102 protein-coding genes, 4 tRNA genes and 2 pseudogenes (1 of these 108 only partly in view) are annotated in these 115343 nt (G+C 46.2%); 56 read left to right on the plus strand and 52 right to left on the minus strand.

Translation table 11 applies throughout. The annotated features are described in order from the left end of the window. Nucleotides 1–729 carry the beginning of a TonB-dependent receptor gene (locus tag CSD97_RS05395; RefSeq protein WP_098032052.1) on the minus strand. It extends 1488 nt beyond the left edge of the window, so 729 of the gene's 2217 nt are visible here — the first part of the coding sequence; its start codon is at nt 727–729; its stop codon lies off the left edge, out of view. 83 nt (nt 730–812) lie between these two features. Next, nucleotides 813–1211: a hypothetical protein gene (locus CSD97_RS05400; RefSeq protein ID WP_098032053.1), complete on the minus strand. Its 399-nt coding sequence runs from the start codon at nt 1209–1211 to the stop codon at nt 813–815. Between the two features lie 138 nt (nt 1212–1349). On the opposite strand from CSD97_RS05400, the gene CSD97_RS05405 reads away from it, so the two are divergent. The 9 genes from CSD97_RS05405 (at nt 1350) to CSD97_RS05445 (ending at nt 11737) form a co-directional block, all read left to right on the plus strand. Continuing rightward, nucleotides 1350–2216, plus strand: a complete 867-nt coding sequence (locus CSD97_RS05405; protein WP_098032054.1) for a DUF3298 and DUF4163 domain-containing protein — start codon at nt 1350–1352, stop codon at nt 2214–2216. 37 nt (nt 2217–2253) lie between these two features. Further along, nucleotides 2254–2874 (plus strand): 16S rRNA (guanine(527)-N(7))-methyltransferase RsmG, encoded by a 621-nt coding sequence (gene rsmG, locus CSD97_RS05410; protein WP_009036902.1) that lies wholly within the window; start codon nt 2254–2256, stop codon nt 2872–2874. Nucleotides 2875–2889: 15 nt separating this feature from the next. Then, nucleotides 2890–3528, plus strand: a complete 639-nt coding sequence (locus CSD97_RS05415) for an MBL fold metallo-hydrolase (protein WP_035448216.1) — start codon at nt 2890–2892, stop codon at nt 3526–3528. Nucleotides 3529–3559: 31 nt separating this feature from the next. After that, nucleotides 3560–6409 carry an aminomethyl-transferring glycine dehydrogenase gene (gcvP, locus tag CSD97_RS05420; RefSeq protein ID WP_098032055.1) on the plus strand — a complete coding sequence of 950 codons (2850 nt, stop codon included), beginning with the start codon at nt 3560–3562 and terminating at the stop codon, nt 6407–6409. Then, nucleotides 6409–7071, plus strand: coding sequence for a hemolysin III family protein (locus CSD97_RS05425; RefSeq protein ID WP_009036899.1), 663 nt, complete (start codon nt 6409–6411; stop codon nt 7069–7071). Before gcvP ends, CSD97_RS05425 begins: the two co-directional genes overlap by 1 nt. A 117-nt stretch (nt 7072–7188) precedes the next feature. Continuing rightward, on the plus strand, nt 7189–8013 hold the full coding sequence (locus tag CSD97_RS05430) for an ABC transporter ATP-binding protein (protein ID WP_009036898.1): 825 nt from the start codon (nt 7189–7191) through the stop codon (nt 8011–8013). Continuing rightward, nucleotides 8010–8804: a hypothetical protein gene (locus tag CSD97_RS05435; RefSeq protein WP_083790039.1), complete on the plus strand. Its 795-nt coding sequence runs from the start codon at nt 8010–8012 to the stop codon at nt 8802–8804. Before CSD97_RS05430 ends, CSD97_RS05435 begins: the two co-directional genes overlap by 4 nt. Before the next feature lie 3 nt (nt 8805–8807). Then, complete coding sequence (locus CSD97_RS05440) at nt 8808–9176, plus strand: GntR family transcriptional regulator (protein WP_009036896.1); 369 nt, start codon at nt 8808–8810, stop codon at nt 9174–9176. A 230-nt stretch (nt 9177–9406) separates the two neighbouring features. Further along, nucleotides 9407–11737 (plus strand): carboxypeptidase-like regulatory domain-containing protein, encoded by a 2331-nt coding sequence (locus CSD97_RS05445; RefSeq protein WP_098032056.1) that lies wholly within the window; start codon nt 9407–9409, stop codon nt 11735–11737. 111 nt (nt 11738–11848) lie between these two features. Here CSD97_RS05445 and CSD97_RS05450 read toward each other — a convergent pair whose 3' ends face one another. From CSD97_RS05450 to CSD97_RS05460, 3 genes are all read right to left on the minus strand, one after another. After that, the gene (locus CSD97_RS05450; protein WP_098032057.1) at nt 11849–12412 is read right to left on the minus strand and encodes a nitroreductase; all 564 of its coding nucleotides are present in this window, start codon (nt 12410–12412) and stop codon (nt 11849–11851) included. 60 nt (nt 12413–12472) lie between these two features. Further along, nucleotides 12473–13597: an HpaII family restriction endonuclease gene (locus CSD97_RS05455; protein WP_098032058.1), complete on the minus strand. Its 1125-nt coding sequence runs from the start codon at nt 13595–13597 to the stop codon at nt 12473–12475. A gap of 157 nt (nt 13598–13754) precedes the next feature. After that, nucleotides 13755–14351 (minus strand): YigZ family protein, encoded by a 597-nt coding sequence (locus tag CSD97_RS05460; protein WP_098032059.1) that lies wholly within the window; start codon nt 14349–14351, stop codon nt 13755–13757. A 130-nt stretch (nt 14352–14481) separates the two neighbouring features. On the opposite strand from CSD97_RS05460, the gene CSD97_RS05465 reads away from it, so the two are divergent. Then, complete coding sequence (locus CSD97_RS05465) at nt 14482–15633, plus strand: glycerate kinase (RefSeq protein WP_098032060.1); 1152 nt, start codon at nt 14482–14484, stop codon at nt 15631–15633. Here the strand turns inward: CSD97_RS05465 and CSD97_RS05470 are convergent. The 5 genes from CSD97_RS05470 to CSD97_RS05490 all read right to left on the minus strand — a co-directional run bounded on the left by CSD97_RS05470 (nt 15630) and on the right by CSD97_RS05490 (nt 18768). Beyond that, nucleotides 15630–16970 (minus strand): MATE family efflux transporter, encoded by a 1341-nt coding sequence (locus CSD97_RS05470; protein ID WP_098032061.1) that lies wholly within the window; start codon nt 16968–16970, stop codon nt 15630–15632. The two genes, CSD97_RS05465 and CSD97_RS05470, sit on opposite strands and share 4 nt — an antisense overlap. Nucleotides 16971–17079: 109 nt before the next feature. Continuing rightward, complete coding sequence (locus CSD97_RS05475; protein WP_005828120.1) at nt 17080–17262, minus strand: hypothetical protein; 183 nt, start codon at nt 17260–17262, stop codon at nt 17080–17082. A gap of 64 nt (nt 17263–17326) precedes the next feature. Beyond that, nucleotides 17327–17728: an FKBP-type peptidyl-prolyl cis-trans isomerase gene (locus tag CSD97_RS05480; RefSeq protein ID WP_008663162.1), complete on the minus strand. Its 402-nt coding sequence runs from the start codon at nt 17726–17728 to the stop codon at nt 17327–17329. A gap of 18 nt (nt 17729–17746) precedes the next feature. Further along, complete coding sequence (locus CSD97_RS05485) at nt 17747–18322, minus strand: flavodoxin family protein (protein ID WP_005828115.1); 576 nt, start codon at nt 18320–18322, stop codon at nt 17747–17749. A gap of 50 nt (nt 18323–18372) precedes the next feature. Beyond that, nucleotides 18373–18768, minus strand: a complete 396-nt coding sequence (locus CSD97_RS05490; protein ID WP_016273511.1) for a DUF6249 domain-containing protein — start codon at nt 18766–18768, stop codon at nt 18373–18375. Nucleotides 18769–18911: 143 nt separating this feature from the next. On the opposite strand from CSD97_RS05490, the gene CSD97_RS05495 reads away from it, so the two are divergent. Both CSD97_RS05495 and CSD97_RS05500 read left to right on the plus strand, forming a co-directional pair. Then, nucleotides 18912–19460 (plus strand): sigma-70 family RNA polymerase sigma factor, encoded by a 549-nt coding sequence (locus CSD97_RS05495; RefSeq protein ID WP_035448201.1) that lies wholly within the window; start codon nt 18912–18914, stop codon nt 19458–19460. Further along, nucleotides 19457–19846: a hypothetical protein gene (locus CSD97_RS05500; protein WP_016273509.1), complete on the plus strand. Its 390-nt coding sequence runs from the start codon at nt 19457–19459 to the stop codon at nt 19844–19846. Before CSD97_RS05495 ends, CSD97_RS05500 begins: the two co-directional genes overlap by 4 nt. 60 nt (nt 19847–19906) lie before the next feature. Here CSD97_RS05500 and CSD97_RS05505 read toward each other — a convergent pair whose 3' ends face one another. The 8 genes from CSD97_RS05505 to ettA form a co-directional block, all read right to left on the minus strand. Next, the gene (locus CSD97_RS05505; protein WP_098032062.1) at nt 19907–21154 is read right to left on the minus strand and encodes a DUF1015 domain-containing protein; all 1248 of its coding nucleotides are present in this window, start codon (nt 21152–21154) and stop codon (nt 19907–19909) included. Between the two features lie 216 nt (nt 21155–21370). After that, nucleotides 21371–22294, minus strand: a complete 924-nt coding sequence (locus CSD97_RS05515; protein WP_057097950.1) for an NAD(P)-dependent oxidoreductase — start codon at nt 22292–22294, stop codon at nt 21371–21373. 110 nt (nt 22295–22404) lie between these two features. Then, nucleotides 22405–23472, minus strand: coding sequence for a 3-phosphoserine/phosphohydroxythreonine transaminase (serC, locus tag CSD97_RS05520; RefSeq protein WP_005828105.1), 1068 nt, complete (start codon nt 23470–23472; stop codon nt 22405–22407). 274 nt (nt 23473–23746) lie between these two features. Beyond that, complete coding sequence (locus tag CSD97_RS05525) at nt 23747–25084, minus strand: DEAD/DEAH box helicase (protein WP_057087953.1); 1338 nt, start codon at nt 25082–25084, stop codon at nt 23747–23749. Nucleotides 25085–25230: 146 nt separating this feature from the next. Next, nucleotides 25231–26520 carry a DNA/RNA non-specific endonuclease gene (locus CSD97_RS05530; protein ID WP_005828102.1) on the minus strand — a complete coding sequence of 430 codons (1290 nt, stop codon included), beginning with the start codon at nt 26518–26520 and terminating at the stop codon, nt 25231–25233. 97 nt (nt 26521–26617) lie between these two features. Beyond that, complete coding sequence (locus tag CSD97_RS05535) at nt 26618–29110, minus strand: choice-of-anchor J domain-containing protein (protein WP_034528708.1); 2493 nt, start codon at nt 29108–29110, stop codon at nt 26618–26620. A 12-nt stretch (nt 29111–29122) separates the two neighbouring features. Next, the gene (locus CSD97_RS05540; protein ID WP_005828100.1) at nt 29123–31870 is read right to left on the minus strand and encodes a TonB-dependent receptor; all 2748 of its coding nucleotides are present in this window, start codon (nt 31868–31870) and stop codon (nt 29123–29125) included. Nucleotides 31871–32094: 224 nt separating this feature from the next. After that, entirely contained in the window at nt 32095–33792 is a 1698-nt protein-coding gene (gene ettA, locus CSD97_RS05545; protein WP_098032063.1) for an energy-dependent translational throttle protein EttA, read from the minus strand. Between the two features lie 138 nt (nt 33793–33930). Between ettA and CSD97_RS05550 the strand changes: the two genes are divergently transcribed. After that, nucleotides 33931–34003 (plus strand) — tRNA-Lys (locus CSD97_RS05550). Between the two features lie 342 nt (nt 34004–34345). Here CSD97_RS05550 and CSD97_RS05555 read toward each other — a convergent pair. Together CSD97_RS05555 and CSD97_RS05560 are read right to left on the minus strand one after the other, a co-directional pair. Further along, nucleotides 34346–36550 (minus strand): alpha-galactosidase, encoded by a 2205-nt coding sequence (locus CSD97_RS05555; RefSeq protein ID WP_098032064.1) that lies wholly within the window; start codon nt 36548–36550, stop codon nt 34346–34348. A gap of 100 nt (nt 36551–36650) precedes the next feature. Further along, nucleotides 36651–37412: an SDR family oxidoreductase gene (locus tag CSD97_RS05560; RefSeq protein WP_016273500.1), complete on the minus strand. Its 762-nt coding sequence runs from the start codon at nt 37410–37412 to the stop codon at nt 36651–36653. A gap of 214 nt (nt 37413–37626) precedes the next feature. On the opposite strand from CSD97_RS05560, the gene potA reads away from it, so the two are divergent. The 7 genes from potA to mtgA all read left to right on the plus strand — a co-directional run bounded on the left by potA (nt 37627) and on the right by mtgA (nt 44914). Beyond that, entirely contained in the window at nt 37627–39033 is a 1407-nt protein-coding gene (potA, locus tag CSD97_RS05565) for a polyamine ABC transporter ATP-binding protein (protein ID WP_098032065.1), read from the plus strand. A 16-nt stretch (nt 39034–39049) separates the two neighbouring features. After that, complete coding sequence (locus CSD97_RS05570; protein WP_035457908.1) at nt 39050–39823, plus strand: ABC transporter permease; 774 nt, start codon at nt 39050–39052, stop codon at nt 39821–39823. Next, complete coding sequence (locus CSD97_RS05575) at nt 39820–40611, plus strand: ABC transporter permease (RefSeq protein ID WP_008663130.1); 792 nt, start codon at nt 39820–39822, stop codon at nt 40609–40611. The genes CSD97_RS05570 and CSD97_RS05575 overlap by 4 nt, the downstream gene beginning before the upstream one ends. Nucleotides 40612–40655: 44 nt before the next feature. Next, nucleotides 40656–41993: an ABC transporter substrate-binding protein gene (locus CSD97_RS05580; RefSeq protein ID WP_171028991.1), complete on the plus strand. Its 1338-nt coding sequence runs from the start codon at nt 40656–40658 to the stop codon at nt 41991–41993. A gap of 32 nt (nt 41994–42025) precedes the next feature. Then, nucleotides 42026–43354 (plus strand): MATE family efflux transporter, encoded by a 1329-nt coding sequence (locus CSD97_RS05585; protein ID WP_098032066.1) that lies wholly within the window; start codon nt 42026–42028, stop codon nt 43352–43354. 100 nt (nt 43355–43454) lie between these two features. Continuing rightward, nucleotides 43455–44129 carry an OmpA family protein gene (locus CSD97_RS05590; protein WP_005828077.1) on the plus strand — a complete coding sequence of 225 codons (675 nt, stop codon included), beginning with the start codon at nt 43455–43457 and terminating at the stop codon, nt 44127–44129. 80 nt (nt 44130–44209) lie between these two features. Further along, the gene (gene mtgA, locus CSD97_RS05595) at nt 44210–44914 is read left to right on the plus strand and encodes a monofunctional biosynthetic peptidoglycan transglycosylase (protein WP_005828075.1); all 705 of its coding nucleotides are present in this window, start codon (nt 44210–44212) and stop codon (nt 44912–44914) included. 68 nt (nt 44915–44982) lie between these two features. Here mtgA and CSD97_RS05600 read toward each other — a convergent pair whose 3' ends face one another. The 3 genes from CSD97_RS05600 to CSD97_RS05610 all read right to left on the minus strand — a co-directional run bounded on the left by CSD97_RS05600 (nt 44983) and on the right by CSD97_RS05610 (nt 48071). Next, a complete protein-coding gene (locus tag CSD97_RS05600; protein ID WP_005828073.1) occupies nt 44983–46131 on the minus strand; it encodes a cytochrome d ubiquinol oxidase subunit II in 1149 nt (382 codons plus the stop codon). Nucleotides 46132–46151: 20 nt separating this feature from the next. After that, the gene (locus CSD97_RS05605) at nt 46152–47726 is read right to left on the minus strand and encodes a cytochrome ubiquinol oxidase subunit I (protein WP_061412888.1); all 1575 of its coding nucleotides are present in this window, start codon (nt 47724–47726) and stop codon (nt 46152–46154) included. A 123-nt stretch (nt 47727–47849) separates the two neighbouring features. After that, on the minus strand, nt 47850–48071 hold the full coding sequence (locus CSD97_RS05610) for a DUF4492 domain-containing protein (protein WP_005836288.1): 222 nt from the start codon (nt 48069–48071) through the stop codon (nt 47850–47852). A 210-nt stretch (nt 48072–48281) separates the two neighbouring features. Between CSD97_RS05610 and CSD97_RS05615 the strand changes: the two genes are divergently transcribed. The 9 genes from CSD97_RS05615 to CSD97_RS05655 all read left to right on the plus strand — a co-directional run bounded on the left by CSD97_RS05615 (nt 48282) and on the right by CSD97_RS05655 (nt 58176). Beyond that, on the plus strand, nt 48282–49682 hold the full coding sequence (locus CSD97_RS05615) for a TolC family protein (RefSeq protein ID WP_057088295.1): 1401 nt from the start codon (nt 48282–48284) through the stop codon (nt 49680–49682). 14 nt (nt 49683–49696) lie between these two features. Further along, entirely contained in the window at nt 49697–50926 is a 1230-nt protein-coding gene (locus CSD97_RS05620; RefSeq protein WP_098032067.1) for an efflux RND transporter periplasmic adaptor subunit, read from the plus strand. Between the two features lie 15 nt (nt 50927–50941). Continuing rightward, a complete protein-coding gene (locus CSD97_RS05625) occupies nt 50942–51688 on the plus strand; it encodes an ABC transporter ATP-binding protein (protein ID WP_098032068.1) in 747 nt (248 codons plus the stop codon). Nucleotides 51689–51741: 53 nt separating this feature from the next. Beyond that, entirely contained in the window at nt 51742–52962 is a 1221-nt protein-coding gene (locus CSD97_RS05630; protein ID WP_005828065.1) for an ABC transporter permease, read from the plus strand. A gap of 245 nt (nt 52963–53207) precedes the next feature. After that, nucleotides 53208–54275, plus strand: a complete 1068-nt coding sequence (locus CSD97_RS05635; RefSeq protein ID WP_005836278.1) for a sensor histidine kinase — start codon at nt 53208–53210, stop codon at nt 54273–54275. After that, the gene (locus tag CSD97_RS05640) at nt 54272–54973 is read left to right on the plus strand and encodes a LytTR family DNA-binding domain-containing protein (protein ID WP_005828060.1); all 702 of its coding nucleotides are present in this window, start codon (nt 54272–54274) and stop codon (nt 54971–54973) included. The genes CSD97_RS05635 and CSD97_RS05640 overlap by 4 nt, the downstream gene beginning before the upstream one ends. Nucleotides 54974–55385: 412 nt before the next feature. Beyond that, nucleotides 55386–56072, plus strand: coding sequence for an energy transducer TonB (locus tag CSD97_RS05645; RefSeq protein WP_098032069.1), 687 nt, complete (start codon nt 55386–55388; stop codon nt 56070–56072). 316 nt (nt 56073–56388) lie between these two features. Next, the gene (pdxH, locus tag CSD97_RS05650) at nt 56389–57033 is read left to right on the plus strand and encodes a pyridoxamine 5'-phosphate oxidase (RefSeq protein WP_098032070.1); all 645 of its coding nucleotides are present in this window, start codon (nt 56389–56391) and stop codon (nt 57031–57033) included. Nucleotides 57034–57132: 99 nt separating this feature from the next. After that, nucleotides 57133–58176 (plus strand): DUF2776 family protein, encoded by a 1044-nt coding sequence (locus CSD97_RS05655; RefSeq protein ID WP_005828056.1) that lies wholly within the window; start codon nt 57133–57135, stop codon nt 58174–58176. On the opposite strand, the gene pgl is transcribed toward CSD97_RS05655, so the two are convergent. From pgl to gnd, 3 genes are read right to left on the minus strand one after another with little or no spacing between them, the layout of a single operon-like run. Further along, entirely contained in the window at nt 58169–58885 is a 717-nt protein-coding gene (pgl, locus tag CSD97_RS05660; protein WP_005836269.1) for a 6-phosphogluconolactonase, read from the minus strand. The two genes, CSD97_RS05655 and pgl, sit on opposite strands and share 8 nt — an antisense overlap. Continuing rightward, a complete protein-coding gene (zwf, locus tag CSD97_RS05665; RefSeq protein ID WP_057088332.1) occupies nt 58882–60378 on the minus strand; it encodes a glucose-6-phosphate dehydrogenase in 1497 nt (498 codons plus the stop codon). Before zwf ends, pgl begins: the two co-directional genes overlap by 4 nt. Before the next feature lie 16 nt (nt 60379–60394). Further along, nucleotides 60395–61870, minus strand: coding sequence for a decarboxylating NADP(+)-dependent phosphogluconate dehydrogenase (gene gnd / locus CSD97_RS05670; protein WP_098032109.1), 1476 nt, complete (start codon nt 61868–61870; stop codon nt 60395–60397). A gap of 128 nt (nt 61871–61998) precedes the next feature. Here gnd and CSD97_RS05675 point away from each other — a divergent pair, with 128 nt between their 5' ends. The 7 genes from CSD97_RS05675 to CSD97_RS05705 all read left to right on the plus strand — a co-directional run bounded on the left by CSD97_RS05675 (nt 61999) and on the right by CSD97_RS05705 (nt 72505). Further along, the gene (locus CSD97_RS05675; protein WP_005837656.1) at nt 61999–63159 is read left to right on the plus strand and encodes a dicarboxylate/amino acid:cation symporter; all 1161 of its coding nucleotides are present in this window, start codon (nt 61999–62001) and stop codon (nt 63157–63159) included. 74 nt (nt 63160–63233) lie between these two features. Further along, nucleotides 63234–64310, plus strand: coding sequence for a GDP-mannose 4,6-dehydratase (gene gmd / locus CSD97_RS05680; protein WP_005836261.1), 1077 nt, complete (start codon nt 63234–63236; stop codon nt 64308–64310). A gap of 26 nt (nt 64311–64336) precedes the next feature. Beyond that, complete coding sequence (locus CSD97_RS05685) at nt 64337–65413, plus strand: GDP-L-fucose synthase (RefSeq protein WP_005836259.1); 1077 nt, start codon at nt 64337–64339, stop codon at nt 65411–65413. Nucleotides 65414–65433: 20 nt separating this feature from the next. After that, on the plus strand, nt 65434–67848 hold the full coding sequence (locus tag CSD97_RS05690) for a TonB-dependent receptor (protein ID WP_005836257.1): 2415 nt from the start codon (nt 65434–65436) through the stop codon (nt 67846–67848). Between the two features lie 100 nt (nt 67849–67948). Then, nucleotides 67949–69607, plus strand: coding sequence for a long-chain fatty acid--CoA ligase (locus tag CSD97_RS05695; RefSeq protein WP_005828046.1), 1659 nt, complete (start codon nt 67949–67951; stop codon nt 69605–69607). A gap of 55 nt (nt 69608–69662) precedes the next feature. Further along, nucleotides 69663–71210 carry a sulfatase gene (locus CSD97_RS05700; RefSeq protein WP_005828045.1) on the plus strand — a complete coding sequence of 516 codons (1548 nt, stop codon included), beginning with the start codon at nt 69663–69665 and terminating at the stop codon, nt 71208–71210. Nucleotides 71211–71218: 8 nt separating this feature from the next. After that, on the plus strand, nt 71219–72505 hold the full coding sequence (locus CSD97_RS05705) for a hypothetical protein (protein ID WP_005836256.1): 1287 nt from the start codon (nt 71219–71221) through the stop codon (nt 72503–72505). A 1-nt stretch (nt 72506) separates the two neighbouring features. Here the strand turns inward: CSD97_RS05705 and CSD97_RS05710 are convergent, their stop codons facing one another. The 9 genes from CSD97_RS05710 to CSD97_RS05750 form a co-directional block, all read right to left on the minus strand. After that, nucleotides 72507–74495 carry a fructose-1,6-bisphosphatase gene (locus tag CSD97_RS05710; RefSeq protein WP_005828043.1) on the minus strand — a complete coding sequence of 663 codons (1989 nt, stop codon included), beginning with the start codon at nt 74493–74495 and terminating at the stop codon, nt 72507–72509. A 54-nt stretch (nt 74496–74549) separates the two neighbouring features. After that, a complete protein-coding gene (locus CSD97_RS05715; protein ID WP_005828042.1) occupies nt 74550–76220 on the minus strand; it encodes a putative transporter in 1671 nt (556 codons plus the stop codon). A gap of 93 nt (nt 76221–76313) precedes the next feature. Then, nucleotides 76314–77327, minus strand: coding sequence for an inorganic phosphate transporter (locus tag CSD97_RS05720; protein WP_005828041.1), 1014 nt, complete (start codon nt 77325–77327; stop codon nt 76314–76316). Between the two features lie 12 nt (nt 77328–77339). After that, complete coding sequence (locus CSD97_RS05725; RefSeq protein ID WP_005828040.1) at nt 77340–77987, minus strand: DUF47 family protein; 648 nt, start codon at nt 77985–77987, stop codon at nt 77340–77342. A 28-nt stretch (nt 77988–78015) separates the two neighbouring features. Beyond that, complete coding sequence (locus CSD97_RS05730) at nt 78016–78663, minus strand: DedA family protein (protein ID WP_005828039.1); 648 nt, start codon at nt 78661–78663, stop codon at nt 78016–78018. Between the two features lie 95 nt (nt 78664–78758). Beyond that, nucleotides 78759–79172, minus strand: a complete 414-nt coding sequence (locus CSD97_RS05735) for a hypothetical protein (RefSeq protein WP_005828038.1) — start codon at nt 79170–79172, stop codon at nt 78759–78761. A gap of 99 nt (nt 79173–79271) precedes the next feature. After that, a tRNA-Glu gene (locus CSD97_RS05740) sits at nt 79272–79343 on the minus strand. A 15-nt stretch (nt 79344–79358) separates the two neighbouring features. Beyond that, nucleotides 79359–79431, minus strand: a tRNA-Lys gene (locus CSD97_RS05745). 3 nt (nt 79432–79434) lie between these two features. Continuing rightward, nucleotides 79435–79524: transfer RNA gene (locus tag CSD97_RS05750), tRNA-Ser, on the minus strand. A gap of 228 nt (nt 79525–79752) precedes the next feature. Between CSD97_RS05750 and CSD97_RS05755 the strand changes: the two genes are divergently transcribed. The 7 genes from CSD97_RS05755 to CSD97_RS05785 all read left to right on the plus strand — a co-directional run bounded on the left by CSD97_RS05755 (nt 79753) and on the right by CSD97_RS05785 (nt 88727). After that, nucleotides 79753–81096, plus strand: a complete 1344-nt coding sequence (locus CSD97_RS05755) for an MATE family efflux transporter (RefSeq protein WP_005836251.1) — start codon at nt 79753–79755, stop codon at nt 81094–81096. A gap of 54 nt (nt 81097–81150) precedes the next feature. Further along, nucleotides 81151–81735 (plus strand): cyclic nucleotide-binding domain-containing protein, encoded by a 585-nt coding sequence (locus CSD97_RS05760; RefSeq protein WP_005828036.1) that lies wholly within the window; start codon nt 81151–81153, stop codon nt 81733–81735. 144 nt (nt 81736–81879) lie between these two features. Then, nucleotides 81880–82806, plus strand: a complete 927-nt coding sequence (locus tag CSD97_RS05765) for a site-specific integrase (protein WP_022401528.1) — start codon at nt 81880–81882, stop codon at nt 82804–82806. A gap of 502 nt (nt 82807–83308) precedes the next feature. Continuing rightward, nucleotides 83309–84712: an undecaprenyl-phosphate glucose phosphotransferase gene (locus tag CSD97_RS05770; protein WP_005836137.1), complete on the plus strand. Its 1404-nt coding sequence runs from the start codon at nt 83309–83311 to the stop codon at nt 84710–84712. 38 nt (nt 84713–84750) lie between these two features. Beyond that, the gene (locus tag CSD97_RS05775) at nt 84751–85581 is read left to right on the plus strand and encodes a polysaccharide biosynthesis/export family protein (RefSeq protein ID WP_098032071.1); all 831 of its coding nucleotides are present in this window, start codon (nt 84751–84753) and stop codon (nt 85579–85581) included. Between the two features lie 45 nt (nt 85582–85626). Further along, nucleotides 85627–88023: a polysaccharide biosynthesis tyrosine autokinase gene (locus CSD97_RS05780; RefSeq protein ID WP_005836133.1), complete on the plus strand. Its 2397-nt coding sequence runs from the start codon at nt 85627–85629 to the stop codon at nt 88021–88023. Nucleotides 88024–88187: 164 nt separating this feature from the next. After that, a complete protein-coding gene (locus tag CSD97_RS05785; protein WP_005836131.1) occupies nt 88188–88727 on the plus strand; it encodes a UpxY family transcription antiterminator in 540 nt (179 codons plus the stop codon). Here CSD97_RS05785 and CSD97_RS05790 read toward each other — a convergent pair. After that, nucleotides 88717–88944 (minus strand): annotated as a pseudogene (locus CSD97_RS05790) (N-acetylmuramoyl-L-alanine amidase); the annotation flags it as partial. The gene CSD97_RS05785 and the pseudogene CSD97_RS05790 overlap by 11 nt on opposite strands. Nucleotides 88945–89016: 72 nt before the next feature. Between CSD97_RS05790 and CSD97_RS05795 the strand changes: the two are divergent. Then, nucleotides 89017–90675, plus strand: coding sequence for a recombinase family protein (locus tag CSD97_RS05795; protein ID WP_005837394.1), 1659 nt, complete (start codon nt 89017–89019; stop codon nt 90673–90675). A gap of 147 nt (nt 90676–90822) precedes the next feature. Here the strand turns inward: CSD97_RS05795 and CSD97_RS05800 are convergent, their stop codons facing one another. The 10 genes from CSD97_RS05800 to CSD97_RS05850 all read right to left on the minus strand — a co-directional run bounded on the left by CSD97_RS05800 (nt 90823) and on the right by CSD97_RS05850 (nt 98996). Beyond that, nucleotides 90823–91743 carry a DUF4595 domain-containing protein gene (locus tag CSD97_RS05800; RefSeq protein ID WP_005837392.1) on the minus strand — a complete coding sequence of 307 codons (921 nt, stop codon included), beginning with the start codon at nt 91741–91743 and terminating at the stop codon, nt 90823–90825. A 230-nt stretch (nt 91744–91973) separates the two neighbouring features. After that, nucleotides 91974–92621, minus strand: a complete 648-nt coding sequence (locus CSD97_RS05805; protein ID WP_032595166.1) for a hypothetical protein — start codon at nt 92619–92621, stop codon at nt 91974–91976. Nucleotides 92622–92644: 23 nt separating this feature from the next. Next, the gene (locus tag CSD97_RS05810; protein WP_005837390.1) at nt 92645–93280 is read right to left on the minus strand and encodes a hypothetical protein; all 636 of its coding nucleotides are present in this window, start codon (nt 93278–93280) and stop codon (nt 92645–92647) included. Further along, nucleotides 93280–94140 carry a penicillin-binding transpeptidase domain-containing protein gene (locus CSD97_RS05815; protein ID WP_098032072.1) on the minus strand — a complete coding sequence of 287 codons (861 nt, stop codon included), beginning with the start codon at nt 94138–94140 and terminating at the stop codon, nt 93280–93282. The genes CSD97_RS05810 and CSD97_RS05815 overlap by 1 nt, the downstream gene beginning before the upstream one ends. 17 nt (nt 94141–94157) lie before the next feature. Beyond that, nucleotides 94158–94535, minus strand: a complete 378-nt coding sequence (locus tag CSD97_RS05820) for a hypothetical protein (RefSeq protein WP_005837387.1) — start codon at nt 94533–94535, stop codon at nt 94158–94160. Between the two features lie 13 nt (nt 94536–94548). Beyond that, on the minus strand, nt 94549–94893 hold the full coding sequence (locus CSD97_RS05825; RefSeq protein WP_005837386.1) for a hypothetical protein: 345 nt from the start codon (nt 94891–94893) through the stop codon (nt 94549–94551). A 366-nt stretch (nt 94894–95259) separates the two neighbouring features. Next, entirely contained in the window at nt 95260–95652 is a 393-nt protein-coding gene (locus tag CSD97_RS05835; RefSeq protein WP_005837384.1) for a hypothetical protein, read from the minus strand. Nucleotides 95653–95728: 76 nt separating this feature from the next. Then, complete coding sequence (locus tag CSD97_RS05840) at nt 95729–96070, minus strand: hypothetical protein (RefSeq protein WP_005837383.1); 342 nt, start codon at nt 96068–96070, stop codon at nt 95729–95731. Nucleotides 96071–97087: 1017 nt separating this feature from the next. Continuing rightward, complete coding sequence (locus tag CSD97_RS05845) at nt 97088–97681, minus strand: tyrosine-type recombinase/integrase (RefSeq protein WP_057098143.1); 594 nt, start codon at nt 97679–97681, stop codon at nt 97088–97090. A gap of 301 nt (nt 97682–97982) precedes the next feature. Next, complete coding sequence (locus CSD97_RS05850) at nt 97983–98996, minus strand: DUF3871 family protein (protein ID WP_098032073.1); 1014 nt, start codon at nt 98994–98996, stop codon at nt 97983–97985. A gap of 244 nt (nt 98997–99240) precedes the next feature. On the opposite strand from CSD97_RS05850, the gene CSD97_RS05855 reads away from it, so the two are divergent. Beyond that, nucleotides 99241–99792 carry a hypothetical protein gene (locus CSD97_RS05855; RefSeq protein WP_057098145.1) on the plus strand — a complete coding sequence of 184 codons (552 nt, stop codon included), beginning with the start codon at nt 99241–99243 and terminating at the stop codon, nt 99790–99792. Between the two features lie 74 nt (nt 99793–99866). Here CSD97_RS05855 and CSD97_RS05860 read toward each other — a convergent pair whose 3' ends face one another. Beyond that, on the minus strand, nt 99867–100673 hold the full coding sequence (locus CSD97_RS05860) for a winged helix-turn-helix transcriptional regulator (RefSeq protein ID WP_098032110.1): 807 nt from the start codon (nt 100671–100673) through the stop codon (nt 99867–99869). Nucleotides 100674–101216: 543 nt separating this feature from the next. Continuing rightward, entirely contained in the window at nt 101217–101399 is a 183-nt protein-coding gene (locus tag CSD97_RS05870) for a hypothetical protein (protein WP_032581841.1), read from the minus strand. A gap of 734 nt (nt 101400–102133) precedes the next feature. On the opposite strand from CSD97_RS05870, the gene CSD97_RS05875 reads away from it, so the two are divergent. After that, nucleotides 102134–102433, plus strand: coding sequence for a hypothetical protein (locus tag CSD97_RS05875; protein ID WP_005837374.1), 300 nt, complete (start codon nt 102134–102136; stop codon nt 102431–102433). Nucleotides 102434–102479: 46 nt separating this feature from the next. Continuing rightward, nucleotides 102480–103061, plus strand: coding sequence for a hypothetical protein (locus CSD97_RS05880; RefSeq protein ID WP_005837373.1), 582 nt, complete (start codon nt 102480–102482; stop codon nt 103059–103061). Nucleotides 103062–103162: 101 nt separating this feature from the next. Here the strand turns inward: CSD97_RS05880 and CSD97_RS05885 are convergent. From CSD97_RS05885 to CSD97_RS05890, 3 genes and pseudogenes are all read right to left on the minus strand, one after another. After that, nucleotides 103163–103384: pseudogene (locus CSD97_RS05885) on the minus strand (N-acetylmuramoyl-L-alanine amidase); the annotation flags it as partial. A gap of 4 nt (nt 103385–103388) precedes the next feature. After that, nucleotides 103389–103502 carry a smalltalk protein gene (locus CSD97_RS18825; RefSeq protein WP_005828021.1) on the minus strand — a complete coding sequence of 38 codons (114 nt, stop codon included), beginning with the start codon at nt 103500–103502 and terminating at the stop codon, nt 103389–103391. Between the two features lie 91 nt (nt 103503–103593). Next, complete coding sequence (locus CSD97_RS05890) at nt 103594–104133, minus strand: hypothetical protein (protein WP_005828019.1); 540 nt, start codon at nt 104131–104133, stop codon at nt 103594–103596. Nucleotides 104134–104417: 284 nt separating this feature from the next. On the opposite strand from CSD97_RS05890, the gene CSD97_RS05895 reads away from it, so the two are divergent. After that, nucleotides 104418–104669 carry a DUF4248 domain-containing protein gene (locus tag CSD97_RS05895; protein ID WP_005828017.1) on the plus strand — a complete coding sequence of 84 codons (252 nt, stop codon included), beginning with the start codon at nt 104418–104420 and terminating at the stop codon, nt 104667–104669. Nucleotides 104670–104674: 5 nt separating this feature from the next. Here CSD97_RS05895 and CSD97_RS05900 read toward each other — a convergent pair whose 3' ends face one another. Continuing rightward, nucleotides 104675–106771, minus strand: coding sequence for a BT4734/BF3469 family protein (locus CSD97_RS05900; RefSeq protein WP_022401530.1), 2097 nt, complete (start codon nt 106769–106771; stop codon nt 104675–104677). Nucleotides 106772–106911: 140 nt separating this feature from the next. On the opposite strand from CSD97_RS05900, the gene CSD97_RS18900 reads away from it, so the two are divergent. The 8 genes from CSD97_RS18900 to CSD97_RS05935 all read left to right on the plus strand — a co-directional run bounded on the left by CSD97_RS18900 (nt 106912) and on the right by CSD97_RS05935 (nt 115209). Continuing rightward, entirely contained in the window at nt 106912–107067 is a 156-nt protein-coding gene (locus CSD97_RS18900) for a hypothetical protein (RefSeq protein WP_005828011.1), read from the plus strand. Between the two features lie 421 nt (nt 107068–107488). Continuing rightward, entirely contained in the window at nt 107489–107872 is a 384-nt protein-coding gene (locus CSD97_RS05905; protein ID WP_087332630.1) for an HNH endonuclease signature motif containing protein, read from the plus strand. Then, a complete protein-coding gene (locus CSD97_RS05910) occupies nt 107869–109194 on the plus strand; it encodes an AAA family ATPase (RefSeq protein WP_087332631.1) in 1326 nt (441 codons plus the stop codon). Before CSD97_RS05905 ends, CSD97_RS05910 begins: the two co-directional genes overlap by 4 nt. Next, entirely contained in the window at nt 109169–110005 is an 837-nt protein-coding gene (locus CSD97_RS05915) for a DUF4435 domain-containing protein (protein WP_098032074.1), read from the plus strand. The genes CSD97_RS05910 and CSD97_RS05915 overlap by 26 nt, the downstream gene beginning before the upstream one ends. 203 nt (nt 110006–110208) lie before the next feature. Further along, nucleotides 110209–111507 (plus strand): AAA family ATPase, encoded by a 1299-nt coding sequence (locus CSD97_RS05920; RefSeq protein WP_098032075.1) that lies wholly within the window; start codon nt 110209–110211, stop codon nt 111505–111507. Further along, the gene (locus CSD97_RS05925; RefSeq protein WP_098032076.1) at nt 111491–112144 is read left to right on the plus strand and encodes a hypothetical protein; all 654 of its coding nucleotides are present in this window, start codon (nt 111491–111493) and stop codon (nt 112142–112144) included. The genes CSD97_RS05920 and CSD97_RS05925 overlap by 17 nt, the downstream gene beginning before the upstream one ends. Nucleotides 112145–112457: 313 nt before the next feature. Next, on the plus strand, nt 112458–114035 hold the full coding sequence (locus tag CSD97_RS05930; protein ID WP_098032077.1) for an oligosaccharide flippase family protein: 1578 nt from the start codon (nt 112458–112460) through the stop codon (nt 114033–114035). A gap of 1 nt (nt 114036) precedes the next feature. Beyond that, nucleotides 114037–115209, plus strand: coding sequence for a hypothetical protein (locus CSD97_RS05935; RefSeq protein ID WP_098032078.1), 1173 nt, complete (start codon nt 114037–114039; stop codon nt 115207–115209). Nucleotides 115210–115343 lie beyond the last annotated feature (134 nt).

Consider the following 115343-nt stretch of genomic DNA (forward strand, 5'->3'; position numbering starts at 1 on the left):
GTTGGTGCTGCTGGCAAAGAGGTTGGCGGAAAACCAATCGGCTTCGGGCAACTGGGGTTTCTTGAATTCCACATTGATTTGTCCCGTGATGGCCTCATAGCCGTTCTTCACGGATGAACTGCCCTTGCTCACCTGAATACTCTGCATCCATGGCCCGGGTACATAACCCAGTCCGTAGGGGGCGGCAGAGCCGCGGTAGTTGGGGATATTCTCCGTCATCATTTGCACATACGTACCGGACAAGCCGAGAAGCTTGATTTGCTTAGCACCGGTGGCGGCATCAGAGTAGGTGACGTCCACCGAGGGATTGGTCACAAAACTCTCTCCCAGGTTACAGCAGGCGGCACGACTCAACTCGGCGCTACTTATCATATCTTCATTCATCACACTGTTGCGCAGCTTCATGGTGCCCAACTTACGGCTGACCACATTCACCTCGCTCAGTTCCACCCCTTCGCGCAAGACAATGTCGAGCGTCTCATTGCGGTTACTGACGTGTATCGTATCGTTCTCAAAACCGATAAAGCTGACTACAAGCATATGCTTGTCATTGGGTTTGGACAAGGAGAAAGTACCGTCCGCCGAAGTGGTGGTACCTTGGGTGGTTCCCTGCCAGAAGAGGTTGGCACCCGCAATCGGGTCGCCCAAATTATCCTTTACCGTTCCCTTTACCTGCGCCTGCAAGGCGGTGAAAGAGAACAGAAGAATGGCTATCAAACTATATTTCATTTCTGTTTTATACTTAAAGAAGTGATTAAAAAACAAACAGTTCCCTCCGGGCAATCCAGGTCATTGCCCCGTATAAAACAACACTAAATGAGAAGCGTGGAATAGAGCGCCAGATAATGACGCGAGCCGACGACATATGGCGGTGCTCCTGAAACAACTCTCGGAGTACAAGCCACCTGCGGCAAGGAGTGATCAAACAGCGGCAGTTGCTCGCAAAACAGTATAAGGAATGGCACGAACGAAACAGACTCGTGTGCATGCTTCACGAAATCCACCTTGTAGTAGACGGCTGTACAGCCGGTATCCTTGCATGTTTTTTGTGAACCACGATGTGCATGATGGCATTTGGAACAGCCGGAGGTGCAGCAACTTTGTGTCGTCTCGCATACGGCACAGCAATACTGAACTACAGAAATCCCCACTCCGCTTATAATGATAAGGGAGGAAAAGAGTACAGCCAGTATGTAACGGGGTTCCTTCATAAGCGCTGCAAAGATAGAAAGTTTTAATCGTTTGCCGGAATTAATTTTTCCTTTTTTATGTGTGCAGTTCGTTAATAAGTTCTATATTTGTCGATAAAGTTTTTTGATTGATATGTTGATTTATAAACGAAATTCAATATGAAAAAGCAAACTGTCAGCCTACTTGTCCTTCTGCTTGCGGCAAGCGGCTTTTTCTTTTCCTGCGGTAACACCGTGAACAAAAACGCATACGCGTTGGAGTTCGACAGTATACAAGTAAACGAAACCGTACATCTCTTCGGAGACACAGCCAAGCCGGCCTGCAACCTCATCCTCAACGTTGCCTACGCCAGCCAGTCATCCGACGTGAGGCTGAAAGACAGTCTGAACGCCTTCTTCCTCTCTGCCTGCTTCGGCGACAAGTACATGGCGATGACACCCGAAGAAGCTGTCAAGAAATATACGGAGAAATATGTCGGCGACTACCGCAATGACCTGGAGCCGATGTACAAGAAAGACGAGGAGGACAAACAGGACGAGCAGAGTATAGGAGCTTGGTATTCCTATTATAAAGGAATCGAAAGCCATGTGCAGTTGTGCAATACCTTGATACTGACCTACCGTATAGATTACAACGAATATACCGGCGGCGCACACGGCATCTATATGTCCACCTTCCTCAACCTCGACCTAAAGACCCTAAGCCCCATCCGCCTGGACGACCTCTTTGAAGGCGACTATAAGGAAGCGCTGACCGACTTGCTTTGGAAACAGCTGATGGCAGACAACAACGTCAGCACCCGCCAAGAGCTGGAGGACATGGGTTACGCCACCACCGGTGACCTGGAGCCTATCGAGAATTTCTACCTGGACCCAACGGGAATCACCTTCTATTATAATGTATATGAAATTGCCCCATACGTAATGGGAGCAACCAAAATCACGTTGTCTTATGAGGACATAGCCCCTCTGATGAACGGTAAATTCATTGTATTGAGCAGCGCTATAAAAACAGACGGTGAATAGGAACTGTAATCAATTGTCTATCAACATAAAATTCACAATGGATTTAATACTCAAATATTTCCCGGACCTGACGGAAGAACAGAAACGGCAGTTTGCCGCACTCTACGACCTCTATCTGGACTGGAACTCTAAGATTAATGTCATTTCACGCAAAGATATAGAGAACTTGTACGAACACCATGTGCTGCATTCTCTGGGCATAGCCAAGGTAATCAGGTTCAGACCGGGGACACAAATTATGGACCTCGGCACGGGAGGAGGCTTTCCGGGAATCCCGCTTGCCATCCTTTTCCCCGAAGTACAATTCCATCTGGTGGACAGCATCGGAAAGAAAGTACGCGTAGCCTCCGAAATAGCCAACAGCATCGGGCTGAAAAACGTCACCTTCCGCCATGCCCGCGCAGAAGAGGAAAAAGGGAAGTTCGACTTTGTGGTGAGCCGTGCCGTGATGCCACTGACAGACCTACTGAAGATTATCCGCAAGAACATCTCCTCCAAACAGCAGAATGCATTGCCCAACGGACTGATTTGCCTCAAGGGGGGCGAATTGGGAAACGAAACCATGCCCGTCAAGAACAAGACTACGCTGTGGGACCTGAAGGAGTTCTTTGAAGAGGAGTTCTTCGAGACAAAGAAAGTAGTATATGTAGGGGGATAAATCTAAATACATAATATGAAAATAAAGAGATTTGAGTTTAATATGTTCCCGGAGAACTGTTATGTGCTTTGGGACGAAACCAATGAAGCGGTCGTCATTGACCCGGGCTGTTTTTATGAAGAAGAAAAGCAGGCCTTGAAAAACTTCATTACCAAGAATGGGCTGAATGTGAAACATCTGCTGAATACCCATCTGCATCTGGACCATATCTTCGGCAATCCTTTCATGCTGAAAGAGTTCGGTCTGAAGGCCGAAGCCAACCAGGCCGATGAGTTCTGGATTGACGAAGCGCCGAAACAAAGCCGCATGTTCGGCTTCCAGCTGCAGGAAGCCCCCGTGCCTCTGGGCACTTATCTGCACGATGGAGACATCATCACCTTCGGCAATACGAAACTGGAAGCCATCCATGTGCCGGGACACTCGCCGGGCAGCCTGGTGTACTATTGCGCGGCAGACCACTGCATGTTTTCGGGGGATGTGCTGTTTCAAGGCAGCATCGGCCGTGCCGACCTTGCCGGCGGCAACTTCGACGAACTGATAGAGCATATTTGCAGCCGTCTGTTCATCCTGCCCAACGACACGATTGTCTATCCCGGACACGGAGCACCGACTACCATAGGAATAGAAAAAGCGGAGAATCCGTTCTTCCGGTAAATATACAGCAAACTTTTAAATCATTACAGCCATGAAAAACGACCTATTGGCCTACCGCCACATCGGCATCAGCGAAAAAGACGAGGAGAAGATGCTCCAAAAAATAGGAGTGAAAAGCCTGGACGAGCTGATTGATAAAACCATTCCTGCCAACATCCGCCTGAAAGAACCGCTGGCTCTGCCCAAGACAATGACGGAGTACGAATTCGGACAGCACATTGCAGGACTGGCTGCCAAAAACAAACTTTACACAACCTATATCGGTATGGGATGGTACAATACCATCACTCCTGCCGTTATCCAACGGAATGTATTCGAGAACCCCGTTTGGTACACTTCCTATACCCCCTATCAGACCGAAGTCTCACAAGGACGCCTGGAAGCCCTAATGAACTTCCAGACTGCCGTATGTGACCTCACCGGCATGCCCCTTGCCAACTGCTCCCTGCTGGACGAAGCGACTGCCGCAGCCGAAGCCGTGACGATGATGTACGCCCTGCGTCCGCGCGACATGCAGAAATCGGGTGCCAACGTGGTATTTGTAGACGAAGCCGTCTTCCCGCAGACACTGGCGGTAATGACTACTCGCGCCATTCCGCAAGGTATCGAGCTGCGTATAGGAAAATACCATGAAATGGAATTCACGCCGGACATCTTCGCCTGCGTACTGCAATATCCCAACGCCGCCGGCAACGTGGAAGATTATCGCGCCTTCGTGGAAAAAGCCCATGCGGCCAACTGCAAAGTGGCCGTTGCCGCCGACATTCTGAGCCTCGCCCTGCTCACCCCTCCGGGAGAATGGGGAGCTGACATCGTCTTCGGAACCACACAACGGCTCGGTACACCGATGTTCTACGGCGGGCCGTCGGCAGCCTACTTTGCCACCCGCGACGAGTACAAGCGCAATATGCCGGGACGCATCATCGGCTGGTCGAAAGACAAATACGGCAAGCTGTGCTACCGCATGGCGCTGCAAACCCGCGAGCAACATATCAAGCGTGAAAAGGCGACTTCCAACATCTGTACCGCGCAGGCACTGCTGGCTACAATGGCAGGATTCTATGCCGTATATCATGGTCCGGAAGGCATCCGCACCATTGCAGAACGCATCCACAGCATTGCCGTATTCCTGGAAGAAAGTATCAACAGACTGGGGTACAAGCAGGTCAATGCACAATATTTCGACACGCTCCGCTTTGCACTGCCCGACACCATTTCGGCACAGCAGATACGTACCATCGCTCTAAGCAAGGAAGTGAACCTGCGTTATTTCAAGAATGGAGATGTAGGCATGAGCATTGACGAAACTACGGATATAGCTGCCGTCAATGTACTGCTCTCCATCTTTGCCATTGCCGCCGGAAGGGATTGGGAAAAGACAAGCGACGTACCCATGGCAAGTAGCATCAGCGCGGAGATGAAGCGCCAAAGCGCCTATCTGACACACGAAGTATTCAACAAATACCATACGGAAACGGAGATGATGCGCTACATCAAGCGCCTCGATCGCAAGGACATCTCACTGGCACACTCCATGATTTCCCTCGGCTCGTGCACCATGAAACTGAATGCCGCCGCAGAGATGCTGCCGCTCAGCCGTCCGGAATTCATGAACATGCATCCCCTGGTGCCCGAAGACCAGGCCGAAGGTTACCGCGAACTGATAAGCAACCTCAGTGAAGAGCTGAAAATCATTACCGGCTTTGCCGGCGTCAGCCTGCAACCCAACTCCGGTGCGGCAGGCGAATATGCCGGACTCCGCGTCATCCGCGCCTATCTGGAAAGCATCGGGCAAGGACACCGCAACAAGGTGCTGATACCGGCATCCGCACACGGCACCAACCCGGCATCCGCCATCCAAGCTGGCTTCACCACCGTGACCTGCGCCTGCGACGCACAAGGCAACGTGGATATGGCCGACCTGCGCGCCAAAGCGGAAGAAAACAAGGATGACCTCGCCGCCCTGATGATTACCTACCCTTCCACACACGGTATCTTTGAAACGGAAATTGTGGAAATCTGCCACATCATACACGCCTGCGGTGCGCAGGTATATATGGACGGCGCCAATATGAATGCCCAAGTAGGCTTGACGAATCCCGGCTTTATCGGTGCGGACGTCTGCCACTTGAATCTGCACAAAACGTTCGCCTCTCCTCACGGCGGCGGCGGACCGGGCGTAGGCCCCATCTGCGTGGCAGAGCATCTGGTTCCGTTCCTTCCGGGACACAAATTGTTCGGCAATGCAGCCAACCAGGTGTCCGGAGCCCCCTTCGGCAGTGCAGGTATCCTGCCCATCACCTACGGCTACATCCGCATGATGGGAACAGAAGGGCTGACGCGTGCCACGAAGATAGCTATCCTCAGCGCCAACTACCTGGCCGCCTGCCTCAAGGATACGTATGGCATTGTTTATCGGGGTGCTACCGGCTTCGTGGGACACGAAATGATATTGGAATGCCGCAAGGTGCACGAAGAGACGGGCATCAGTGAAAACGACATCGCCAAACGTCTGATGGACTACGGCTATCATGCCCCCACCCTCTCCTTCCCGGTACACGGCACACTGATGATTGAACCGACGGAGAGCGAAAGCCTTGCCGAACTGGATAACTTCGTGCAGGTGATGCTGACCATCTGGGACGAGATTCAAGAAGTGAAGAACGGCGAAGCCGACAAGACGGACAACGTGCTGGTGAATGCCCCCCATCCCGAATACGAAGTGGTAGCCGACACGTGGGAGCACAGCTATACCCGCCAAAAGGCAGCCTACCCGATAGAAAGCGTGCGCGAAAACAAGTTCTGGGTGAACGTGGCACGTGTAGACAACACGTTGGGAGACCGTAAACTGTTGCCCACATGCTATGGATGCTTCGACTGATGAAAAGAAAGCGTAACGGACTATTTTATAGTAAAAAAGAAGAAACCATCAATTCCATCTCCCATGGCATCGGCATTGCCATGGGAGTAATTGTAAGTACACTATTCCTGATAAAATGCTACCAAGTACAGAATCTTTGGGCAGCATTCGGTGTATGGCTCTATCTGTTCGGCATGGGCGGTTCATATCTTGCCTCCACACTCTACCACTCCCTGAAACATCATAATCCGTGGAAACGACGCTTGCGGCATTGGGACCATGCGGCCATCTATTGGCACATTGCAGGCAGTTACTCCCCCATCACGCTCATTGCATTGAGAGAGGACGGCGGTTGGGGCTGGGGACTGTTCGGCTTCGTCTGGCTATGCGCCATTATCGGCACTGTTGTCAGCTTCCGCAAGATGGAGGAGCACAGTTACGTGGAAACAGTGTGTTACATCCTGATGGGGCTGTCCGTACTGGTAGTATTCAAGCAGCTTTTCGCCCTCTCCCCCACAGCCTGCTACTGGATTATTGCCGAAGGAGTATGCTACATCACGGGAGCCGCCTTCTACTCCTTGCGCAAGGCACGGTACATGCACTCGGTTTTCCATTTCTTTGTATTGGGCGGTTCAGCCTGCCACATGGTGGCTGTATGGGACATACTGGTGAAGATGCTGTAAGCAAACGACAAGCGCACAACTGCTAAAAGAAGTTAATAAGCATCTCTCCCCCTTGCTTTTCTCCATAACTTACCCTACGTTTGCAGTGTTGTACATCAGTACAACACCAATAAAGTTATGATAACGATAGAGAACACAAGCTACGGTTACAAGTCCAATCCACTTATTTTCAACAATATATCTTTGGAAATAGGAAACGGTATATATGGACTTCTGGGGGAAAACGGTGTAGGCAAAACGACGCTGATGCATCTCATCTGCGGACTACTCTTTCCCAAAAACGGAAAGTGCAGTATAGACGGAAGAAACACGGCAGAGAGACAGTCCGAAGGGTTGGCCCGTTACTTCTTCCTGCCCGAAGAATTGCAGATGCCTACCGAAAGCATCGCCAGCTTCGCTGCACGCCATTCCGTATTCTATCCACATTTCAATCAGGAAGAATTCAAGCTGAACCTGGAAGAGCTGAAAATCAACCGGAAACAAAAACTCTCTTCCGTCTCCTACGGACAACAGAAGAAGGCAATGCTGGCATACGCCTTTGCCCTGCATACTCCATACATCCTGCTCGACGAACCGACAAACGGGCTGGACATCACCTCCCGCCAAGCCTTGAAACGTATCATCAGCCGCAGCATGGACGATGAAAGCACGCTGCTCATCTCCACCCATCAGGCGCACGACTTCGAGAATCTGCTGGACCATCTCGTCATCCTTGGCAAAGGCGAAATATTACTGAACCGTTCGCTGGACGAAATCAGTAACCGGCTTCTCTTTGCCCGTACGGACATCCTGCCGGCAGAAAGCATCTACAGCGAACAAGACTTGTCGGGCCATTTCTCCATTCTCCCCAACGAGGACGGAGAAGAGAACACACCGGACATCGAACTGCTGTATAAAGCGGTGCTGCAACAACCGGAAAAGATACAGAGCATGTTTCAATGAAAATCCATCATACAAACAGAACTATGAACGCAACTTTTAATCTGAAACGCTTCCTGCTACTGGAACAATATAAAAGGAATGAGACCGGCAGGCACCTGCTTTGGTCGGCAGCCGTCGTATCGTTCATCTGCATCCTGTGCATTCTCTACGACATAAACCGCGGTGGAAGTTATTACGGCAAACATACCTCTGCCACCGAATTCTCCCGCTACGTACTATGGTTTATCCTCATGGCCCCCTGCCTGCTGGAAACAAATTTCAGCAAACGCAGCTCTACTCTCGATATACTGCTGCCGGCATCGGCATTCGAGAAGTTCCTGCATATCTGGATAAAATACCTGCTGCTGCTTCCCCTATTCTGCAGCCTGCTGATAGCCTGCCTCAAAGGTCTGCTGTCCTTAAGCGGCAGCGAGTTCCTGCAATATTTCGCAACGCACATCACGATGTTCCGGATACACAACACCCAGATACTGACCAATGCAATCCTGCATGCTTCCGCCTTCATCGGCTACTTCGCCTTCAGTCGGCAAGTCCTGCTGAAAAGCTTCACCATCTTTGTAGGCTCCATTGCCGTCTGCATAGGAATTGTAACTTTTGTGGCCTCCCTCATGCCCGAAGCCAGAGCGGACGGATATTGGATGGATAACATTGCCACATGGCCCCACACCAACTATCCGTTGTCGGCCGGTGCACAAGCCATCGTGACTTTCTGCAATTATGCGGCTCCCATCAGTGTGCTGCTCGGTTCATGGGTATCGAGCTACTTCCTGCTCAAAGAAAAACAACTGTAGCCTATGGACTTCAAGACCAACAAGCCGATATACCAGCAGATTGTAGACTTCTGTTTCAGCAAGATTCTCACCCGCGAATGGCGGGCAGAAGAGCGGGTGGTATCCGTGAGGGAGCTCTCCACACAACTGGCAGTGAACTCGCGCACCGTGCTGAAGGCCTATGAATACCTCCAGACGGAGGACATCATCTACCCGGAACGGGGAATGGGGTTCTACCTCTCCAAAGATGCGGTGAAGAAAGTGATGCGAATACAGAAGAAAGAGTTTTTTGACAACCAGCTTGCCGACATGTTCCGCAGCATGGAGCTACTCGGCATCAGTATAGAAGAAATAACAGAACGATATAACAAACTTAAAAAAGACGGTTCATGAAGAGATACGCAAAGACTGCATTATGGATTACCTTCGGACTCCTCTTCGGACTTACGATTGTCAAAGTTTCGACACTGATGTACGAGATTTATTCCTTCATGCATTCCTAACTTTCATCGGACAGACGAGGAAAGTATAAACAACTGATATACAAGCTTCAGCATCTTCCCTTAGCGGGAAGAGTGACTTTTACATCCCTATCCAACAGTAACAGACTAATACAAACGATTATGAAAACCAAACTTTTTTTACTATTGCTTGCCCTCTCCGTACTCCGTACGCAGGCACAGAGCCTCTCCATCAAAGGACGCGTCACGGACGCCTCGCAAGAAGCAGTTATAGCCGCCAATGTGTCATTATGGACCATAGACTCTACTTTGGTGACCGGAGTAACCTCGGATGCACAAGGCAAGTTCGCCCTCCCTAAAATCAAGGCAGGCGACTACCGCCTTTCCATCTCCTTCATCGGCCTCCAAAGTGAAAACATACTGCTGAAACTGAATAAAAGCCTCGACCTGGGCGATGTACAGTTGCAGGAAGATGCCGTGAGCCTCGGTGAAGTGACGGTATCTGCCAGCAATGTGCTGCAGCGGGTAGACCGGCAAATCATCCTACCTTCCGAAAGCCAGCTCAAACGCTCGTTCGGTGCCTACGACCTGCTGAACAATCTCGGCATTGCCCGTCTGCAAGTGGACAATCTGAGCAACAGCATGAGCGTCAGCGGTGGCGGGGCCGTACAAACCCGTATCAACGGCATTAAAGTGACAGACAAGGAGATAGCGGCCGTCAGAGCCAAAGACGTACTGCGTGTGGAGTTCATCGAAGACCCCGGCAAGCAGTACGGAGACGATGAGCTGGGCGCCGTAGTCAACATTATCCTGCGCCGCCGCGAAACGGGCGGTGTCGTGAACTTCCAGCTCTCCGATTCGCCCCACACCCTATGGGGAGAGAATTTTCTGAGCGCGAAGTTCAATTACAAGAACTCCGAATGGGGCATCGACTACTTCAACAAGAACGGCAAGTATCACAGCCGCCTCGAATCCCACGAAACCTTCTATCTGGGCGACCGCACCATCGACCGCATCAAGGAAGGCATCGAAGACGAGTCGCCCTCTCTGAGCTTCATCAACAACCTGAATCTGACGTACAATCTGACGAAAGCGGACAAATATGTATTCAATGCCATCTTCCGTAACAACCTCAGCAATGCCCCCTACCAGAATGAACTGAACAAGATGTGGGCAGTGGGCAGCACGGAGTCCATCTATTCGTACGTCAACAACCACACATCCAGCTACTCTCCGGCGCTCGACCTTTACTTCCAGCATACCCTGCCCCATCAGCAGAGCATCCAGATGAATGTGACGGGAACGCTCATCCATACCAAGAACAACCGGAAATACAAGGAGTACAAGGACGAGAACGCACCGCTGGCAGACATCCAGACATTAGTGGACGGCGACAAGCGCTCCGTCATCGGCGAAGCCATTTATGAAAAGAACTTCAAGGAGGTGAAGCTGAGCGGCGGTGCCCGCCACTATCAGATGCGGACAGAGAATGAGTATAAAGGTTCCAATCCCACCACCTCGAAGATGGACCAGTCGCAAACATCCGCTTTCTTCGAGGTGCAAGGCAAGGTAAAGGACTTCAGCTATGCGGGCAGTGTAGGAATGACACGTGCCTGGTTCAAGGAAAGTGAGGAAGACCATGCTTACTATACCTTCACGCCCACCGTGCGGTTGAGCTATAATCTGAAGAAGGCGGGATTCCTGCGCTACCGGTTCAACATCAGTCCTGCCATACCGTCGCTCGGTTCGCTGACTGATGTGGAGCAGGCGATGGACACGATACAGATAGTCCGCGGAAACCCGTTGCTGAAAACGTATCAACAGTTCACGAACTCCTTGTCTTACAGCTATTCGAAGAAGCAGTTCAATGCCAATCTGAGCGTGCGCCACCAGTATTATGACAATCCCATCATGGAAAGCATCTTCGTGGAGGACGGCAAACTGATACTGAAGAATGAAAACCAGCGGTCGTTCCAAAGCCTGAATACGGAACTGATGGCCGGCATAAATGGCGCTACACTGTTCGGACTGAAAGATTTCTTGACGCTTTATGCTTCGGGAGGATATACGCGCAGTTGGTCGGAAGGTCTGAACTATAGCCATATGTACGATGAATTCTATTACAGCGTGATGGCGCAAGTGCAATATAAAGACTTCTCGCTGCTCGGGCAGTTCCGGAAAGTGCAGAACAATTTCTTCGGCGAAACCATCAAGAAGAACGAAAACCAGACGGCATTCATGGCAATGTACACCCGGCAGAACCTTCAGGCGGGAATCGGTATTATGTTTCCCTTCACCAATAACTATAAAGTGGGAAAAGAAAGAATCAGTGAAGTGGCTCCTTTCCGTTCCGAAACATTCGTCAGGGAGACGGGACAGATGGTCGTACTGCGCATGGGCTATACATTCGAGTTCGGACGCAAGCACAAGGCGGGCAACAAGGGGCTGAACAACAGTGATACGGACAGCGGCATCATCAATATGCAGCGATAACCCATTTCCTCTGTGAAGAGGAAGCCCAACGGAGAGTGGCGGAATTATACGTTATTTTGCTTCATGTATGATTAATTACCTGACCGCCACCTCTCCTGCGGGTATCTCTGTTTAGCGGATGATGGTCACCGTACCTTCCTTCACCTTTTTCTCCTTCACCGGAGCATCGGCGGGAGCATATCCCAGGGCTGCGCAGCCATATACCTTATGGCTCTCGGGTACACCCAGCTTTGTCAAGAAAGCGCGGACATCGGGGTCGTCGCAGGTCTGCCCCAACTGGTTAATCCAGCAGGAACCGATGCCGAGGGACTTGGCTGCAAGGAAAATGTTCTCCAAGGCGCAGGCACAATCCATACCGGCCCACCACTTGTCCGGCTCATTGGAGACAATGACCAACGTGGGGGCATGATAGTAGCAACAATAAGTCTGGCTGTGTCCACGCTCCCGTGTATGGAGGTCGTCATTCTTGGCAAAGACACCTTTGATTTTATCGTTCAGCTCTTCCAGCACCTCCTTATTCTGGATGGCGGTAAAGTGCCACGTCTCCAAATGCATACCACTGGGAGCATAGGTAGCCGCCTCAAGGATAAGGTTCAAATCTTCTGCGGAAACTTGCTGTTCCGTATAGGCACGGACGCTGCGGCGTACCTTGATGGTTTGTAATGTCTCGTTCATTTATTTATTTGAGAATTGATAGTTGATAATGCACATCAGTACGTGTTCAGTGGGGCTGTTTCACCGTTTCACCAGCCCAATCTTTACATTCAGCTTGAAGTACCAGACGCCGTTCTCGCGCTCCAAGAAGCCGTATTTATCTTTCTCTACGGCACCTTTCTCCAAACGCGTGTTCTGATAAAGGAAGTCTGCAAAGACTTGCGGACGGGATTTGTGGTAGCAGAGTATCTGCCCGTTGCCGTCCGTCAAGAAGATACCTTCGACGGCAGAGTCCGTACCGTTATAAATTTTGGCAGGACGCATGCCGAGGGCAAGCGCCAGCAAGAACTGCTTCATCTTGAACTCGTAGAAGCGGTGCTTGTTTATCAACTCGTCCTTTATCTTCAACGGATTCATCTCCTTGATGCGCTCCGTCAATTCGCTGATGCGGGTGATACCGTCCAAGTGCATCAAGCGCACCATCTCGGCAAGCATGCGAGGGAAGTGGAGGTCTATCATCAGCAAGTTGCAACGGAACACGCGGTCGGCAACGTCGGCATACTTCAGCACGCCACCCAGTCGCTCAATCATCATCATGCGTTCTGCCACTTCCGTAGGAGATTCCGGCAGGGCATTCACCTTGTTCACCGTGGGCACGGCAAACTTGACACCGCTTTGCTCCAGCTTCAGATTTGCCGTGCGCCCTCCGTCCAGCAACGGATTCATCGGGGCGAGACGACAACGGACATTGAAGCCCGTCAGAGGTGCTTCGGGATGCCAGAAGGCAACGGAGAAGTCGGTACGGTCCTCCGTCTTTGCTTCCAGGTCGAAGATGTTGACAGCATCCAAAAAGGCTTCCAAACCTTCGGATACTTCCACTTCCTCGCCCGAAACGTTCTTCAACAGATGCAGAACCAACTCTGCCGCATCACCAAAGTCTTCGCGGGGGAAACGCAGTTCCTCCTTCTCGCCCGGAACAAACGAACCGTCCTTCCCGGTAGTTCCGCTGACAATGCGCACTTCCTGCGCTTCGATATAGTAACGGCGCGTACCGTCATGCTCTTCCCTCTGTATCAAGGCAACGGGCCAGCGCAGAGTTTCGTCTTTTTCAGCTTTCGGTGTACCCAATGACACGGCTCCATCCGCCAGCAGGCGAAAGAAGGTGTAGAGCTCACCCAGTTCTCTTTTTGTTGCACTAAATGCCATAAATTTTCTTTTGTTTAAAGGAGGGAGTCAGCCTTTCATAAGGAGTGATGCCGTTTCCGCAAAGAAAACAGTCTGTTCCGAAGGACAAAACAACTTGTTCCGTTAAAGGAAACGAACAATTTCCCTATTAAAAGGGGCTCTTATCCCATTTGTTGTATTATTCAAACCTTAATGTTTCTACTTTCTCCAACCGTGCCCGCAACTTCGGCATCATGGACTGACGGATGCGGAGCGTCATACGGCAGTCCATATCATACGACTGTTCCAGAATTTCCGGCTCCTCCTCCTTCACCACCCGCATCACATCGTTCATGAAGGGGTATTCGAAGAGAAAAGTCACTGCCTCATCTACCGTCTTTTCAATGATGGTGGCAGCGGCAATGGCTTCGGCAGCGGCAGCCTTATAGGCTACAATCAGTCCGCTCGTACCCAATTTGATACCGCCGAAGTAGCGCACTACGATGACGAGAATATCCGTCAGTTCGTTGGAATTGATTTGTCCCAGAATCGGCTTGCCTGCCGTGCCCGAAGGCTCCCCGTTGTCGTTGGCACGGAAGTCCTTCCGCTCATGGCCCAGCATGTAGGCGTAGCACACGTGGCGGGCGTCGTAGTATTTCTTCTGGTAAGTTTCCAGATGCGCCTTCACCTCCTCTACTGTACGCACCGGCAGGGCGATGGCAATGAACTTGCTGCGCTTTTCAGTGTAAATGCCCTCGGAAAGGGCAACGATGGTTTTATACGTATCTTCGTTCATGCTGCAAAGATAATGCAAACTGAAGACAGAACTTTCATGCTTGCATGAAAAAGAAATGAAATTTTGTATATACCTTTGCAATTGTACAACTTGTCATCCGAAGCATGACGAAACTATAAAAAACGTATTTATGAAAAAGATAGTAATTGCCCTTGATTCCTTTAAAGGCTGCCTCACCTCGACAGAAGCCGGAGAAGCTGCCGCCCAAGGGGTACATGCCGCATGTCCCGAATGCCGGACCATCGTGCTCCCCGTGGCCGACGGTGGAGAAGGCATGCTCGACGTCCTGCTTGCAGCCAGTAACGGAAAACGTATCACCGTCCGTGCCCACGACCCGTTGATGCAACCGTGCGATGCCAGTTACGGCATCTCCGGAGACGGCAATACCGCATTCGTAGAAATGGCTGCCATCAGCGGACTGCCACTGGTTCCTGCCGACAAAAGGAATCCGATGAAAACCACCACCTTCGGAACGGGCGAACTGATACGCGATGCCTTGGAACGGGGATGCCTCCGTTTCGTCATCGGACTTGGAGGGAGCGCCACGAACGATGCCGGTCTGGGAATGCTGCAAGCATTGGGATTCCGTTTCTTCGATAAAGAAGGACACGAAGTGGGAAGCATGGAAAAAGGCATCGCCCTATGCGGTGCCCTTCTATCGGAAATCAGCTCCATTGACAGCTCTTCCGCCCATCCCGCACTGAAAAAGACATGTTTCACGGCGGCGTGTGATGTACGCAATCCTTTCTTCGGTCCCAATGGAGCAGCCCACATATTCGCTCCCCAAAAAGGAGCAGACGCAGATATGGTAAAGGAACTGGATGTTGCTATGCAGCATCTTTCAGACGTCATATTCCACACTACCGGCAAAGACGTATCCTTGCATCCCGGTGCCGGTGCGGCAGGCGGCATGGGCGGCAGTCTCCACGCATTTTTGGATGCACAGTTGAAACCCGGCATAGAGCTTTTTTTGGAAACTCTGGACTTTACAGAAAAGATTAAGGATGCCGACCTCATCATCACTGGAGAAGGGAAATCGGACCGGCAGACTCTTATGGGGAAAGTGCCTTCGGGCATCTTGCAGGAAACAAGAAGGCAACATATTCCCGTCATCCTGCTGGCAGGAGCGATAGAGGATGCCGGGATACTGAATGCAGCCGGATTCCGGGGCGTATTCTCCATTACCCCCTCTCCCGTCTCTTTGGAGCAGGCCATGCAGCCTGAATTTGCTCAAGAAAATATCCGAAGGACAGTGGAGCAAATTTGCCGGATTTTCTTTTAACTCCCTCTAACTCCTTTAACATACCGATAGCACCAGATACCGACCACGTCAGCAATCAGCCAGCCGATGGGGATGGACCACCAGATGCCCGTCACCCCAACCTCGGGCATCGAGGCCAGCCAGTAGGAAAGAACGACACGGGTACCCAGCGACAGCACAGTCAGCACAACAGACATGCCCGGCATACGGATGGCCCGGTAGTATCCGTACAGCAAAAATAAGATGCCGATGCCACAGTAGAAAGCACCTTCGATGCGTAGGTACGCCACTCCCACCGCAATAATCTCCGTTTCGTCCGGACGGACAAAGATAAGCATCAACGGTTTGGCAAAGATGAAAACCAATACGGACACAAGGAGCGAAAAAACAACAGTCGTGACAAATGCACTGCGAACACCCCGGCGGATACGGTCGTAACGTGCTGCCCCAAAGTTCTGTGCAATGAAAGTGGAAAAGGCGTTCCCAAATTCCTGCACGGGCATATAGGCGAAAGAGTCAATCTTCACAGCTGCCGCAAAAGCTGCCATTACCGCTGTTCCAAAGCTGTTGACAAGCCCCTGTACCATCAGGATTCCCAGATTCATCACCGACTGTTGGACGCAAGTCAGTGTAGAGAAGGAAGCTATTTCCTTCAAGCAAGTACGGTCAAAACACATATCTTCATGATGCCATCGCAGTTCCGGACGCCTTCTGTAAGTATAAATGATGATGCCCAGAGCAGCTACTCCTTGAGCGAGGACAGTGGCCGCAGCCGCACCCTGAATCCCCCAATCCAGTTGTAGGATAAAAAACAAGTCGAGCGCTATATTCAGAACGACAGAAACTGCCAGAAACCAAAGCGGAGTGACAGAATCCCCTACTGCACGCAGCAGAGATGCGTAGAAGTTATAGATAAAGGTGAAAACTATACCGCAGAAGATTATCCACAAGTAGCTGCGCATCATGCCGTATATGTCTTGCGGGACCTGCAACAGCCGGAGAATAGGGTCGAGCCAGATAAAAACGGCTACATTCAGTATCAATGTCACGATACCTATCAGTACAAACGAACTGAATATGCTACGACGCAGTGCTACATGGTTTCCGGCACCATAATGTAAAGAGAACACAGTGCCACTGCCCATCGCCAGTCCCAGCAAAACGGATATAAGGAAAACCATCAATGTGTATGCCGAACCGACCGCCGCCAACGCCCCTGCACCAATGCATTGGCCTACAATGAGCGTATCTGCAATGTTGTAGCATTGCTGCAAAAAAGACCCTACCATCATGGGTAGGGTAAAATGTAATAAAGTACCGGTTATGCCTCCTTGAGTGAGGTCTCCTTTCCGTAGCATCCTGCTTTTGTTTTTAAGAGTTTCATTTCCGGGTACAAAGATACAAAACCCTCCAACAAATCATCTGGACTCGACGAAGAAAGAGGCATGTAATAAAAAAAGCAGAGGGTTAACCTCTGCTCTCCATACTGTTTTTGTCAGGATTCAGAATCTTTACGACCTGACGAACATCTCTCTTGTCTGCATTACCGTAAAGGCCAATCTGTTGTCCGGGTACTGTTCCCTTTTCATGTTCTGCCTGGGACAATGCTACTTTCGGGTCAATATGCCCTGCTTTCTTATCTATATTCATACCTATTGAGTTTTTCTAAATTCTTATATGAGAACAAGATAAAAAAGCAAATTGTTCAGCAGTGTCACGAGATATTTAGTAATTCCACTTCAAATATCAGTGTGGAATACGCCGGAATGGGTCCACTGGTACGTGTACCGTATCCCATGGTGTAAGGGATATATACAATCCAACGACTTCCGGGATGCATTCGTAGCAAGGCAATCTGCCAGCCCTCAATCACTTCATTCAGACGAAAAGCCTCCGGACAATTCCGTTTCCACGAATTATCGAACTCACGCCCATTAATAAGCGTGCCTTTATAATGCACAGATACTACACTGTTGAGACGTGGTGTCGGACCGTCTCTGCCTTCCTCCAATACCCGATAAAGTATGCCGCAAGGCAATTCCTTGATTCCTTCTGCCGTACGCAACTGCTCCAGAAACTGTTCGTTCTGCAATTTATATTCTTCTTTTCTACTCATATTGACTTTTTCAATACTTTACAATAATTTGTGCACTGCTTTCTTGCAGTTCCGCATATCCTTTTCCGTCAGCTCAGGATGCTTCTTAGTACCTCCCCTCTCAATGGTTTTCACAATCTTGAAACCACTCCATTTCAGAATCTCCCTGAAAGCTTTCACCACACCGTGCGTCTGATTATAGAGAATATTGAAAGGATAAGGGGTAGTACAAGTGCTTACCACAATCGCTTTCTTGCCCTTATGAAGCGGAAGGGGCATTCCCCAGGAGTTCTCCCCCATCATACCGTAAACCATACGGTCGAAAAGCACTTTCACTTCTCCCGGCATGTTTCCCCAATAGCAAGGGGCACCGATTATCACTGCATCGGCTTCTTTCATAGACTGCAACACTCTCTGTGCCCCATCCTCGGGCAGACAACACTTCAATGAACTGCGACACTTCATGCAACCGATGCAGGGATGTACCTGCAACTGTGGAACGTCTATATAAACTGTTCCAACTCCGCAGCCTTCAAGTTCCTGCTTCATCAGCTCCAACATTTTCGACATGTTGCCATGACGACGAGGACTACCGTTAAGAATCAATACCTTCATTGCATACTCTTAATTTTTCAGCAAAGATCGGCATTTTCTACATAATAACCTTACTTCTTGTTCAGTTTTAGTTCTGTAATAAAAGCCACTATCAGTCCGATTCCACCAACACCCAGCACACAAGCCCCATAAATAAGGGAAACAGTCTCCCTATACATCCAGTCTCTGTCCGCAGTAAAGTAATTGGGAATCGTCGCATAGCAGATAAGATAACCCAGCAATAACCCAAGTCCCATACCAGCCAACAGACATCCTATTTTCAGGGCAGAGAACGAAAAGCTACTTCCACGTAATTTAGGCGTATCCATCTGAGGGAGTAGTCCCCGCTCGTCCATCTTCTCAATCAGCATGATTCTTTCCTTCTTACAAACAAACAGCTCAAACAATTTGTAAACTCCTAAAGTAATGATTGTCATCACCGCAGGCACCATAATAAAATCCATCATATTCGTTTCAATTTAAATTAGTAATTTCGTTTCTTTGTACCCTTTAGACGCGGCAGTTTACATGAGGTTACACTTTTCCGGAAAAATATTTTTTCTTCCGAAAATCTGTAACCAACCAAACAAACTTGCGTCTAACAGACAAAATGAAAGACGACGAGAGACATATCATCCAGCGCATCTTGAGGGGAGAGACTGCTCTTTACGAGCATTTTCTCAACACATACGGCCAGCAGGTATTCATCCTGGTGGCCCGTATCGTCTCCAACCAGGAAGATGCCGAAGAACTGACCCAAGATGTCTTCCTGAAAGCCTTCCAGCATCTCTCGTCTTTCAAGGGCACCAGTTCTTTTTCGACGTGGATTTATTCGATTGCATATAATACGGCCATCTCGAGTGCACGGAAAAAGAAATTTGATACCTTTGTCATGGATGATACACTGCTTGCCAACATATCCGATACACAAGTAGATGAAGCCTTAAATGATGAAGGGGAAGAGCAAATTGCCAAATTGAACAGAGCCATGGAGCAACTCGATTCCGAGGAACAGGCACTGATAAGCCTGTTCTATTATGAAGAAAAAACATTGAATGAGGTCGCTCTCATCCTGGGACTGACGGAAAGCAACGCAAAAGTGAAGCTACACCGTATACGTAAAAAGATTTATGTGTTGATGAAACAAGAAAAAGTATGAACGAAGAACTAAAAGATAGAGGATTGAAAAAGGCGGTAAGAGAACAGACTACTTTCCGCCTGCCGTCCAATTTTACCTACCGCACCATGCAGAAGGTAGAAGAAGCCATACGTCTGCGCGAGAAGAAATCAGAAAGAAGAATTCTGCTTGCAACTATTGCCGCTGCTATCTTCTTGATAGGTGTCAGTGGGACAGGATTGGTTCTGTACTTCGGAGACAGCATCCGGGAAGCCTTTACGCCCACCACCCTCCCACAGTCAGAAAGTATCCAGATTCCTTGCTTTTATCTCCTACTGATTCTGACCATTCCGCTTTTCATCCTGTTTGACCGGTGGATGAGAAAACTGTATTTCAAACATCACACTCCTAAGCTTCCAGAGTTCTGAACGAAAAACGGGGATGTCTTTTATTGGAAGACATCCCCGTTTCAGTTTATATCAATTCATTTAGTCTAGTTTATGAATCACCAGTCCCGAACGCAACTTCGGCTCAAACCAAGTTGTCTTGGGAGGCATGATGTTGCCCGTATCGGCGATGTCCATCAGCTGCTTCATGGAAACGGGATAGAGGGCCAATGCCACTTTCATCTCACCACTGTCCACCCGCTTCTTCAACTCTCCCAGACCACGGATGCCGCCTACAAAGTCAATACGCTTGTCGGAACGGAGGTCTTTGATGCCGAGCACTTCATCCAGTATCAGATTGGAGGAGATGGTTACATCCAGTACTCCAATGGGGTCGTTATCATTATAAGTACCCGGTTTGGCAGTAAGGCTGTACCACTTTCCGTCCAGATAGAGGGAGAAGTTATGCAGTTCGGACGGCTTATAGATGTCCTCACCTTTCTCCTCCACGATGAAATTCTTGCCCACAGCAGCCAGAAACTCTTCGGGAGTCATGCCGTTCAAGTCCTTCACCACCCGGTTATAGTCAATAATAGTCAACTGGTTGGCAGGGAAGCACACAGCCATGAAGTAGTTGTACTCTTCGTCACCACGGTGATTGGGGTTTTGCTTGGCTTTCTCCGCACCCACCAAAGCGGCAGCGGCGCTGCGATGATGCCCATCGGCAATGTAGAGGGCGGGCATTTGGGCAAACTCTTGGGTAATGGCATCAATGTCCTCCTGCTTGTCTATAATCCAGAAGGTATGGCCGAAACCGTCACCCGGAGCGATAAAGTCGTATACCGGTTTCCCCGCTGTATAACGGGAAATGACGGCATCCAGTGCAGCGTTATCGGGATAGGCAAAGAATACGGGCTCAATGTTGGCATTGTTCACGCGGACATGCTTCATACGGTCCTCCTCTTTATCACGACGAGTCAACTCGTGCTTCTTGATGACACCGTTCATATAATCGGGAACATAGGCACCGACAACAAGACCGTACTGTGTCTTGCCGTTCATGGTCTGGGCATAGACGTAATAGTTTTCTTTATCGTCCTGCACCAGCCAGCCTTTCTCCTGGAACCTACGGAAGTTCTCTGCAGCTTTCTGATAAACACGTTCGTCATGTTCATCCGTACCGACGGGAAAATCTATTTCCGGCTTGATGATATGATATAGGGACTTCTCATTACCTTCCGCTTCTGCACGTGCTTCTGCAGAATTCAATACGTCGTAAGGACGGGACGCTACTTGTTCCACCAAATCCTGAGGGGGACGAATCCCCTTAAAGGGTTTTATTATAGCCATAAGAGAGTGTTTTATATGGATTATTGAGGTTTCTTTTTCACGAAATATCTTACCAGATAAATTGCACTACCTAATATCAGTACAATAGATACGCCCTCGCAAAAACCGAGGGCGAAATCTGACAATTCATTTCTGAATATACTACTTAATAAAAATATACCAGCACCTATTGCTAAATAAAGAACTGAACATTTATAGGTAGTCTTACTATTCATCTCATTTCCTGTTTACGCGGAACTTCTCGCAACCGTCTTTCAGGAAGCCTACAATCTGCTTGGCAGCGGCAATACCTGCGTTGATATTGGCTTCGGCAGTCTGGGCACCCATCTTTTTCGGTGTAGAGAAATAACGTCCGGCAAACTTGGCTGCAAATGTTTCATTGGCAGCAGGCATAATGTCGGTCATGTATTTCAAGTCGGTACGCTCTTCCATCAGCTGGATAAGCTCGGCTTCATTGATGACTTCCTTACGGGCTGTGTTCACCAGCAGTCCACCTTTCGGCATCTTGTTCACCAATGCATAATTGATGGAATTCTTCGTTTCGGCAGTTGCAGGAATATGCAGGGAAACGACATCGCAAGTAGAGTAAAGCTCTTCAGCAGAACCCACAGCCTTCACTCCATCCTTCTCGATTACTTCTTTCGGGCAGAAAGCGTCGAACGCATAAATCTCCATACCGAAGCCTTTGGCAATACGGGCTACGTTGCGACCCACGTTACCATAAGCGTGGATACCCAGTTTCTTGCCCATCAGTTCCGTACCGGAAGTACCGTTATACATATTACGGACAGCCATCACCATCAAGCCGAAAGCCAACTCGGCCACAGCATTGGAGTTCTGTCCCGGAGTATTCATTACACATACATTGTGGGCAGTAGCTGCTTCCAGGTCCACATTGTCATAACCGGCACCGGCACGCACCACAATCTTCAGTTCCTTGGCGGCATCCAGCACTTCAGCATCAATGATGTCACTGCGGATAATGATAGCGTTGGCATCTTTCACAGCCTCCAGCAGCTTGGCTTTTTCGCCATATTTCTCCAGCAACACGAGTTCGTAACCTGCTGCTTCTATTTCTCTACGGATACCGTCTACTGCCACTTTGGCAAACGGTTTGTCTGTTGCAACTAATACTTTCATAATTTCATGATATTAAAAAGACTCACCACAGATTACACAGATTATCACAGAGTTTAATCATAAAAACAATCTGTGCAAATCTGTGTAATCTGTGGTGAAAAACAATATTATTAATGAAGTTTCTCAAATTCCTGCATGCAGTCAATCAAAGCCTGCACACTTTCCTTCGGCATGGCATTGTAGCAGGATGCACGGAATCCACCTACAGAACGGTGTCCCTTGATACCTACCATACCTCTTTCGGTAGCGAACTTCAAGAAGTCAGCTTCCAATTCCTTGTATTCGGGAGCCATCACAAAGCAGATGTTCATGCGTGAACGGTCTTCTTTGGCAGCCGTACCTACAAACATTTTGTTACGGTCAATTTCGGCATACAGCATATCGGCCTTTTCGATGGCACGGCGTTCCATTTCCTTCACGCCACCCTCTGCCTTAATCCAGCGCAATGTCTGCAGGGCTGCATAGATGGGGACAACGGGAGGAGTATTGAACATAGAGCCGCTGTCCACATGCGTCTGATAGTTCAGCATGGTCGGGATATAGCGGGATACCTTACCCAGCGCGTCATTCTTCACGATGACGAATGTAACACCGGAAGGAGCCAGATTCTTCTGCGCACCACCATAGATACAGATATATTTGGATACGTCGATGGGACGGGAGAAAATATCAGAAGACATATCGGCCACCATCGGAACGTTTACATCCAAATCCTCTTTCAGTTCCGTACCGTAGATTGTATTGTTGGTAGTGATGTGGAAATAGTCTGCATCAGCAGGCACTGTATAGTCCTTCGGAATATAAGTATAAGTAGATTCAGCGGAAGAAGCGACTTCAACTACTTCACCGAATGCCTTAGCTTCTTTCATGGCTTTCTTGGCCCATACACCCGTATTCAGGTAAGCAGCTTTCTTTTCAAGGAAGTTGAAGGGTACCATGCAGAATTCCAAACTGGCACCACCGCCCAAGAACAGTACCGAATATCCTTCGGGGATATTGAGCAATTCTTTGAATAATGCCACAGCTTCGTCCACAACGGGTTGGAAGTCTTTGGCACGGTGGCTGATTTCCATCAGTGAGAGGCCTGAGCCATTGAAATCAAGAATAGCTTGTGCCGTATTCTCAATCACCTCACGAGGAAGGATAGAAGGTCCTGCATTGAAATTATGCTTTTTCATTTGAAGTTTGTTTTGGTTATACAATTTCGTTCATTAATGTCTTTCGACTTTGCGAAATTACGGAAATATTTCTTCAAAACAAACCTTTCCTGATGAAATTCTATTTTTAGGCCGCATTTAGCTTACTTTTTAATGGTTTATACAAGATATATACACCATTTTGTTATCCTTACTTATCAAGGATAATACTTTTAGAGAAACTAAAAGCAAGGCGGTTTCATTACTTCATATTCAAAAGAATAAGCGCAAATAAAATGAATATTTATAAGATAAATCACTTTGCTTCCTCGATAACAGTTTTCATTCCCTTGATTTTTTCACCGCGTACCAGCGTCAGCAATTGTTTCATTTTACTGCGGCGCACGGCTACAAAGGCATAGTGTTCCTTTACGTCCACCTGCCCGACATCTTCACGCGCCATTCCTCCTTTTTTATACAAGAAGCCGACAATATCTATCTTGTTCAACTTATCCTTTTTCCCTTTACCTATATATAAGGTAGCCCATCGGGGCTTGGCCGGTTTGGGAAGCGTCTCCGGAAACTCGTACGTTTCGATGTCTTCAGAAATGTACTCGGGTACCCGCTCCTCGGCATGCAGGACAAGATATGCATTTCCCGATGCCTCCCAACGGGCAGTACGTCCATTACGGTGCGTATAGGCTTCCTCGTTTACGGGAGGATGGTAATGCACCACATTCTCAATACCCGGAATATCCAGTCCGCGGGCGGCAAGATCTGTAGATATCAGCACGGCGCAACTGCCATTACGGAACTTGTAAAGCGCACGTTCGCGGTCGGGTTGCTCCATACCGCCATGAAACATGTCGCAAGGGAACTTCCTGGCTTGCAGGTACCCGGCAACACGCTCCACGCTTTCACGATAATTGCAGAATACCAGAGTGGAATGATAGCCGAGAGTACAAAGCAGGTTATAGAGGGTCTCCAGCTTGTCCTTCTCCGGAGAAACGACCTTATGCAGCCGCAGACGCGGAGCAAGGGCTTCCGGAGCAAGAAAATCAAGCTTCATGAGCCGGGAGACGGAAGACGGGGAATCACCTCCTACTCCGGCAAATTGCGGTATTTCCTCTGCATCGGTGGCCGAGAGAAGCACACGCTTTTTCAGTGAGGGAAGCTGCCCGATAACCTCTGCCATCTCGTCATGGAAACCGAACTCAAGACACTTGTCGAATTCATCTATCACCAGAGTGACGACAGTGGCGGCATTGAAATTCTCTTTCCTCAAATGGTCGCTCATACGTCCCGGAGTACCGATAATGACAGCGGGATGAACGCCTTTCATTGTCCGGTGTTCTTCCATGGCAGGGCGTCCGCCATAGCAGCTCATAGCTTTGAAAGGAGTTCCCATAGACTTGAACACAGTTTCTATCTGCAAAGCCAATTCGCGTGAAGGTACTAGTACAAGAGCCTGCACACCTTGTATATCCGCTTTCAAGGTCTGTACCAGCGGAAGGAGAAAAGCCAGTGTCTTACCCGAACCGGTGGGCGAAAGAAGTACTAAATCTTTAGCTGATTGATAGGCTTCCTTAGCAGCCTCCTGCATCGGAGTAAGTTCTTGTATCTTCAAATTATGAAGTATATCCGAAAGTTCCATGAATATCTCTTTTTTAATCAATATGCAAAGATACGGATAAGAAGTCAGTTTCCATCAAAACAAAAACAGCTTTTAAGAAAGCTACCTAAATCATGACATGCCCGTCATACTAAAAGGGGAGACTCTCCTTATAGTTTCTGAAGCTTTTACCAAGCCCAATCGTCAGCACTATAAGTAGCTTCTACAGTCTTCTCTATCTCATTAGGCAGGTTACAGAAGAAGTCGATACCGGTTTCGTACTCCAAATTTTTAATAGAAACGGCATAAACCATAAATTCATCTTTTCCAGGTTTTTCTGGCAATAATTCAGAATGAGGGACTAAAAAAGCGATAGTATGATAAACCCCTGCCTTCTCGCTCAACAGAGCCATGTAATAATAGCTGGGGCAAATGAGTCCGCCAAGTGTCAGCCCGTCGGCATTAGTGGTGGGATAAAGCCCGTCATTGGCTTTCTTCACACCTGTGAAATTGGTAAGCAAACGGTCAGTAGTACCACCTTTCACGACATAAAGTTTGTCGTATGTGCCATTGATGGTGGAACGTCCCCAAGTCTGCACCTGCTTCTCAAGAGCCGCCCAATACTTTTGATTGAAACTCCCTATCTGTGGCGAGATATTACTGTAGTAGAAGGTCTGCTTATTGGCACTTTTACTGTACACACGGTCTTCGCTGGCACAAAGATGCCCCTTGTCGTACCCATCGCTCTTATGCATGGATTCAGTCACCTCCACGCTGTTGTCAATATTGGGGTCGTCTTGATTCCACTCGTTGGCACGCTTCACGTTGTCTTGCGCAGTAATCGGGTCGAAACTGAATGCCACCCAAGCCGAATGCTTCTTGGAAGCGATGTATTCCAAAGAGAAATTGAGTACCTGCCCGGCACCTTCCTCATCAGACACGCCTGCATAGTATTCAATATATTGATTGGTTGCATTGAGAGCTGGGATTTCAAGATTGTCTGCTTTATTGTTATCAGCAATATTGGCATTTTTCACATCTATATCCTCAGAAGCCACATACTCTATGCCCACTTCATTACCGTGAATATAGGCCACGCGGAGCTTGCCCATCTGATAATGATTGTAGCGGTTGAAACGCACCCAATAGCACGTAGAGGGTTTCACCTCAACGCTTTCGCTGAAAGCATCGGCAGACGGAACAACAGTAAGCCCTTCCAGCGACTCACTATTAACAGGAGCAAATGCGTAATTACGCCCGGTAAAAGCTTTGGACTGGATATAGAAAGGGGTGCCGATAGCCTTGGGCTTATACACGTTGAAACCATTGTCGCTCGACTCATAGCCCTTCATCACGTAAGTATCCGAACCCTGCTCGGTAGGTATTATCTCGGGAATGAGCGAAGCCTCTGAAGAATCATCACATCCAGCCAGCCAAATTCCGACCAGCAAAAGAAATAAGTAAGACAGTTTTTTCATCTATGTTTCTAAATTTGATTTTACGATACTAAGAATGCAAATGTGGTAATGGACAGTAAAGTCCATTACCACATTGTCTATTGCACAACCTCAGGAATTATTCCTTCACCACAAAGTTACTCATGTAGAATGTAGGAGCAAATCCAGGATCAGTATTACTTGCATAACGGAATGCCACATATACTTTCTTGCCCACATAGTCAGCCATGGAAGTACGCATTTCGATCTCTTTAGAGCTTGTAGGCCACTCGAACGACAACGGATCACTCCAAGCCGCTCCCTGCAATGCTGCAATCTTCTCTTCCTCAGTAGCAGTAGAAGCCGCAGGGATATAATTTTCGGACACATGTACAGACACTGCGTTCTCAATTTTGCCTCCATACAAATAGTCTGCCGAAGCAGTGAATACCATCTGTGGGGCAATAGCTTCGGTAAGATCTACCTCACCGGTTACAAGCCATGCCTCCGTATCGCGGTTACGCTGATAATAACCGCTTGCCTTGATACGGGTATAACCTGCACCTGCACTCCATACATAATTCATGCCATCAAGCTTCACATTCACAATCTGGGCATCGTTATGAAGTTCACCAGCAAAGTCATTGCTATAATACTCTTTTGCTTCCATCCATTTGCCGTCAGTCTTCAGGAATGCCATTTCAGCAGTTTCCGTTTCGGTATTCTTCTTCACCCATGCAGTGCCATCGAAGCCATATTCATCGGCCATCACATCATACTCCTTATTTCCGAAATAAACTACTGCCTTGACATCCCCGCTCTGTGCGTAAGGGAATGCATTCTTCAGATAAACGGGCAATACGGCATCAGCATCGCTCAAATAGTCCGAACCGGTAGAAACATAATCGGCAGGTTGCATCACACGGATACCGATACTTGCGCTTTCTTCGTAGGCAGTCCAAGCCGAACCGTCATACTGGTAGAGAGCAGAAGCATTTGGCTTCACGTCTGATGCACGGGTAACGGCACGAGCAGGCATTTCAGCTTCTGATTCAGGAATCTCCTTATAAATATCCACACCCTCATAATACCCTGATACGGTACTTGTAAGTGACATATTCTTAAACTCTACAGTAGGCGCACACTCTGTAGTACTCTTATAACGGAAAGCAATGGCTATCTTCTTGCCCTCGTAAGCACTCAGGTCAATATCACCGGAATTTACATAATTCCAATTCTTGCCTTCCGGCCATTGAGGTACATTCAGAGCCTTCCATTCAGCAGTAGCCACATCATCCACATAATCTTCCGAAGCCAGCAATTCAATAAAATCAGCACGATTGTTACCATTCAAGAAATTAATGGCAATATCTACCTTAAGAAGAGGAGCCTTCGCTTTTGCTAAATCTATAATAGGAGAAACCACCCATGCTTCCGATTCAAAATCGCTATCTCCTACATGAGCACTACCCTTCCAACCATATTTACCATCCACCTTCCATACATTAGTTAACGTGCCGGTAAGTTTCACATTTTGAGTAGTGAAACCGCCCTCGTTTCCATTGAACGACTCATTCATATAAATGCCCAACGTAGCATTCGGATAAGAACCGTATGAATAAGAGTTTCCTTTTTCATAGAAATTCAGCTTGATGATTTTGTCCTTTTCCACATTTTTTACATCAAATGCCTTACGGTCATAGTTGTAAGCAAAGCTCCAATCCCCACCCTCGGGTATGGAAGTACCGATGTTGAAACTGTTAAACGTACCACTCTGATAAATGAACTTGCCATCCGGACGTTGCATAGTGAAACCTTTTTCCGTAGGAGTAAGTGTCATGATATGATTGGACACATCGCTGGTGATGAAACCATCCGCAATCTCTACCGGTTCACCCTCCATATAACCATACGTCTTATCCGGGTCTTTGAACTGACCGAAAGGAATCCAAGTATTGTCCTTCGTCGGAGCCACAATGACATAATTACCTCCTTCGGCATCAATAGAAGTTACTTTCTGGTATACCATTTTCACTGCACCGCCGCCTGTACTGGGCTCGGTCTCCGACCAAGCGTAATTCACTTGGCACACATCTCCCGTCTTCGGGTTCTTGATACCTTCCTTCAACAAAGCAGGAAGCTTCTTCAACGTAGAAGGGGTGAGATATTTCACTACCATGCTTTCCCCCCATACTGTAGCGTAATTATCAGAAGTAAGATCGAAAGTCTGAGCTTCGTTTATCTTCGAGAGATATTCAGGTTGCTCCTTGCCGATATTGTACTGCACCAGCACCTTGGAACCATCTGACAGATATGCGTAGAGCGAATCGACAAATGCAGGCAGATAATCTTCAGGAGCTACCATATCAGTAAACATCTTGGTTTTACCCAGCTGGTTCAATGCCGTAAGATAAGTCTGCCCCTCGGGATCCTTGGCGAGAGCTATCCCTTGGTTCTTCGGCATAGAAGCTATTTTGCCATAATGGGCATCAGCCAATACGAGGGTATCGGTACTGACATCCGTGATGGTTTCTTTTTCATCAAATCCGGGGAAATTATCCTCGTTATAATCGCAGGCCCCAAGTGCAAACAGCGAAGCCAGTGCGGTTCCTAATAATATATGTTTTTTCATAAATATGTTCGCTTAGAAATTCAACTTCAATCTTACAGTATAAGTACGTCCCCAACCATAGATAACACGTGTGGCCGTCTCCCAGTCATGGTTACTTCCATCGCGTGCATCGGCTATGTACTCTTGGTTGAACAAGTTGTTCACATTGCCGCTCAGTGTAGCACGAATCTTACCGAAGTCAAAGGTATATCCTGCACTTACATCAAATGTGCTCCATGAAGGAATCTCCCAAGGTTTTTCCACCACGTAAGCCTCTTTTTGAGTGGCTTGGCTCGCATCAATGTCATAATCGGCATAATTGCGTGCAAAGAAGTTCCAGTCTGCATTAAGACGCAAGCCTTTCATTGGGCGGAATGTCACTCCCAAAGCAGCTGTAGTCTGAGCAGAACCGCCCACCTGTACATTATCCATTTCAATGGTATACTTGTACTGATCTACATTACTCATATCTGTCACCACTTCACCACGGCTATTCGCCATAATCTGGCCTTCAGTATTCATCATGAAGCCTTTCGCTGTCCCATTCCAGCGCCAGTCTCCCCAAGAGAACATACCGTTAACTTCCATCCAGCGGAAAGGCTTGGCAATAAAGTCAAGCTCTATACCCATGTGGTTAGCCTGCGCACCGGTCATGTTCATTGTCCAACGCTGGGAAGCCCCGTTTACGTCTTCATAGGATCCGGTATCATATAAAGCCTTGTCTTTCCACATAGTATAATAGGCGTTTACATTGGCTGAAAAATACTGGCTACGATATCCATAACCTAATTCGAAAGAGTAAACTTTCTCATTCTTAGCATCGGGATTACGCTCATGTGAACTCTGAGAATTGATGAAGGTATTATCAAAAATAGGAGCACGGCTGATAAATCCGGTATTGAAGAATACGTTATTGTAATCATCAAGGTTGTAATTCAAACCAGCTTTCACATTGCCTCCCAAATAATGCTTCTTCGAAGACAGCTGTTTGTCACCACTATAATAAAAACGGTCTTTACGCCAATAACTGGTATTTGTAAGACCACCTGAAACAAATGCACTCACTTTATCTTTATTATACTCCAATTGGGCAAAACCACCTTCGTACATCACAAAACCGTCGTAGTCACGACGAATCACATCTCCTACTCCCAACTTCTGGTTTACCCAGGAGGTGACTCCACCATTCACACTATTCTCAGCCAATACACTCTTACGGTTATAAGAGTCTACATAATACTGCCCTCCAAAAAGATCGGTAATGACATTCTTGTGCAAACCTTTATAATAGCGGAAGTCAATACCACCATAGAAATCAAAGTAATCACCAAACTTAGTGGTATAAGTAGAAATCAATCCTGTCCAGAAATGGTCGTTCGAGGCTTTGTTCATAATCATCAGCGAACCTTTATAACCGGGCATTCCACTCACATTCACCGGATTAGTATAGTTATCTGCATTAAGCTTATCCACAGCATCATAATCAAAAGTACCATCAGGACAACGGAACTGAGTGTTCACCGTACCATCACTGGCCGTACCGTACCAAGAGCTGGTGTACCCCGTTACCCCCGTACCACTATAGCCCGCACCAGTACCGATAGACATATAAGCTGCTGTACTGAGGCTTGACTTATGGTTGATTTGCCACAAATGATTAAGAGACATCTGGGGCTTATGGTATTCGTTACGTGAAGAGTTCATCACTTGTCCATTGCGATAACCGAAAGTAGAGTTGTAACGATAGGGACTTTCCTCACCCATCCATTGTTTTACACGCTGATACTCCTTGATATTCAAACCATTTGCCATATTACGCTGATTATGCCACTGAGGTGCTCCAAAAGCTGTAAATGAAAGTTGATGGTTGTCATTGATACGTTTTGCAATACTCATGAACCAAGTGTAGGCCTCGGATTCCGTACCTTGAATATAACCGTCGCGTTTATCTCTGGCACCCAATAAAGTAAAGGCCCAACCATCTTTTGTCAGACCGGAAGAGACACTGAACATCACTTTACTGTAGCCGTCATTACCCATGCCGTAAGAGATGAAGCCGCCTTTCTTGGCATCAGTAGTCTTGGTTATAATGTTTTGTGAGCCACCTACTGAAGGAGTTGACACCTTGCTGGCACCAAGTCCACGTTGTACCTGAATACTGCTGGCCACATCAATCAAACCACCCCAGTTACTCATGTATACTTTCTGGTTTTCCATTCCGTTCATGGGTACACCGTTAATCATCATAGCCACATATTCTGACTTAAAACCACGAATCTTTATGTTGGAATCACCAAAGCCACCTCCCTCATTAGAAGCATAAACACCCGGAGTAGATTTCAAGATTTGCGGTAACTCCTGAGAACCTATCTTATCTTCAATAAATACGGGGTCGACAGTAGATACTGCAACCGGAGTCTTGCGTGCCACAGCAATAGACGATGTAATCACTACGTCCTTCAGCATCACAGCATCCGGTTCCATTGGGATAGCACCCAAATCCACAGAAGCGCCCTTCTGCGTAATCTTCTTCTTCTGGTCTTTATACCCCACATACTTGAATAGCAATGTCGCATTCGAAGCAACGCTTTGCTTGAAATAGCCATCAATGTCGGTCACCGATCCTTGTGTAGTACCTTCCACCATGACGGCGGCACCCACTAACGGTTCACCTGTTTCTGAATCAACAAGCTGACCTCTCACTGTAGTCTGAGCAAATGCAGCGGCACTGAATACCGACAACACTGCAACCAACAGGAATTGAATTAGATGTTTTCTCATAATTCTGTTTTTTGTTAATAGATAGTGTTAATTAAACATTAATTTATGTTTTAAGTCGCAAATATAACTAATAAAAACGAGATTAATGTTATATTTATGTTACATTTTTTGAAGGTAGAAAGGCTTTTTTGAGATATTTTTAAACAAAAAAAGCCCTGCATTCTACAGCAGGGCTTTCGTATTGTCAACAAGTAAAAGAATATACTTTCAAATTCGCACTGAAATCAGTCATTCATGAGCTTTCTATAACGTACACGGGTGGGTTCTTCTTTCCCAAGACGTTTCTGTTTATTTTCCTCATATTCGGAATAAGAGCCCTCAAAGAAGAACACATTGGAGTCTCCTTCGAAAGCGAGGATATGCGTACAGATACGGTCGAGGAACCAACGGTCGTGACTGATGACCACGGCACATCCGGCAAAGTCCTCCAAACCTTCTTCGAGAGCACGGAGCGTATTCACGTCGATGTCGTTGGTGGGCTCGTCCAGCAACAGTACATTACCTTCTTCCTTTAGGCAGAGCGCCAGGTGCAGACGGTTGCGCTCACCACCGGAAAGCACCCCGCAGAGCTTTTCTTGGTCGGCGCCGGAGAAGTTGAAACGGGACAGATAGGCGCGTGCATTGATGTCGCGTCCACCCATGCGAATTAGGTCGTTTCCACCGGAGATGACTTGATATACGCTCTTGTTGGGGTCGATATCCTTGTGCTGCTGGTCCACGTAGGCCACCTTTACGGTCTCCCCTACCTCAAACTCGCCTTTATCTGCCTTTTCCAGCCCCATGATAAGGCGGAAAAGCGTGGTCTTACCGGCACCGTTAGGGCCGATGATACCCACGATTCCGTTGGGTGGAAGCATGAAGTTGAGGTCGTCGAACAGCAGTTTGTCGCCGAACGCCTTTGCCACCTGCTTGGCTTCAATCACCTTGTTGCCCAGACGGGGGCCGTTCGGGATAAAGATTTCCAGCTTCTCTTCCTTCTCTTTCACGTCCTCGTTCAGTAATTTGTCGTAGGAGTTCAGACGGGCTTTCCCCTTTGCCTGACGAGCTTTGGGAGCCATACGTACCCATTCCAGCTCGCGTTCCAGTGTCTTGCGGCGCTTGCTGGCTGTCTTTTCTTCCTGCTCCATGCGCTTAGTTTTCTGTTCCAGCCAACTGGAGTAGTTCCCCTTCCAGGGGATGCCCTCGCCACGGTCCAGTTCAAGAATCCAGCCTGCCACATGGTCAAGGAAATAACGGTCGTGCGTCACGGCAATCACCGTACCCTCGTACTGCTGCAAGTGTTGTTCCAGCCAGTCGATAGATTCGGCATCAAGGTGGTTAGTGGGCTCGTCGAGGAGAAGCACATCGGGCTTCTGCAACAATAGGCGGCAAAGGGCCACACGGCGGCGCTCACCACCGGAAAGATGTTCTACGGACTGGTCTTCGGGCGGACAACGGAGGGCATCCATGGCACGCTCCAGCTTGCTGTCGAGGTTCCAGGCATCGGTCGCGTCGATGATGTCCTGCAACTCGGCCTGGCGGGAGAAGAGCTTGTCCATCTTGTCCTGGGCCTCATAATATTCGGGCAAGCCAAACTTCTGATTGATTTCCTCGTATTCTGCCAGCGCGTCCACAATAGGCTGCACGCCTTCCATTACAATTTCCTTTACGGTCTTGGTGGGGTCGAGGTACGGTTCCTGGGCCAGATACCCCACAGAATATCCCGGCGAGAATACCACTTCGCCTTGATAGGACTTATCCAATCCGGCGATAATCTTCAGCAGGGTCGATTTACCCGAACCGTTCAGACCGATGATACCGATTTTTGCCCCGTAGAAGAACGAGAGGTAAATGTTCTTCAGTACCTGCTTGTTGTTCTGCTGAATGGTTTTATTCAGCCCAACCATAGAAAAGATAATCTTTTTATCGTCTACTGTTGCCATGTATTTAATGATTAATGTTCAGTGATAATGATTAATATCAAGGATTGATGGGGACAAAGATAAGAAAAAAGATGATATTATTTTGCAAATTTCAAAAAAGTATCTATCTTTGCACCCGCTTAACAGCAATGAAGGATTGAATCGCTAGCTCAGCAGGTAGAGCACAACACTTTTAATGTTGGGGTCTTGGGTTCGAGCCCCAAGCGGTTCACATAGAAACAAAGCCAGAAGGCGACAAAAAGAAAAAAGTCCTACAATATCAATGTATTGTGGGACTTTTTTTATGTTTCCATCTTACCTGAAAGTCCCAAAAGGGTACGAAAAGAAAAGTTGGACATCCAAACAGTGGTACAATTGGTACAGTGGGTACAGCGCCTCTTCTGCTTCACACACATGTGCTTATGTACATTACTTCATAACGCGTACATTATTTATATACATGCGTGTGTGAGATAGAAGAGACGCTGTACCACTGTACCAACTGTACCCATCAACCTCACCTTTACGCCGCTCAAGTTCACCTTTACGCGGCTAAACCTCACCTTTATTCACGTCATTTCACCTCTTCCAGATAAAGCACACGGCTTGAATAGTCGGTCTGTTTGTGGTAGTCCACCTTATGTGTGTAAGGAATCTCCAACCCGTTTGCCATCAGATAGGCACCGCTGAAAGTCTTTCCTTCATAGTTCAAGGGAACATTATCTATACGGTTCAGTTCATGCACCCGGTATTGCTTGTCGGCACAGAGCCCTGCCATCTTCACACGCGGCAGGTGCTGGTTACAGAAATGTTCCGTCTTCCACCAATAGAAGACTGCCTTGTCCTTCTCCGGAGCCACGTACATCAGAGAAGCCACACCTTGCTTGTCATAAGGAGAGAGCAGGCGGTAAATGTCTCCCAACTGTACTACGGGACGGATGGTCTTGTACTCGGCAATGGCATTCTTGCAAAGAGCCTTTTCTTCTTCCGTCATATTTTTGGGCTGAATTTCCATACCCAAACGACCACTCATGGCAACGTCTATCCGATATTTCAGAGGGATGGTGCGGAACGTCTGATGATTGGGGGCAGCACTGATATGCGATGCCATAGCGATGGCGGGGAAGAAATAGGAAGTTCCCCACTGCATATAGACACGTTGCAGGGCATCGGTATTGTCGCTTACCCAGAACTCGTCGAAGTAAGGCAGCACTCCGTAGTTGGCACGACCGCCGCCACTGGCACATGCCTGGATGGTAAGGTCGGGATATTTGGCACGGATGCGCTGGCAGATTTTCTCGAAGCCGCGGTGAAATTCGATGTACATGTGGCTCTGATTATCCTTCGTCAGATATTGCGAACCGTGGTTCTGGACAGACATATTGGCGTCCCACTTGATGTAATCTATTTCAGGATAAGAGGTCATCAGGTTGTCTACCACACCGAAAACGAAGTCCTGCACGGCAGGATTGGCAAGGTCAAGCACTACCTGCGTGCCGCCGCGTCCCAACACAACGTCACGTTCGGAAGCCTTAAGTACCCAGTCGGGATGCTTCTCGTAGAGTTCGCTGGTAGTGTTCGCCATCTCCGGCTCAATCCAGATGCCAAACTTGACGCCATGTTTCTTGGCATCACTCAGCAAGCCTTCAATGCCGTTCGGAAGCTTGTTCTTGTCCACCACCCAGTCGCCGAGTGATGAGCTGTCGTTCTTACGGGGATACTTGTCGCCAAACCAGCCATCGTCCATCACGAACAACTCGCCACCCATGGAGGCAATGTCCGCCATCATTTGGTCCATACCTTGCTGGTTGATGTCAAAGTACACGCCTTCCCAACTATTCAAAAGAATCTTGCGGGGGGTAGTGCCGTGCGCCAGTTTGTGCAGGCGTGCCCAGCGATGGAAGTTACGGCTGCCGCCACTCAAGCCTTCATTACTATAAGTCAGGGCAAGTTCGGGAGTGCGGAAAAGTTCGTCCTTCTTCAAGGAATAAGTAGAGTTCTCTTCGTTGATTCCGGCAAAGAAATGGTGGTATTCATCATCGTGCGTCTCAATGCGGAGCTTGTAGTTGCCGCTGTAACAGAGGGCTGCACCAATCACGTTGCCCGTGTTCTCCTGCGGACGGCCGTCAAGGGAGAACATCACTTCGGCATGGTCAGTATGGGAATTGCGCACACCGTCCTTATTCTTGATAACCTTCATGCCCGGAGTGAGAGGTTCCTGCGTCAAAACCCCTTCATTGGCCCAGGAGCCGGAGAGATGGGATAGCCATACATCGCCACGGCGGATGGGCAGATAGCCGGAAGCAAACTGATTGAGCACCACCGGCTTCTTCTCCTGATGGGAGATTTCAGTCCAGGATTCTATCACGTCGGCATCCTGCCAGGCACGGTAACAGACGTTGACGAAGAAGGGATACACCTTATCCTTCAGCGCCACGACAGTCGTCACGGCATTCCCATCCTTCTCGGTAGTCACATTCAGCACTTCGAGCTGGAGGGTCATGTTACCGTCGGCATGCTTCACAGCGAGGGCCGTCTCCACGGGAGCGTTCAATCCATATTCGGGATAGGCTGCATGGTTCGCTTCTGCCGCAGAGATATTCTGCAAGTCGGCTTCAGAAAGTCTGTTACCATAATACAAGTGTCTCAGTGTACCGCCTTCAGGAGCCGAAAGCACCAAAGAGGTTTTCGGAGTGGATACACATACGTTTTGAGCCAACAAACTGCCGGTCAGCAGCAGTGCTCCAAAGAGAAAATTTGTTCGTTTCTTGAAATTCATGCTTTTCTTGTTTAGATTCTATATTCATTTAGCTGTGCGCAAATGTAGGCGTTTCCCCGAAGATAAAATAGTATCATTTTATCATATCCTTATACAAATTCTATTTCCGGCTGACAATTGTCCCCGTGGCTTGGTTGGCAGGCATCACCAGCACTTCCGCAATCTGGATATGCTCGGGGACGGCAGCGGCGAAATAGACCACTTCGGCTATATCGTCGCCGGTCAGCGGGCGTATACCTTTATATACATTATCGGCCGCCTCCCGGTTACCACGGAAACGGACGACGGAGAAATTGGTTTCCACCAACCCCGGCTTGATATTCGTTACGCGTACCGGGGTATCCACCAGGTCGATGCGGAGTCCGTCGGAAAGGGCCTTGACGGCAGCCTTGCAAGCACAGTACACACTGCCTCCCGGATAAGCGTAATCTCCGGCAATGGACCCCATATTGATAACATGACCACGGCCACGCTCCACCATACCGGGAACCACGAGGCGGGTCATGGCAAGCAAGGCTTTCACGTTAGTGTCGATGACAATGTCCCATTCATCCAGATTGCCTTCATGTTCCTTGTCCACCCCAATGACGAGTCCGGCATTGTTCACCAGTATGTCTATCGCCTTCCATTCCTCCGGAAGGGATTCGAGGGCGGCACGGGCAGCCTGCCGGTCGCGGACATCGAAAGGAAGCAGATACACATCGGCTCCATATTTCTCCAACAATTCTTTCTTTACAGCATTCAGTTTCTCCACATTACGGCCATTGAGTATAAGCCGGTAACCGTTCATGGCAAATTTACGCGCGCAGCCTTCCCCTATTCCCGAGGAGGCTCCGGTGATGAGTACAATCTTCTTTTCCATCATGTTATTAAGTTTTAATATCAATACTGCCAACAAAGGTATTACTTATTATTTTAACTTCATAGGAATAATGAATTTTAGAGTAAGGCGAAAAATCCCGATAAATTATGTAACTTTGTACCCGCTTTTTTGAAAGCTTGAGAAACTGTTTTGATTTTATTTCAGCTTTCTTCTGAGATTTGTTTAATTCGTTTGGATAAAGTAAAAGACGCTTATGCAAAAGTCCGATTGCATCATCAGTGTGGAGCACGTATCGAAATTCTTCGGAGACAAGGCCGTGCTGAATGATGTGAATTTGTCTGTCCGTAAGGGCGAGTTTGTAACAATACTGGGACCGTCCGGCTGCGGAAAGACAACACTGTTACGCCTCATTGCAGGCTTTCAGACAGCCTCGGAAGGAGTGATAACCATTGCCGGAAAGGACATCACGCAGACACCGCCGCACAAGCGTCCGGTGAACACCGTGTTCCAGAAGTACGCCCTCTTCCCCCACCTCAACGTGTTCAACAACATTGCCTTCGGGCTGAAGCTGAAGAAGCTGCCCGGTGCCACCATCGAGAAGAAGGTAAAGCAGGCCCTGCGCATGGTGGGCATGACGGACTATGAGGACCGCGATGTAGACTCCCTCTCCGGCGGGCAGCAACAGCGCGTAGCCATTGCCCGAGCTATCGTCAACGAACCCGAAGTGCTGCTGCTGGACGAACCCCTTGCCGCCCTGGACCTAAAAATGCGCAAGGACATGCAGATGGAGCTAAAGGAGATGCACCAGAAGCTGGGCATCACCTTCGTATATGTGACCCACGACCAGGAAGAGGCACTGACCTTGAGCGATACCATCGTCGTGATGAGCGAAGGACGCATCCAGCAAATAGGCGTGCCGACGGACATCTACAATGAACCCATCAACTCCTTCGTAGCAGACTTCATTGGTGAAAGCAACATCTTGAACGGAGTTATGATAAAGGATAAAGCCGTCACCTTCTGCGGACACGAATTTGAATGCGTGGACACGGGATTTGGCGAGCAGATGCAGGTAGACGTAGTGATTCGCCCCGAAGACATCTACATCTTCGATGTATCCGACGCCGCACAGCTGACGGGGACCGTAACCAGCTGCATCTTCAAGGGTGTGCACTACGAAATGCTGGTGCAGACGCGCGAAGGCTACGAGCTGATGGTGCAGGACTACCATGCCTTCGAGGCAGGACGCGAAGTCGGTCTGCTGGTGAAGCCCTTCGACATCCATGTGATGAAGAAGGAACGCACCTGCAACACCTTCGAAGGAAAGCTGGTGGACGAGACACATGTAGAGTTCCTAGGCTGCAACTTCGAGTGCCTGCCCGTGCAAGGCATCGAACCGGGCAGTAGCGTACAAGTGGAAGTGGACTTCCAGTACGTCATCCTCGAGGACAACGAAGAGGACGGCCGTCTGACGGGTGAAGTGAAATTCATCCTCTACAAAGGAAACCATTACCACCTGACCGTGTTTACGGACTGGGACGAAGATATCTTTGTCGACACCAACGACGTGTGGGACGACGGCGACCGTGTAGGTATCACCATCGCCCCTCAAAATATACGGATTGTTCAATCTCTTAATAAGGAAGGAAGTGCTCAATAAGTTATCCCATTTCTTCATGCGCCGGCGCAACTGGACGGTACCCTACGCGCTGTTTCTGCTTGTATTTGTCATAGTACCGCTACTGCTCATCGTGCTCTATGCCTTTACGGACGAAGGGGGAGCGTTTACGCTGGCCAACTTCCGCAAGTTCATGATGCACCCCGAAGCGATGAACACGTTTGTCTACTCCATCGGAATAGCCGTTATCACCACGCTGGTCTGCCTGCTGCTGGGCTATCCGGCAGCGTATATCCTGAGCCAGAAGCAATTCAACACCTCACGCACCATGGTGGTGCTGTTCATCCTCCCCATGTGGGTGAATATCTTGATACGTACGCTTGCCACAGTGGCGCTGTTCGACTTCCTGAACCTGCCGCTGGGCGAAGGTGCCCTTGTGTTCGGTATGGTCTACAACTTCCTGCCGTTCATGATATACCCCATTTACAACACTCTTCAGAAGATGGACCACAATCTGATTGAGGCTGCGCAGGACTTGGGAGCCTCTCCTACCCGCGTATTCGGCAAGGTGATTCTGCCGCTCTCCATGCCGGGAGTGATGAGCGGCATAGTGATGGTGTTTATGCCTACGGTTTCTACCTTTGCCATTGCCGAGTTGCTGACGATGAACAACATCAAACTGTTCGGCACCACGGTGCAAGAGAATATTTACAACGGAATGTGGAACTACGGTGCCGCCCTCTCGCTCATCATGCTGCTGCTGATAGGCATCACCATCCTCTTTACCAACGAGGAGGACGGGGCATCGAATGAAAGCGGAGGTGTGATATGATGACACGAATCTTGACCCGCGGCTACTTGTGGCTGCTGCTGGCGTTACTCTACTCGCCTATCCTGATAATCATGATATTCTCCTTCACCGAGGCAAAGGTGCTGGGCAACTGGACGGGGTTCTCCACCAAGCTGTACAGCTCCTTGTTTACGGGCGGGATGCACCACTCGCTGATAAATGCCATCTGGAACACATTCGCCATTGCCCTGCTTGCTGCCACCGCCAGCACGGCGCTGGGCAGCATTGCAGCTATCGGCATCTTCAATCTGCGCTCGCGCACACGGCAGGTAATGAACTTCGCCAATGCCATCCCGATGATGAATGCAGACATTATCACCGGTGTGTCGCTGTTCCTGCTGTTCGTCAGCTTCGGCATATCGCAAGGATTCACCACAGTGGTACTGGCACACATCACTTTCTGCACGCCCTACGTGGTGCTCAGCGTAATGCCCCGGCTCAAAAAGATGAACCAGAATGTCTACGAGGCGGCACTCGACCTGGGCGCCACACCGTTCCAAGCACTGCGCAAGGTTATTCTTCCGGAGATATTTCCGGGTATGATAAGCGGATTCATCCTTGCTTTCACGCTCTCCATCGACGACTTTGCCGTGACCATCTTCACCATCGGCAACCAGGGGCTGGAAACGCTCTCCACCTACATCTACGCCGATGCGCGCAAAGGTGGACTGACGCCGGAACTGCGGCCACTCTCCACCATCATCTTCGTGACAGTGCTGGTGCTGCTGATTGTAATCAACAAGCGGGCCGAACGGACGAAAAACGATTGATGTGAGTGATGAGTTATAAGTTATCAATTGTCAAGAACAAGATGATGAAAAGGATAATAAACATACTGATTCTACTGTGCTGTATCGCATCCCTCTCTTCTTGTGGAAACTCCACAGAAGAGCGCAGCCGTGTACTGAAGATATACAACTGGGCGGACTACATCGATGAAGATGTGCTTGCCGAATTTCCCGACTGGTACAAGCAGCAGACGGGCGAAGACCTCCGTATCATCTACCAGGTGTTCGATATCAACGAAATCATGCTCACCAAAATTGAGCGCGGGCACGAGGACTTCGACGTCGTATGCCCCTCGGAGTACATCATCGAACGCATGCTTCGCAAAGACCTCCTGCTACCCATCGACCGCAACTTCGGCCACACGCCGGACTACATCCCCAACGTGTCGCCCTACATTCGCCACGAGCTGAACAAGACCTCGCAACCGGAACGCCAGACCGAGGACTATGCCGTGCCCTACATGTGGGGCACCGCTGGTATCCTCTTCAACAAAAAGTTTATTACCGCCGAAGAGGCCGGCACATGGGACATCCTCTGGGACTCCAAAAACCGCGGCAAAATACTGATGAAGGACAGCTACCGCGATGCCTACGGTACCGCCATCATCTACGCCCACGCCCGGGAGCTGGCCGACAGCACCGTCACCGTAGAGCAACTGATGAACGACAACTCCCCGCAGGCCATCGCCCTGGCCGAGCAACGCCTCAAGGAGATGAAACCCAACATCGCCGGCTGGGAAGCCGACTTCGGCAAGGAAATGATGACCAAGAACAAGGCGTGGATTAACTTCACCTGGAGCGGCGACGCCGTCTGGGCCATCGAGGAGGCCGATGCCGTGGGTGTGGAACTGGACTACACCGTCCCCTGCGAAGGCAGCAACATCTGGTACGACGGCTGGGTAATCCCCCGCTACGCCCGCAACGTGAAGGCGGCAAGCTATTTCATCAACTACCTCTGCCAGCCTTCCGTGGCACTGCGCAACATGGATGCCATCGGCTACGTCAGCGCCGTAGCCACACCGGAAATCATGGAGGCCAAAACCGATACCACGCTCGACGTGCACTCCGACCTCAGCTACTTCTTCGGCCCCCTGCCCGGAGCCGACAGCCTGCAGATAGACCCGGTACAATATCCTGACCGCCGAGTAGTGGAACGCTGCGCCATGATACGCGACTTCGGCGACCGCACGGAACTGGTGCTCGAGATGTGGAGCCGCGTGAAAGGTGACAATCTCAACACAGGCATTGTGCTGCTCATCTTCGCCGTTTTCGGTCTGCTCTTCATCTGGCTGGTATATGCCAAGATACGAAAGTACAAGCAGAAACGCCGCCACCGTCTCCGCAGAAAGCGGAAAAGGGGATGAACAACACATTGTTTACCTAAAAACCCGTCAACGTGCAAGGAACAAAGAATCTGACACAAGGCCCCATCAACCGCCAGCTTTTCACGCTGGCAATGCCCATCATGGCCACCTCGTTCATCCAGATGGCCTACAGCCTGACGGACATGGCATGGGTAGGGCGTCTGGGCAGTGAGTCCGTGGCTGCAGTAGGTGCGGTAGGCATACTGACGTGGATGTCCGGATCCATCGCCTTGCTCAATAAAGTGGGCGCCGAAGTCAGCGTAGGCCAGTCCATCGGTGCACGCAGCGAAGAGGATGCACGCAGCTTTGCTTCGCACAACATTACGATTGCCCTGCTCATCTCCGTCTGCTGGGGAGGTCTGCTCTTCCTTTTCGCCCGCCCCATCCTGAACATCTTCGAGCTGAAACAGCATATCACGGACGCCGCCGTGACTTATCTGCGCATCGTGTCGACGGGACTGCCTTTCATCTTTCTCTCCGCTGCCTTTACGGGCATCTACAACGCGGCAGGACGAAGCAAGATTCCGTTCTACATCAGCGGGACGGGACTGATAATGAACATCGTCCTCGACCCTCTGTTCATCTTCGGCTTCGGTTGGGGAACAGTGGGCGCGGCACTTGCCACATGGCTTTCCGAAGCTACAGTATTCGGCATCTTCGTCTACAAACTCCGGGGGAAAAGCGCCGTGCTCGGAGGTTTCTCCTTTATCGTTCCGCTGAAAAAGAAGTACACCCGGCGCATCTTCAAGCTCGGGCTGCCCGTGGCTACGCTGAACACGCTATTTGCCTTCGTCAATATGTTCCTCTCGCGCACCGCCTCGGAGCAGGGAGGACACATCGGACTGATGGCATTCACCACCGGTGGACAAATCGAGGCCATCACCTGGAATACTTCGCAAGGATTCTCCACGGGGCTGAGCACGTTCATCGCCCAGAACTATGCCGCGGGGCAGAAGTCGCGCGTGAAGCAAGCATGGCGCACCACCATGTGGATGACGGGCGTATTCGGAAGCCTCTGCTCACTACTGTTCATCTTCTTCGGCAGCGAGGTGTTCTCTATCTTCGTACCCGAGGCCGAAGCCTACCGTGTGGGTGGAGATTTCCTCCGCATCGACGGCTATTCGCAAATGTTCATGATGATGGAAATTACCATGCAGGGCGTGTTCTACGGACTGGGACGGACAGTGCCGCCTGCCATTGTCAGCATCGGATGCAATTACATGCGTATTCCGGTGGCGTTATTGCTGGTGCACATGGGTATGGGAGTGGACGCCATCTGGTGGGCAGTAAGTGGAACGACCGTTGCCAAAGGTCTTATACTGACAGCCTGGTTCGTCCTCATCAAAAGGAAAATTCTCTAAAAAAGGACAGAACTGGCGAACTTTAGAAAGAAGAATATGGTTATTATATACATAAATTTGCAACATTAAAGATAAAGTCAACTTTTAAAGAAAAAGAGTTATGAAGAAGATGAAATTTACAGTATTACTTTTGTGCGGCGCATTGCTGCTGGGCAGTTGCGGCACAATGAACAACAAGGCCAAAGGTGGAATAATCGGCGGTGGCTCCGGTGCAGCAGCAGGTGCCATTATCGGCGGACTGATAGGTAAAGGCAAGGGGGCAGCCATTGGAGCTGCGGTAGGTGCTGCAGTAGGTACGGGTGCCGGCGTTGCCATCGGACACAAGATGGACAAGAAGGCTGCCGAAGCTGCCAAGATTGAAGGCGCCCAAGTGGAGCAGGTGACGGATGCAAACGGCTTGCCGGCTGTCAAAGTATCCTTTGCGGCAGGTATTCTTTTCGGCTTCAACTCCGCAGCACTGAGCAACGAGGCAAAGGCTTCCCTGCGCGAACTCGCACAGATTCTGAAGGAAGACCCGACAACCGATATCGCCATCATCGGCCATACCGACAAAGTGGGTACTTACGAAGCCAACATGAAAGTTTCCAAGAACCGCGCCTATGCCGTAGAGAACTATTTGCAGGATTGCGGCGTATCTCCGGCCCAGTTCAAGAAAGTGGAAGGCGTGGGATACAACGAATACGACGAAAGTCTGTCTGCCGACCAGAACCGACGCGTAGAGGTATATATGTATGCCAGCGAACAGATGATTAAGAATGCGGAGGCAGCTAATTAATATGGTAAAGTGATTAATGTGTTAATGTGCCAATATGCATATTGGCACATTAACACATTAATCACATTGGCACTCTCTCCATGAAACTCCCGAAGCCTTTGCGGTTCCTCCGCAACATCATATTATTCTTCTTTATTTCCACTATCCTAGCGGTAGTGGCTTATCGTTTTGTACCCGTCTACATCACGCCACTGATGGTTATTCGCAGCGTGCAACAGGTCTTTAAGGGTGAAAGTCCATGCTGGCACCACACTTGGGTATCTTCCGACAAGATATCCCCTCACCTGCCTATGGCCGTCATTGCCTCGGAAGACAACCGGTTTGCCACACACAACGGATTCGATTTCATCGAGATACAGAAAGCGATAAAGGAGAATGAAACAAGAAAACGGAAACGGGGCGCAAGCACCATCAGCCAGCAGACGGCAAAGAATGTATTCCTATGGCCCCAGTCTTCCTGGGTACGTAAAGGACTGGAAGTCTACTTCACCGTACTAATAGAGTTCTTCTGGTCCAAAGAACGTATCATGGAGGTCTATCTCAACTCCATCGAAATGGGAAAAGGCATCTATGGCGCACAAGCTGCCGCCAAATACAAGTTCAAGACTACAGCAGCCAAGCTCTCTGCCGGACAGTGCGCACTAATAGCGGCAACATTGCCCAACCCCATACGCTTCGACTCAGCACACCCCTCCCCTTACATAAAGAAAAGGCAAGGACAGATTCTACGATTGATGAAACTGGTACCCAAATTCCAGCTAAATGAGAAGCGGACAAAAGAATAAGAAGAGGATGTATCAAAACAGTTAATAGCACACAGATGACACATCCTCCTTTAATTCTTAATTTTTAATTAATACGCGTGTCCTCCCTCTTCCATCTCCTTCGCATCAATCTTGCGATTGTCGATACTGCGCCAAGCGTAGAAGATGTAGGCAAGAACGAAAGGAACAAGGATAGAGACATAAGCCATAACCTTCAGTGTGAACTGGCTCGAGCAACTGTTTGCCAACGTGAGTGAGCTTTGCAGGTCGTGGGTAGAAGGATAATAGGCCGTATTGTTATAGCCTGCCACAAGCAGCAGTGCCAATACCGTAAGCACCGTCCCTGCACCGGCAAACCAGATACCCTTGTCGAATGCCGGCTTCCACAGCGTGCGGATAATGCCCCAGAGCACAGCCACCACACCAACCAGGAATACAAGCAGCACTACCGGCATCTGCAGGAAGTTCGTCAGATACTTGTAAGGTTCCATGAACACCTCTCCCGTTTCCGGGCGTACAGCATAGCCGTCGGCAAGCAGCGTACGGATGACGAAGGCCAGGAAGAATACCAGGAACAACGCCGTATTTCCCCAAAGTGCCCGGCGGCAGCGTTTCACCAAATCATCCTCATTGATATTATTAATAAAATAAAGCGCTCCCAAGATACGTGCCAGGAAGAACACAGCCAGCCCCAGCACCACATTCCACGGATTAAGCAACGCATCCAACCCATGCCAGCCGTTAGCCCATTGACTGATAACCGGCATTGCCGCATCTGCGATATTCCCTTTATTGATATAGAAGTTAGACCCCGTGAAGAACGTGGCCACTGCCCCACCCAGCAATACCGGACCTACCACTCCGTTTATCACCAGGAACGTGCGATACGTTGTCTTGCCCAGCAGATTTCCCGCCTTCGACTGAAACTCGTAGCTGACAGCCTGCAACACAAAGCTGAACAGAATAATCATCCACAACCAATAAGCTCCTCCGAAACTGGTACTATAGAACAACGGAAACGAAGCAAAGAACGCGCCTCCAAACGTGACAAGCGTTGTAAACGTGAACTCCCACTTCCGTCCCGTAGAATTAATCATCATCTTCTTCTGCTCCTCCGTCTTCCCCAGACAGAACAGAAGCGAATTACCTCCCTGCACAAACAGCAGGAATACCAGCAGTGCTCCCAGCAAGGAGACTACGAACCACCAATAGTGTTGAAGAAATATATAAGCATTCATTGTGAGTTATGAGTTATAAGTTATGAGTTATGTGACGGTGTGTGCGTTTCGGTTTCCGGACCTTTGCGAATGGCCTTCAGCATAATTCCCACCTCGGCAATCAGCATGACAGTGAAAAGTACCAGGAAGATAAAGAACGTGGTCTGCACGGAGCCGACATCCAGCTTGGAGATGGCGGCACTCGTGGGCAGCATATCTTGGATGGCCCACGGCTGGCGACCGCACTCGGCAACCACCCATCCGGCTTGTCCGGCCAGATAGCCCAGCGGAATGGTGAGCATAGCCACCCAATGCATCCACGGCATCCGCGACAAGTCTTTCTTATAGGCCAGGAACAGCACTACGATAAAGAAGAGAATGAAATATCCACCCAACATCACCATCACACGGAACATGTAGAACGTAAGGGGCACATTGGGCACCAGCTCGTTCACGTCCTTGATATAACCGTAACCGAAATAGGCTACATTATCTTTCAACACTTTGGCAGCCACCTCTGCATCTGCCTCATTGCCCGCAGCCTTGGCTGCACGATAGGCGGCAAACGCACCGATAGCCGTTTTTCCTTTTTCTATTTTCTCCTCTGCCGAAAGCGCTACGGTACCATCGCTCAACGGATATCCGCCTTTCAGCAGGTCATTGATACCGGGAACAAAAGCATCCATCTTGCGCTCGGCAAGCAACGACAGCATCTTCGGAATTTCCACACGGAAAAGGAATGGGTCTACTCCGTCCTGCGGTGTCTGCTTGGCAGGATTCAGCAGCCCGAACGCTACCAATCCGGCACCTTGCCGCCCTTCATAATAGCCTTCCATAGCAGCCAGCTTCATCGGCTGCTTTTGCGCCACCTGATAGCCCGAGCCATCACCCGTCCAGGCAGAGAGCACAGCGGCACACAGACCTACCCATGCGGCAATCTTTACACTTGCCAGCGCAAATTTCTTCTCGCGCTTCTTCCACAGATACCAGCAGCTTACGCCTACTACAAACACGGCAGCCAGCACCCAGCCGGACAGCACGCTGTGGAAGAACTTGTTGACAGCCATCGGCGAAGTTGCCACAGCCCAGAAGTCCACCATCTCGTTGCGTGCCGTATCGGGATTGAACTCCATACCTACGGGATTCTGCATCCACGCATTGGCAACCAGAATCCACCAGGCAGAAATCGTGGCGCCCAGCCCCGTGAGCCAAGTAGATGCCAGGTGGAAACGCTTGCTCACCTTATCCCAGCCGAAGAACATGACGGCGATAAACGTTGCTTCCATAAAGAAAGCCAAAATACCCTCGATGGCAAGCGGCGCACCGAAGATGTCGCCCACAAACCAACTGTAATTACTCCAATTCGTACCGAATTCAAATTCCAGAATAATACCGGTTGCTACACCAATAGCAAAGTTGATACCGAAAATCTTCATCCAGAATTTGGCAGTACGTTTCCAAAATTCGTCACCCGTACGGTAGTACGCTGTCTCCATGATGCCCATAATTACCGCCAGTCCAAGTGTCAGCGGCACAAAAATCCAGTGATAGATGGCGGTCAAGGCAAATTGGGCTCTCGACCAGTCAATCAGGGAAGTGTCAATGTGTCCAAGCATAAGAATCAAGTTATGAGTTATGAGTTATAAGTTATGAGTTATTAAGTTTTTAAGTTATCGGGTAAGAACAGAGAGACACGGAGAATTTATAAGGGCAAGGAAATAAACTCTGTGTCTCCGTGTTTAGTCGCCCAGACTCCGATGGATAAGCTCATTACTGACATAGCCTTCCTTGTCATCGCCCACCACGGGGGTATTCAGAAACCGTGGGAAGAAGAAAAGGCGGAGAATGAAGAACATGATGAATAACTTCACAAGAATGATAAGCCACAAAGTACGCCCTAACGTCATACTTCGAAAACCTTCCAAATAAAAACGCCAAATGTTTACCGCAGTCTGTTTCATGCCGATAAAATTATAATGATTACAAATATAAAATACTTTTATATAAAGAACAAATAAAAAGGTGAAAAGTTGAACAGAAAAAAGACTTCTCCCATTCATCGGTACAAAAAAGATTTTAGGCGAGGAAAATTTCCCCAACGTCTATCACTTTTGCAATCCTTTCTCCACCCTACTACATTTGCAAATGTAAAACCATAGAATAACGAAGATATGACGAACGTAAAAAGATTGACAGTGATAGCGCTATGTATGGCAAGCTGTATGGGAGTGGCCGCCCAAAACGGCACTTCCACGCAGATACCCGGCAGTTCCGAGCAGCCAGCCGACAGCCTGCCCGCCCAATGGGACTTGCAAGCGTGCATCGACTATGCCTTGCAGCAAAACATCACCATCCGCAAGAACCGCCTCAGTGCGGAAAGTGCCCAGGTAGATGTAAAGACCGCCCGAGCCGCTCTCTTCCCCAGCCTTTCGGCCAGTGTGAGCCAGCGTGTCGTGAATCGCCCGAAGAGCGAGACAAACACCATCATCGACGGCGACAACATCACCAGCAGCCAGAGCAAGACTTCCTATAACGGCAGCTACGGCATCGATGCCAACTGGACCCTCTACAACGGCGGGAAACGCCTCAACACCATCAAACAACAGCAACTGAACAACCGCATTGCCGAACTTAGCGTAGCACAGAGCGAGAACAGCATCGAAGAAAGTATCGCACAAACCTACGTACAGATACTCTACGCCGCCGAAGCCGTGAAAGTGAACGAATCGACCCTGGAAGTGAGCCAGGCCGAATGCGAACGCGCCCGCCAACTTCTCGAAGCAGGAAGCATAGCCAAAAGCGACCTGGCACAACTGGAAGCGCAAGTGAGTACCGACAAGTACCAGCTGGTGACAGCACAAGCCACCCTGCAAGACTACAAACTACAACTGAAACAACTCCTGGAACTGGACGGCGAATCCGAGATGAACCTCTACATCCCCACACTCGGCACGGAAAACGTACTGGCACCCCTGCCCACCAAAACGGACGTTTACCGTTCTGCCCTCGTGCTCCGTCCGGAAATAGAAGCCGGCAAACTGAATATACAGACATCCGACCTCGACATCAAAATTGCCCGCGCTGGCTATCTGCCTACGCTGAGCCTCAGCGCCGGCATCGGAACCAGCCATGCCAACGGCAATGACTTCACCTTCAGCGAGCAAGTCAAACAGAACTGGAACAACTCGCTGGGCTTCACCGTAAGCGTGCCTATCTTCAGCAACCGGCAGACCAAGAGTGCCGTAGAGAAAGCCAAGATTCAGAAGCAGACCAGCGAACTGGACCTGCTGGACGACCAAAAAACGCTGTACAAGACCATCGAAACCCTCTGGCTCGATGCCAACAGCGCCCAGCAGCGCTACGCCGCCGCCACAGAGAAACTGAAAAGTACGCAGACCAGCTATGAACTGATTCAAGAGCAGTTCAACCTGGGCATGAAGAATACCGTAGAACTGCTGACTGAGAAAAGCAATCTGCTCAGCGCACAGCAGGAGACACTGCAAGCCAAATACATGGCCATACTGAATATGCAGCTACTGAAGTTTTATCAAGGAGAAAAAATCGAATTATAATACCTTATATATATATGAACAAAAAAAGAATCATCCTCATTGCCGTAGCTGCCGTAATCATAGTGGGCGGCGGCGTATGGCTCTTCGGTGGTGCCAAGGCCAAGCACAAGGTGACCTACGCCACAGCAACCATCCATAAAGGTGAGATTTCCGAATCCGTAACCGCCACGGGAACCATCGAACCGGTGACAGAAGTGGAAGTGGGTACCCAGGTGAGCGGTATCATTGACAAGATTCATGTAGACTACAATTCCGTAGTAACCAAAGGCCAGCTCATTGCCGAGATGGACCGCGTGACCCTGCAAAGCGAACTTGCCTCGCAACGCGCCGCCTACAACGGTGCAAAGGCCGAATACGAGTACCAGAAGAAACTCTACGAACGCAACAAGACGCTGAACGAAAAGCAGCTCATCGCCGCCACGGACTATGAGCAATCCGTCTATAACTACGAGAAGGCCCGCAGCAACTACGAAAGCAGCCAGGCATCACTGGCAAAGGCTGAACGCAACCTCTCCTACGCCACCATCACCTCTCCCATCGACGGTGTGGTCATCAGCCGTGACGTGGAAGCAGGACAGACCGTGGCTTCCGGCTTCGAGACACCGACACTGTTCACCATCGCTGCCGACCTGACGCAGATGCAGGTTGTGGCCGACGTGGACGAAGCGGACATAGGCGGTGTGGAAGAGGGACAGCGCGCCACGTTTACCGTAGACGCCTACCCGAATGACGTGTTCGAAGGAGTGGTCACACAAATTCGTCTGGGAGATGCCAGCTCAAGCAGCACGTCGAACACCAGCACCAGCACGGTTGTGACCTACGAAGTAGTCATCTCCGCCCACAACCCGGACCTGAAACTGAAACCACGCCTGACAGCTAACGTCACCATCTTCACCCTCGACCGCAAAGACGTGCTGTGCGCTCCCGCCCGTGCCCTGCGCTTCAACCCCGAAAAACCGCTTATCGGCGACAATGATATCGTGAAGGATTGCGAAGGGGAACATAAACTCTGGACCCGCAAAGGCAACACCTTTACCGCCCATCCAGTGAAGATAGGTATCTCCAACGGAGTCAACACGGAAATTATCAGTGGCATTAACGAAGGTACCATAGTAGTGACCGAAGCCACCATCGGCAGCATGCCCGGCAGCGGCGCTCCGGACATGAGCCAGGAAGCTCCCGGCGGTGAGAAGAGTCCGTTCATGCCTGGCCCTCCGGGAAGTAAGAAGAAGAGCGGAAAATAATACAAAAAAAGAATTATGAATAAAGCAGTCATTGAACTTCAAAATATCAAACGCAACTTCCAGGTGGGGGACGAAACCGTGCATGCCCTGCACGGCGTCTCGTTCACCATCCGTGAAGGCGAGTTTGTCACCATCATGGGTACATCGGGCTCCGGAAAGTCTACTTTGCTGAATACCCTCGGCTGCCTGGACACACCCACCAGCGGCGAATACCTGCTGGACGGTATCTCCGTACGTACCATGAGCAAGCCTCAACGCGCCGTACTACGCAACCGTAAAATCGGCTTCGTATTCCAGAGCTACAACCTGCTGCCCAAAACCACTGCCGTGGAAAATGTGGAGCTACCGCTGATGTATAACTCCTCCGTCTCGGCTTCCGAAAGGCGGAGACGTGCCATCGAAGCCCTGCAAGCCGTGGGGCTGGGCGACCGACTGGAACATAAGTCCAATCAGATGTCCGGCGGTCAGATGCAACGCGTAGCCATCGCCCGCGCCTTGGTGAACAATCCCGCCGTTATCCTGGCAGACGAAGCTACGGGTAACCTGGACACCCGTACTTCTTTCGAGATTCTGGTACTGTTCCAAAAGCTGCATGCCGAAGGGCGCACCATCATCTTCGTCACCCACAACCCCGAAATAGCCCAGTACAGCAGCCGCAACATCGTGCTGCGCGACGGACAAATCAAGGACGATACCATCAACACCCAAATCCAGAATGCAGCCGAAGCCCTGGCAGCATTGCCTAAGCAGGAGGAGGAATGAGGGATAAGGGATTAAGGATTAGGGATTAATTTTAAACTTTCCATTAAAACGATATGAACGGAACAAACCTTTTCAAAATAGCCTTGCGAGCCTTGAACAACAACAAGCTGCGCGCATTCCTCACCATGCTGGGCATCATCATTGGCGTGGCGTCCGTCATCACGATGCTTGCCATCGGACAAGGTTCGAAGAAAAGCATCCAGGCGCAAATCTCCGAGATGGGCTCCAACATGATTATGATTCACCCCGGTGCCGACATGCGCGGCGGTGTCCGCCAAGACCCCAGCGCCATGCAGACCTTGAAGCTGACCGACTACGAAGCCCTGCGCAACGAAACCAACTTCCTGGCTGCCGTCAGCCCCAATGTCTCCTCCAGCGGGCAGCTCATCGCGGGCAACAACAACTACCCTTCCTCCGTGAGCGGCGTGGGCACGGACTATCTCGAAATCCGGCAGCTCAGCGTGGAGAACGGCGAGATGTTTACCGAAGCCGACATACAGACCTCTGCCAAGGTGTGCGTCATCGGAAAGACCATCCAAGACAACCTCTTTCCCGGAGGAGAGGACCCCGTGGGACGTATCATCCGTTTCAACCAAGTGCCCTTCCGCGTGGTGGGCGTGCTGAAGTCCAAAGGCTACAACTCCATGGGCATGGACCAAGACGACGTAGTGCTTGCCCCCTACAGCACCGTGATGAAACGCCTGCTGGCACAGACCTACCTTAGCGGCATCTTCGCCTCCGCCCTCACCGAGGACATGACGGACAATGCCACCGACGAGATCACCGAGATACTGCGCCGCAACCACAAGCTGAAGGAGAGTGACGACGACGACTTCACCATTCGCAGCCAGCAGGAACTCAGCACCATGCTGAACTCCACCACCGACCTGATGACCACGCTGCTTGCCTGCATAGCCGGCATTTCGCTCGTAGTGGGCGGCATCGGCATTATGAACATCATGTACGTATCGGTGACGGAACGCACGCGCGAAATCGGCCTGCGCATGAGTGTAGGCGCCCGCGGTGTCGACATCTTGAGCCAGTTCCTCATCGAAGCCATTCTTATCAGCATCACCGGAGGCATTATCGGTGTCATCATCGGATGCGGAGCCAGCTTGATAGTGAAGGGCGTTGCCCACTGGCCCATCTTCATCCAGCCGTGGAGTGTATTCCTCTCCTTCGCCGTATGTACCGTCACCGGAGTGTTCTTCGGTTGGTATCCCGCCAAGAAAGCTGCGGACCTCGACCCGATAGAGGCCATACGCTACGAATAACCTTTTCTCCCTTGCCGGAAGTTAGCCAAATAGTTCTTAAGTATTAGGAAAAAAGTTTCCGGCAATAGGGAAAAAAGTTATGCGAAACTAAGAACAATCTCTATCCCAAGCCTTGGGATAGACATCCGCAAGCTTGGGATACATATCCGCAACCTGGAAACGCTTATCCGCAACCTGCGAACAGAGATTTGCTTCGCAGGCAGCGGATATTTCCAATATCCACCTAAAATCCGTATCTTTGTATCATGATGAAACAACAGCTCCCTAACCCACGCCGCCGCGGCATCGAAACCCTGATACACATCATTGTCTGGGGTATCGTCATCGGTTTCCCCTTTCTGATGATGACACGCAGCGGCTTCAATATCAGCCTTGCGGACTATCTGCGCCACGGTAGCAGCAGTACCCTCTCATTCTTCCTTGTATTCTACATCAACTACTGCCTCCTCATTCCCCGCTACTTGTTCGAGGGACGCATCCGGCAGTATCTCCTGCTGAACACACTGCTCATCATCTGCATTACCACCGGCGCCCACCTTTGGCAAGAATACACATTCCAAAACCATATGCGCGGCGATGATGACGGTCAGCACATGGGGCCTCCCAAATGGATATTCATCTTGCGCGACGTCTCGACCATGATTCTCACCGCCGGCCTCAGCGCTGCCATCAAGCTGAGCCGCCGCTGGGCGCAGATGGACGCCGCCCGCCGCGAAGCCGAGAAAAGCCGCACGGAAGCCGAGTTGAAGAACCTGCGCAACCAGCTCAACCCGCACTTCCTGCTCAATACGCTGAATAACATCTACGCCCTCATCGCCTTCGATGCCGACAAGGCACAGACTGCCGTGCAGGAACTGAGCCGACTGCTGCGCCATGTGCTGTATGACAATCAGCAGAACTTCGTCACCCTGGACAAGGAGATGGACTTCATCCGCAACTACATCGAACTGATGCGCATCCGTCTCTCCGCCAACGTCCGTGTGGAAACAAAGATAGACGTCCGACCGGACAGCCGTACTGAAATAGCTCCGCTCATCTTTATTTCCCTCATAGAGAATGCCTTCAAGCATGGCATCTCCCCCACCGAACCCAGCTTTATCCGTATCCACTTCAGTGAAAGCCCCGGAGAGATACATTGCGAAATAACCAACAGCTATCATCCCAAAAGCGTGGCAGACAAGAGTGGAAGCGGCATCGGGTTGGAACAAGTGCGCAAGCGTCTGGAGCTGACCTATCCCGGTCATTACGACTGGCAGCAAGGAGTGAGTGAGGACATGAAAGAGTATAAATCTATTTTAATTATAAAGATATGAATCTGAAGTGCGCCATTGTAGACGACGAGCCCCTCGCCCTGGGGTTGCTGGAAAGCTACGTCAACAAGACCCCGTTTCTAGAGTTGGTCGGTAAATACTCCAGTGCCGTACAAGCCATCAAGGAGTTGCCCGAGAAGCACATCGACCTGCTTTTCCTCGACATCCAGATGCCCGAACTGAACGGACTGGAATTTTCGAAGATGGTCGATTCCGGCACCCGCATTGTCTTTACCACCGCCTTCGACCAGTATGCCATAGACGGCTACAAAGTCAATGCGCTGGACTACCTGCTGAAACCCATCTCCTACGTCGACTTTCTGCAGGCTGCCAACAAGGCTGTGCAATGGTTTGAATTGCTGCAACAGCCCAAGGAAGAGATTCAGAGCATCTTCGTAAAGAGCGAGTATAAGCTGGTGCAAATCGAATTGAGTAAAATTCTGTACATAGAGGGGCTGAAAGACTATCTCAAAATCTACGAGGAGGATTCTCCCAAGCCTATCTTGTCTCTCATGAGCATGAAGGCAATGGAGGAACTTCTGCCTGCCTCGCGTTTCATGCGCGTCCACCGTTCCTACATTGTTCAGAAGAATAAAATACGTATTATAGACCGTGGTCGCATCGTGTTCGGAAAGAACTACATCCCGATAAGCGACAGCTATAAACTGGCTTTTCAAGAATTTTTAGACCAAAGAAGCTAAAAAAATCGACCAATCCGTCGATAAAATCGGAAAAACCGTCGATTTATTATAGAATCTTTTTGCATATTAAAATATGTTTTTTTATCTTTGCACCGAACAGATAGGAGTTGTGAAACTCCCCCAATAGAATAGTTTAGTTAAGTCTAGTTTAGTTTTTGTGTGAAGCACTTCCTCCGTAAGCGAACGCTGGAAGTGCTTTTTACATATCAACACTATTTAATCCACAAGCAGAAAAATTATCAAAGCAAATTTAAAAAACTATATATAACTACATATCAAACACCAACATAACATTCATTTTCTTATCTTTAATACAGAAACAAGTGGGCACGCATGTTTTATGATTTTACTAATCACATCTGTATAATGTTAGTTTCGCGACAACCATTATACGGTAATAATCTTGTAAATTATGGAAATCAAGAAAACATCCAAAGCAAGCCTGGAAAACAAGAAGTCAAGTTGGCTACTTGTAGGTTATGTAATTGTGCTGGTCTTCATGTTCGTTGCATTTGAATGGTCGAAGCGTGATGTTAGGATTGACATGAGCGGTGCTATTACCGAGAACGTATTTGAGCAGGAAATTGAAATTCCTATCACGGAGCAACCCGAATTAGTAGCTCCACCACCCCCTCAAGCTCCTGCAATTGCCGAGGTATTGACAATTGTGGATGATAATGACAATGTGAAAGAAACAGCCATTGCCTCTTCCGAAGAAATCGGTGAAGCTGTAATCATCAAACCCATATCTCCAACCGTAGATGAAGAGATTCCGGTAGAGGATGAGATTTTTGAAGTTGTAGAGAAGAATCCCGAGTTTTCTTATAATGGCATGAGTCTGATGCAATATCTGGGTAAGAGTATAAAATACCCGACTATTGCGCAAGAGACCGGAACCCAGGGGCGCGTAATAGTACAATTCGTTGTCAACAAAGACGGCAGCATCGTAGATGTAAAAGTAGTAAGAGGCGTAGAGCCCTATCTGGACAAAGAAGCTATCCGTGTAATTTCCACCATGCCCAAATGGAAACCCGGTGAGCAACGAGGCAAACCGGTCCGTTGTAAATTCACAGTTCCCGTAATGTTTAAATTACAATAGCAGACATGCCAGTGTCCACTTTCCACTTGTCTCCATAAGGTAATCTCCAATATCCGAGGGTGTGTCGAAACTGGTATTCACCACAGATTACACAGATTTGCACAGATAAGCATCTTTGATTATCAGTAGATTAAGCTCATTCTGTGTTAATCCGTGTAATCTGTGGTGAATTTTGACACACCCCCATTTTTTTAAGTATCAACACAGCCATTTCCTTCTTCCATATTTTTCTTTCCGCAGAAAAACAAAAACATTCAGCCCTCTCAGACTGTTACATAGAAAAACAATATATCACTCCTGATAAAACCACACGATAATGAAATCACAACTCTTTGACATCAGAAGAGAATATAAGAAAGGCAGGCTGACACCGGGTAACCTCAACGACAATCCCCTTGAGCAATTCGACCATTGGCTGAACGATGCTATCCATAGTGATGAGTACGAGCCCACCGCCATGACGGTAGCTACAGTCTCGTCAGACGGACATCCCTCTACACGCACAGTGTTGCTGAAAGGGGTGGAAAATGGCCGGCTCATCTTCTTCACCAACTACGAAAGCAGGAAAGGCCGGCAACTGACTGCAAATCCGTATATATCCTTATCTTTCGTATGGCACAAACTGGAAAGGCAAATACATATTGAAGGAAAAGCTGAAAGATGCGCTCCTGCCGATTCTGACGCCTATTTTGCAAGCAGGCCTTACAAAAGTAAAATCGGGGCGAGGATTTCACCCCAAAGTCACGTCATAGGCAGCCGTATGGAGATAATGCGCGCGTTCGTCCGCGAAGCGGCAACATGGATAGGGCAAAGTATCAAACGTCCCGACAACTGGGGAGGTTTTGCCGTTACCCCTTTCCGTTTTGAATTCTGGCAAGGACGGGAAAGCAGGCTACACGACCGTTTCCTCTATTCCCAACAAGCGGATGGCAGCTGGAAAAAGGAGAGGCTGGCTCCCTAAATACGGACAGGGAAACACTTCTCATCACAAATAAATCTTAAAAGGAGGAACAAAGCCACAGAAACGCTGTTTGAAGGGGAAACTCTAAAAACAACAGTTATGAATTACGGTATCAGTATTCTTTTCAGGGCTATACCCTTGTTGATGGCCCTTTTCTGTTTCGGCTACGGAGCCTTTGTGCTCCACGAAGGACTGGATTCGGCAAAATTTGTGGCCGGTCCGGTAGTATTTTCCTTAGGGATGATTTGCATTGCCTTGTTCGCCACAGCGGCAACAATCATTAGACAAATTATTCATACCTACAATCCGATAGCCAGATACGCACTTCCGGTTATTGGTTACCTGGCAGCCGTACTCACAGTAATCTATGGTTGGAATTATATGCACGAAGCTGCCACGGCAAGTAATTTCGTGGCAGGACACGTGATTTGCGGAGTCGGTTTCATCACAGCTTGTGTAGCTACCACAGCCACAGCCTCCACCCGCTTCACCCTCATTCCCGCCAACTCGGAACGTACCGACCAGCTACAACCTGCCGATGCATTCAATTCCTCCCAGGGATATATCCTGATAGCAGTTGCCACCCTTATGGCAGTAATGGCATGGATATGGGCCTTCTGGCTATTGTCAAAAAGCAGCGAGCACAATGCATATTATGTAGCAGGCCATGTCATGGCAGGACTTGCTTGTATCTGTTCCAGCTTGGTGGCGCTGGTTGCAACCATCGTCCGCCAGATACGCAACAACTATACAAAGTCTGAACGGAAACAATGGCCGGCCCTTGTTTTGATAATGGGCAGCATAAGCATTCTCTGGGGACTTCTGGTCTTGGCCAACAGCAATCCGGCACTCTCCTCCACAGGATATATTATGATAGGCCTGGGACTGGTATGCTACAGCATTTCCAGCAAAGTCATACTACTTGCCGCCATCTGGCGGAACACTTTCAAGCTGGCCAACCGCATCCCGCTGATTCCGGTCTTCACGGCCCTGGCTTGTCTGTTTCTCTCCGCCTTTCTGTTTGAGATGGCAAGCCTGCACAATGCCTATTTTGTCCCTGCACGCGTACTGGCAGGTTTGGGAGGCATCTGCTTTACATTATTCTCCATCGTAAGCATTCTGGAGAGCGGTACATCTAAGTAGACATTTTCCCGCCATTGGCCTGAGCATCGAGGAACAATTCCACACGCTCGGCATGGTGGGCCACATAAGCTGCCGGACCGGTATCCCCGGAATCAAGAATATCGCGGACCACATCCGCCTTATTCTTGCCGGTAATAAAGAAAATAAGATTCTTCGCAGCAAACAAAAGGCAGCCGGTCATGGCTATGCGTTTCTGCCCATTATAGGGATTGACACTCACCTCATAAGGATGAAAGGAAGAAAGCAGATATTCCTGCCCCGGAAAGATAGAGGAGGTATGCCCGTCGTCTCCAGCACCGAGCAAAACGACATCGAAGGCCGGGAAGCCACCCCAAAGCGGAACCGTGCGGCAAACCAGCGTCGAATAGTTCTTTGCTTCAATCTCCGGGCGGTTCACTCCATAAATAGGATAAACGTATTCATCGGGCATGCCTACTTCATCCAACAGCAAACGGCGCATGGTACCATAATTGCTCTCATAATCCTCTGCCGGCACACACCGTTCATCCACCCAATAAATCCGCATCCGCATCCAAGGAGTCACCTCCTTGTACTCGTTGGCCCAAATGTCAAACATCAGCGAAGGAGTACTTCCCCCACTGAATGCAAAATAAAAGGTCTTTTCCGGCTCACGCTCCATCATCGCAATCAAATGTTCAATCAACGCATGTGCCGTAGCTGTAGCCGAATGGTAAACATAACTTTTCATAACTCGCAATATTCATCTGTATTAGTCAAATTCTTACACGGATTAGTCCACTCAGCACCATGTTCGTGCATCATCGCTTCACTTTCCAAAGGTCCCCACGTACCTACGGGATACCCATATAAAGGAGCATCCGTATGCTCTTTCCAATAACGCAACACGGGATCGAAAAAGCGCCATGAAGCCTCTACCGCGTCGCTGCGGGTAAAGAGTGTAGGGTCACCTTGTATGCAGTCCTCTATCAGACGGGCATAGGCATCGCCGGTAGGCAACCCGCCCAACTGGTCATAACTGAAGTCCATCATCACCTGCTTCACGTCAAATCCGGGTCCGGGAGTCTTCATGCCGAATTTCAGCACAATACCTTCATTGGGTTGCAGGCGGAGAATCAGCTTATTCGCGCGGGGACAATGTCCACCCTCGCAACGGAACATCTGATGGGGCGTCTCACGGAAATGTACAACAATCTCAGTCACCTTTGTCGGCATTTGTTTGCCGGTACGGATATAGAAAGGAACACCCTTCCACCGCCAGTTGTTAATACCGATTTTCATGGCAATATACGTTTCGGTACGCGAATCAGGTGCCACGTTCTTCTCTTCCCTATACCCGGCTTTCGAGCCCGAAGCCGTATATTGTCCGCGGACAATGTGTTCCTCCAAATCCTCCTCTGTCAAGGGGGCCAATGACTCATAGACCTTCACCACCTCGTTGCGGAAATTATCGGCATTGAAAACGGCAGGCGGTTCCAATGCAGTGAGCGCCACAAGCTGTATGAGGTGGTTTTGTACCATATCGCGCAGGGCTCCGGCACCTTCATAGAATCCGCCACGTCCTTCGATACCCAGATTCTCTACGGCTGTAATCTCCACATAGTCTATATAATTACGGTTCCATAGCGGTTCGAAGATTCCGTTGGCAAAACGGAAGGCGAGAATGTTCTGCGCCGTTTCCTTACCCAAAAAATGGTCGATGCGGTAAATCTGATGCTCCTTGAAAACGGAAGCATAAATGCTATTCAGCTTTCTGGCTGACTCCAAATCGTAACCGAACGGCTTTTCAACGATGATACGCGTATCAGGACGGTTCAGACCGGCCGCCTTCAAGTGCAAGGGAATGACACCGTACAAGGAAGGTGGAGTAGCCAGATAGAACAGCAGGTTGTCCGGTTTCTGCTCACCGGTAAACTCTTGTAAACGTCCGTCCAGCAGATGATAGCCTTCAACCTCGGCGGGATCCAATGTCTGGTAATGCAGATGGCTGCAAAAATCCCTCATTTTATCTTCCACCTGCTCTTTGGAAGCTACGAACTTACTCAATTCACTCATTATATATTCTTGGTAACGGGCATCCGTATACTCGGTGCGTCCTATCCCCAGAATGGAGAATCCTTCCGGCAACCGCCCGCCACTATATAAAGTATAGAGCGCCGGCATCAGTTTGCGCTTCGTCAAGTCACCCGAAGCGCCGAATATAACAATCACTAATTTCTTCATCATCTTCTCCCCTTTCTCACACATTGTACGTACCCGATTTCGTATCTCCTCCGTGTCCCGTCCAATTTTCATGGAAAAACTGTCCACGCAACTCGTCTGTCCTTTCAAAGGTATGCGCACCAAAATAGTCACGTTGCGCCTGAATCATATTGGCAGGCAACTTGGCAGACACCAGCGAATAGAAATAATTCAAGGCGGACGAGAATGCAGGCACCGGAAGTTCCTCTTTCATGGATTGTGCCACCAGATGTTTCCAGCCGGAAAGCAACAGCTGCATTTCATTTTTGAAATAAGGAGCCAACAGCAGATGTTTGGACTTGTCTTTTGCCTCGAAAGCCGTAGCTATGTCGTTCAGGAAAATACTACGGATGATGCAGCCGCCCCGCCACATGCGTGCGATGGATGCCAAATCGAGGTTCCAGGCAAAAGCGTCGGATGCACGCTGCAACACGGCGAATCCCTGAGCATATGACACTAATTTGGAAGCATAGAGTGCGGAATAGATATCCTTCACCATCTCCGACTTGTTGTACACCGCCTGCGAGCGTCGGCATACAAATTGCTTGGAAGCCGTTTCACGCAAGCCCTTCTGTGCCGACAAACTACGTTCGAACACAGCCGTAGCAATCAGCCCCAACGGCATGCCCAGCTCCATCGCATTGATAACGGACCACTTGCCCGTACCTTTCTGTCCGGCGGTATCCAATATCTTATCTATCAGGTAACCTCCTGATTTGTCCTTATGACGCAGTATGTTGGCGGTAATTTCAATGAGATAGCTACGCAACTTACCCTCATTCCAATCAGCAAAGATTTCCGCCATCTGTCCATTGTCCAGACCAAGCAGATTCTTCATCACCCAATAAGCTTCGGCAATAAGCTGCATATCTCCATATTCGATACCGTTATGTATCATCTTGACGAAATGACCGGAACCGGCAGGACCAATCCACTGGCAGCACGGGGTACCGTCAGATGCTTTTGCCGCAATACTCTGCAGGATAGGCTTCACCTCAGGCCAGGCACTTTCAGATCCTCCGGGCATGATAGACGCGCCGTTCAGCGCTCCTTCCTCTCCACCGGAAACTCCAGCTCCCACAAAACGGAAGCCTTTCTTTTCGGCCAATGCCACACGCCGGTTGGTGTCCTCATAATTGGAATTACCACCGTCAATCAGGATATCCCCTTCGGACAAATGGGGAAACAGCTGTTCCATCAGTTCATCCACCGCACTGCCGGCACGAACCATCATCATTATTTTGCGGGGTATGGCAATGGAAGTTACAAATTCGGCTATATCTGTATAGCCTTCAATTTTTTTCCCTTTGGCGCGGCCGTTCACAAAACGTTCCACCACCCCTTCTTCCACTCCCGGAACCGTACGATTATATACCGAAACATTCCATCCCTTATCTGCCATATTGAGGGCCAAATTCTCGCCCATAACTGCCAGACCGATAAGTCCAATGTCTGTTTTATTTAAATTCTTCATATTCATGTAAATTTTGTCTTTATATGGAAACAAAATGCTAACAGCATTTGTTCGTATGAATTACGAAAATAAAATAGTACTTTTGTCAGCGAAAGCCTATTTTTCAACCAGACAGAAAACCAATGCTCATGAAGAACTTCCACATCGGACTATTGCCACGCATCATCATTGCCATTATCTTAGGTATACTTTTCGGAAATTTCCTACCGGCTTCGCTGGTACGGCTGTTCGTAACATTCAATGCCATTTTCAGTGAATTCCTGAACTTCTCCATCCCCCTCATCATTGTGGGACTGGTCACGATTGCCATTGCCGACATCGGCAAAGGAGCCGGACGGATGCTGGTCGTCACGGCGCTCATTGCTTACGGAGCTACCTTATTCTCCGGCTTTCTCTCCTATTTCACCGGTATGGCGGTATTTCCTTCCCTCATAGAAACCGGGGTGCCGTTAGAAGAAGTCAGTGAGTCTCAAGGCATTCTTCCCTATTTTTCCGTGGGTATCCCGCCCTTGATGAATGTTATGACCGCACTCGTACTTGCCTTCACACTGGGGCTGGGCCTGGCTCATCTGAAAAGTGAGGTACTGAAAAATGCGGCACGCGATTTTCAAGAGATTGTCATCCGCATGATCAGTGCAGTGATATTGCCGCTGCTTCCCATCTATATTTTCGGCATTTTCCTCAACATGACGCACAGTGGACAAGTATTCGGCATCCTGATGGTCTTTATTAAGATTATCGGTGTAATCTTCCTGCTTCACATCTTTCTCCTGGTATTCCAATACAGCATTGCGGCACTGTTTGTCCGCAAGAACCCTCTCAAACTACTGGGACGAATGATGCCTGCCTACTTCACGGCTCTAGGCACTCAATCCAGTGCCGCCACTATCCCTGTAACATTGGAGCAAAGTCGGAAGAACGGCGTCTCTGCCGATATTGCCGGATTCGTCATCCCACTTTGCGCCACCATCCATCTGTCGGGCAGCACATTGAAGATTGTGGCATGCGCCCTGGCACTGATGATAATGCAAGGCATGCCCCATGATTTCCCTCTATTTGCAGGATTTATCTTCATGCTGGGCATCACTATGGTAGCCGCTCCCGGGGTACCGGGAGGCGCCATCATGGCATCACTGGGCATCCTGCAATCCATGCTGGGCTTCGACGAGTCGGCACAAGCGCTGATGATTGCACTATACATAGCGATGGACAGCTTCGGTACTGCCTGCAATGTGACGGGCGACGGGGCAATCGCACTGATTATCGACAAAGTGATGGGAAAGAAATAGTTTATATTTTGCTATCTCGTGGAAAATAACGAATATTGCAGTCCGAAAAGACATAATAACAAGAAGCATACATTATGAAGAAAGCCCTTATCTCCGGCATTACCGGGCAGGACGGCTCGTTCCTTGCCGAATTCCTCCTGCAGAAAGGATATGAAGTGCACGGTATCCTGCGTCGCTCTTCCTCTTTCAACACCGGCCGCATCGAACACCTCTACTTCGATGAGTGGGTACGCGACATGAAACAGAAACGTACCATTAACCTGCACTATGGAGACATGACAGACTCCAGCTCTCTCATCCGTATCATCCAGAGTGTGCAGCCGGACGAAATATATAACCTTGCCGCCCAAAGCCATGTCAAAGTATCCTTCGACGTGCCCGAATATACCGCCGAAACCGATGCCGTAGGCACCCTGCGCATGCTCGAAGCCGTACGCATTCTCGGTATGGAAAAGAAGACACGCATCTACCAGGCCTCCACTTCCGAGCTCTTCGGAAAAGTGCAGGAAGTGCCGCAAAGCGAAACGACCCCGTTCTATCCCCGCAGCCCCTATGGCGTAGCCAAACAGTATGGCTTTTGGATTACAAAGAACTACCGCGAAAGCTATGGCATGTTTGCTGTAAACGGCATACTCTTCAACCACGAGAGCGAACGCCGAGGTGAAACCTTCGTGACAAGAAAAATCACACTGGCGGCTGCCCGCATCGCCCAAGGCTTCCAGGACAAGCTGTATCTGGGCAATCTGGATGCCCGGCGCGACTGGGGATATGCCAAAGACTACATCGAGTGCATGTGGCTCATCCTGCAGCACGACACCCCCGAAGACTTCGTCATTGCCACCGGAGAAATGCATACCGTACGCGAATTTGCGACACTGGCATTCCGGGAGGTAGGCATCACTCTGTGCTGGGAAGGCCAGGGAGTGGATGAGAAGGGTATCGACACACAGACCGGAAAAGTCCTCGTGGAAGTCGACCCCAAATATTTCCGGCCTGCCGAAGTGGAACAATTGCTGGGCGACCCCACCAAAGCAAAAACACTGCTGGGATGGAATCCGAGGCAGACCAGTTTTGAAGAGTTGGTACGCATCATGGCAGAGCACGACATGAAATTTGTGAAGAAACTGTATTTAAGAAGCAAAGAGCTTTGAATGAACTATTAAACTTTCAGACAACAATGTTAGACAAAAATGCCAAAATATATGTAGCAGGCCACCGGGGACTGGTAGGTTCTGCCATCTGGAAAAATCTTGAGGAGAAAGGATACACCAATCTCATCGGCAAGACCCACACAGAACTCGATCTGCTCGACGGAGTTGCCGTACGCCGCTTCTTCGACGAGGAACAGCCCGAATATGTATTCCTTGCCGCCGCCTTTGTGGGTGGCATCATGGCCAACAGTATCTACCGTGCCGACTTCATCTACAAGAACTTGCAGATACAGCAGAACGTCATCGGCGAAAGCTTCCGCCACGGAGTGAAAAAACTTCTCTTTCTGGGCAGCACCTGCATCTATCCCCGTGATGCCGAACAGCCGATGAAAGAAGACGCACTCCTCACTTCTCCGCTGGAATACACGAACGAACCCTATGCCATCGCCAAAATAGCCGGACTGAAAATGTGCGAAAGCTTCAATCTTCAATACAGTACGAACTACATTGCCGTGATGCCCACCAACCTTTACGGTCCCAACGACAACTTCGACCTGGAACGCAGCCACGTGCTCCCTGCCATGATACGCAAGATACACCTCGCCCACTGCCTGAAACAAGGCGACTGGGATGCCGTACGCCACGACATGAACCTGCGTCCGGTGGAAGGCATCAACGGCGACAGCAGCAAAGAGGACATTCTGAATATCCTCCGGAAATACGGCATCAGCGAAGAAGAAGTGAGATTATGGGGTACCGGCACCCCCTTGCGCGAATTCCTCTGGAGCGAGGAGATGGCAGATGCCAGCGTCTTCGTCATGGAACACGTCGACTTCAAAGATACCTTCAAGCCGGGCGACAAGGAAATCCGCAACTGTCACATCAATATCGGTACGGGCAAGGAAATCACTATCCGCCAGTTGGCAGAGCTGATTGTCAACACCGTAGGCTATCAGGGCCGGTTGACCTTCGACACTTCCAAACCCGACGGCACCATGCGCAAACTGACCGATCCCGGTAAGTTACATGCATTGGGATGGCATCATAAGATTGATATCGAGGAAGGTGTGCAACGCATGTACCGATGGTACTTGGGAAAGTAATTAGTGACGTCTGATTAGCCATGAATGCCATACGGTACAAGGTGGGAACTGTATTGTTTATATTGCTGATACTTTTATCAGGTATCAGCCCAACCATGAATGCCATGATAGCTCCCGTGACCTATTCCGTTCGCGGCAAAGTCATCGACAGACAGTCCAGACAACCCGTGGCCTACGCCAACGTTTTCGTTGCCGGCATCCCCGGGAAAGGGGTATCCACCGATTCACTCGGCACATTCAAGATAGAGCAGGTACCTCCGGGCATTTATAGCCTTGAGGCATCCTGCATAGGATACCAGACTGTTTCCACCCCCGAATATATCGTTTCAGCCTCAACCCCGTTCATCGAGATAGAGATGGAAGAGGATGCCAATCTGCTGAACACAGTAGTGGTGGTGCCTTCCCCCTTCCGGCGAAATATCGAAAGCCCGGTCAGCATGCGTATCATCGGCTTGCAGGAAATAGAGAAAAGTCCCGGAGCCAACCGGGATGTTTCGCGCATCGTACGCTCCTATCCCGGCGTCTCTTTCTCTCCCATCGGCTATCGCAACGACTTGATTGTTCGGGGCGGTTCTCCTTCCGAAAACCGCTTTTATATGGATGGCATCGAAATCCCCAACATCAACCACTTTGCCACTCAGGGTGCATCCGGAGGACCGGTAAGTATTGTCAATGCCGACCTGATACGCGAGATTACATTTTATACGGGCGCCTTCCCCGCCAACCGCTCCGGAGCCTTGAGTTCCGTCCTCGACTTCCGCCTCAAGGACGGAAATCCGGACAAGCAGGCGTTCAAAGCCACCATCGGCGCATCGGAAGTCTCGCTCAGCGGAGCAGGCCATCTGGGGCAGCGCACCACTTATCTGTTCTCCGCACGCCAGTCCTACCTGCAACTTTTGTTCAAGGCTTTGGGACTGCCCTTCCTGCCCAATTTCATTGACGGACAATTCAAAACAAAAACCCGTTTCAACGAGCACAGCGAGCTGACCCTGCTTGGTCTTGCAGGCATTGACAAGATGAAACTGAATACCGATGAAAAAGGAGAAGATGCCGAATATCTGCTCAGCTATCTCCCCACTATCCATCAGGAAACATTCACTTTCGGAGCCTCTTACAGACACTACAATGGAAGGCACGTACAATCCCTTATACTGAGCCATAACTACCTGAACAACCGCAATCTGAAATACCGCAACAACGATGACTCTTCCGAAGACAACCTGACCCTGCGCCTACGCTCCACAGAACAAAAGACCACCCTGCGTTTCGAAAACCAAACGCGCTTGGGAGCATGGACCCTAAAAGAAGGAGCAGAACTGAACAACTCCATCTATACAAACCACAGCAGGCAAAGACTATACGGCAGTCATTCGGGTACGCTTTCCATCTACGAAACCTCACTCAACATCTTCGGCTGGGGGGCTTTCTTCTCTTCCAACTATACCACCGCCGACAAGCGTCTGGCCCTTTCTGCCGGTATCCGTATGGATGGCAACACTTACAACCGAAAGATGCGGCAGCTATGGAAACAGTTCTCCCCACGCCTCTCTGCATCCTACAAACTCTCGGAACAATGGACCCTGAGCGGAAGTACCGGCCTCTACCACCAATTGCCTCCCTACACCGCTTTGGGATATAAAGACAATGAAGGGCAATATCTCAACAAAAACCTGAAGTACATGCAGGTCTTTGAAAGCAGCCTCGGTGTGGACTGGCACCTGCAAGACCGGTTCATGGTTTCTGCAGAAGGTTTCTTCAAGCGTTACAGCCGTATGCCACTTTCCCTTCAAGACAACATTCCGTTGGCATGCAAAGGAAACGATTACGGTGTCACCGGCAACGAAGCACTCGTCCCTACAGCCAGCGGCAGGGCCTACGGACTGGAAACCATGTTCCGCTGGCAGGCATCCGGCAAGTTCAATCTCGTATCCTCCTTCACCTTATACCGCAGCGAATACCGCAACCGCCCAGATGGAGACTTCATTCCATCTGCCTGGGACAACCGTTTCATACTCAACATGAGCGGTACATACAACCTGCCCCGGCGCTGGAGCATAGGAGGCAAGCTAAGCTATATAGGCGGCAGCCCCTACACTCCCTATGATGAAGACAAATCATCACTCGTAGAAGCATGGGATGCCAAAGGACAGCCCTACTACGACTATGCGTACTATAATACCGGGCGACTTCCCAACTTTGCCCAGTTAGACTTGCGTGTGGACAAGTCCTTCTACTTCCATCACTGCATGATAGGAATCTATCTGGACATACAGAATATCACCGGCAACAAACTGAAGCAACCGGATGTGATAATGAGTACGGGCATCATCGAAAATCCGTCTGCTCCTGTTACCGAACAGCGCTATAAAATGAAATACCTCAAGCAGGAAAGCGGCACTATCCTGCCTACTTTAGGTATAACTGTCGAGTTTTAGCAAATAGCCGCCATAAAAACTATTTTCCCTATAAAAGTTTGCTTTCTATATATAAACCCTTATATTTGCACAATTTTCAACCAAATGTGCAATTAATATCATGGAACAAAGTTTTATCGCCTATATAGAGAATAGCATAAAGGAAAATTGGGATTTAGACGCTCTGACCGACTATAAGGGAGCAACCCTACAATATAAGGACGTAGCCCGCAAAATAGAAAAGCTGCATATCATTTTCGAGGCAAGCGGCATCAAGAAAGGCGATAAGATTGCCGTCTGTGGCCGCAACAGTTCCCACTGGGGCGTAACGTTCCTCGCAACATTGACCTACGGTGCGGTAATCGTCCCCATCCTTCACGAGTTCAAGGCAGACAATGTACACAACATCGTGAACCATTCCGAAGCCAAACTGCTTTTCGTAGGCGACCAGGTTTGGGAAAACCTCAACGAAAGTGCCATGCCGCTGCTGGAGGGCATCATGATGATGGCAGACTTCTACATTCTTGTCTCCCGTAGCGAAAAGTTGGACTATGCCCGCGAACATCTCAACGAAATGTTCGGTAAGAAATACCCCAAGAACTTCCGCAAGGAGCATGTCAGTTATCACAAGGACCAGCCCGACGAACTGGCGGTCATCAACTATACATCCGGCACCACCAGTTACTCCAAAGGAGTGATGCTGCCCTACCGCAGCCTTTGGTCAAACACCACTTTTGCTTTCGAAGTATTGCCGCTGAAAGCCGGTGACAAGATTGTCTCCATGCTGCCAATGGCACATATGTACGGACTTGCATTCGAGTTTCTGTATGAATTCGCCGTAGGTTGCCACATATTCTTCCTCACTCGTATGCCCAGCCCCAAAATCATTTTCCAGGCTTTCACCGAAGTGAAGCCTAACCTGATTGTGGCTGTTCCGCTCATTATCGAAAAGATTATAAAGAAGAGCGTACTGCCCAAGCTGGAAACTCCTGCCATGAAGCTGTTGCTGAAAGTACCCATCATCAATGACAAGATAAAGGCGACCGTACGCGAACAAATGATTCAAGCCTTTGGCGGAAACTTTGCAGAAATCATTGTAGGAGGAGCTGCCTTCAACCAGGAAGTGGAGCAGTTCTTAAAGATGATAGATTTCCCCTATACGGTAGGCTATGGAATGACGGAATGCGGCCCCATCATCTGTTACGAGGATTGGACCCGCTTCAAACCCGGTTCTTGCGGAAAGGCCGCACCGCGTATGGAGGTGAAAATCCTATCATCCGATCCCGAAAACATTCCGGGAGAGATTGTCTGCCGTGGTCCCAATGTCATGCTGGGTTACTACAAGAACGACGAGGCCACCGTACAGGTACTCGACAAAGACGGCTGGCTGCACACCGGAGACCTTGCCCTGATGGATGCCGAAGGCAACGTAAGCATCAAGGGACGCAGCAAGAACATGCTCCTTGGTCCGAGCGGTCAGAATATCTACCCGGAAGAGATAGAAGACAAACTGAACAATATGCCGTATGTAGCCGAAAGCATCATCGTGCAGCAGAATGAGAAACTGGTAGGTCTGGTTTACCCCGACTTCGATGATGCCTTTGCCCATGGGCTGAACAATGACGACATCGAACGCGTCATGGAGGAAAACCGTGTGGCACTGAATGCAGAACTGCCCGCATACAGCCAGATATTCAAAATGAAAATCTATCCTGAAGAATTTGAAAAAACGCCGAAGAAATCTATCAAACGCTTCTTGTATCAGGAGGCCAAAGGATAATGTAAAAAAACAATTAAACTACAACCTATCTAACCCTTTCTAAATTATTATCTAAATGAGAAACGAATTATTATTATCCGCCATGCTTCCGATATGCGGAATGGCGGGAGAAGCGTATGGCATGCCGCCTGGGGATGCCGTACCTGCTCCAAAAGAGCAGCCAAACATCATTCTGTTCCTAGTGGATGACATGGGATGGCAAGACACGTCCCTCCCCTTTTGGACACAGCGTACCAAGTACAACGATACGTACCATACTCCCAACATGGAACGGATGGCTACACAAGGCAAAATGTTTACGCAGGCCTATGCATGCAGCATCAGTTCACCTACGCGTGTCAGCCTTTTTACGGGAATGAATGCTGCCAGGCATCGAGTCACCAGTTGGACCCTCCGCAAGAACACTACCCATGAACAACCCGACTCGGTCATGATTTATCCGGAATGGAACGTTAACGGCATTTGTCAAGAGCCTGGCGTGGAACGGACCACACAAGTCACCTCCCTGGCCGAAGTGCTCAAAGACCATGGCTATCACACCATTCATTGCGGAAAAGCCCACTTCGGTGCTGAAGGCACTCCCGGAGCCGACCCGTTGAAAATGGGGTTTGAAGTGAACATAGCCGGACATGCTGCCGGTTCACCTGCCAGCTACTATGGCAAGGAGAATTTCGGCAACAAAACAGACGGTAAAAGCCCGCTGGCTGCCGTACCCGGTCTGGAGAAATATCATGGAACCGACACTTTCCTAAGTGAAGCCCTTACCATAGAGGCCATGAAGGCCCTGGACGATGCACAGCAGACTGACAAGCCATTCTTTCTGTACATGGCACACTATGCCATCCATACCCCTATACAACCTGACATGCGTTTCTACCAGAAGTACCTGGACAAAGGCCTTCCTCCGGTAGAAGCTGCCTATGCTACTCTCATTGAGGGTATGGACAAAAGTCTGGGAGACATTATGGATTATCTGGACAAGAACAACCTGACGGAAAACACTATCCTCATCTTCATGTCCGACAATGGCGGTTTGGCGGCCCATACCCGCGCCGGACAACTGCATGTCCAGAACTATCCGCTCAACAGTGGTAAAGGTTCCGCCTACGAAGGAGGCATACGTGAACCGATGATTGTCCGCTGGCCGGGCATCGTAGCGCCCCAAACCCAATGCGACCATTACCTGATGATAGAGGACTTCTTCCCCACCATCCTTGAGATGGCAGGCGTAGACAACTATACAACCGTACAGCAACGCGACGGCATCAGTTTCATGCCATTGCTCACCGGAAAAGGTAAAATGAAAGACCGTGATATCTACTGGCATTATCCCAATAGCTGGGGTCCTTCCGGCCCGGGCATCGGAGCCACTTGCTCCATCCGTTCGGGCGAGTGGAAGCTGGTGTATTATTTCGGTGACGGTAGACGGGAACTTTTCAACATCCCCGCCGACATCAGTGAAAAACATGATATGGCCCGAGAGAAGCCTGAAGTTGTCAAAGAGTTGTCACGGAAATTAAGTAATTACCTCCGGTCTGTGGATGCGCAGCGCCCTCTGTTGCGTGCCACCCGCCAACCAGCTCCCTGGCCGGACGAAATATAGAAAAAAGTATGAAACGAAACCTTTCCCTCCTCCTTGTGTCCCTGCTTTTTGCAGGGACAGCTCTTGCCCAAGAACATAATCCGGGCAGCGTACAGCCGGATACGATTCAGAAATCCTCCGAGAAATCTTTCCGGAAACAACGCTCTCCACGAACAGACCATGGCCCGGTAGGTATCAATATCTCCTTATGGAAAAACATCTCCACACAGCGGACTGATACCATAGGAAGCACCTGCTTCAATCTGGGTGTGTTCTCCTCCATGAACCGTCTGAATGGCCTCGGCATGAATATTCTTGGCAGTGTAACCGGCAGGGATGTGAACGGTGTACAGATGGCAGGTCTGTCAAATATGGTGGGGGGAAGCATGCGAGGCATGCAGATAGCAGGAATTACCAACATCAATGGCAACAACCTTATCGGAGTATCCGTTTCGGGACTGGTAGGTATCACCGGAAACCATGCGCAAGGCGTCATCATTTCCGGTCTGGCAAACATCAGTGGGGACTATAATCGTGGCGCCTCCATAGGCGGCCTGTTGAATATCAGCGGAGAAGGTGCTTCCGGCATACACTTTGCCGGACTCGCCAATATTTCCGGTGGAAATTTCAAAGGATTTTCAGGGGCCGGCCTGCTAAGTGTAATCGGTGAAGACTTGAATGGCATGCAGATGTCCGCCCTTACCAACATCACCGCCGGAGATATGACCGGTGTTCAGGTTTCCGGCCTGGGCAATGTGGTGGGTGGTACAGCCCGAGGATTACAAATAGGCGCTGCCAATATGGCCATACGTGCCAAAGGGCTTCAAATAGGTCTATTCAACTACTACAAAGAAAAATTAGATGGTTTCCAATTGGGATTAGTCAATGCCAATCCCCAAACAAAAGTTCAACTGATGTTTTTCGGTGGTAATGCCACCAAGCTGAATGTAGGTGCCCGTTTCAAGAACCGGCTCTTCTATACCATCCTCGGTGGCGGTACCCATTATCTGGATTTTGGCGATAAGTTTTCCGCTGCCCTCTTCTACCGTGCCGGTCTTGAATTACCGCTCTACAAACAGCTGTTCATCAGCGGAGATCTGGGATACCAACATATAGAAACCTTCAAGAACAAGGACTACGGCATTCCGGCACGTCTCTATGCCCTCCAGGCACGTGTCAATCTGGAATACCACCTGACCGACCGCTTTGGCATATTCCTCACCGGCGGTTATGGCGGCAGCCGCTACTACACCCAAGGGAAAACCTATGACAAAGGCATCATTGTAGAGGGCGGGGTGACGATACTGAAATTATAAATTATTGTTTCTCCTTAATCAGCCCCGTCCTATACGCCACCAGCAGTTTCATCAAATCCTGAATCTGCGTAACGAGTTCACTTCCTTTATCCGTATCCTTCACCATCATACGCTGCGAATTGAATTCGACAACCAGGGTTGTAGACTTGATGTCTTGTCCTTCTTCAATGGCTTTCTGACGGCTCTGGAACGGCTCATGCTGCACCAACTGCAAGCCGTGGGAATGATATACCAGCGTATATCCCGCAATTCCCGTTTCCGGCTGATAGGCTTTTGAAAAACCACCGTCAATCACCAGCAGCTTACCATCCGCTTTGATGGGTTTCTCACCTTTAATGGTCTTTACCGGTACATGTCCGTTGATGATATGCGAATGTGGCCCCGGCTTCACGCCGAACTCTTCAAGAATGCGGTCACACACCTCAGCCTCGTTGCGCAAAGCATAGTAATGCCCTTTCGTCTCCTTATGCAATGTTTTGTCGGCCACAAAATAGCGTTCAAAGGTAGCCATCTTGTCTTTATCGAAGGAAGGGGCATCCGGTCCGCACCACATGTACCAGACATAATCCAGTGCAAACTGTTTCTCGTCCGAACCGTCCTCGTCAAAGTAAGCGGTACGTATCAGCTGGTCGGTCTTTTTCAGCAACTTACGTCCCCAGTATTCCTTTTGGCCGATGCGGACATGTTTAAAACTGCCGTCCGCATTCAGAGGCACGGAAGCATGATAAAGCAGGTTACTGTTGCACACCAGATACATGCCGCCATACGTAAACAAGCAGCGCATGTGCTTCTTCATCTTCTCGCTGTTCATGAAAGAAGAATGAATCCGGTGCATCAGTTCGCGCTCTTCGTCCGACAGACGATACGGGTCCGCCGGGTCTACGGTGGGGAAATTCACATCGCGCAACGGATATTCCTTGCCTTCGTATACAAACACACCACGCTCGAAATCCACCAGATGCAGCAGTTTCCGGTTCTCCATACCGAACTCAGGACGGCGGCTGATGATTTCCGCTTCCAGTTTCAACTGGATAACCGTAATTGCCTTATGCATCTGTGTAATCAGCCGCAAGGTCTTCTCATTGTATTCCGCATCGGCAAAGTTCATTTTCGGTGCAAAGATGGTGCAAGGGTCATCCGCATAGGTATCCATGGCAAACGTTGCAAGCGGCAACAGATTGATGCCATAACCATCCTCCAGCGTTGCTAAATTGGCATAGCGCATCGACATACGGATTACGTTGGCTATACAAGCATCATTACCCGATGCGGCACCCATCCACAGAATATCGTGGTTACCCCATTGGATGTCGAAATTATGATAATCACAGAGAGTATCCATGATAATATGCGCACCCGGTCCGCGGTCGTATATATCGCCCACGATATGCAGCGAGTCGATGGTCAAGCGCTGGATAAGGTTGCACATCGCCACAATAAAATCATCCGCACGCTTCGTAGAGATAATGGTACTGATTATGACATTGATATAGGCATGCTTGTTAGGTTCGATGCTCGATTCGTGCAACAGCTCTTGAATGATATACGAGAACTCTGCCGGAAGTGCCTTGCGTACTTTCGAACGGGTATATTTGGACGAAACGTTCTGGCATACTTTTACCAACTGGTTCAGTGTTATCAAATACCAGTCATCCAGGTCCGTTTCCTGCTCCTTGATAAGTTGCAGCTTCTCTTCCGGATAATAAATTAACGTACAGATTTCCTTCTTCTCACTTTCGCGCAGTGTATGCCCGAATATTTCGTTCACCTTACGTTTCACTGCCCCCGATGCATTCTTCAGCACATGCTGAAAAGCCTCATACTCGCCATGAATATCCGTCAGAAAATGCTCTGTACCTTTCGGCAGATTCAGAATGGCCTCCAGATTGATGATTTCTGTACTGGCATCAGCAATGGTAGGAAAACTGCGTGATAATAATTGCAAATAACGCAAGTCATTGACAATACTTTCCGGAGTTATATTTCCCATAGTTATTTAATTGATAGTTGATAATTGACAGTTGATAATATCCCTCATTCTTCATTATCCATTAATGAAGAACATGAGCAGCACTTGGGCTATAATTACCCGTAGAAACATGCACAGCGGATAAACCGTAGCATAAGCTACAGACGGATTGTCTCCCGGAATGGTGTCGTTGGCGTAGTTCAGCGCCATGGGGTTTGCCATGCTTCCGCACAGCATACCCGCCATTGTTCCGAAATCTATCTTCAGCCACTTGAAGGTAACGATACCCATAATCAATACCGGAACCACAGTCAACGCAAAACCCGTAGCAATCCATAACAGCCCTTCCGGCCGGAATACCGTATCGAAGAAATGGGCACCTGCATCCAGTCCCAGGCAAGCCAGGTAAAGAGACAATCCCAATGCACGGAGCATCAGGTTCGCACTGCGCGTAGTATAAGTCACCATGTGCATCCTCGGACCGAATGTCCCGATAAGAATACCTACGATGATAGGGCCTCCTGCCAATCCGAGCCGCACGGGAGCGCTGATGCCGGGAATGGAAATAGGAATTGCTCCCAAAGCCAGACCGATGACAATGCCGATAAATACCGCCACCAAGTTCGGTTCCTTCAGGCTTTTCACAGCATTGCCCAGCACCTTCTCCACATTTTGTATAGCAGCGGCTTCGCCCACTACGGTCAGGCGGTCACCCAATTGCAAGGTCAGTTCCGCTGTGGCCAGCAGCTGCACGCCGCTACGATAAACCCGGCTGATATTGATACCGTAATGATTACGCAGATGGAGAGAACCCAGCTTCTTGCCGTTCAACTCCGGGCGCGTCACCACGATACGTTGCGAAATCAACTGGCTGTCTATGGCATTCCAGTCTATATCTTCCTTGTTCCAATCAGTATGCTCCTGCTCGCCGAAAAGCACGGTCAGAGCCGGCGTATTTTTCTCCGAGGTAATCACCAGCAGGCGGTCACCTTCCTTTATAATCTTTTCCGAGGTAGGAATACTCACATTCCCATCCCGCCACAAGCGGGAAATCACGAACTTCGGATAGCTGTTCAGCCCGCCTATTTCCTTGATACTCTTGTTGAAGATGGCAGGATTGTGCACCTGGAACGCAACAATGTAAGGCTTGTTCACGTCATCCTTCTCTTTCAATTCCAGGTCTTCCTTATGCGCCAGCGTCTTACGGATGAACAGTACGGCCAGAATGACCCCTACCACCCCCAGCGGATATGCCACCGCACACCCCAAAGCAGGGGTACTGGACTCCAATCCCATCTGTTTCAATGTCTGCTGTGCCGCACCGAGTGCCGGTGTGTTTGTCGTGGCACCGCAAAGTATGCCCACCATATCCGGCAGGGATACTCCCAACCCATAGCTGCCCAGTACAGTCAGCAGGGTGCCGATAAGCACTACACCCGTGGCGAGCATATTCAGTTGTACCCCTCCTTTACGGAAAGAGCTGAAAAAGCCCGGTCCCACCTGCAAACCCAAAGCATACACAAATATCACCAGCCCGAAGCTTTCCGCATAATTCAGCATCTGCGGGTCTATGGACAACCCGAAATGCCCGGCAATGATGCCGGCAAAGAATACAAACGTCACTCCCAATGAAATGCCGCAAACATGTATCTTCCCCAATCCCAATCCGATAGCGGAAATCAGTGAGAGTACCACAACCGCCTGCAAGGCGGAGTGCTCGACGAATAAACTATATAGCCAGTCCAATGTGCATTCTATTTTACAGTTTCAGGCTGCAAAGATAGTGCAAACCTCATGCAAAATAAAACGAACCCGTCTATTTTTTATGCGGCAGCACTTCTAAAAAAGGGATACGATACAATAAATCCCTGCTGCCAGCAAAGCACTGACGGGGATAGTCAGCACCCAAGCGGTCATCAGACTCTTCGTAACTCCCCAACGCACAGCCGAAAGCCGCTTCGTGGCCCCTACTCCGATAATAGCTCCCGTAATGGTGTGTGTCGTACTTACCGGAATCTTCAGATACTCCGTCAGATAAAGCGTAAACGCACCGGCAGTTTCCGCAATCACCCCTTCCAGTGGCGTCACCTTCGTAATCTTAGTCCCCATGGTCTTCACAATCTTCCACCCGCCGGACATGGTACCGAGTGAAATGGCCGTAAAACAAGAGAATGCCACCCAGTCCGGCAGGTCATCAATACTGTTTATCCCCATTCCCAGTCCTTCCGAATGTCCGGCTATCATAGCCGCAGCAATGATACCCATTACCTTCTGTGAATCATTCAGACCGTGTCCGATGCTGAACAAAGCCGAAGACACCAGCTGCAGTTTCTTGAACCACACCTCGGCCGTATGGGGATGCGCCCTGCGGCAAATGTACAAGACCAACAACGTAAAACCAAATGCCACCACCATACCAATCAAGGGAGCCAGAAAAATGAATGCCGCAATCTTCAGAATGATACTCAACTGGATGGCCTCAAAACCGTGTGCCATGATGGCAGCTCCGGCAAAACCTCCGATAAGCGTGTGCGAAGAAGAGGAAGGGATTCCCTTCCACCAAGTGAACAGATTCCAGGCAATAGCCGCAATCACGCCGGCCAGAATGATAGGCAAAGTAATGTAAGGCTCCATCACCGTTTTCGATACGGTGTTGGCAATGCCGAAACCGCCGATGACACACTTGGCGATGAAAAAGGCCACAAAATTGAAGAAAGCCGCCCATATCACCGCCTGAAACGGTGTAAGCACTTTGGTAGACACAATGGTGGCAATAGAATTGGCCGCATCATGAAAACCGTTGATATAATCGAATATCAGAGCCAGTACAATGATAATCACTAATAGTTCCATGCGTCCGTTCGTTTATGCGTATTTCACAATCAGGCTCCTCAAAATCTTGCCCACGTGTTCGGCTGCGTCCGTCGTTTTTTCCAACTCATACATAATCTCCTTGATTTTGATGAGTTCAATGCAGTCCTTCTCTTCTTCAAAAAGCCTGGTGATGAAAAATTCATAAATATCATCTGCCCGGTTTTCTATGTCATGCAGCTGGTTGCAATATGCGCGCAGCTTATCCGGACTCTTGCGGAATGCCTCCAGTTCATCCATGGCCTGGCCGATGAGGGCCGCTTCTTGTTGAACCATATGTCCCAGCTCTTTCCCCTTGTCCGAAATAGGATGCGGATTATAGATAGTGATACGCTTGGCACAGCTGTTTATTCCATCAATCACATCATCCATGCCCGAAGCCAGGTCATGGATATCCTCCCGGTCAAAAGGAGTAATGAAAGTAGTGCCCAGTTCATCCAGAATCAGATTGGTCAGCTTATCGCCCTCGCGCTCCAAATCTTTGATTCGTTTATAATCTTCCGCCCTCTTCTCAGGCGAGTCATGGCCCAATATTTCTATCAACAGAGCCGACGAGGACAATAAAATCTCAGACAATTGCTTCAGCAAAGGAAAGAATTTCGGTTCTTTCGGTGTGAACCGGCTAAAAAAAGAATTCTTCATAATGGATAAATGTACTAAGTATATTAATTTATTTTTGTTTTCGTTGTTTCAGTCTTGCACGCAGCACTTCTACCACGGCCGGCAGTATGGAAACCACAATAATGGCCACAATCAGCAGTTTGAGGTTCTCTTGTACAAACGGAAGGTCACCGAAGAAATAACCCGCATAACAGAAGATGGCAATCCAGCAGGCGCCCCCAATCAGGTTGTACAGCATGAAGTAATAGTAATGCATCTTACCCATCCCCGCCACGAATGGCGCAAACGTACGGACGATAGGCACAAAACGGGCTATGATAATTGTCTTGCCTCCATACTTCTTATAGAACTCATGGGTCTTGTCGAGATGGCTTTGCTTGAATATTCTGGAATCGGGATTATTGAAGAGCCTTTGCCCGAAGAAATGCCCTATCATGTAGTTGCAAGAGTCGCCCAATACCGCGGCAACAAACAATATCAAAGCCAGCACATTGACCTCGAGAGGCATGTCGGGCAGTGCGGCAATAGCTCCCGCCACAAAAAGCAGGGAATCGCCCGGCAGGAAAGGTGTGACCACCAGCCCCGTTTCGCAGAAAATAATCAGAAACAATATGGCATACGCCCACATATGATATTCCTGCACTATATCAATCATATACTGATCGATATGGAGAATAAAATCTAATAGAAAATCCATTATATATTGATTATCAGTACTTAAAAAATAGAGAAAAACTCGGCATGGGGAGACGGGCAATCTCTCTGGCTCCCGAAAGAGAGGAAGGGAAAGTACTAAATAAGAATACGCCTCAGCGTATATACATAATATCTATATGAAATCTTATGGGGATGGAAAGTAAAGGGGAAAGAAGTTGTCTTTTCTTCCGGGAGCAGAGTTTTCAGGGTTCTCGCAACCTTGGCGGCAATGAAGTCCGGATTAAGCCTCAACAATTTCGAGCAAGAGGCATGCCGTAATGAGAAGGTATTTCCTATGCAACCGGCATCTGCCAGGCAATTATAATTCGCGTCCTCCCCTTTTTCCTGGCATTGTCTGCCATCTGCCCCCGACAAGCTGTGCTGGGCTCCGGAGAAATAATGCACATCCGCAGTAGGGAGTGTCTTACATCCCTCCATATCATCAGAAACGGAAGTGAACTTCGATATGAGGAACAACCCTAACAAGATATAGAATATACATTTCGCCATAGCGGGTGCAAATATAGAAACTATTTTCGGATTACAACAGAAAAATGAAAAACAAAAAGCGGTTAACCGTTTCATCAGTCAACCGCTTTCTTGTTTTTGTAGTGGGTACGAGAATCGAACTCGTATACCATGCGTGAGAGGCATGTATCCTAACCGTTAGATGAACCCACCCTCGCATTTGTCTTGTACACCCTCAGGGATTCGAACCCTGGACCCACTGATTAAGAGTCAGTTGCTCTACCAACTGAGCTAAGAGTGCATCTGGCGGAAGCTGGGGGATTCGAACCCCCGGTACGGTTACCCGTACGTCAGTTTAGCAAACTGGTGGTTTCAGCCACTCACCCAAACTTCCTTTTTTATAACCAGCATTCTTTTCAAATGCGGTGCAAATGTAGGGCAAACTTTTGGACTGTGCAAATCTTTCCTACATATTTTTTTCACCGTTTTCATACAATTTGAGATAACACGTTAACACTCAAACCCTAAAACAAGAAAAAAAATTTGATACATATCAAACCGTCCTTTTCAACCTTTCCTTATCTTTGCGCGATTTTTAAAGTATAGTGCACATACACGGACAATGATACAACAAGAAAGCCTAAAAAAGCGGCTTGCCAAGCTGGCCGCCCCCATTTTTATAGAGACACTTCTCATCATGATGCTCGGTGCGGTGGACACCATCATGCTGAGCCGCCACTCGGACAACAGTGTTGCCGCCGTAGGGGTAGTCAACCAAATTATCATGCTCACTTTCCTCGTTTTCGAAGTCATCAACCTCGGAACGTCCGTTCTGTGTTCCCAGTATCTCGGTGCGAAACTACACAAGAAAGTAGTGCAAGTAGTCGGCGTATCCATCCTCGTCAACCTGGCGGTAGGTATCACGGTCAGCCTGGTACTGTTCTCCTGCGCCCATCCCATCCTCCGGCTGATGGGGCTCACCGCTGAACTGATGCAGGACGGCATGGACTATATGCGTATCGTAGGCGCTTTCGCCTTCTTCCAGGCACTATCCCTCACCCTCTCCGCCTCCCTGCGCAGTGCCAACAAGGCCATCTACCCGATGATGGTCACCGTCGTAGTCAATATCCTCAATATCATCGGCAACTACTCCCTCATCTTCGGCCGCTTCGGCTTTCCGGAACTGGGCGTGGAAGGCGCCGCCATCTCCACAGCCTTCAGCCGGGGTGTCTCCATGATTATACTGTTCGTCATACTGTTCCGCAAGCACATCCACCGTTTCCCACCGGCATACTTCCGCCCTTTTCCGTGGATAGAACTAAAGAACCTGATGAAGGTAGGCCTGCCCTCTGCCGGCGAACAATTGTCGTACAGCTCGTCGCAAGTCGTCATCACCTACTTCATCAACATGCTGGGAGTGGAAGCGCTCGCCACCCGTACCTATTGTGTCAACATCATCATGTTCGCTTATCTGTTCAGCATCTCCATGGCACAAGGCGGCGCCATCTGTATCGGGCATCTGATAGGCGAGAAGAAACCTCACGCAGCCTTCCTTATGGGAAAATACGTCATGAAGAAATCCGTCATGATTACCGTCATGCTGTCCTGCATCCTCGCCCTTTCGGGGCATGCCATCTTTGGCTGGCTCACGTCCAACCCCGACATCATACGTATGGGTGCCACCATCCTTATCATAGATGTACTCCTCGAAATAGGCCGCCCCATCAACATCTTCGCCACCAACGCCCTTCGTGCGGCAGGAGATGTCAACTACCCCTTCTACGTAGGGTTGGTGGTGCAGTGGAGTGTAGCTGTAGGTGTGGGATACCTTTTCGGCTTCCCCTTCGGCTGGGGTATCTGCGGCATGTGGGTAGCCTTCCTGTTGGACGAGAATATCCGCGGCTTCATTTTCGTCCGCCGCTGGTATGGCATGAAATGGGTAAACAAAAGTTTCATACGGAGCTGATTTTTTCTCGTAAAAACCTTATCTTTGCCCCTCGAACAAACAAATTATGGCTTTATGGATGCACTATTGAAAGAAACCGTAGATGCCGCTATCAACTCCCGCTATCCAGGCATGGCTCCCGAGGGAAGAAGGTTGATAGAGGAAATCCTCATTCGCAAGGAAGTAGAAAAGGGCGCATTATTACTCAATGAAGGGCAGATAAGCCATAATATCGTATTTGTAGGAAAAGGCATGTTGCGCCAATTCTATTATAAAAACGGTAAAGACGTCACCGAACACTTTTCCTATGAAGGCTGCATCATCATCTGCATAGAAAGTACCTTGAAGCAGGAACCCACCCACCTCATGATTGAGGCACTCGAACCGAGTGTCGTATACCTGCTGCCATACAACAAGCTGCTGACACTTACCGAAATCTCATGGGAAATAAACATGTTCTATCGGAAGATTCTGGAATATTCCCTGATTGTTTCACAGATAAAGGCTGACTCCTGGCGGTTTGAGACTGCACGCGAGCGCTATAACCAGCTCATGGAACATCAGCCCGAAGTCATCAAGCGGGCTCCTTTGTCGCACATTGCGTCCTATCTGCTGATGACCCCCGAAACACTGAGTCGGGTACGTTCGGGCATACTGTAACCCTCCTCCTGTCTGCCCGGAGAATACATATCTGAATTTATATAGAAATTTTACCATTTCTCCCCTAAGCGTGCATTGATTGCCATACAATCATTTCATGCTCAAGGTTGTTTTATATGTATTTAAAATATTAAAATTCAGATTATGAATACTATACATAATTTTTCCGCTTCCCTGATACAGCGGACAAAACAAGCCGGACGATACAGTACATCCGGTATATATACCAGTACAGTGAACAGCTTTTTCCGCTTCATCGGCCACCGTTCCATCACTTTTGCAGATCTCACCCCCAGCCTCATCAAGCAATACGAAGACCGGCTGCTCGGCGAAGGGCGGCGCCATAATACCATATCCACCTATATGCGTATGCTCCGTTCCATCTCTCACCAAGCTGCCGAACAAGGCATTCCATTCACACACAGTATAGACGATTTGTTCGCCTATGTATTCACTGGCTATGAGCCTACCGCCAAACGGGCCATCTCTCCTTTACTAATCCGGCGCTTGGTAAATCTTGATTTGGAGAAGAAACCCGCCTTGCGTTTCAGCCGCGACATGTTTCTGTTAAGTTTTTACTTACGAGGCATTCCGTTCGTAGACCTTGTACATCTCCGCAAAACGGATGTCAAGCACAATACCATTTATTATTACCGCCATAAGACCCGTCAGCAATTGTCCGTACATATAGAGTCGTATGCCGCACAGATTATAAATAGGTATAAAAACGAAGCCGCCTCTTCCCCCTATTTGCTACTGATATTATCACTGACCGGGGAAGATGGTTACAGACAATACAAAAGTGCTTTACGGCTCTACAACCAACATTTACACACACTTTCGAAGATGTTACGGTTAAGCATTCCATTAACATCTTATGTAGCCCGCCATAGCTGGGCCACCACTGCCAAAGACGAAGGAGTGGCCATTTCTGTGATTAGTGAAAGCTTAGGACATACTTCTGAAAAGGTAACTCATGTTTACCTCGCTTCTTTTGACAACAATGCGATGAGTAAAGCAAATAAAAAAGTGATTGCGACAATTCATCCAAACAAAAAGAAAAAGCCCTAAAAGCAAGAATTTGTAAAAGTATTCCTATTTGTATAGGAGTACTTTTATTCGTCAATTTTATTCTCTTACTTACAAGGTAATGGATACCAATACTCTCTTACTTACAAGGTAAGAGAATATATTTTGTGGCTGCAAAGATATGAAAAAGATTACTACAATCGTAAAAAATAGATTTATTTTTTAATTCATATTTATCTCATATATAGATATAAGACACATTGCAGCCACTTGTATTTCAGTCTTATATATTTACATAAACACATCTATTTTTAATTCAAAAATTAAATTTAATTATGAGATAAAATATCGTTTTACATTTTAATTACATATATAGTCTTTTAATGTAAAACACCTTTTAATGGCTGATTTATAAGATTATCTTCTAAATAAAACACGACCTCTTACCTTGTAAGTAAGAGAATTATTAAACAAACAGAAATGAACAGGTTTTTCTCTTTCCATACCATTGAGAGAGCAAAAAGCTATTGAATTAGTGTGAATTATGAAACAAGTTCTCCATTTCAATAAAGTGATTAAGTTCGTCATTATCTTTGGCGACTTATGCTTACTGAACATCATTTTCATCTCGCTATATCACATTTTTGACTACCAAACACTGGGCAATGAATTTACACATTCATTGCCACAGTTATTGGTATTATTAAATCTCGTCTATCTACTTTGCAATTATTCTAACGGAGTCATACTGCATGAACGCATTGTACGACCAGAACGAATTGTACGTCGAGCTTTCCGCAACACGATTTTCCACGCAGCCTTATTTATAAGTCTGGCTACTCTAGCGGAAATCGGCACCAGTTCACTCCGCTTTTTCGCTTGTTTTTATGGTATATTTTTTATCTGTCTTGCTGTTTATAGACTTATGTTTCGGTATCTTCTCAAAAGATATAGGGAATATGGAGGTAATTCACGTACTGTCGTTCTGGTTGGTAGCAACAAGAATATGGCCGAACTTTATCAAGAAATGGCAGGAGATCCTACTACCGGTTTCCGCATTAGCGGCTATTTCTGCGATTTACCCTCCAATGATTTTCCTGAAAGTATCCCCTATTTAGGTCAACCTAAAGAAGTCGTCACTTATTTACAGCAACATCATATAGAGCAAGTCTATTGCTGTCTACCCTCTGCACGCAGTCATGAGATAGTTCCTATCATCAACTATTGCGAGAATCACTTGATTCGCTTCTACAGTGTGCCTAATATCCGCAATTACCTGCATCGCCGCATGCACTTCGAGCTGTTCGGCAATATTCCCGTACTAACTATCCGTGAGGAACCTTTGACACAAATGGAAAATCGTCTGCTGAAAAGAGCCTTCGACCTCTTTTTCTCCCTCTCTTTCCTTTGTACCGTATTTCCCTTTGTCTATATCATCATAGGTACAACCATCAAGCTATCTTCTTCCGGCCCCATCTTCTTCAAACAAAAACGAAGCGGAGAAAACGGAAAAGAATTCTGGTGTTACAAATTTCGCTCAATGCGTGTCAACATAGATAGTGACAAACTACAAGCCACAGCCAATGACCCGCGCAAAACAAAAATCGGAGATTTCATCCGTAAAACCAGTATTGACGAACTTCCCCAATTCATCAATGTATTATTGGGACAAATGTCCGTTGTAGGGCCACGCCCCCATATGCTGAAACACACTGAAGAATATTCACACCTTATCGACAAATATATGGTCAGACATCTGGTAAAGCCCGGCATCACCGGTTGGGCCCAAGTCACCGGCTACCGTGGTGAAACCAAAGAACTCTGGCAGATGGAGGGACGTGTACAGCGTGATGTCTGGTACCTGGAACACTGGACTTTCCTATTGGATTTGTACATCATATACAAGACAGTCAGAAATGCCGTCCGGGGCGAGAAGGAAGCCTATTAAAATAAAAAAATGAGAATTAAAATAAAAAAGACATAGTGATGAAAAACAAGAAAAGCATAACTATCCTAATGGTGGCATTTACATTGGCAAGTTGCCAATCCTATAAAAGAGTACCTTATTTGCAAAGCTACGAATCACTTACAGATAAGGGTTATAAGGAAATTGTCATTAATGAAGTAAACCAGCAGGATACCCTCTATGATGCACGCATTCAGCCGAAAGACCTGTTGAACATCACGGTCAACACTAGCGACCCGCAAGCAGCGGCACCGTTCAACCTAACCATGCAGACCTCTATCAATGTGGCTCAAGCCAATAGTACCTATGTCACATCACAGCCCACCCTACAGCAATACCTGGTCAATAATGAAGGTGAGATAGACTTTCCCGTCATAGGTAAATTAAAGATAGGCGGATTGACTAAAACCGCAGCGGAAAAACTGGTTCGTGAGCAACTTCGCCCTTACCTCAAAGAGACTCCCATCGTCACCGTACGCATGTCCAACTACAAAATATCAGTTATCGGAGAAGTGAACCATCCCGGTACATTTACCATCAACAACGAGAAAGTAAATCTCTTTGAGGCACTCGCCATGGCAGGAGACATGACGGTCTACGGTATACGCAGTAACGTCAAGCTTATCCGCGAAGACAATAACGGACAGCGGAATATCATAAGCTTGAATCTAAATGAGCAAAATATCCTTCATTCTCCTTATTATTATCTGCAACAAAATGACATTCTTTATGTCACTCCAAACAAGACCAAAGCTAAAAATGCCAGTATCAGCAACAGCACCACCATCTGGTTCTCCGTAGTAGGTACACTCGTTTCGCTGGCAAGCTTGATTGTGACGATAGCAAGATAATTAAAAGTTAAAAGTTAAACGCTAATCATTAATCCCTACATATCGATGAAAGAAGATTTATACGATGACCTTTTTGATGAGAAAGAGGAAAAGACAGATTTTCAAGCCCTCTTTTTTAAATATGTCATCCACTGGCCCTGGTTTATTGCAAGTATACTGATATGCATGGCTCTCGCCTTCATTTATCTACGCTATCAGGCTCCTGTATACGAAGTAGCCTCTTCTGTACTTATTAAAGAAGATGACAATAAGAAGAGCGCTAACAATGCTTTAGCCGCTATGCAGGATTTCGGTATGTTTTCCATGACCAGCAATTTTGACAATGAAGTGGAAATCCTAAAATCACGCACGCTCATCAAGAAAGTCGTATCACACCTGAATCTTTATATAAACATAGCACAAAAACAGCCATTCGGTTACGATATTCCACTTTATAAAGATACTCCCTTTGACGTCTTCATGACTGCCGAGGAGGCAGATAAACTGGATGAAAACATTCTATTGGACCTGACTTACGATACACTCGGCAAACTGTCTGCCGAAGTCAGTTACACACAAGACAACGAGAAGCAGAAAGCACAAAAGTCTTTTGACAAACTCCCCGCTATTCTGCCGCTTCCCATCGGTGTAATCACCATCTCGGGCAGAGACTCTTTGTCAATCCCGACCGAACCCATCAAGTTAAAAGTCACCATCAGCAAACCTACTGCCGTAGCCATTGGCTACAGTTCTGCCCTCACCATAGAGCCTACTTCTAAAACTAGTACTATTGCAGCTGTCAGCCTAAAGAATACGAATGTACAGCGGGCCATTGACTTCATCAATGATTTGATAGCAGTCTATAATATAGACACCAACACCGAAAAGAATGAAGTAGCACAGAAAAGCGCTGACTTCATTGAAGAGCGTATAGGCATTATCAACAACGAGCTGGGTACGACTGAAAATGAGTTGGCGGCATTCAAACAACGTGCCGGTCTGACCGACCTCAGCAGCGATGCACAGCTTGCCCTGCAGGAAAGCTCCAAATACGAACAGCAATATGCCGAAAACGCCACTCAAATCAATTTAGTGACTTATCTACGCGACTATATCAATAACCCCGACAATAATGACGAAGTCATCCCTGCCAATGTAGGCTTGAGCGATGTCAACCTGGCATCTGCCATTGAGAAATACAATAATCTCGTCGTAGAGCGTAAGCGTCTGCTCCGCACTTCATCAGAAAGTAACCCCGCCATTATCAATCTAAATACGGGTATCGAAGCCATGCGCCACAATGTGAAAACTACGGTGAACAGTGTACTGAAAGGACTGCAAATCACACGGAACAATATCGACCGGCAATCGCGCAAATACGAAAGCCGCATCAGCAATGCCCCCAAGCAAGAGCAAGAATTTATGACCATTTCCCGCCAGCAGGAAATCAAAGCCACCCTTTACATCATGTTGTTGCAGAAACGTGAGGAAAATGCCATTACACTGGCCGCCACCGCCAATAATGGACGGATTATCGAAGAGCCCATCCCTGGCGGTATCGTCTCTCCTAAAGGCAAACTAATTTACATAATTGCTCTTGTCATCGGTATAGGCATCCCCATAAGCATCATCTACCTCCTCAACCTACTCCGTTTTCGTATCGAAGGGCACACCGACGTGGAAAAGCTTACAACCGTCCCCATTATTGGTGACATACCTCTTACCGATGCTGGTAAAAATGGAACACCGACTATCGCCGTCCGCGAAAACGACAATAATATCATGGCAGAAACTTTCCGTAGCCTGCGCACCAACCTGCTCTTCATCATGGGTGACCCGGACAAGAAAGTAATCCTCGTCACCTCCACCATAAGCGGTGAAGGTAAGACATTCATGGCTTCCAATCTTGCCGTCAGCTTGGCACTGCTCGGCAAAAAGGTCATTCTGGTAGGATTGGATATACGCAAACCGGGATTGAACAAGATATTCCATCTTTCACACAAAGAAAAGGGAATCACGCAATATCTTGCTGCTCCTCAATCTACGGACTTGCATGCGCTGATACAGCCTTCCGGCATAACTTCCAACCTTGACTTGCTATTGGGCGGTCCCATCCCACCCAATCCTACGGAACTACTGGCACGCCAGTCACTGGAAGACACCATCAGTACATTACGCAAAGAATATGACTATATCGTACTGGATACAGCCCCTATCGGCATGGTGACCGACACGCTCATCCTTTCGCGCGTAGCGGACGCCAGCATCTACGTCTGTCGTGCAGATTATACGCATAAGACTGATTACCAGCTCATCAACGAGCTTCAGGAGCATCATCGCCTCCCCAACTTATGCACAGTAGTCAACGGAATCGATATGAAGAAGAAAAAATACGGTTATTACTACGGCTATGGTAAATACGGAAAGTATTACGGCTACGGTAAGAAATACGGATACAGTTGAGTTAGCGACTAGCTATTAAGAGTTGAGAGTAAATAATCGAGTGTCTAATTTTTAATTTCTAATTTTTAATTAACCCCGCCCCTCCAATGTGACAGGCGACCGCGTAGCGCGCCCGAACCTCAACTATTTATGAACCATAGAAATACACCTTTAAAGGATTTTACATGAACCATACTGATATCACCCCTCATATTATTCCTCGTCGCCAATGGCTGGTGGCATACGTGCAGTTTTGTCTGGAAAAGAAGACTGCCGAACGGCTGAAAGCTATGGGAGTGGAATGCTACCTACCCATACAAAGCGAAATACGCCAATGGAGCGACCGGCGCAAGAAAGTGGACCGCCTGGTCATCCCGATGATGATTTTCGTGCATGTCACTCCGCAGGAACGCCCCCTGCCGCTTACCTTACAAGCTATCAGTCGATACATGGTATTGCGCGGTGAAAGCCGTCCCGCCGTCATTCCCGAGGAACAGATGGAACGTTTCCGCTTTATGCTGGATTATAGCCCGGAGGCTGTAGAGATTTGCAGTACACCTCTGGCAGCAGGTGATGCCGTGAAAGTAATAAAAGGCCCCCTTGCCGGATTGGAGGGAGAACTGGTCATGATAGGGGGAAAAAGCAAAGTGGCAGTCCGGCTGGATATGCTGGGCTGCGCACATGTGGACATGCCGATAGGATACGTGGAGAGAATTAATTTTTAATTGTCTCGTATTCGCTTTTGGCGTCAAAACAAGGACAAGCCTTATGGATAGAGGAACTGAGTTGCCGATGCCCTGAAATACGGGCATTGGGATAGTCGGTCTTCAGCTGCCGGAGCAAGTCGAGCAAAGAGCATTTCTGCGCATAGGTACGTGTATCGGCAGGGACACCATTCTCGTTGAGCCCGCCCTCATAGCAGATGCCGATGCTCTTGTCGTTCTATTCTTTACCTATATTTGAATATCTTGTTACTTATATTAGTATATTTGCATCTGATTAGTAAATGATAGTATGAAAGCAATATTATTAGTAAGAGTATCTACCAAGGTGCAGGACTTTGACGAACAAGAAAAGGAGATTTATCGGATGGCTGTCAAGGACGGTTACAAGCCAGAAGATATTATTTCTATTTGCGAGAAAGAATCTGGTATTAAACTGCCAGAAGAAGAGCGTGCCGGACTTAACAGAATGAAAGAACTGATAGAATCGGACAATACAATAAATTGTGTCTATTGTTGGGAAGTATCACGTATCGCCAGAAAGAAGAAGATAAACTTTAGTGTCTTGGATTATCTGGTTGAAAGAAAGGTACAGCTTATAGTAAAGAACCCCTCTATCAGACTGTTAAAAGATGATGGAACTGTAGATGAGGCGGCAGATATGGTATTTACTTTGTTCAGCCAGATGGCAGAAAGTGAAATGAGAACCAAGCTAGCCAGATGGAAACGTACCAAGGATGCTAACCGTAAACAGTCTATCTATACTGGTGGATGGTTGCTATATGGCTATAAGGTGGATAATGGTAGGATAGTGGAAGACGAAAAAGAAGCCAGTGTAGTACGAAAAATATTTAATATGTATCTTACTGGTAATTACAGCTATAATTCATTGGCTAAAGAACTGACAGAACAAGGTATCATTAGAAAAGGTAGTAGAACCTATGCTTGTAAGTTTGTTAGTTTGACGCTTAGAAATATAGCCTATGCGGGTGAACCGTCCAGTTCTAGTGGTTTGAACAAATTAAAAACAGAAGGTAATGTTTATCCTCCGATAGTTACCATAGAAATGATAAACAAGTGTAAGGAGATTGCCAAGGGCAATATATTGCTTCCCAAAAAGAAATATGATAATTATTACTTTGGTAAAGGTTTGCTTAGATGTCCTTATTGTGGCAGTATTATGGTAGCCAAGAAAAATAACAACACCTATCACTGCCAGAATTGCGATAAAGGGATATGGGTGCAAATAAATATTGTGGATAGTATATTGTGGCGTGTCGCTTCGGGACTTTACCTTAGTAAGCTAATCACTGGTAATACTAAAGATAGAATTGCCTACCAGAAGAAACTGAAAGAATACGATAATAAGATTGCCACTTCCGAAAAAAACTTGAAAGATATTGAGAACAGAATAACCAAGGTGGAAGACAGTGCTTATCTGGACGGAACTATGAGCATTGACAGAGCCAAAGGGATTATCAAGCAACTAGGTGGCAAATTGGCTGATGAAAGAAAAATGCTGTCACAGTATTATATGGAAAGGGAACAGATTCAAGGTCTGCTGATTAAAGTGGACGAGCCTAAAGAACTGGACGTTTCTAATATTACGGATGATAAATTGAGATTTGAGATTATACACGAAACTATAGAATACGCATTTATTGACAGAATTAATACTATCAAGTGTAATATTTCTATCTATATACCATATAATAACGAACCGCTTAGATTTGAACTGCATACCAAAGCCAACAAAGTGTTTTCACTGATAGACGGATATTCCAAAGGGGAAGAAATAAAGTGCTATGAAAGGCGGTTTATAACTCCTAGAAACGTGGAGAAAAGTTCAGAGTATAATAAAAAATATTGTCGAGAACATAAGGCAGAAAATGCCAGAAGACAAAGGGAATACAGAGCCAGAAAGAAAGCACTAAAAGAAAGAGGGTTGTAGCCCTACTACTATATACGGTACTATACTACCTAGGTGGGTAGTATGTTCAATAGTAGTATATAATTGCTTATATTCAGAACTGAAAAAGCCAACTTATCCATTTGTTTATAATGGGTAGGTTGGCTTTTTTTATATCCTAATTGGACTTTACTCCCATTTAAAGGAGTAATTTACAATAGTAGTATCTATATCGGTTTCTGTTACATTTCTTTCATTATCAGTAATAACACCGTCACCATTTTTATCTGCAAATGATTGTTTAATAATATTTACATCTGTGTGTATTATAGTACAACTTTCCAAATACCCGTCTTTATTTAGAGTATAGTCAAATTCAAATTTATCTTCATAAGTATATTCAGATTTGCAAGTTTCTTGATAATAATCATCGTCATATTCGCCTTTATCAGTTCCCTTTATGAGTATCTGTTCAGGCAGTTGGTTAGTACGCATACCTATCAGTTCGGGATGTGCGAAAAAAATATAATCATCACCGAACAGATTATAAGTATAAAGAGGAAAATAACCTTTGCAAGTTTTTCCGCTATAAGTATATTCCCAATATTGATTATAGGAAAATTTATCCTCAACAAAACATTTTGTAATCCTATCATTATTCCAAGTATAAGTTGCTGTACATCTACTTATGGAGGTATTGATTAATTGATTAGATGAATTATAGGTATTTTCTGGATTACTGTTATTTATACGTTGGATAATAGTATTGAAACTACTCACTAAATTATTATTATTCAGAAAATAAGTACTTTCGCCAGAATCGCCATCTCCCATAATAGTATTATTCCCCCAAGTAAAACGAGTAGTATATTCTTTACCGTTCCAACTGTCAGTAACAGATGTTAATCGGCCTTTGCTATCGTATGAGAATGTATATATTTCAAGACTACCCTCTGCATTAGTTTTTTTAATCTCCATTAGTCGTTTCTGATTGGTAATAACACCATCATCATTTTTAGTAGGTTTTTCTTCGTCATCACTGCAAGAAGTGAAGTTCTCGCACATTACTACGGCTAATAAAGCCATTCCAATTAATCTAAATGTTTTCATTTTTTTTAATTTTAATATAGTAGCGGTATAGAAATCAGTAGTGGGTATATAAAGCTATATCTTCTTAAAAATCTACCTGCTGAAAATCTGTTCCTATTACTTGGTATTCTCCGCAATCATGAATACAGTTGTATAACACATAGTTTTATTGGCAATAGATATTGTTCAGAACTGAAAAGCCAACTTATCCATTTGTTTATAATGGGTAGGTTGGCTTTTTGTGTATGGTGCTATTTTACCAATTCAAACTTTTCACCTTTTAGTTGGTAGGTATGATTGATAGTATTATTCCAGCCATTAGAACCGAAAACAGCAATAGCCTTGTTCTTTGAATCAAACTTGCACTGCCCATTTTCTAATTCTGTAAATGGTACTTCTGTTTTCCGTATAAAATAACCGTATGAAGTAACATCGTACACATCATAGGCATTTGATTCTCTTGAACCACTTTTATAGCGGTTGATAACAAACTCATCTTCTCCGTCAAAATCAATATCAGAGAAGAAGAAAGGAGAATCATCCGAAAGATATTCTTCACTCTCTAATTTAGCCGTATAATCCAACTCTATTACGGTGTTGTTTGGATATGTGTTACCCTTATCATATAGAATCTTATCAGTCCATTTCTCCGCAAAGTAGTAATATTGTACTCCTTGTTTCTCTAAACAGAATAGGGCATTACCTACCTCGCCATCTTGCAGCCACATTACTTTTACTGTATATCCGTTTATCGGTTGCTTGTACTTTATGTAGATATGTGGCTGATTAAAGCACTCAAATCCCAATGGGACAGAGATTCTTTCTAAGTCTGTCTGATTCTGTCCCTTGCAAACAGTCCAACTTAATAATCCTATAACGATAAACAATGTCTTTTTCATTTCTATCCTTTTGATAATCATCTTTATCTATTGAGGTTATATGTCTTATAGACAATATTCCCGTTTATATCTGTCCCTTCTGTTGTTGTTATTGTTTTCTTTATTGAATCAAATTCTGTCATATAGTTGCTAATCTTGTAAAATGGTGGAGTGGTTATCAGTTCCGCTCCCCCAATATCTATTCGGTAAACGTCATAAGTATTGCAGTATCTTATTGACTGCCTCCAATTATTGATTACAAGTTCTTCTGTGCCGTCAAAATCCAAGTCTTGAAAGAAGAAAGGGGAGTTTTCTGACAGATATTCATCTTTCTGTTTGGGCAAATAATCTATGTTCAAAACCAACCCATCTTTGACCGACTCTTTATTGACATAGTAGAGAATGCTATCGGAGAAACTTTCATTATAAACATAGAACCTACTATATTCTTTTTCAAAGCATAGCAATGCGCTACCCCATATTTCAGTTTCTCTTTCTTTGTCATAACATTCATAGGGCATACACATAACTTTAACAGTATATCCGTTTATCGGCTGTTTGTACTTGATAAAAACTCGTGGTTGGTTGAAACATTCAAAATCCTGCGGAACTGGTGTTTTGTCTGTTTTGCAAGCCACTAAACCAAGCAATCCAATAATGATAAATAGCAATCTTCTCATTATCTTTCATTCATAATATCAACAATCTGTTTAAAAACATCACCTGCCATCAGTCCACCACTTGCAGGTATTTCTTTCTTATTAATGGAAACAATGATACTGTATTTCGGATTATCGGCAGGAAAGTAACCGCAAAATTCTACGGCATATTCACCATTTGAAAGTTGAATTGTTCCCGTTGCTCCGGCTACTTTTACTTTATCTGATTGGGCAGGCTTGGCTAATCCATCAGAAACAGAGTATTCCAATGCTTCTTTTATGGCAGTCTTACTTTTAGCTATGTAATTAAAGAAAGTCAAGTTCTGTAATGGAGTGGTGGGAATGCCATATCCCAAAGGATTATAAACAAGACTTGTGTCTTTTACTTGATAACCGTATTTTGCAAGTGCTTCTGCAAATACTTGTCCGTTCTCAAATGCCTTTTTTACTATTTTGTAGTTGGTGATATTGGATGCTACTCCAAAGCCTTGTTCCACTGTGATTTTCCCATATCCACCCCTATGCCAATTATGGTCGCACAATGTATCTTTGCCAATGGCTAAAATGCCATTACCAACATCTATCGTATCGGATAATTTGATTGCCTTTGTTTCCAATGCTGCCAAAAGTGAAGCGGTACGCACTAATCCCGATTCTTGAAGAATGGAATCAGAACCAACAGAAGCCTTAATTTCTCCCGTCTGTGCTTCCATTACAATAGCTTGCCCTATTGTAGCATTAAGTTCGGACAGCTTATTTTGCAGGATAGAATCAACTCTTACTTGTAAAGTGCTGTCTATGGTAGAAACCTGTTTTACTTTTTGTTTAGTGCAAGCTATGAATGTAGCTATGCTAATTAAAAGGATAACAGTATTTTTCATGGTAGTTTATGTAAATATCATTCATTACTCTTATAAAAGCAATATGCCATTATTGCAATATTTATAATATTGTATAAAATAGTTAGGATAACAGCGACACTATCCCACATACTTTCCCAATGATTAGCCATAAATGCAAGAAATCCAGTGATAAACAGAATCGTACATGCTCCATCCATATCACGTCCATTCTTTATTCCTGCTCTTATTTCAGCTATAATTGCGGAAATAAGGGCTATTCCAGAGTATGTGTATATTCTATAATTACTAATTTCCACCAATGTACAAGATGATATATCAACCCATGAACATACAATATTCCAAGCAATAAGCCCGACTATGAAATAAATGATAGCTGCAATAATCAGACATACAATATATTTGAGAATATCCATAATTATCAAGATATTATTTGTTATTAATCCGCTTATAAACAAGTATAACGGTTTGTCCTCTAAAAGTTCCTCCTATGGTAATTCTACTTAATACACCATTCACTCTATTAGAAACGATTACCACTCCACTTTCACCAAAGCCTTTGTATTCGTAACCATCTTTAGATATTAGAGTAACGGTTTCATTTTTATAAGTAACAGTGGCTTTAGATTCACTAATAAGATGAGCTGTAATGTTTGAAGCACTTACAGTCGTTACTTTCTCATTGTCTATAACTGCATAATCAAACTTGTATTCATCAGCATATAGATTGATACTGAATGCGATTAATATGAATGCTAAGACTTTGAATTTCATACCATACTTCTATTTAATGTGAACACATAGATACTAAAACCAATAATCCAACAATAGTAGCAATTATTGACATACACCCAGTTTGGTTCAGTTCCTTATCCTTGAATCCATTCTCTAAACCATTTCTAATAAAGCAATATGCTAAGAATCCTCCTACAATAATGCCGAAAAGTCCCCATAAGGACATCCCAAAATTAGAAGTTCCACCGTTATCCCATCTACCACGATTACCAATGTCTGCAAATATATATGTAGTATTAAGGAATATCATAGTAAAAAACAATATGCACGTATTTAACTTGTTCATGCTTAACTATTTTAGTTATATATAACTTTGGCTTGAATCATGTTACGTTGTTATCTAAGCTATCTTTTTTCTAACTCCATTGAAGCCATCCTCATACGTGACAAAGTTTCAGAATCTATTCCTGCTCTAAAATCTGTTTCGCTTATCTCGTTTCCATCCTTATCATAACAAGTACGTTGTTGCAATGTACTGTATGTGGCTATTTGGCCATTTTCATAATACATTTTTAAGCAAACAAGAATACCATTGTTTACTTCTATGGATAGGGTTTTTCCATCACTTGACCATGCTGTTCCATCAAAAGCGTTACCTTTTTTGTCATGTACGAACACATTGAATATATTTCCCGATTTTCTATCTTTATCTTCCGTAAAGTCTAATTCATATAGATAGGTTTTACCTATTCCACATGAAACGAGAAGTAACAATAATCCTAATAAATACTTTTTCATAATTGTATTACTTGTTTTTTTATTTCTTTAATTCGTGAATAATAACCAATAGGTAAGATATGCCTTTGACAAGAATTTAGATATTAAAATAATAGTCCTCGGCTACTTTTGCATTATATTTCTTTCCCTCAACAACATATTCACCAACAGCAACAGAATAGAATTTAACCTCGTACATGGTTTCTATTTTCACCCTATAGAATGCTCGTTCACCAATAACTCGAACATACAATATACCTTCTGAAAACATTCCCATATAGTTTCCACCCTCTTTATGGAATTTGAGAGATACTTTCCCTAATTCTTCCCAATTTCCTTGTTGCATATTTTCAGCAATCAAGATTTCTCTTGTTAAGGCGATTGTAGGTTCTGTTACAGACATACAGAAAGCACAAATCAAAATCAATACTTTTTTCATTATAAAATTGTTATGCTTCCCAAATTCCCCGAAGAAAGCGGATAAAAAATAAGGTGTGGGAACTATATTTGTCTTATCCTATAATCAGGCTCTCGCATTGCCCTTGGAACGGATAAAACAATAGCATCCCACACCAATAGACAATATCAAAAGCCCACATAAAAATATGAGAGCAGATATAGCTACAGTGTGGTGCTATTGTTATCATCTTCGTTCCTTTTCAAATTTGCGAGATTTGATTATAGAAGATAATCTCAATAACACCTTTCGTTAAATATGTCCTTTCAGTGTCTTAACGCATTAAGACCTCTGAAATTGCTGCAAAGTTAGCGAAAGGTTTTGAATAGCTAAAGCTAAAACGCTGATAAATGCAGTTTCAAGTGTTCCAAAACATATCTGTAGTAAGTAATTAGGTAGTATCAGCTTCTTTTCTTTGTAATTGCATAAGCAGGTACTTTTTTTGAACGGGAACTATAAGAAGATTTCTTCCCCAAAAAAGTACCCGTAGTTTCTACAGATTGAAAAATGAATATCTTCTATTATATACAAGGTATATAGGTTTACAGTCTAACTAAATAATCAATAAAATCAGTATCTAATCTATATAACTTGATAGCGGTATAAAAATTAGAAGTGGGCATATAAGACGATAATTTTTAAAACTCATACCTACTATCAGTTATAAACATTATAGCTGTTTTTCTGATATTGCAGATTAGTATGGCTGTTCGATGCTTATAAATAATTCCGAGAAATCAACATACTATAAGCTACAAGCCGTATCATGCCTTTTTTAAAAGATAATTTTCTTACGCTTGCATCAGTGAGAAATTAGCTACGTTATCGCAATCTGTTTGGCTTGGAATCATGTCCCATCAGATTTATATATAACCATTATTTACAGTTTCTCTTACATTGCAGTTTTTGAAAGTTACTGTATATTAGAGAACGGGACAAAATTCTCTATTTCTGAAAATGGTATGATAACAACAGAAATTTCAAACTTTGTCCCACTGATTAGAAACTCAAACAGTCATAAGTATTTAACAGTTCTTCTTGTCTAAGTCCCAAGTATCTTTTAGTAATGGTTACACTTGAATGATTAAATAATTCCATCAGTTTAACTAAAGCCAATTCAGCATTTTCAGAAGATTCAAACACTTTCCTGCCAAAAGTCTTTCTAAGGGAATGGGTAGAGAAATGGTCTATCTTTAAATTGTACTTGCTTTTCAGCTCTTTAAGTACAATGTTTATCCACTGGATAGAATAGACCTTGTTCCTGCCTTTTCCCGATAAAAAACAGAACTCATTCAAGTTTTGAATATCCAAAGCGGTATAACAGTCTTTGATATGTTTCTGAAACTCCTTATTAATTCTCACTTCCCTACGTTTGCTTGTTTTCTTTTCAGTAATGGTAAATTTTGCATCATTACTCAAAAGCATTTCCCAAGTAAGTTGTAATAGGTCAGAGATGCGTAAACCAAAAAATATGCCACACCCAACAAGCAGGCTTATCCTATAGTTCTTATCTCGATATAACTTTCTCACTAAATTTGTGGCACTGTCCCACTGTAGGCAGTCACTTGTTGTATAACTGTTCTTCAAACTCATATTGTTTCAATTTTGTAGGTTTAACTATAAAAGTGAAAGTAAATTCGGAAATCATTCTGTAATAGTCTGATTATCAAATTACTTTCACTTCTATTAGAAAGTGTAACTAAGATTGCACATAAATAAAGATAGATATAATCAGTATCAATAAAAAAGGATTGATAACACCAATTATTATTAGTAGCAATACTACTAGTATGCTCCATAGTACTAGTTTTCCATTATCATTCATTCTGTAGTATTTTTAAGTTATTAAAAAAGAAAGGACACCTAATAAGTAGATGTCCTCTCATTGATTAGCTTAGCCCAAGAACCAAGAATATTTATTATCCAGTCCTTGCAATACATTGTTCAGTCCAACACTTACCTCTGTAGCATTTACCCCACGTTGTAAATAGCTGTCTATGTAGCTGTTTTTGTTTGACTGTGTGAGTAAATTATGAAAATCAAAAAGGGATATAGCATTATCTTTCACTCCAAATACTTCATTTGTGTAATAATCACGACACACACTATTTATTTGGCTGTCAGTGATTAGAAGTCTTGGTATTGCTTTCTGTCTTGCTGGTGAAAGTGCCTGGTACATTCTCATTCTGCCTACCACTTGTGCAAACTGTGTTTCAGATAGATAAGTATCTGATAATGTCTGCATCAAATGTATTTCTTTGGCAGCATTGAAGCCGTTAAGCAATTCCAGTACATTTCTGTAAAGTTCATTGATATTGGTTACTTCCATGTTGAACCTCACACCCTCACCAGTAAGAATCTGATTAGAGCAAATTCTCATTCTCCAGCCAATAAAGACGGAAAACTTTTCTAAGCCTTTGGAAGAACGGTACAGATTCAAGTCACTGTAATTTCTTACCCCACCTATGCACAGTTCAAGTTTTTGTCCTCTTATCGTTTCAAAAATGGTTGGAACAGTAAAAGCAAAAGCAAGTCTTTGATAGAATTGTGTCTTTTCACATTCTAACAGTTCACTTGCTTTCTTACCAAGCGCGGACGGTATTCTGCCACGTACTATGTGTGAAACTCGTATTTCGGGAAAGCTCACCTTTTCACCTGCATAGAATGAACTTGCAGCCTCATGCACACAAGAAATAAAGTCTTGGTGTGAAATGGTTGATTCCAAGTTAGCCCAAGTAGGCACAACACATTTGTTTGCAAGTTCTTCCAGTGTGATAGAATCTGTATTGGCTTCCAAAAAGGTAACACTAGGCTTTGCAGTTTCTTCCACAATTATAGTAGCTTCTTCTGCATACTCACCTAAATTCAAAGTTCTTTTCTCTGTTGGCATGATAACTAAATTATTCATATTGATAAAAGTTTAAATGATTAATAATTCTTTTTTTATATCAATATACAGAGGGGGACTAAGTGGGTTGTGGGCACGAGAGCCAGTCACTATGTAATATTTTAGCTACTGACCTTTTTAATGGCGAGGGACGTAAAAATATAGTTAAAAGCAAAGATGGAAATATGAACAAACTCTTATTCGGACATTTTTTCAATGAATTTCGTATATTTGTATCATTAAAAATAATATCAATACTCAAAAAATGGAGAAAAGATGCTTAATAGCCCCAACAGAAGAAGAAATATTTGAAAGAGAACCCTTACTGAAGTTTTCTTTTTTTCTTTCGGAGCGAAATAATTGGATAAATTCAACAGGGATTGAAATTTTATCAAATTTGGATAAAGGCTTTTCTGATTTAAAAATAAATTCTGAATATATTGGGAAGGCTTCTTTCCTCTCTTGGTTCTGGACTTTAGGAGTATATGAGATTATACGTACAATTACTCAAGCCCAAGACTGTTTTTCTATTCAATTTATAGAAGCAATAAAGAAATTGAAAAAAGAAATTGAATTAGTTAGAATGCCCAGTGCGAAAATGGAAAAGAAAAAAAACGGAAAAAGAAAAATACCTGTAAATTCTAATAGATGCCATGACTACTGGGATATTGAAAAGAAGGATTTACTCATAGGAGAACCAGACAATCCTTTTTCTGTCAGACTTTTAATTAAACATTATGATAGTGTCTTTTCTTCTTTAAGAAAAGAAGATATCGTCAAAAGGCATGAAGAAAGTGATTTGTACTTATGCTATTAAGGAGCTTTTATAAGATGCCCTATATATCTGTTTTCTTGACTTTTAGCTAAACTGTATATAGGTGATTAGCTAGTTTAGTCAAGCATGACGGAATACTGTATATCTTCTTTCTTCTTGTTATTTATATTCAGCACTTTAGCTATATACTCCAAAGTTATTTCTTCGGAAGTTATTCTATTAGTTAGCAAACTCCTAATTTCTTCATCTTTCATATAAACCAGTTTACAAGCTAGTTCAGCAAGCAATCTGTTTCTTCTTCTGACACTGCCATCTTCCATTACTGTTATTTCATCGTTTCTGTCTGGTGGAACAACACCGTTATCAATGCACCAGTCATAAATAATATGATAGATTCTTGTATCTGTATCATCTTTCTTAAAATCTGGAATAATGGACTTGTTCAGTATCAGCAAACCATTAGTTATATATTTTATCTGTCCTGCATTGACTGCCATTTCCAGATATTTATTTAATGTCTTTGTATCAATGCCCAGTTTTTTAGAAAGTTCCGTTTTGTTAAGCCCATCCAGATACGGACTTTCACTTATATACTTGTTCGTTTCCTTTTTACATATTGTCTTTAATTTAAGCAAGAAGTTCTTTAATTTAGTTCGTTCACTGGCTTTTGCTATGTTCATATCATCATTAAAGAAACTGTTATAGATATAGAAGAAGTCTTCATTACATTTTGCCACATGATATTTATTGTACGTCTTGTAGCTTCCCTCTGCTATCACATTGTTACTTATTACTTTATCAATAAGATTCTTATTCTTCTTTAGCCTTTCAACGCTTCTTTTTACAGTGCTTAATGATATGCCTAGTTTTTCGGAAATCTCCTTTTCTGTAACATTATCCGCAATGGAAGTTTTATAATTCATCCTTGATTTTATATAGGCATATACTATGGCATCTTTATTATCTACATTATTAATGTCTTTTGTCAGTGTCGTATATTGTTGTTCCATTGTGCGCAAACGGTTGGTTATTTGATTCTTCTTGGTATATGTTATAAATCTCTCCGTTTTTCAGAGCCTTGTTGTATTTACGTGTCCCACCTAGATACCGCTTCAATTCCTTTCTGGTATTGAACAGTCTGTTGTTGTATATCATCATAATGTTACGTTTTTGTTATTAGTTACTTATCTACGAAAGCTCAAAATCTGATAATGAAGTGCGAAGCACTGAATTATCTAAGTTGTAATGTTAGTATTGTAGTAATGTATAGAGTATCATTTTTCCCCTATACTTGGTGTCAAATTTCCCATAGACTACGGTTCATTTTTCCTTAGTACCACTTCACTAAGACTATCTTTAAAAAACATCTGTAATTTACTTCCTTGTGTTATCTGGCTGGCTATATGTATGCCGGAATAGGTATTATGTGCTGTTTTTGATGCAGCCTTATAGAAAGGCTTTGGCTGTTATACATTTTGAGGTTGCCAATCATCCAGTTTAAAGTAGAATGTAATTCTACGCTTGTTTATCTGCTTCTTTTTCTTTAGAAAGCCGTTCATTTTAGCCCATATACCAACAGCTACCTTATTGCCGGTAATGCCATCCTTGAAAGCCATTTCCTTTAATTGTTCAAACGTGTAATACTCCATAATTGAATTGTTTTAGGTTGGTTTCATTATATACTGTAAAATCTATAGTGCTTGAATTACTCTAGGCAGTTCTGGATATACCCCTGCTCGTGGTAATTCCAATCTTTTTATCTCTGTACGATTATACTCACCTCTGGACGGTGTACCTAATCAAAGGAATACTTTCTATAGCCAGCTTACCTATATCGCTATATTGCCGTTATTTTCTTCTGTAAGCAAGCTAACAGACAAGAATAGTGACTTTATGCACTTCTTTTGTCAATAGTTTATATTTATGGCTATTGACGGATAGGCGATATTCGGAATAGATAGTTAAATGGTTGTATATTAGCGACTAGCGGATATATTGAAGTAGGTGCTATATAACTTGATTAGTAGGTAAAAAACGGCAATAAAAAAAGGCAGTCAGTTACCCGGTTGTCTTTGTGTCCTCTAGAGTATCAGATTCATTAGCTAGATAAGTGGTTACAGTAGTACTACTAGTGTTTTAATAGTACATTGATTTTAGTACTGGATTGGAATAGATTACTACTACTAGTTGATAAAAATGTCTTATAGTACTTTTTAGTATGTGGTTCATATTATGCCTAACAAGACGTTTTTGTTAATATATGATAATCTAATGGTGCAAAATTACCACACATATAGATATATTACATACCTTTGTAATGCTGATACGGCGGCATTTGCTTTAGCGGTAATTTTGCCGTATAACATTTTAATACATATTTATTATGAATCAGAATTTAAACGTGTCAGCTAAAACATTTGTACAGGTTATCAATGAAGGTCGCCAAAAGCAAGCCGATTTGTGTGGAAGGTGGTTTTCTGCTAAAGAAACTGGTGAACAGCTAATCCGAAAAGCGGAACAGTATCTGGAAGCCTATAGAAAGTATGTTGAATTTTTGGAGAAAGTTGTAAAACTGAATCCTAACGATTTGGATATGGAACTGAATCTTTCCAAATTTGATAGCATATTGCAGGATGCTTCACCAGAAGTTAGAGAAGCCTTTCTTTCCAAATACCGCAACTAATGTTTTAGGCTACTACTTCGGTGGTAGCCTTTTTAATTTATAAGGCATGAATATAACAGAATACGCAGAGAATTTATTTAATCTGGCATATAGCCAAGAAATGATAGATTTCATTACTAATCTAGGCGATACTAGTAGTGATGAATGGCGTATGAAAGTTACTGCCATACGAGGATATTACTTCTTTGTATTCTATAAGAATACTAACCAGTTCTTTATAGTAGGATATATGAGAAGAGGTAATAATACTACCGACTTTGTTTATATCAATTTGAATAATACCTTTATTCTATCGCAGCATTTGTTATCCAGATTCCGTAAAAGAGTAGTGGCAAATGGCATAAAGTATGATTTAAGAGGTCGGATGTTCGATATACTGGAACACTCCATACAGACGCTTATTAATATCAATGAAGAAATGTATCTATGTAACACTGGCATATCAGATAAATATAACGATAATTATTTTGCTTGGACTAAATTCGGACTAATACCAGTAATAAGATATAGCGATATTGTGTTTTGTGGTACTACGTTCATATCTGTAGATATGTTGAATGAGAAGCAAAAGGAGTTATGGGATAGTGTTCACTCCAAGTTGCTAGAACATAACTTATTGAAAGAATAACCAGTTTATCCTGCCACATTTTCCCACGTATTATGTAATGTATAATAGATAGTACTTTTGTACACTAAGTAACAAGATGGTTAAATAAATACTAAGAATATCCAGCCGGTGGCATGGGCTCCAATCTGATGAACCGGACGGCAGATATGCACCTCGCCGTCACGGGTGATGTAGAAATGATAACCGATATCGGCAAAGCCCCGTGCCAGATGACTGCGGCGAAGCGCCTCCACCGAGAAGTGACGGTCACAGCGCGTAGCGCTGCAATGAACTACCAGGAGGGTTACCTCCCGATAGTTCTGATAGAAACTGCCTGCTTTCATCCGGCTAACGGTTGATACAGGAAGTCAGGCCAAACACTCCGGCCAAGGTAGTGGCCACGGTAATAATCACTTTGAGGACAATGCCCCATACAGATTTTGATTTTGTTTTCTCACTCATAACAATTTGCAATTAAGGAATTAAATACTATGGTTAGCTGCATTTTTTAGACAGAAGAACATATTTATTTTCTCTCTTTTGTCTTTTCGTTTCATCCTAACGGATTTTCCCCCTGGTCTCCGTCCGAACCGCCTCCCGGGTTGCTGCCTCCACCGGCATCTTCACCCCCGCCAGTGGCTCCGGTCAGGTCCACGGTAGTCTTTCCGGCCTTCAGGGCTTTCACCACGGCACGGGCTGCACTTCGGGTTGCCACCAGATTGAATTCCGCCTCCTCCAGCAGCTCTCCAAAACGCTGGCCGCAGGTCCAGTTCACATTCAGCCTACGGATATGGATGGCAGGATTGAACTCCTTGGCAGAAGCCGCGCCGATACTGTTGATGCTGATGTAGAAACTCCCCAGGTCGCCCAACTGGATTTTTTGTCCGGCCAGCAACTGCTCCCGCATGCAATCCACGGACATGGTGAGGATAGCAACGATATCCGAACGCTTGTACACGCAGCCATGACTGGCTATATGCTCGGCAAAGCGGTTGATGTCCATCACTTCCGAATATTGCGCACTTGCGTACGCTTTTTTGGCAACCGTCTTATCGGTAGGATTGCCACGCATCACGATACTGTAGTTAATCATAAATTAAAAATTATAAGTTAAAAATTAAAAGATAGGGAGACGATACTAATCCCAGGGGCTTACGATTACTAATCTTCGCGCGTCACGATTACTAATCTTCACCCCTCATCGTCTGACAGAACAAAGATACGACGTACCTCCGGGCAGAATAAGAGATGCGGTGAAGTGATATGAAGGGATGTGGGAAAATGTGAGATTAGGTAAGATTATACCGGGTTCCGGCAATGGGTATACAGAAAAAATTCCGTACATTTACAGTGTATTAACCTGTTAAAGTATTGTTTATGAAGTACGTTGAAGACTACGAAAATATCCCCGGCAAAGAGTGGCCCGTCCGTCCCTATTACAAACGTGAACTGGCAGAGGCATACGCCCCCACCATTTCACCGGCATCCGCACTCAACCGCTTGTCCAAATGGATGAAGCTGAATTTGGAACTGGACGAAGCCCTGCGGCATACCGGCTACAAAGGCTCCCAGAAAATATTCACCTCCCTGCAGGTGGAACTTATATTCAGGTATTTAGGAAAACCGTGAAAGAATCAATCCCCCACATAGCGCGCCATGGCGCATTGGTTGCGGTAGATTTCATCCCCTTTCAGCTCGACCACCCGATAACCACGGCGGCCACCGGAACGGACAGCCTCATAGCCCTCCTGCTTCATCACCAGACCGAGGCGCGTGGGACTCAAGGGTTGCCGGATACCTATGTTGATATGTCCCAGTATCTGGGCATTGGTCAAGAACATGCACTCCTCGCCCGGCATGGGGCGGCGATAGTACACCTGAACGAGCTCACGCTCCAGGCAGGGCACCTCAAAATAACGGTTATGAAGATTCACGGCATCAATCTCCTCCTGCTCAAACCAGTAGTGGAAGCCGCTCTTCCAGAGGGCATAGCCTTGCGCATACACTCCGGCATAGTCTATGGGATAATCGAAAGGACTGTCTATGGAATCCACCTCGAAGGGAAGCCAACGGCGGTTGCCACTGAGGTCGTTGAGGAAGGTGACGTTGTTGCTCGTGCCGCAGAAGCTGGCTATATGCGGACGGCTCTCCTTGAAGTGCCCGTAGGCGGCACGCTCGTTCACGTCTGTCATGCCGGTGATGGCCTTCAACTGGCTGACCTGGGCAGAGGTCATCTCCTCCAGCTCTTCAAGGCATACCAGTGCAAACTCGGTCAGCGTAAAAAGGTCGTCCTTGCTGACGCGCCGGCTGTTGCTTTTCACATAAAAATAACGCTGAAGTTCGACAGGAAGCAGACGCTGCATCCAGGTAGTCTTGTAGATGCCCTGCTTACCGATGAAGACCAGAATCTCATGATTCACCACCTTGGTATCGAGCAGCGAAGCAATGGTGGCCACCAGCCACTTCTTGAAATAGATGCCGAAAAGCTTCTGGTCGTCCTTCACATGTACGCCGGCAGCCAGACGGGCAATAGGGTCAGTAGTACCGTCCCAAGCAGGCAGCCCCTCCAGATAGGCTACAAAGGGATTGAAAAGCGGCGTGTACTCCGAATCGAGCACGGAACGTATGTCCGCAATGCGGGCAAGCATCCCTGCCTTGTTCATGCGGCTCCACAACGTGTTGACGTAGCGGTCGGTCAGCTCCGCATACTCCTCTCCGCAGTCGGCCATCAGGACTTCGAACTTGCCGCTCACCGTATTTTTGCGGAACTTCGCCTGTTCGGAAAGGAACTGCTCGATATCTGCCACCGTGGCAAACTTTTCATCGTCCTCTCCCCTGCGGACAAGGGAGCGGATACCATGCTCCCCGGTATTCGCGTAGCAGGAGCCGATGACAGCTGCCACATCCCCGTCATAGTCGGGAAAGTGCTCCGCTGCCCAAGCGGCGGCTGTCTTCCGAGCCACTCCGTACTGGTTGAGCAGATAACCCATGCGCATCACATATTCGTTATGATGATGTTCACAATAACTCACTCCCTCCTCTTCCAGCAGGCGTTCGGCAGCTTTCACCACCTTCTCCAAACGTTTGTTGCGCTTTGTCGGCACAGCTTCGGAAGCGCCATCCTGCGGTTGGGGAGCAATCGGACTATCTTGCAAAACAAAAGAAGCGGCACTGGGATTGTAATATACATGAGGGTCGGAAGCCAGTCCACTGATACGGGTAGCATTCTTGCACTGCCCGTCGCTTTCGAAGCCCACCAGGCAGGAATAGTAGTCGTTGACTTGATTGAAATACTTGGCGTATTGCCGGAAGGCTTTTCCCTTTTCCGCTCCGTTCAGGTCATCGATGCGGCAGATGATACGGATGCCATGACCGCTGATGGTGGTGTAGGCCATCAATGTATACTTGTCGGCACAAATCAATGTCAGTGTGGCAGCCATCCGCTCGGGAGCGATATGGTCCAGGTCGACCAAGGTATAGCCGGTCCAGGCACAGATATGTTCGCGGGTCTTCCCACCTTCAAAGCAGACGGCAACAGCGAAGCAGGGACAGCCGGACTTCTCGCGGTCGGCATCCTTACGCAGGTCTTGCTGCAAGTAGTAGCGATGTTTCTCGGTGCGGTCTCGCAGGGCAGCGTCGCATTTAATGATGTTGACTATTTCTTCAAGAGAAGTTTCTACTGATTCTGTATCCGAATAGCCTCTGAAAAGGCTGATATTGCGGTGTTCCATAATTTACTGATTTTTGTTTATGTTTAAAATTACGACGCGAAGGAACGCATAAGTGCCCAGATACACAAGTCCGGTCGTTTCCACTACATGGAAATGATTTCGTTTGTTTTTATTATTGTTTAACAATTAAAAGAGTCAACATGACAAAGAAAGAGCCGGTGACACCGGCATTCGGAGCTTTTCTGAGCAAATGCCAGAAAGAACAGCTCGTTAACGGCAGACATCTGACCAACGAGACCATCGCCCAAGCAACGATGATGAGTACCAGAACCTACAACCTTTTAAAAAAGGGCTGAGCAACAACATCAACCAGATACATGCCATAACGCATTTCTGGAGGTCGTTCCCGAAAACAGACCAAGAAAGGGAGAGTTTTGAGAAAGAGGTAGCAGATTGCCTGGAGAAGGATTTGAGGAATTATAGAATCCACACGGGAGTCTTGAAACCTTAACCTCACTCGAGGCCTTGACACTTGTGGCACCCTTTTTCCAATACTCCCTATTAGGCTAATATTTATCACACACAAACGATACAGGTCTGTGCATATTGATAATTTGTCTCGCGCGCGTAACGGATATTTATGTTTAAGGGGTGACACAGGTGTCAACTCGGGAAAAAACAAGAAAAAGAATTAGGAAAAGAATAAAAAAAGAATCTAATACAAGATAAATAAAAAACTTTATCTACCTTTGGACGTTGAATATAGAAAAAACTACAATGGCAAATAATTATATATCTGATTTAACAACTCCTGAAGCGATTCAAAGGATTTGGGAAAAAGGTATTATCGTAGACGGATATAATGCGAGTTTATATCGTCAGGATTTTGCCGGAGCATGGATTTCCCGTGAAGCTTATGGAGATACCGACAATATTTTGGGATGGGAAATAGACCATGTATATCCTGAAGAACTGGGAGGTGGAAACCACATAGAGAATCTACGTCCCATGAATTGGAGAAACAACCGCAGCAAAGGAACAGACTATCCACATTACACCGCAGTTGTTACTTCCGAAGAGAACAAGAACATATACAGAGATACAGCTTGTACGGTAAGCGACGCTTTACAAACTACTTTACAAAAACTATATAATATATGATAGCACGCATTCTAATCCGGCAATTGTATGACACTTACAACTATGATATTCAATTTCCGGAAAATCAGCGCGTAACAATTATTACCGGTCCTAACGGATATGGAAAAACTACATTCTTAAAAATAATCAATAATCTACTAACCTGTAATTTTTGGTTTTTCTATCTTCTGAAATTCAAGGAAATTCAAATATTCTTCCGAAATGGAATGAATATATCCATACAAAAAAAGAGAATCGAGGCAGAAGACAACAATCGTGAAGACAGAACGCCCGCTTCACTAAAAGAAAAAGTTTTTTTCCGTTTAAACGCCAATGAAAGTGATGAAGCTTATATAGAAGAATTTTCTCTTTCTTATTCAGACATACTCCGTTTAAGGCGACAGCTCCTCCCTACCCTGTCATACAGACAGACTGAAGAATATGATATAGAAGAACTGTTAAACAAAGAATACAATATAGATTCAGATATTTCTATCTTGGAAAAAAGTAAAAATATCCGGATGTTTTTGCAAGAGCGGAAATGCTCTTTTATAAAAGAGCAACGGATTATCGCTTCTACACAACATTCCGGTTATGATGGACGAAGAAGATTATTAAATCAATTTGAAATCGACGATATTGCCGCACAACTGATAAAAGAGTTCGCAAAGCAACAAATGGAGTTCGCATCAGAAAGCCAAAAAATAGACAGCACATTCATCAAACGCTTAGTAGAAGGAACATATAATAAATACAAAGAGGCAGAATTTCAAGAAAAGCTATCAAAATTAAAAGCAAAAATCAACAATTACAAAGAATACGGATTGATGCCCCAAATTGATATTCTGGAAGAATATCCCGAACATTTACAAAATGTGCTCTCACTCTACATTGATGATATGGAGCAAAAAATGTCTTCATTTGATAAATTCTATAAGCAACTTTCCCTTTTTGACCGTTTTGTCTCAGGCAAAGTCCTTTCAAATAAGAAAATCAAATTAAATGAAGTCAAAGGGGTCAGCGTAATAAACGATAAAGGGGAAGAAGTTCCACTCCGCAAATTATCCAGCGGAGAGCAAAATTTGATTATCTTGTACTACAAATTGGCTTTTTCGACTGATATGCGTACCGTATTGCTAATTGATGAACCCGAAAACTCATTACACATGGCATGGGTCAGCCAAATGCTTGAAGACTATCAGAAAATGGCAGAAGAATTAAAATGCCAAATTATTATAGCCACCCACTCCCCTGCTTTCATCAACGAACATTGGGATATATCCTGTGACCTATACACAAACAACGAAGAGAACAACCATGCAGAATTTGCAGAGTGTAAATAATCCTATAATAACAGCCAACCAGTATCTGCTGGAATGGAAGACGCCTTCAAAAGCTCACAAGACATTAATCTTGGTGGAAGGAAAAGACGACCGAGAGTTCTACTATAAATTCTTTCAAGATTCGAATAGCGAAATTAAAACAAGTGGCGGTTGCGGAGCTTTTAGAAAAGTCTATAATTGCCTGCAAGGAAAGATAAAGAATATTGCCATCAAAGACAGTGATTTTGCCCGTTTATGCCACATTTTTCCCACAGAGGATAATATCTTTTACGCTGATGCACACGATTATGAAATGATGTGCCTGAAAAACGAAAGCACCCGTCAGGAGATATTTGAAAATCTGGCTATAACATACAATGAAGATTTATGGAAACAAATCTTTCAAGAACTAAATATTCTTTCCTATTTTAAATGGTACAACTACTGTGAGCATTTAAAATATAATTTCAAGACATTTAGCGTTGAAGGGCTTTCTTCCGAGCAATTAAAAGATTTCGAATATATACATACACAAATTCTTCCGAAATCCAATCCAAACAGAATTATTACAGCTAATGACATTGAATCATTTCAAAGAGACCACTCCCCTTGTTGTGAATATGAACTGACTAATGGACATGATTTCATAAAACGTTTCTGCCATCATCTCAAAGCCGGCAACTTAACCCATAGGCAAGAAAACGAAAACAGCATTCGAAACAGATTGCACCCATGTTTCCGTTTAGAAGCATTCGTTCAAACGCAATTATATCAAGATATATTGGATTGGGAGAATGCCAATGGAAGCAATATATTGAAAAGGCCCAATTAGTATAATAAATGGATACCCTTTCTATTTTCTAACTTGACGCACTTTGCTAACTGACGTACTTTTGTGCATATTGATAATTTGTCTCGCTCGCGTAACATGTATTTGTGTTTAAGGGGTGACACAGGTGTCAACTCGGAGAAAAAAACGGAAACAATTAGGAAAAGCGGAAGGAAATTTGTTTCTTTGCAAGAAAGAAAAACAGAATGACTGGCAACATAGAAATCCATATAGAAAATATTGGTCCTATACGCGACTCTCGAATAGAACTGAAGCCATTTATGGTATTCTCCGGTGAATCGGGAACGGGAAAGAGCTACACCGCATTGCTTGTGCACTACATATACAGAGTGTTGTGCAACAATGACATGTCTGGCTTTTTTGCAGAGAACAATGCCTCGTACGACAAGCATAAAGAGCAATTGCCCGATGCAAACCAAGGCGTACTCTATGAATTCACGTTGCAAGAATTTGAAACATGGTGTAACCGGTCTGCCATCAAATACGTGGGAAAGATGCTTGGATATTATGCTTTAGAAGGAAAAGTTTCCATCAAATTCAACGGATTATCAACAGACCGATACAAATTCACCTATGCCAAAGAAGTGCTGGAAATGGATGGAGAGATGAAGTATTACGATACTGTATCAATAAATAATGACTTACCCCTCCGCCTTCCTTATAATTCTACGGAATGGGATGGAATTCCTTATATGTTTCTTTTCACCGAATATATAAAATCAATATTCGGAATCAACCAAAGAAGCACCTTCTTGTTGCCGCCCTCACGCGGGGGAATCGTCTGTCTGAACGACATCGGCAGAAGCGCCCTGACCGGAATGTACAAAGAATTCATGTGGGACTTATCCAGCCTTAAGACAGCATCTCCGGGAAATGAGGCAACGAATGATTACGGTTCTGTTTTGAGTCGGACACTGATAGACGGAACAATCAACCTCCATAACAATGACTTGTACTACGAACAGCAACCTTACGGAGAAATCCCCATCATGGCCGGTGCAGCTTCCATCAAGGAACTCGCTCCTTTTGCCATCATGCTCCAAAAAGGATTAGTAGGCGACTACTCCATTATGTTTGAGGAACCGGAAACCAACCTCCATCCGGAACTCCAGATAAAAGTAGCAGACATATTGGCCCAACTTTTGCATAAGGGATGCCGTTTTCAAGTGACCACTCACAGTGATTACTTTCTCCGCCGGATAAATGACCTTCTCCGCTTGGATTTGTTGAAGGACAGGCTCGACAAGGATGAATACGAAACCTTCTGCCATGAACATCACTATAATCCGGAAGTAACTATTTCATCGGAACTTGTAAAAGCATACTATTTCAAACGCAACCCGGACAAGACGGTAAGTATAATAGAGCAGGACACCCAAAGTGGAATACCTTTTGACACGTTCCGTTCAGTATTGGAAAACCAACTGACAGACAGTTCATACGTTTACGACAAAATATGCGAACTGAATGGAGCAGCTGATTAAGGAATATAATGAAATATACCCCACCTATGCTTCAAATGGGGTTGTAGAGCTAAATCATACTTTTGACGAAGCAAGCAATAGCGGCAAGCCCAACACATTCCAACGTCTGACCGTGAACGGAATGAACGGCATTGTCATCCCAAACGTAATCGTGAAAGACAACACCTCCATTTTTAAAAAAGCAGGTTCAAAAGCCATTTTGAAAGATGACTGCGATGGAATATTCTTCACAGAACACGGTGGACAGAAATATATTTATCTATGCGAGTTGAAGAGTTCTTTTTCCACTCAACAGATAGCCAAAGCCAAAGACCAAATTATCGGTTCATACCTCAAGCTCCATTCTTTATTGAGTTTGTTGCAGTCGTACAACCCTGAAGAATGGATTATAAAAGGAATAATCGCCTCTTTTGCACCGGACACAGAACAACAAGCTCTCCTCTCAAGGCAAAAAGAGGCAGGGAATAAAATTTGTAATTTATGCTACAACCTCCATAGAGACAAAAAATATTGCATGCCGGAAAGCAATTGCAAGAAATTCTATTCCCCGATGAATGTACCGGAACTGACATTGCATTACGTTCCCGTACCAGACAAAAAAGCAAACTTTACAGTTGACTTCAAAGAGCTGGTGTAAGCCCCGACAACACCATGCCTTAATATTTCACGGAAGAAAAATTTAATCTCAATAATTATCTCATGATTAGTAACACCTGTATTCACAGGCGGTTAACTGTCATGAGGCGTTATGAGAGACTTACGGTCGAAACATACTAAAAAAGATATTTTTAGTATTCAAATACACGAATTCACCACTGATGACAAGCAGCGATTTTTTAGTACTTATATCACTATCCTATTAGCCATTGTTTCTACGGCAATAGCTGATAATAGCAAGCATACAAGCGCTTGTTTTTGATTCATTTATTTACAACGACAAAAAAGATTTCATGTTAGCATCTCAAAGAATCATTTTTAATACAAGTATCATGTATGCCAAGACGGTTCTCACTTTGGGCATTACACTGTACTCAACAAGAATTATATTAAACGAATTAGGAGAGAATGATTTTGGCATCTATAATGTAGTAGCAGGAGTCATTGCTATGCTCTCTTTCCTTACCCATGCCATGTCTCAATCTACACGACGATATATGTCTAATGCCATTGGAAAAAAAGACATCGAACTACTTGCTACCATATTCAAGTCCAGCATAAAAATTCATTTGATTTGGGGATGTGCGTTTGTCTTGCTTCTTGAGGTATTAGGAGTATTCTTGTTCAACGGTTTTTTAAATATTCCACCTCACAGATTATCAACCGCCTATTTCGTATTCCATTGCATGGTAGCCAGTACATTTTGTTCTATTACGGTCATTCCCTATGTTGCTGCAATAAATTCGCATGAAGATATTTTTGTTATCTCAATCATATATACATTAGAATCTTTTGCTAAGTTAGGGATAGCTTTCTACCTGCAATATACCCTTCATGACAAGCTTATAGTTTATGGACTTTTATTGGCAACAATATATTGCATCGCAACTTTAATATACAGATGGTATTGCCATACACATTACAAAGAAATACATATTAAAATAAAAACGAACAAAGACACCACTAAGGAACTCGTTAAATTTTCCTTTTGGACTGTCATAGGCAATGCCAGCAGAATAATATCCACACAAGGCTCCACTATTCTCTTGAACCTTTTTGGTGGAACTGTAGCCAATGCCGCCTATGGCATAGCCAACCAGGTTAACGGACAAATGAGCTTTTTCTCGGCCTCGCTACTGCAAGCCATAGAGCCACAAATAATGAAAAGCGAGGGAAACAATGATACTCATAGAATGAAAAGGCTAAGCCTACTAACCTGCAAATTATCATTCTTTCTAATCTCATTTTTCAGCATCCCTATTTTTTGCAAGATGCCTTACATTCTGAATTTATGGTTAAAGGATGTACCGGAATACACCGTAATCTTTTGCAGAATTATCCTATTGACAGCTCTGATGAGCCAAATTACGATGGGACTTCAATCTGGAATATACGCCAAAGGGCGTATCAGAAATTATCAGTTAGTCATGAGCATAATACAACTCCTCTCATTACCACTGGCTTTCATCTTACTAAAAGCAGGATTTCCTGTAGAAATCATTCTATATTCACTCCTAATGGCCGAAACCGCAATGGGCATATCCAGAATTATTCTTGCTAAACATCTCATTCACATAAAGATAGCAATACTGATAAAAGAGATGTTATTGCCTTCTCTGGCTGCATGTATCGCAACTTTTATAGCTGTAAACTATTCCTCTTCCCTATTCATGACAGATTCCATATTTACATTCTTAATGCTATGTCTTGAATCGTTTTTAGTATACAGCTGCTTATTTTGGATAATTGTGCTGAACAAAAACGAGAAGCAGTCATTTGTTAAATTATTAAAGAACTATTCATTTCTAAAAAACGAAGTCGTGCATAAACACAATTTTTGCACAAAAAAAGAAAATACAAAAAACATCTGAAATGAGTCTACAAATCAGTATTTACGATAAAATAAATTATTACCTGCTAATAACAGGTCTGATATTTGGTGTTATTTTTTACGATTTCATAGGAATAAGATTCGGATTCACATACATAGACGAATTTTTTGTCGCCATATTAGCTATGTACAGCATATTAAGAAGAAGATTTTCAAAGGATTTTTTCATTTTCATAGGAATAGCCCTATTTTATCTGCTATATTCTTTCATGTATCCTATCAATACCCATCAAGCCATCTTAACAGATTTTCTTATACAAATAAAACCTTTCATTGCCTTTTATTGCGCATATAATTTAGGAATATACATATCACCCCGATATTACAAACGCACCAGACAGCTTTGCATAATATCTGCCATAGCAATGATTCCCGTCGGTATACTGGGTGAAAGCTTTATGATGTCAATAGAACTTCATCCTTCTCGCTTTGCCACTATCATAACCATTCTCGGAACACTGTACTATTATTGCTCCCGTCAAGATAAACATGCCCGTAATATAGCTGCAATCATTTGGAGTATAGGGCTTTTTAGTTTAAAAGCAAAGTTTTATGGATTCTATGTAGCCGCCTTATTTCTTCTTTTCATTTATCCTAACAAAAAGTTTAAATTATCTCCCCGTATAATTATACTGCTTACAGCATGTTTGAGTATGGTCATATTTATTGCATGGGAAAAAATATCATATTACTACATTGCAGGAGCACAAGCAAGCAGCATATATGCACGTCCCTATCTATATATGAATTCCATAACGATTCTAAATGATTATTTTCCATTTGGCAGCGGTTTTGGCACTTATGCAACCCATGCTTCGAGCCAATTCTATTCTCCATTATATTTCAAATACAAAATGTACTTAAACTATGAAATAGGAAATAAACGATTCCTTTCGGATACTTTCTTTCCATCATTAGCCCAATTCGGTTATATAGGAATAACGCTATTCACGCTATTTTGGTATCGCATATTCCAAACCGGCAAAAAATTAAGGAATTTCAAAATCATATTACTTATCATTTTCTTCTTTGTTTTTGAATCTACATCAGATGCAACCTTTACACAAAACAGAGGAATATATATGCTAATTCTGCTGGCAATGTTCTTAAACAAAGAAAGATATTTAAAAGCAATTCAGAAGAAGAAGATATAAAATAACTGCAAACAACAATGTCTATCAAAACACTAAAACAACAATTACGTTCTGACTTCAGTATATACAACACCCCTACACTCTCAAAGAAAACATCAAAAGCACTAATCAAAGCGCTTAGGGGGGGGGGTAAA

Source organism: Bacteroides sp. AR29 (assembly GCF_900217715.1).
Taxonomy (GTDB): Bacteria; Bacteroidota; Bacteroidia; order Bacteroidales; family Bacteroidaceae; genus Bacteroides; species Bacteroides uniformis.

Coding starts and splice junctions, on each gene's coding strand:
- CSD97_RS05400 (WP_098032053.1), bottom strand. CDS start 1,211: ATGAAGGAACCCCGTTACATACTGGCTGTACTCTTTTCCTCCCTTATC.
- CSD97_RS05405 (WP_098032054.1), top strand. CDS start 1,350: ATGAAAAAGCAAACTGTCAGCCTACTTGTCCTTCTGCTTGCGGCAAGC.
- rsmG (WP_009036902.1), top strand. CDS start 2,254: ATGGATTTAATACTCAAATATTTCCCGGACCTGACGGAAGAACAGAAA.
- CSD97_RS05415 (WP_035448216.1), top strand. CDS start 2,890: ATGAAAATAAAGAGATTTGAGTTTAATATGTTCCCGGAGAACTGTTAT.
- gcvP (WP_098032055.1), top strand. CDS start 3,560: ATGAAAAACGACCTATTGGCCTACCGCCACATCGGCATCAGCGAAAAA.
- CSD97_RS05425 (WP_009036899.1), top strand. CDS start 6,409: ATGAAAAGAAAGCGTAACGGACTATTTTATAGTAAAAAAGAAGAAACC.
- CSD97_RS05430 (WP_009036898.1), top strand. CDS start 7,189: ATGATAACGATAGAGAACACAAGCTACGGTTACAAGTCCAATCCACTT.
- CSD97_RS05435 (WP_083790039.1), top strand. CDS start 8,010: ATGAAAATCCATCATACAAACAGAACTATGAACGCAACTTTTAATCTG.
- CSD97_RS05440 (WP_009036896.1), top strand. CDS start 8,808: ATGGACTTCAAGACCAACAAGCCGATATACCAGCAGATTGTAGACTTC.
- CSD97_RS05445 (WP_098032056.1), top strand. CDS start 9,407: ATGAAAACCAAACTTTTTTTACTATTGCTTGCCCTCTCCGTACTCCGT.
- CSD97_RS05450 (WP_098032057.1), bottom strand. CDS start 12,412: ATGAACGAGACATTACAAACCATCAAGGTACGCCGCAGCGTCCGTGCC.
- CSD97_RS05455 (WP_098032058.1), bottom strand. CDS start 13,597: ATGGCATTTAGTGCAACAAAAAGAGAACTGGGTGAGCTCTACACCTTC.
- CSD97_RS05460 (WP_098032059.1), bottom strand. CDS start 14,351: ATGAACGAAGATACGTATAAAACCATCGTTGCCCTTTCCGAGGGCATT.
- CSD97_RS05465 (WP_098032060.1), top strand. CDS start 14,482: ATGAAAAAGATAGTAATTGCCCTTGATTCCTTTAAAGGCTGCCTCACC.
- CSD97_RS05470 (WP_098032061.1), bottom strand. CDS start 16,970: ATGCTACGGAAAGGAGACCTCACTCAAGGAGGCATAACCGGTACTTTA.
- CSD97_RS05475 (WP_005828120.1), bottom strand. CDS start 17,262: ATGAATATAGATAAGAAAGCAGGGCATATTGACCCGAAAGTAGCATTG.
- CSD97_RS05480 (WP_008663162.1), bottom strand. CDS start 17,728: ATGAGTAGAAAAGAAGAATATAAATTGCAGAACGAACAGTTTCTGGAG.
- CSD97_RS05485 (WP_005828115.1), bottom strand. CDS start 18,322: ATGAAGGTATTGATTCTTAACGGTAGTCCTCGTCGTCATGGCAACATG.
- CSD97_RS05490 (WP_016273511.1), bottom strand. CDS start 18,768: ATGATGGATTTTATTATGGTGCCTGCGGTGATGACAATCATTACTTTA.
- CSD97_RS05495 (WP_035448201.1), top strand. CDS start 18,912: ATGAAAGACGACGAGAGACATATCATCCAGCGCATCTTGAGGGGAGAG.
- CSD97_RS05500 (WP_016273509.1), top strand. CDS start 19,457: ATGAACGAAGAACTAAAAGATAGAGGATTGAAAAAGGCGGTAAGAGAA.
- CSD97_RS05505 (WP_098032062.1), bottom strand. CDS start 21,154: ATGGCTATAATAAAACCCTTTAAGGGGATTCGTCCCCCTCAGGATTTG.
- CSD97_RS05515 (WP_057097950.1), bottom strand. CDS start 22,294: ATGAAAGTATTAGTTGCAACAGACAAACCGTTTGCCAAAGTGGCAGTA.
- serC (WP_005828105.1), bottom strand. CDS start 23,472: ATGAAAAAGCATAATTTCAATGCAGGACCTTCTATCCTTCCTCGTGAG.
- CSD97_RS05525 (WP_057087953.1), bottom strand. CDS start 25,084: ATGGAACTTTCGGATATACTTCATAATTTGAAGATACAAGAACTTACT.
- CSD97_RS05530 (WP_005828102.1), bottom strand. CDS start 26,520: ATGAAAAAACTGTCTTACTTATTTCTTTTGCTGGTCGGAATTTGGCTG.
- CSD97_RS05535 (WP_034528708.1), bottom strand. CDS start 29,110: ATGAAAAAACATATATTATTAGGAACCGCACTGGCTTCGCTGTTTGCA.
- CSD97_RS05540 (WP_005828100.1), bottom strand. CDS start 31,870: ATGAGAAAACATCTAATTCAATTCCTGTTGGTTGCAGTGTTGTCGGTA.
- ettA (WP_098032063.1), bottom strand. CDS start 33,792: ATGGCAACAGTAGACGATAAAAAGATTATCTTTTCTATGGTTGGGCTG.
- CSD97_RS05555 (WP_098032064.1), bottom strand. CDS start 36,550: ATGAATTTCAAGAAACGAACAAATTTTCTCTTTGGAGCACTGCTGCTG.
- CSD97_RS05560 (WP_016273500.1), bottom strand. CDS start 37,412: ATGGAAAAGAAGATTGTACTCATCACCGGAGCCTCCTCGGGAATAGGG.
- potA (WP_098032065.1), top strand. CDS start 37,627: ATGCAAAAGTCCGATTGCATCATCAGTGTGGAGCACGTATCGAAATTC.
- CSD97_RS05570 (WP_035457908.1), top strand. CDS start 39,050: ATGCGCCGGCGCAACTGGACGGTACCCTACGCGCTGTTTCTGCTTGTA.
- CSD97_RS05575 (WP_008663130.1), top strand. CDS start 39,820: ATGATGACACGAATCTTGACCCGCGGCTACTTGTGGCTGCTGCTGGCG.
- CSD97_RS05580 (WP_171028991.1), top strand. CDS start 40,656: ATGAAAAGGATAATAAACATACTGATTCTACTGTGCTGTATCGCATCC.
- CSD97_RS05590 (WP_005828077.1), top strand. CDS start 43,455: ATGAAGAAGATGAAATTTACAGTATTACTTTTGTGCGGCGCATTGCTG.
- mtgA (WP_005828075.1), top strand. CDS start 44,210: ATGAAACTCCCGAAGCCTTTGCGGTTCCTCCGCAACATCATATTATTC.
- CSD97_RS05600 (WP_005828073.1), bottom strand. CDS start 46,131: ATGAATGCTTATATATTTCTTCAACACTATTGGTGGTTCGTAGTCTCC.
- CSD97_RS05605 (WP_061412888.1), bottom strand. CDS start 47,726: ATGCTTGGACACATTGACACTTCCCTGATTGACTGGTCGAGAGCCCAA.
- CSD97_RS05610 (WP_005836288.1), bottom strand. CDS start 48,071: ATGAAACAGACTGCGGTAAACATTTGGCGTTTTTATTTGGAAGGTTTT.
- CSD97_RS05615 (WP_057088295.1), top strand. CDS start 48,282: ATGACGAACGTAAAAAGATTGACAGTGATAGCGCTATGTATGGCAAGC.
- CSD97_RS05620 (WP_098032067.1), top strand. CDS start 49,697: ATGAACAAAAAAAGAATCATCCTCATTGCCGTAGCTGCCGTAATCATA.
- CSD97_RS05625 (WP_098032068.1), top strand. CDS start 50,942: ATGAATAAAGCAGTCATTGAACTTCAAAATATCAAACGCAACTTCCAG.
- CSD97_RS05630 (WP_005828065.1), top strand. CDS start 51,742: ATGAACGGAACAAACCTTTTCAAAATAGCCTTGCGAGCCTTGAACAAC.
- CSD97_RS05635 (WP_005836278.1), top strand. CDS start 53,208: ATGATGAAACAACAGCTCCCTAACCCACGCCGCCGCGGCATCGAAACC.
- CSD97_RS05640 (WP_005828060.1), top strand. CDS start 54,272: ATGAATCTGAAGTGCGCCATTGTAGACGACGAGCCCCTCGCCCTGGGG.
- CSD97_RS05645 (WP_098032069.1), top strand. CDS start 55,386: ATGGAAATCAAGAAAACATCCAAAGCAAGCCTGGAAAACAAGAAGTCA.
- pdxH (WP_098032070.1), top strand. CDS start 56,389: ATGAAATCACAACTCTTTGACATCAGAAGAGAATATAAGAAAGGCAGG.
- CSD97_RS05655 (WP_005828056.1), top strand. CDS start 57,133: ATGAATTACGGTATCAGTATTCTTTTCAGGGCTATACCCTTGTTGATG.
- pgl (WP_005836269.1), bottom strand. CDS start 58,885: ATGAAAAGTTATGTTTACCATTCGGCTACAGCTACGGCACATGCGTTG.
- zwf (WP_057088332.1), bottom strand. CDS start 60,378: ATGAAGAAATTAGTGATTGTTATATTCGGCGCTTCGGGTGACTTGACG.
- gnd (WP_098032109.1), bottom strand. CDS start 61,870: ATGAAGAATTTAAATAAAACAGACATTGGACTTATCGGTCTGGCAGTT.
- CSD97_RS05675 (WP_005837656.1), top strand. CDS start 61,999: ATGAAGAACTTCCACATCGGACTATTGCCACGCATCATCATTGCCATT.
- gmd (WP_005836261.1), top strand. CDS start 63,234: ATGAAGAAAGCCCTTATCTCCGGCATTACCGGGCAGGACGGCTCGTTC.
- CSD97_RS05685 (WP_005836259.1), top strand. CDS start 64,337: ATGTTAGACAAAAATGCCAAAATATATGTAGCAGGCCACCGGGGACTG.
- CSD97_RS05690 (WP_005836257.1), top strand. CDS start 65,434: ATGAATGCCATACGGTACAAGGTGGGAACTGTATTGTTTATATTGCTG.
- CSD97_RS05695 (WP_005828046.1), top strand. CDS start 67,949: ATGGAACAAAGTTTTATCGCCTATATAGAGAATAGCATAAAGGAAAAT.
- CSD97_RS05700 (WP_005828045.1), top strand. CDS start 69,663: ATGAGAAACGAATTATTATTATCCGCCATGCTTCCGATATGCGGAATG.
- CSD97_RS05705 (WP_005836256.1), top strand. CDS start 71,219: ATGAAACGAAACCTTTCCCTCCTCCTTGTGTCCCTGCTTTTTGCAGGG.
- CSD97_RS05710 (WP_005828043.1), bottom strand. CDS start 74,495: ATGGGAAATATAACTCCGGAAAGTATTGTCAATGACTTGCGTTATTTG.
- CSD97_RS05720 (WP_005828041.1), bottom strand. CDS start 77,327: ATGGAACTATTAGTGATTATCATTGTACTGGCTCTGATATTCGATTAT.
- CSD97_RS05725 (WP_005828040.1), bottom strand. CDS start 77,987: ATGAAGAATTCTTTTTTTAGCCGGTTCACACCGAAAGAACCGAAATTC.
- CSD97_RS05730 (WP_005828039.1), bottom strand. CDS start 78,663: ATGGATTTTCTATTAGATTTTATTCTCCATATCGATCAGTATATGATT.
- CSD97_RS05735 (WP_005828038.1), bottom strand. CDS start 79,172: ATGGCGAAATGTATATTCTATATCTTGTTAGGGTTGTTCCTCATATCG.
- CSD97_RS05755 (WP_005836251.1), top strand. CDS start 79,753: ATGATACAACAAGAAAGCCTAAAAAAGCGGCTTGCCAAGCTGGCCGCC.
- CSD97_RS05760 (WP_005828036.1), top strand. CDS start 81,151: ATGGATGCACTATTGAAAGAAACCGTAGATGCCGCTATCAACTCCCGC.
- CSD97_RS05765 (WP_022401528.1), top strand. CDS start 81,880: ATGAATACTATACATAATTTTTCCGCTTCCCTGATACAGCGGACAAAA.
- CSD97_RS05770 (WP_005836137.1), top strand. CDS start 83,309: ATGAAACAAGTTCTCCATTTCAATAAAGTGATTAAGTTCGTCATTATC.
- CSD97_RS05775 (WP_098032071.1), top strand. CDS start 84,751: ATGAAAAACAAGAAAAGCATAACTATCCTAATGGTGGCATTTACATTG.
- CSD97_RS05780 (WP_005836133.1), top strand. CDS start 85,627: ATGAAAGAAGATTTATACGATGACCTTTTTGATGAGAAAGAGGAAAAG.
- CSD97_RS05785 (WP_005836131.1), top strand. CDS start 88,188: ATGAACCATACTGATATCACCCCTCATATTATTCCTCGTCGCCAATGG.
- CSD97_RS05795 (WP_005837394.1), top strand. CDS start 89,017: ATGAAAGCAATATTATTAGTAAGAGTATCTACCAAGGTGCAGGACTTT.
- CSD97_RS05800 (WP_005837392.1), bottom strand. CDS start 91,743: ATGAAAACATTTAGATTAATTGGAATGGCTTTATTAGCCGTAGTAATG.
- CSD97_RS05805 (WP_032595166.1), bottom strand. CDS start 92,621: ATGAAAAAGACATTGTTTATCGTTATAGGATTATTAAGTTGGACTGTT.
- CSD97_RS05810 (WP_005837390.1), bottom strand. CDS start 93,280: ATGAGAAGATTGCTATTTATCATTATTGGATTGCTTGGTTTAGTGGCT.
- CSD97_RS05815 (WP_098032072.1), bottom strand. CDS start 94,140: ATGAAAAATACTGTTATCCTTTTAATTAGCATAGCTACATTCATAGCT.
- CSD97_RS05820 (WP_005837387.1), bottom strand. CDS start 94,535: ATGGATATTCTCAAATATATTGTATGTCTGATTATTGCAGCTATCATT.
- CSD97_RS05825 (WP_005837386.1), bottom strand. CDS start 94,893: ATGAAATTCAAAGTCTTAGCATTCATATTAATCGCATTCAGTATCAAT.
- CSD97_RS05835 (WP_005837384.1), bottom strand. CDS start 95,652: ATGAAAAAGTATTTATTAGGATTATTGTTACTTCTCGTTTCATGTGGA.
- CSD97_RS05840 (WP_005837383.1), bottom strand. CDS start 96,070: ATGAAAAAAGTATTGATTTTGATTTGTGCTTTCTGTATGTCTGTAACA.
- CSD97_RS05845 (WP_057098143.1), bottom strand. CDS start 97,681: ATGAGTTTGAAGAACAGTTATACAACAAGTGACTGCCTACAGTGGGAC.
- CSD97_RS05850 (WP_098032073.1), bottom strand. CDS start 98,996: ATGAATAATTTAGTTATCATGCCAACAGAGAAAAGAACTTTGAATTTA.
- CSD97_RS05855 (WP_057098145.1), top strand. CDS start 99,241: ATGGAGAAAAGATGCTTAATAGCCCCAACAGAAGAAGAAATATTTGAA.
- CSD97_RS05860 (WP_098032110.1), bottom strand. CDS start 100,673: ATGAATTATAAAACTTCCATTGCGGATAATGTTACAGAAAAGGAGATT.
- CSD97_RS05870 (WP_032581841.1), bottom strand. CDS start 101,399: ATGGAGTATTACACGTTTGAACAATTAAAGGAAATGGCTTTCAAGGAT.
- CSD97_RS05875 (WP_005837374.1), top strand. CDS start 102,134: ATGAATCAGAATTTAAACGTGTCAGCTAAAACATTTGTACAGGTTATC.
- CSD97_RS05880 (WP_005837373.1), top strand. CDS start 102,480: ATGAATATAACAGAATACGCAGAGAATTTATTTAATCTGGCATATAGC.
- CSD97_RS18825 (WP_005828021.1), bottom strand. CDS start 103,502: ATGAGTGAGAAAACAAAATCAAAATCTGTATGGGGCATTGTCCTCAAA.
- CSD97_RS05890 (WP_005828019.1), bottom strand. CDS start 104,133: ATGATTAACTACAGTATCGTGATGCGTGGCAATCCTACCGATAAGACG.
- CSD97_RS05895 (WP_005828017.1), top strand. CDS start 104,418: ATGAAGTACGTTGAAGACTACGAAAATATCCCCGGCAAAGAGTGGCCC.
- CSD97_RS05900 (WP_022401530.1), bottom strand. CDS start 106,771: ATGGAACACCGCAATATCAGCCTTTTCAGAGGCTATTCGGATACAGAA.
- CSD97_RS18900 (WP_005828011.1), top strand. CDS start 106,912: ATGACAAAGAAAGAGCCGGTGACACCGGCATTCGGAGCTTTTCTGAGC.
- CSD97_RS05905 (WP_087332630.1), top strand. CDS start 107,489: ATGGCAAATAATTATATATCTGATTTAACAACTCCTGAAGCGATTCAA.
- CSD97_RS05910 (WP_087332631.1), top strand. CDS start 107,869: ATGATAGCACGCATTCTAATCCGGCAATTGTATGACACTTACAACTAT.
- CSD97_RS05915 (WP_098032074.1), top strand. CDS start 109,169: ATGCAGAATTTGCAGAGTGTAAATAATCCTATAATAACAGCCAACCAG.
- CSD97_RS05920 (WP_098032075.1), top strand. CDS start 110,209: ATGACTGGCAACATAGAAATCCATATAGAAAATATTGGTCCTATACGC.
- CSD97_RS05925 (WP_098032076.1), top strand. CDS start 111,491: ATGGAGCAGCTGATTAAGGAATATAATGAAATATACCCCACCTATGCT.
- CSD97_RS05930 (WP_098032077.1), top strand. CDS start 112,458: ATGTTAGCATCTCAAAGAATCATTTTTAATACAAGTATCATGTATGCC.
- CSD97_RS05935 (WP_098032078.1), top strand. CDS start 114,037: ATGAGTCTACAAATCAGTATTTACGATAAAATAAATTATTACCTGCTA.